The following is a 115,343-nucleotide window of genomic DNA, read 5'->3' as shown; positions in this document are numbered from 1 at the left end:
CGAATTGCGCGAAGTGCAAGGCGTATCCGTGCTGATCTACGACCAGACCTGTGCGGCCGAGAAACGCCGGCGCAGGAAAAAGGGCGAATACCCTGACCTGGCCAAACGCATGGTCATCAACGACGCCGTCTGCGAAGGCTGCGGCGATTGCGGCGTGCAATCGAACTGCGTGTCGATCCTGCCGAAGGAAACGGAATTTGGCCGCAAGCGCACCATCGACCAATCCTCGTGCAACAAGGATTACTCGTGCGCCAAGGGTTTCTGCCCCAGCTTCGTCACCGTCGAAGGCGGCAGCCTGAAAAAGACCAAGACGGGTGCCAGCAAAGCGGGCGAGACGGACAACTTCGGCCCGCTGCCGGAACCGCTCCTGCCCGCCTGCGACGCGCCGTACAACATCCTGATCAACGGCATCGGCGGCACGGGCGTCATCACCGTGGGCGCCCTGATGGGCATGGCGGCCCACCTGGAAGGCAAGGGCGCGTCCGTGCTGGACATGACGGGCATGTCGCAAAAGAACGGTTCCGTCACCTCGCACGTGAAAATCGCCAGGTCTCCCGCGCACATCCGCGCCCAGCGCATCGCCACGGGCGAAGCGGACCTGATTTTAGGCTGCGACATGCTGACGGCCGGCGCGCAGGATGCCGTGTCGAAAATGCGTCCGGGCCGCAGCCTGGCCGTCGTCAACCTGCATGAGCAGCCGCCAGGCACGTTTGCGCAAAATGCCGACTGGCAATATCCAACGGCGGAAGTGCGCCAGCTGATCGAGGAATCCGTCGGCGGCGCCGAGGCAGCCGACTTCATCGATGCTACAAAACTGGCCACCGCGCTGATGGGCGATTCGATCGCCGCCAACCTGTTCATGCTCGGCTACGCCTGGCAAAAGGGCCGCATTCCGTTGACGGAAGCGGCCTTGCTGCGCGCCATCGAACTCAATGGCGTGGGCATCGAGTCGAACAAGAAAAGTTTCCTGTGGGGCCGCCGCGCCGCCGTCGACGTGCGCCGTGTCACGCAGATCGCCACGCCCACGCAGGCGATCATCGTGCAAATGCCGCAAAGCCTCGATAGCGTCATCAAGAAGCGCGTGGAGTTCCTCACGGCCTACCAAAACGCCGCATATGCGGATGGTTATGTGACCCTGCTCAAGCAGGTGCGCGACCGCGAAAACACCCTGGGATTGGGCCAGAAGCTGTCGACGGCTGTCGCCAAGAGCTATTTCAAATTGCTGGCCTACAAGGACGAGTATGAAGTGGCGCGTTTGTACACGGATGGCCGTTTCGTGGAGCAATTACAGCAGCAGTTCGAGGGGAATTTCTCCGTGAAATTCAACCTGGCGCCACCGCTGTTCGCGAAAAAAGATGCGAAAGGACACTTGGTGAAAGCGGAGTTCGGTTCCTGGATGTGGCGCGCCTTCAAGCTGCTGGCGAAAGCCAAGGGGCTGCGGGGCGGTACCTTCGACGTCTTCGGTTATACGGCCGAGCGCAAGATGGAACGCGCGCTGATCGTCGAATACCGCGAACTGCTGGCGGGACTGCTGGTCAGCCTGACGGCGGACAACCTGGCCACCTGCGTGGAACTGGCGTCGCTGCCCGAGAAAATCCGCGGCTTCGGCCACGTCAAGGAAGCGGCCGTCGACACGTATCGCCAGGACAAGGCGAGATTGCTGGCCAAGCTGGCGGACGGCAGCAAGCACGCGGCATAAGCCGGTCAGCTGGGCTTGACATGACAACGCAGAGCCGAGGCTCTGCGTTTTTTTTCATTCAGGACAGCGCCCCACCGTCGCCCCCGGCAACAGCACCGGTTGCCAGATTTCCTGCAGCCGTTCCGGCGGCGTGCCGGCCAGCAGGGATTGCAGCATTTCCACCATCTTGGCGCCAGCGCGGCGCAGGTCGGGCTGGTCGATGGTGGTGACGTTGATGCCGATCAAGGTATCTTCCACATTCCCCCAGACGATGACGGAGATTTCCTTGCCGATTTCGATGCCCGCATCCATGAGTGCGCGCACCACGCCCACGCCGGACAAGTGATTGTCGACGATGACGGCCGTGGGGCGGGGCGAGCAGGCCAGCAATTGCTGCATGGCCTGGTAACCGCTGCGGCGATCAAAAGTATTGTCGAGCAGATAGGCGGGATCGACCGGCAAGCCCGCTTGCGCCATGCAGCGGATAAAGCTTTCCTTGCGCTCGTACGCGAAGTGCAGATCCAGCGGCGCGCTCAGCAGGGCAATGCGCTGGTGGCCGTGTGCCGCCAGGAAAGACACGGCCAGGTCGATACCCGTATCGTTGTCGTAGTCAAAATACGCATACGGCGCATCGATGCGCGTGCGACCGTTCGCCACAAAAGGAAAGCCGACCTTCGTCAGGTAGGCGATGCGCTCGTCGACCACCTTGGTGCGGCCCACCACCAGGCCATCGACCTGGCGTCCGCGCACCATGGTTTCATACGAGGGCTGTTCGTTCTGCGGCGATACGGGAGCGATGATCAAACTCATCTTCGATGCTTCCACGGCGTCCGACATGCCATTCACCACGGAAAGAAAGACGCTGTCGCCCAGGTCGCTGGGCAGCAGGGGATAGATCATGCCCAGCACATTCGTGCGGCCGACGGCCAGGCTGCGCGCCAGCGGGTTGGGCCGGTAGCCGACTTTCTTGGCGGCGGCCAGGACGATTTCACGGGTGCGGGAATTGACTTCCGGATAGCCGTTCAACGCCCTGCTGACTGTCGTTTTCGACATGCCGAGGGCAATTGCGAGGCTCTTGAGATTCATGTTAACTACCTGTCTGTATGGCAAAAGAAACCAACTCTGACCGTCAATTATAGCCCAGAGCGCCAAACAGGCCGCGCATTAGCGTGCGCAGACATGGTAAAAAAACAACAATACATTGACTATTTAAAAAGCAACGTTTTGAATGCGGCCACTTCTGCCCTCTCCGCAGCGCCACATCGGCGATAGCAGTCAAGACAAGGTAAAAAGCGACAGCGGGTACTCACTTTGACAAGTGCTGCAGCAACTTCAGGATGCCGGCTTGGGCATGCAAGGCGCGCACGTTAGCATTATCAAGAAAACATAATTTACTGGAACTGTGCGAGAATTTGTCCTACTCTTGATGCAGGTAAAGATTACCGCCTGGCATGTTCGAACAATGATGCCTGGCGTAGCACATCGGCCCGGGCTTCCCCCATCCCTGCACGCCTGGACATACTTTCAAAGGTGAACAATGTGGTCACGCTAACGTCCGTCAACAACTTGCAAGCCTCGCTGGCCACGGCGCAACGCCGGGTCGAGCAAGGCCAGAACCAGGTACAGCGCGACAGTGAACAGCTGGCGCAAAGCCGCCAGTTGCTGGCACGGGAACAGGAATCGCTGAGCCAGACGCAACGCAACAGCCAGCAAGCCCAGGCAGATGCCCCCACCGCCATCAAGGCGCCGCAGCTGGACCAGGCCATCAAGCTGGCCGTGCCGCAGCAAGCCATCCCCGCCGCACCGAAAAGCACGCCCCAGCTGAACAGCTATGGCCAGACCCTGGGACGCCTGATCGACGTGACGGCGTAGGGCGAGCCTACTTCGCCATTTCCTCTTCCAGCATCGCCAGCCACCATTTTTCGCCCTTCTTCGGCTGCGCCAGATCGACCGCCTCGCCCATTTGCGGCGTGGCCAGGTTCACTCCCTGCTTGGCCGCCAGCCCCGTGATGCGGTCAAACGGTTCATGCCAGGCATGCAGACCCAGGTCAAACGTGCCGTTATGCACGGGCATCAGCCACTTGCCGCGCAAGTCCAGGTGGGCTTGCAAGGTCTGTTCCGGCTGCATATGCACGTCCGGCCACAGCTTGTCATACGCGCCAGTTTCGATCATGGTCACGTCGAACGGGCCGTACTTGTCGCCGATTTGCTTGAAACCGTCGAAATAGCCGGAATCGCCGCTGAAAAACACACGAACGTCCGGTGCGTCGATGACCCACGATGCCCACAGGGTTTGATTGCCGTCAAACAAGCCGCGTCCCGAAAAATGCTGCGATGGCGTGGCGACAAGTTTCACGCCGGCAATCGTCGCGCCCTGCCACCAGTCGAATTGCTGCACCTTGTCTTTCGGCACGCCCCATTCGACCAAGGTGTCACCCACTCCCAGCGGCGTGACGAAGTGTTCCGTCTTGGCGGCCAGTTGCAGCACGGCAGCATGGTCGAGGTGGTCGTAATGGTCGTGCGACAGGATGACGGCCTTGATCAGCGGCAAGTCGGCGATGCTGATGGGCGGCTGATGGAAACGTTTTGGTCCTGCCCACTGCACCGGCGAGGCGCGCTCGGAAAACACGGGATCGGTGAGGAAAAATTCATTGTTCAGTTTCAGCAACAGGGTCGAATGGCCGAGGCGAAACAGGCTGTTGTCGGGTGCGGCCAGCAGTTGCGCCCGGGTCAAGGCTTGCACGGGCACCGCCGCAGCCGGCACCGTGCTGTCGGGTTTGTCAAAGAAAAATGTCCACATCAGCTTGAGCGTCGCTGCCGTGCCCAGCTTGTGCATCTGCACGGGATTACGGAACTTGCCTTCGTGGCGTTGGGGCGATTCTATCGGTGCGGCAGGCGCGGCGCGCAAGGTGCAAGAACTCATGATGATCAGGACTCCCAGAAAGAAGAGACGACGTGCGACTCGGTGCAAGTGCATATGCGGCCCGGCAAAGAATTAACAAGGATTAAATTACACTACACAGTGTAGTTCCTATTTCTGGCAAAGTAAACCAAGAGGTGTAAAATATTGTTTTCAAAGGAGATTTTCAGCCATGGCCGCACCGCAACGCCTCACCGACCGCAAGCGCGTCGCCATCGTCGATGCCGCCATCGCCGAGTTCCGCGAGCACGGTTTTGATGCGACCAGCATGGACAAGATTGCCGCCACGGCTGCCGTATCCAAGCGCACCGTGTACAACCATTTCCCCAGCAAGGACGAGCTGTTCGCGGAAATCCTGCAGCGCATGTGGGAAAGCAGCATGGCCCAGCCTGCCGTACCCTATGTTGCCGACCAGCCGCTGCGCCCGCAAGTACTGGCCCTGGTCGAGCAGAAAATGGACTTGCTGTGCGATCCGGCTTTCATCGACCTGGCGCGCGTGATCTTTGGCGAAACCATCCACTCTCCCGAGCGGGCGCAAGCGATGGTGACGCGCCTGAATGAAAAGGAAACCGGCTTGAATATCTGGATCCGCGCGGCGCAGCAAGACGGGCGCATCAAGGCGGGCGAGACGCTGGAAGTGGCGCACCTGCTGATGTCGCCTTTAAAAACTTTTGCATTCTGGCCGCAGATCACCCTCGGTGAGGCCCTGCTGAGCCCGGCACGCCGGCGCGAAGTGACGGCACTGGCCGTCGATATCTTCCTGTGCTACTACGGCGTGGCAAAACAGACGGCATAAACGGGCGGCAAGTGGGCAGAGATGGTCTGCCAATGCTCGCCCCCGTCGCCGGAAAACCAGGCGCCCCCCGTCGTCGACGCCATCAATAAACTGCGCCCATCGTCGGCCAGCGCCAGCCCGTGGCGGTAGACCAGGTCATAGCAATGCTGCTGCGGCAATCCCGCGCGCAACACCTCGAAGGTCTTGCCGCCATCGCGCGTGCGCGTGACGGCCAGCGCGCCATCGATGGGAATGCGCAGCACATCCGCCTGCGCCGGCACGAACCAGGCCGTGTCGCCATCGCGCGGATGCACGGCCACGGCAAAGCCGAAATGCGACAGCGGCGCCGTCGTCACTTCCTGCCAGTGCCAGCCGGCATCGTGCGAGCGCCAGATGCCGTTATGGTGCTGGCACCACAGCGCGTCCGGCGTGCCGGCGCTGCGCACGATGCGGTGCGGATCTTGCACGGCTTCGTTTTCATCGAGCTCGGGCGGCATGTAGTCGGCCCGCATGCCCGTCGCGCTCAAGGCCCAGCTGGCGCCGCCGTCCAACGTTTGCCACACGCCGCCGCAGGACACGCCAACCAGCACCTTGTTGCTGTCGCGCGGGTCGACGCAGATGCTGTGGATGCCGGGCACGTCATAGCCACCGCCAAACCACTGCGCCCGCTGCGGCACGTGCCACAGGGATTCCACCAGCTGCCAGCTGTCGCCGCGGTCGCTGGAACGAAACAGGCCGCCAGGCAAGGTGCCCGCCCACAGCACGCCGGGCTGGTCTGCGCCGCCGGCCGCCAGCGACCATATCTGCTGCAAGGTCCAGTCCACGGTATCGGTGCTGTCTTCCGGCTTGGCGGGATAGGCGGGCACGGCGACTTCCTGCCACGCGCTGGCGCCCCCGTCGCGTCGGTGCAGCTTGGCGCCGAAGTGCCCCAGGTTCAGGGCCGCATACAAGGTGCCGTCGCGGCCATCGTGCAGCAGCATGGAAACGGGATCGCCGGCAAACTGCACCAGCGCCAGCTGCCAGGCGCCGGCCGCATCGACATCGAGCTGGAACAGCCCCTTGCGGGTGCCGAGATACGCGCGTTGAGCCATGCCTTGTCCCATGATTAACCTCCGGAAAGTGCCTGCAAGATATACACCTGGCTGTCGGGCAGCAAGGCGTCGTCGAGCACGCGCCGCTCGCGGCAGCGGGCGCCATCGATGAAGATCACCACATTCGGGCGCAGGGCGCCCTGCTCGTCGAGCACGTAACCGCGCAGACGCGGCTGCCGGGCAAACGCGGCATCGAGGGCGGCGCGCAGCCGTGGCGCGGCCACCTCCACCGTAGGAACGTCCAGGTAGCGTGCCAGTTGTTGCGTAAAATGCAAATGCGCCATGCTGCCCTTCGACGTCGTCGGCCTCGACTCATTCTAGTCCCCTTTGCGGCCAATACAATTAAAATAGAGGCAAGCACACAAGGAGGCCAGGCATGACGATTACCCCGGAAGAACTAGCGGTGCTGATGCAGGAAGTGGAAGTGGCCGATCCCATCGATTTTGCCGACCTGCCGTTCGACGAGCAGGAATTGCGCGGGCTGATCGCCAACCACCTGTGCGAGATGGCCGACGCCATGGAAAGTTTCAGCCCGGAAGACCGCAACCTGGCCCTGCTGGCCGTGGCGGCCAAGCTGGTGCTGGAAAACCTGGTCTTGCACGTGCAGCTGTTGCGCCGCCACGGCCTGCCCGTCAGCGACAGCGTGGACGCCCTGCTGCAGCGGCTCAAGGGCGGCAAGCCCACCTGAGTCAGGCGCCGTGCAAGCGGCAGGCGGCTACTGCAGGTTGATGGCCGTCAAGACCATGCTGCCGCCGGGTAGATCCGTGCCCTGGCGGATGTACAGCACGCCATGGCGCGACAACGCCAGGCTGCCCCCCATCCGGTAAATCCAGACAGTCTTGTGGCTGGCCAGGTCGATCGCATAGGTATTGTTGCGCCCGCCAACAAACAGCAGATTGCCGGTGACGATCAGATCACCGCCGAAGTACGCGTCGAGGGCCGTATCCAGGGGCCAGCTCCACAGGACCGCGCCGTCGCCGAGCCTACGCGCTTCGAGCGCCTGGCTGGCCTGGTTGCCCACATACACGACGCCCTGCGCCACCACCGGCTGCGTGCTGAACTGTCCCTGCACCGTCCAGCGCACGGCGCGGCTATGCACGTCAACCAGACTCAGGCTGTTATTCGCCGCCTCGCCGGCCAGCGGCCGCTGATTGAGCAGCAGCACGCTGTCCGCATCGACCAGCACGGGCGCCTGGCGCAGGCTGCTCTTGTTCAACCCACCCAGCACCTGCCCCGGCACCGCCACGCTGAAGCGGGCCTTGCCATCTGCGATATTGAACGCCGTCAATGTCCCTGCCGCATGGCTGTACACCATGTCCCCATTGACGGCGGGCGTCCAGTCATTGACGTTGCCCAGCTTGGGCAAGCCAAGGCTGGCAGACCAGCGTGTCTGCCCCGCCGCCGCATCGATGCCACTGATATCGTTATTGCCACCCACGTAGACATTGCCGCCAAAAAAGGTGGGCGCCGTCGCCAGGGAAACCCCCAGCAGCGTGCCATTCGTATTCGGCGGACGCACGCCGAGCGGCACACCGCCGGCATGCGCATCGAAGACATGCACGGTATCGTAGCCAGCCATGGCCAGCTTGCCGCCCGAAACGGCCGGCGCGCCCAGATAACCATCGGACGTGAGCGACTGCGTCCAGCGCGCCTGGCTGTCGCTCTCGTTGAGCGCCGTCACGGTCGAGGTGGTGACGTATTTGGTGCTGCTGCCTTCCACCGGTGCGGCCGATTGCTGGCTGACATACACGAGGCCATTGGCAGCCACCACGGGACTGCCGACGACCGCGCGCGGGGAACTGGGGCCCAGCCAAGTCCAGCGCCGCGTGAAGCGGCGGCTGTCGAAGGTGGCCGGCACCAGGCCCGTATGCGCGGCATTGCCATTCACGCCTTCCCAGTCGCCCACGCCGGGCAAGGCCTGCAGTGCGCCCATGCTGCCGGCGAACGGCGCGACAGTGACCTGGTAATCCATGCTTTCCGTCTTGTACACCCCCACCGTGAGCGGCAAGGATAACTCGATCTTGCCCGCGTACACCCCGGGAGCCAGGCCAGGCACCGCCTTGAACGTCAGCAGCCAGCTGCCGTCTGCCTGCTTCTGGCGGTCGGCCTGCTGCAGCACGCCGGCCGTGCCGCTGGCCGGTTTTTCATGCGACTGGGGACGCGTATCGGTCACGCCATCGGCCAGGCGCACTGTTACGTGGATGTCATCGCAGATGGCGCCAGGCTGGGCCGTGCAGCGGCTACTGACTGCCGACAAGGTCATGCCCGGTTTTTCCTGCAAGCCAGGCGGTACGCCAACGGCAGCGCCGGAACCGCCGCCACAGGCGGACAAGGTCGTCGTGATAGCCAGCGGCAATGCGGCGGCCCGCCACAACAAAGGGAATAATGTACGCATGCGATATCCATGTTGAGGTTTCATTTCCTCCCCAATGGAGGTGTGCTGGAAACCTGAATCAAATGTTATAACATGGGAAACATTGCTAAAATCTAACAAATACTCACGGCGGTGCTTTACTTGCGCACGGCGCGCGCCTGGATGGTGACATCGCTGTCCGCCACGGCCACGCAGGGCAGGATGTAGCCGTCGAGCCGTTCATCGGGGCTGATGCCGGGCCAGTCCACCGTGTAGCGCACCTGGCCCGCCGGCATGTGGCAGATGCACGTACGGCAAGTACCGTTGCGGCAGGAACTGAGCAGGCGGATACCGGCCAGCTCGGCGGCGACCAGGATGGTGGTGCCTGCCTCGGCCGGGAATTGCCAGCCTTGCGGGACGATGGTGATAATAAAGGGCGCACTCATGCGCCCAGTGTAACAGTCAGCTTGCCAAGGTTGTCCAGCTCGCGCCATCCGCATGGCTGCGCAGCACGGCTTCCGCAAAGGCCAGGCCCGCCACGCCATCGGTGACAGTCGGCAGCCAGCCGGCTTCCCTGGGCACGGGCAAGCCCGCCTGCAAGGCGCGAATGCGCAAGGCCGCATCCAGGTACAGCTGGGCGAACGCTTCCAGATAACCCTCCGGATGGCCGGCCGGCACGCGCGTGGCGTGGCGCGCGGCTGCGCTGTCGACCCGCCCCGGACGCAGCAGCTGGCGGTTGCCGCCCTGCGGCGTAAACCACAGTGCATTCGGCTGTTCCTGGTCAAAGTCCAGCTGTGCCTTGCTGCCGAACAGGCGCAGGCGCACCGTGTTTTCGCAGCCGGTCGCCACCTGGCTGGCCCACAGGGTACCTTTCGCCCCGTTGGCGTAGCGCAGCATGACCTGCACGTGGTCGTCCAGGCTGCGGTTCGGTACAAAGGTCGACAGTTCCGCCAGCACGGCATGCGGCGTCAGTCCGCTGACGAATTGCGCCAGGTGATACGCATGCAGCCCCACGTCGAGCAGGACGCCGCCCGGCCCGGCCTTGTGCGGGTCGTTATGCCAGTTGCCCTCGTTCATGCCGCCAGCAGCAATCGAATCGGCCAGCCAGTCCTGCGAATATTCCACCTGCACGAGGCGCAGCTCGCCGATGTCGCCCGCCTCGACCATGGCCTTCGCATGACGCAGCAGCGGGTAGCCGCTATAGGTGTGCGTGAGCGCAAACAGCAGGTTTTTCCGCTCGGCCAGCGCCGCCAGCGCCTGGCCTTCCGCCAACGATATTCCCAGCGGCTTGTCGCAGATCACGTGGATGCCCGCTTCCATGAACGCCGTGGCGACGGGCGCGTGCAAGTGATTCGGCGTGACGATGGCCACGGCCTCGATGCCGTCCGCGCGCGCGGCCTCCATCTGCGCCATGGCGCGGTAATCGCTGTAGCAGCGTTCGGGCGCCAGGTGTAGCGCGGCACCGCTTGCACGCGCGCGATCCGGGTCGGACGACAAGGCGCCCGCCACCAGCTCGTACTGGTCGTCGATGCGCGCCGCGATGCGGTGCACGGCGCCGATGAACGCGCCCTGCCCGCCCCCTACCATGCCCAGCCGTAAGCGTCGCTGCATGTCGTCTCCTTATTTCAAGCCAAGCAAGTGATGAATTTGATCCTGGTCAACCGCACTGCCCGCGAAATCGTCGAACGCGTGTTCGGCCACGTGGATGATGTGCTCGCGGATGAATCGCGCGCCCTCGGCCGCGCCATCTTCCGGGTGTTTCAGGCAGCATTCCCATTCCAGCACGGCCCAGCCCGGAAAGTCATACTGCGCCATCTTGGAAAAGATCGCCTTGAAGTCGATCTGCCCGTCGCCCAGCGAGCGGAAGCGTCCGGCCCGGTCTTGCCAGTCGCCATAGCCGCCATACACGCCCTGGCGCCCGTTCGGCCGGAATTCCGCGTCCTTGACGTGGAAGGCCTTGATGCGCGCATGATAAATATCGATGAAGGCCAGATAGTCGAGCTGCTGCAGCACGAAGTGGCTGGGGTCGTACAGAATCGATGCGCGCGGGTGATCGTTGACGGCGGCAAGGAAGCGTTCGAAGGTCACGCCGTCGTGCAAGTCCTCGCCCGGATGCAACTCATAACAGAGGTCCACGCCCGCTGCATCGAACGCGTCGAGGATGGGCAGCCAGCGTTTCGCCAGTTCCGCGAACGCCGTCTCCACCAGGCCGGCGGGGCGCTGCGGCCATGGATACAGATAGGGCCAGGCCAGCGCGCCGGAAAACGTCACGTGCGCCTTCAGACCCAGGCGTTGCGAGGCGGTGGCCGCCCACAGCAATTGCTGCGTGGCCCAGGCCGTACGGGCCGCGCTGTCGCCGCGCACATGTTCGGGCGCAAAGCCGTCGAACAGGGCGTCGTAAGCGGGATGCACGGCGATCAGCTGGCCCTGCAAATGCGTCGACAATTCCGTCACCTGCAAGCCGTGGCGCGCCAGCAAGGCTTTCACGTCGTCGCAATACTGCTGGCTGCTGGCCGCCTGTTCCAGGTCAAACAATCGCGGCGCCGTCGGCAGCTGCAAGCCCTTGTAACCGAGGCCGGCCGCCCATTGCGCCAGGTGCTCAAGCGAGTCGAACGGCGGCTCGTCGCCGAGAAACTGGGCCAGGAAAATGGCCGGACCCTGGATGGTTTTCATATCAATGTCCTGTTAACCCCAACCGAAACCCGGGGTCGTATCCTGAGGGTACGACCCCAGTCCTTGTTTTGGGGTGTCGTTAAAAAGGCGAGTTCGGAAAGTAGAACTGCTTGGCGTTCTCGCGCGTGATCAGCACCGACGGGATGATGGTGTTGGCCGGCAATTTATCACCTTTCAGGCGCGCTTCCGTCGTCAGCTTGATGGCGTCGTACATGAACTTGGGCGAGTACGATACGTCGGCCACGATCAGCGGGTCGGAGCCATCCATGATCTTTTTCACCGCACCCTTCGCGCCCGCACCGCCGAACACTTGCTTGATGTCCGTGCGCTTGGCTTGCGCGATGGCTTTTTGTACGCCGATGGCCATGTCGTCATCGGCGGCCCAGACGGCATCGATATGCTTGAAGCGGGTCAGGTAATCCTGCATGACCTTGAAGGCATCGTCGCGGTTCCAGTTGCCGTACTTGGCATCGAGCACCTTGATCTCGGGATGGCCTTTCATGACGGCACTGAATGCATCGTAGCGCTCGTTGTCCAGGGTGGTCGGCATGCCGCGCAGCACGACGATATTGCCCTTGCCATTCAGGCTCTTCGCCAGGTATTCGGCCGGCAGCTTGCCGAAGGCCGTGTTGTCGCCCGCGATGTACGCATCCTGCGACTGCGTGTTCGTCAAGCCACGGTCCACTACCGTCACATACACGCCCTTGTTTTTGACTTGCGCCACGGGCTGCGTCAGCGAGGCCGATTCGATGGGGAAGATCACCAGGGTGTTGATCTTGTTCACCGTCAACATGTCCTGCAACTGGTTCGCCTGCTCGGGCGCCGTGGCGGCCGTCTTGACGATGATTTTCAGGCTAGGATGGGCTTTTTCCAGCTCCGCCTTGGCCTGGTTCGCCCACCACACGATACCCGACGTGAAACTGTGCGTGGCGGTGGGAATGGCCACGCCCACCACCAGTTTCTCGGCCGCCTGCGCCGGTCCCATCGGCAGCGCCCACGCCTGCATCACCAGCACTGCCATCCCTGCTACCCGTATAAAGCTCTTCATGCTGCTCTCCTCCAAGGTTGTGGGCGCCCGTTGGCCGCCCTTTCAGAACGCCGCTCTTGTTTTATTTGCGGCCTCGCTGCAGGAAGGCGACGGAGATGATCACCACGCCTTGCACTGCGGCATTCAGGTAGACACTGATGATGCTGGTCAAATTCAGGATATTGCTGATCACGGACAAGAGGATGGCGCCGATCACGGTGCCGACGATGCGTCCCTCGCCTCCCTTCAGCGCCGTGCCACCCACGACAACGGCGGCAATCGCTTCGAGTTCCCACAGCAAGCCCGTGGTCGGCGTGGCCGAGCCCAGGCGCGGCACGTACAGCACCGTGGCGATGCCCACGCAGACGCCCAGCAGCATATAGGTGGCAATCTTGACTCTATCAACATTGATGGCCGCATAGCGCGCCACTTGCTCGTTGGAACCGATCGCCTGCACGTGGCGGCCAAAGGTCGTGCGGTTGAGGATGATGGCGCCGGCCGCCGCCACGAAGAGGAAAATCCAGATCGGTATCGGCGCGCCCAGCACGCTCGTGTAATACACGGGGCTGTACAGCTCGGACAGGGTGGCGTCCAGGGTCAGGGCGCCGCCATCGGCCAGGTACGTCAATACGGCGCGGAAGATGCCAAGGGTGCCCAATGTCACGATGAACGGCTCGATATTGCCCTTGCTGATGAGCAAGCCATGCATCAGGCCAAAGCCCGCGCCAAGGATCAGCGCCATGGCGATGCCCAGCACCAGCATGGTGATCGGCGCCAGATCCCCCCCGGCCCCTTGCGCCAGTGCATTCATGAAATAGATCATGCAGCCGGCGATCAGGGCCGCCATGGAGCCGACCGATAAATCGATGCCGCCCGAGATAATCACGAAAGTCATGCCGACGGCGATGATGCCGATGAAGGCCGTGCGCGTGAGCACGTTCATCAGGTTGTCCAAGGTGGCGAAATCGCCATTGAGCAAGGTGCCCGCGATGCACAGGGCCAGCAGGCCCAGCACGGGGCCAAAGCCCTTGATGCGCGCGCCGAATCGAGCAATAGGGGATACGGTGGTATCAGTGCGTGCCGGTTGCATGGGCAATCAACTCCTCTTCAGTCAGGTGGTCAGCAGACAGGGTGGCTTGCAAGGTGCCGGCGCGCATCACGGCGACTCTGTGGCACAGGCCAATCAATTCGATCAGTTCGGATGAAATCACGATCACGGCGCGCCCTTCGGCGGCCAGGCGGTGTATCAAAAAGTAAATGTCGCGCTTGGCGCCCACGTCCACGCCGCGGCTCGGTTCATCGAGCACGACGACGCGCGGGTCGGAATGCAGGTATTTCGCCAGCGCCAGCTTTTGCTGGTTGCCCCCCGACAGCATGCGCGCGCGGCTGTCCAGGTCGCCCGTGCGGATATTGAAGTCCAGCACCGCCTTGGCCAGTGCCGCTTTCTCGCCTGCCACATCGAGCCACGGCCGCGCATAGCGCTCCATCGTCATCATGGTGAGGTTTTCGCGCAAGCCCAGGTTCACATGCAGACCTTTTCCCTTGCGGTCTTCGCTCAGGTAAGTCATGCCGTGCTGCATCGCTTGCTTGGGCGTGCGGATATCCACCGGCTGGCCATTGAGCTCAATCGTGCCCGCGCTGCGTGGACGCAAGCCCAGCAAGGCCTCGAACGATTCCGTGCGCCCCGCGCCCACCAGGCCCGCAAAGCCCAGCACTTCGCCGGCGCGCACCTCGAACGACAGGTCTTTCGACCAGCCGGGCACGCAGAGGCCGTCGACCTTCAGGAGCACAGGAGCTTCTTTCGCCAGCGCCACCTTGGCCGGGAACATGTCGGACAATTCGCGTCCCACCATCAGGTTCGCCATCTGCTGGCGCGTCAGGCTGGCCGTCGGCTCGCGCGTGACGAAACGCCCGTCGCGCATGACGATGACCTCGTCCGTGTTGCGCTCCACTTCGTCGAGCTTGTGGGATATATACAAAATGGTCACACCGTCCGCTTTCAGCTGAGCCATGACGGTAAACAATCGTTGGGTTTCCGACGACGTCAGGGTGGCCGTCGGTTCGTCCATGATCAGGAGGCGGGCGCGGCGCGACAGGGCCTTGGCGATTTCCACCAGTTGCTTCTCGGCCACGATCAGGTCGCGAATTTTCGTGTCGGGCGAGACGTCCAGGCCCACCTGTTTCAGATAGCGCGACGCTTCTTCCTGCATGGCGGCCTCGTCGAGCAGCCAGCCGCGCGTCTTTTCGTGGCCGAGGAACATATTTTGCGCCACCGTCAGGTGCTCGGCCAGGTTGAATTCCTGGTGGATCAGCACGATGCCGGCGCTCTCCGCCGCGCGCGAGTTGCTAAAGCGCCGGGGCTGGCCATCGATCAGCAACTGCCCTTCGCTCACGGCCTCATAGCCGGCGAGGATTTTCATCAGGGTCGACTTGCCGGCGCCATTTTCGCCCAGCAAGCCATACACGCGTCCTGGCGACAGGTTGAAACTGACGCCATGCAAGACGCGCACGGGGCCGAAATCCTTGCAGACCCCCTCGAAACCGACGGCAACGCTCACTATGCACTCCCTCGCAGAATTAATTGGTGTTGCAGCAGCACGCCCGGCACACTGGCCGCCGGGTCCGCCAGACGCTGCAGCAATAATCGCGCCGCCGTCTCGCCCAGTTCGCGCATCGGCTGGGCGATGGTGCTCAAGCCCGGATCGATCTGCGCGGCGATGGCGATATCATCGAAGCCGATGACGGCCACGTCTTCGGGCACCCTTTTTTTCAGCTGGCGCAGCGCACTCAGCACGCCGATGGCCAGGGTGTCGGACACGGCAAAGATGGCCGTGGGCGCATCCGGTCCCGCCATCATCCGCAAGGTGGCGGCCGTGCCCGCTTCGTAATCGAGGCTTTGCACCGTGTGCACCCACTGCGGCTGTACGGGCAGGCCGGCCGCCGCCAGGGCGTCCAGGTAGCCTTGCTGGCGTTGCCGCGCGTACAGATAGCGCTCGTCTGAGTTGATCAGGCCGATGCGCGTATGGCCGCGCGACAGCAAATGCGCGACGGCGTCGGAGGCGGCGCGGTGGTTGTCGATGCCGACATAGGGTACGGCCACGGCGGGATCGAATTCGCAGCACGCCACCCACGGCAGGCTGACGGATTCATGCGACAGGGCATGCTGCACCGTGTCCGGGTCGAGGCAGATGGCGCCATCGGCGCGGTGCATGCGCAGCAAGTCGAAGTACGAGCGCTCGCGGCCCGCGTCGGCGCCCGTGTCGCACAGCAAGACGAAATAGCCGTGTTCGCGCGCCACCGTATCGATGCCGCGCACGATCTGCGCATAGAAGGGGTTGCCCACGTCGGGCACCATGGTGAGCAGCATGCGGCTCTCGGCCGTGCGCAGGCTGCGCGCCAGATGATTCATGCGGTAGCCGAGCGCGGCCACGGACGCCAGCACCTTGTCACGCGTGGGCGCCCGCACCCCGGCCTGCTCGTTCATCACGCGCGAGACGGTGGCCACCGACACGCCCGCATGCGCGGCGACGGCGCTGATGGAGACGGTTTCTGTCGGCAATGGAGAGGGAACGGCTGCTGGCATGGCGCTTTTCAATAAAATGTAATCGATTACATTTATAAGCCAGTCGCGCGCCCGATGCAAACAATATCGATGCTGCAATGCGCAAAAAAGAGGCAGAAAGGCGGCACAAGAGTGGGCCTGCGCGGGCAGCCGCAAGCGGCTATTTCTGTGGCGGCGAGGTATTCTGCTGCACGGCAAAACGCCGTGCCGCAGATCAGGGAGAACTTATTTCATCATCGCGCAAAACGTCTCGGGATTGCCGTCAAGAATGACGCCGCTGGGCCAGCGGTGGCTGCGCTGCTGCGCGCGCAGCAAGGACGCGGCCAGGGCCGAGTCGCCATCGACGGCGTAGACGAAGACGGGCATGTTCAGGCTGGCGGCGTCGCCCAGCAGATTCGGATTGGCGTCCAGGCTGCGCGCATCCACGTGCACGCCCGTGGGCATGCCGATCTGCTGCTGCACGCGCTGCAGCCACGGCTTGTCCAGCTTGGGCGGGCGGGCATTTTTCGCGATATAGCGGCTGACCCGGTTGGCGCCGGCCGCCTGGGCATTGCGCGCGTCAAACACGAGCAAGCCCAGATAACCCTGCGGGTCGGCGCGGCGCGCGCACGCCAGGTTATTCGGCACGCCCGACGTCAGGAACCAGTTGCCGTGCTTGATGTTCGTGCGCAACTGCGCCACCAGGGTGGCGATCGGCGCGCACGACGAGACGACATCCTTGATTTCCGCATTCAGGGTTTTCGCAGGGAAAGCCGTGGCCAGGTCGGCGACGTCGCTGACGAACGGCGGCGTTTCCGGCGTGGCCACGCCACGGTTCTTCATGCTGGCGGCGCGCCAGTCGTCGGCCGTCAGCTGCTTGACGGTGCGCGGCGATCCCGTGTCGACCACCCGGCCAGTCAACAGATCGTGGTGCACCACCCAGCTGCCGTCGCCCAGCAGCTGCAAATCCGTCTCGACGCCATCCCAGGTGCCGAAATACGTGTTGCGCAGCGCGCTCAGCGAGTTTTCCGGCGCATTGCCGGCGCCGCGGTGGGCGTGCACCTTCATGCCCAGGCAGTCGGCCTGTACCAACGTGCAGAACGTGCTGAGCAGCAATGCCAGCGCAGCCGCCTTATTTTTGTTGCGCGTGATAGCCATAATGAATTCCCTGCAAAACGTGGATGCGGATCGCTTCGTTGACGGGGTAGCTGTAGCCCTGCCCCACCGCCACGACGTGCGTGATATTGGCCAGCAAGCCCTTGCCGGCGATTTGCCAGCGCGTGCTGTCGGGCTCGGGCTGGCGCGCCCAGTCCAGCATTTGCCCGAACAGCTCGCTGCGCGTGACGTTGTTGTCGAGAATGGACAGCATGCCCCAGCTGCCCGCAAAGGCGGTCGCCAGCACGCCCGTGGCGATCCAGGCGGAACGGCGGCTCAGCTGTCCATCGGCACCCGCCTGCTCGCCACGGCGCATGGCCAGCAGCAATAATACGACGGTGGCGACCAGGTACAGCAATTTGGAAAAGTGGCCGATGGCGCCCAGCAGCGAGAAGAACAGGGCCACGGGCGGCACGATGGCGGCGCGCGCCGCTTCCTTGCCTTCATGGAAGAACCTGCCACCCGCTTCAAAGTCGGTGCGGCTGGCGCGGTATTCCACCAGTTTTTCCGCCGTCTGGCGATCGAGGAACTGCTCGAACAGGCGCCCGAACTCGGCAGGACTGGCATACGCTGGCTGCACCGTGGCGCCTGCAGGCAGTTTCAACGCTTCGCGCAATTCCGCCTGCACGCCAGGGCGCGCGACAAAGGCGGCAAACGGCAAGCCCGGCGGGATGCGTTCGCCGCGCACGGTGACGCCCTTGCTGGCCGCCTCGGCTGTGTAGCGGCGCTTGACGGCGGCGCGGAAGCCCCGCTCATCGTCGGTACGCCAGTTGGCGGGCACGGGGACTTTCTTGCGCACATTATTGACGACGGCGGCCTGGCGCCGCATCGGCACGGAATGCGGCTGCCAGCCACGCCGCGACAGGCTGCTCACGTATTCCTGCCACGAGGATTGCTGCTTGGCACGCAAACCGGCATCGCTGTCGGGAATGATGCCCGCATACAGCTCCCACTTGCCGGCCAGCTCGCGCATGGCTTCCTGATATTTGTCATAGTAACCGGACGGGCCGCCTGCCACCTGACGCACGTTGGCGCGCACCAGCTGCTCCTTGGCCGGCCCCATGCGCTCGTCAAGATGCCGCACCGACACGGCCAGGAAGGGGAACAGGGCCAGGAAGGACTTGCCTTCCGGCTTGGCGAACAGGGTCGGATCGTCGACCAGGCCTTGCAGTTGCAGGCTGCCGCCTACCAGCGAGCGCTGCAGCAAGGTGGTGTTGAAGGCCATGCGGCGAAATTCCGCGTCGCGCGTATTGACCAGCACATTCACCGTGGTCTTCAGCACGCCGAAGACGACGCCGGCCGTGACCAGGCAGCAAACGATGATTTTTACCCAGCCAGGGCCGCTGCCATTGTTCTTCAGCCGGCGGCGCCACATCAGCTGCAGCACCACCAGCGCGGCGGCGATGCCGGACAGGCTGCGGCCATAGAATTCCACCCCTTCCACGTCTTCCGGCTTGACGTTGCCGCCCACCACGTCGAGCAGGCGGGCATTGAAGCCCAGCTCGAAGCACAGGTAAATGATCGTCAGGACGATCAGAATCAGGGTCTGCCGGATTTGCAGACTGCGCAAACTCGCGGCCATCTTATTTCCTCAAATCGATGACGACGGGCTTGATCTCTTCTGCCTGGAAGATCATCGGCGCCGCCGGAGCAGCCGCTGCGGCACGCGGCGCGGGCAGGCTGATGGCCGCGGGCGCCGCCGCCCTGGCCGGGGTGTCCTGGCGGCGCGCCTTGGCGCTGGCGCGGCTGCCCGCTTTCGGCGCGGCGGCAGGTGCCGGGGCCGATGCCGGGGCCGGTGGCGCCGGGATCACGCGGCCGCTGTCGCTGCCGGGCATGGTGGCGATGGCGGGACCGGTGGCGCGCAAGGCGTCATCGGCAAACGGCTGCGCGCGCGTATCGACGCCGGGCGGCACGGCCACGCTGGCGTTGAGCAGGCGGTTGTCCGTGTAGATCATGCGCGACAGGCGGTTGTAATTGGGGAAATCGATATTCAGCGATTTGGCGTCCGCCGCCATCTCCACGCGGGGGCGGTCCTTGCAATTGCCGACCGTCCACTGCAGCACGTCCGTGCCCTGGAAAGCCAGCACTTCATAGCGGTAGGCGCAGCCGCGCTCCTGGGTTTCCACGATCACGACGGTGCGCTCGCCCACGTTTTCCACGCGCGCCACGCGGGCCGTGATGGCCTTGTCCAGCGGCACGACGCGGAACGCCTGCGACAGCTTGATGGAATACTTGCCCTTCGGATCCTTGCGCAAGGTGCCTTCCGTGCCGTCGCGCAGGCGGAAGGTGGAAATCGGCGTGCCGAACAGTTCGGCCGTATCCAGGCCCACCAGCACGCCGCCACGGCCATTCGGCGTCATGGCGCAGCCCGTCAACAGGACGCCGGCAGCCAGGCCCATGGCCAGTTTGCGCCAGTGCGCGGATGCAAAGTTCTTATACATTGTCATGCTCGATAACTTTCTCTTATTTCGGGGTCAGGGATTGATCACGGCCAGGGGATTGCCCGGGCCTGGCGGCGGCAAGACTTTCTGGCGGTCGCGCGACAGCAGGGTGAAGGCGCCCAGCGTGTCCGGCCCGGCGACGATTTCCAGCTGCTCGCGCTGCAGCCAGGTGCGGATTTCCGCCTCCGTGGCCTCGGCGCGGAACAGCACGCGCATGCGCACGCCCTTCTCGACGCCGCTGCGCTGTGGAGCACCGTTGCGGAACTCCGCATTGCCGACGATGGCGCCCTCTTTCGGCAGGAACAGCCAGGCCGATTGCACCACCATCACGCTGGCGGCCACGGCCGTGACGATCTTCAGCCAGCGGTTCGCATTGGCTGCCTGCACAGGCCTCGATATCGGTGCCGTCGTTTGGGATGCGGCCGCATCGGCCGAAGCGATCTGCAATTGCTGCAGCCCCTGGCGCAGCAATTGCCGGTACGCCACGCGGCCATCCTTGCCCAGTTCGCTAGACAGCGGCGTGCCCGTCAAGACGTAATCGTCGCCGGGCAAGGCCACGCGGGCGATCACGCCCGGTGCCGCAGCTACCCCCGCCCCGTTCGCCCGGCCATGCGTTTCCAGCCAGCGCGCCGCCTGCAGGCGGTCCTGGCTGAACACGCCCAGGCAGGCGCCCAGGTCCGTCACGGCCAGGGTCACCGGCATGTCGCACAGCACCAGGCCCGCGCGCGGATCGGCGGGCGCGTCGCGCTCCTCGACCACCAGGCCGCAGGCATCCGCATACGCCGTATCCGGCGTGACGAGCCAGCCGCGCCAGCGCTGCCGCGTGCTGTCCCAGGCGTCGAGCAGCACGGCGCCGAAGCCGGGACAGCGCGCCAGCAGGTGAATCTGTCCACCGGCGATGGGCCTTGCTGCCAGCGGTGCGGCGTCGCTGCGGCGCGCGAAGCGTTGCATCACGTGTTCCGGCACGGGAATGTCGCGCCAGTCGGGGGTATCGCCCGCCACCTCGTCGTCCAGCATGTCGGTGGAAGACGGTGGCGACGGCAGGCGCGCGGCAACGATGGCCAGTGTGGGCGTCAATGCAGTCATGCCGATGGCCTTTCATCAGTATTCGGGTGGGTGGACACGGGGTCCATGTGCAGGGATAACGCAGCCACACATAAAATATCCAAAACTATTTGCGCCGCCTGCATGTCGCGCGCGGCCAAAGAGTCCCCCACGCGCAGCTTGAGCAGGCTCAAGACCCAGCTGCCCAGCAAGGTGGCGCGGTGGGCCGGTTCGACGATCTGGCGTCCCGCGCTGGCAGGATCGTCCTTCTGCCTGTGCACCAGACCCAGCTTGCCGCCGTGGTAATGCGCGGAAGCGATCTGCTCGGCCAGTTCCTTGACGGGCATGCCGCCGCAACCGCAATGGCGCAGCAGCAAGATCAAGTCACGGGGCAAGGTGGTGATAAAACTGTCGGCCGCCTCGCGCACCTGCTGTGGCGTGAGCCGGTAATCGCGCAGCGCTTCCGCATAGGCGTCGGGTGCGCGCAGTTCGCAGCCTTCTTGCGCATCGGCATCCTCCTCGATGCGCTGCTTGCGCAGCTGGTCGATGATGAAGCGCTTGAAGTACAGAAACAGGGCGCCGACGTGGTGAGGCGCCGCGTCACTATCGCTGTGGAGGACTTTTTCAATGAAAAACTGGTGGCGCAAGTCGGCCAGTGAATCGCCCAGCGACGCCGCCTCGCGCGGGCGGCATGGCGTCAGCGCGGCGATGACGCGCTGGTAAAACTCGCCCAGTTCGCCTTGTGTCAGCTGCGGGCGGCGGGTCCAGAAAGCATGAATCCGTTCAAATTGTTCCGATTGCACAGCCGGTCCGATCGTGTGTTGGGGCGGCGCGCGCCACTGGCCGGGAGCGAGGCTGGCCGGTAAAGAGGAAATACGCTGGACAACAAGACAAACTTGTCAGTCAGGTAAAATGCATTTAGGCAATTTTCTCATACCGTACTGGAAATCGCTAACTTTTGTTACTCACACGACAATCCCCGAGACCCCGATGCATCGCCTGATTCCCCTGTTTTTCAGCCTCATCTTTTTACTCTGCGGCAATGTCGTGCAAGCGGCCGTGGGGACCGCCGCCAGCGGTTCCGGCAAGCGCATCGCCCTGGTGATCGGCAACGCGGCCTATCCGCAACCCTTGCTGAACCCCGTGAACGATGCACGCGCCATGGCCGAGCGCTTGCGCCGCCTGGGCTTTGAAGTGCTGTTGCGCACGGACATCAATGCGGCGCAGCTGCAAAAGGCCTCGGCCGAGTTTTCCACGCAGGCGCGCGGCGCCGATATCGCCCTCGTGTTTTACGCGGGCCACGGCGCGCAGGCGGGCGAAGCCAATTATGTGCTGCCGCTGGGCGCGAACATGAATGCGCTCAGTGCGGCCGCCATTGCCGCGCAGGGCGTGTCCGTTTCCAGCCTGGCGGGCGACTTGCAGCGCACGGGCGCGCGCGGCGCCGTGCTGATCCTTGACGCTTGCCGCCAGGAATATACGCGCGGCGGCGCCGTGGTGGTTCCCGGCGGCGGCAATGCGGCCAGCCATGGCTTTGCCGACACGCAAGCACCACGCGGCGTGGTGATCGCCTATTCAGCCGGCCCCGGCGCCCTGGCGCGCGATTTCTGGTCGCCTGATTCGCGCAACAGTCCCTACACGAGCGCCCTGCTCGACGCGCTCGACGCACCGGGCCTGTCCATGGGCGACGTGTTTTCGCAAGTGGCGGCACGGGTCGCCGCCATGACGCACGACGTGCAAAAGCCCCGCGTGTCGTTTGGCGAAACGTCGGCACGGCTGGTACTGAACATGGGCAGCGGCAAGGGCGTCAGCCCGCCGGCGCCGGGCGTGCTGGCATCGGGCAACAACGGCATGCGCGCGCCTGCCCCGACGGTGGAGAAGCCTGCCCCGCCCGGTGCCAAGGTGTGGCCAGGCAACGTGCTGCAAGACATCAACTATGAAATCCGCATGCAGATCGCGGCCCGTCCATTTCCCCGCCAGCAACTGGAGAAGCGCGCACGGGGCGGCGACCTGGTGGCGCTGACGGCCCTCGGCTATGGCATCGGCGGCGGTGATGCGGGTGTGAAACAGCCGAAGGCGGGCATGCAGTGGCTGGAAAAAGCTGCCGCGAAAGACTTTCCGATTGCCCAGACCTATCTGGCGGAATTGCTGATGGTCAAAGGTGATCCGGCCTCGCTGAAACGGGCCGGCGTGCTGCTGGACGCCGCCTCGCAGGCCGGCTACACGGCCGCGCACGCGTATAAATTCGACCTGGCGCGGCGCACGGGCGCGCCGCCGCAGGATGCTGCCCGGCATTTGCAGGACGCCTTCATGGGCTTGATGAAGGATTACCAGGGCGCCGCCAAGGACCTGATGCAGCCGCCGAAAAAATAATTCAAAATAATTTTGGATTTCCCTGAACTGCCCCCGTTATCCGTGGGTACATGCAATACAGCATGACAGTGACCAGGGAAATTCCATGCAACCATCCAGCCCAGCAGCAATCACCACCGGCCAACGGGGCCGCATCCTCGCCTACCAACCGAGCGGACAAGGTTCCGTCAGCGTGGCCGGCATTCAACATGCCTTCGACGTGGCCACGCATTGGCGTTCGGACGTGGCGCCCGCCATCAATGCCGTCGTCGACGTGCGCTTCGACGATGCAGGCAGCCTCGCCACCGTCAGCGCCGTGGCAACGCAGCAACTGGCGCAGGAAGAGATGGCCGGCGCGGCGAAACTGGCGCGCGACAAGGGCCAGCAGCTGTGGAGCCAGGCCGTGTCCGCCCTGGGCATCAAGGTGCTGGCCAGCCTGGGCGTCTTGATCGCCGGCGCCTTTGTCTTCAACACCATCGGCATCCGCCTGTTCGCCTCCGTTTCGCGCACCTATTGGCAGCTGCTGGGCCTGTCCGCCGACAGCCTGGAAAGCTTTGCCCGCGATGGCGGCGGCGGTTTTACCTCGGCACAATTCTTCTTCCTGCTGGCCATTGCCGCCTGCTGCGCCACCATGGCCAGCAGCCACCCGAAAGCGGCGCTGGGCAAGTGCGCGCCGCTGCTGTTCGTCGTCATCCACAGCAGCTTGCTGTTCATCAAGATCAAGGGCGCCGTCAGCGACGCGGGCAACGCCATGGGCGGCATCATGGGCTCGCGCGCGGCACGCATGGCCGAGCAGATGGCCAGCGAAATGCTGGGGCAGGTCTGGCAGGGACTCTCGTTCGGCATCGGTTTTTACCTGGTGCTGGCCGCCAGCATTGTCCTGGCCGCTTACGGTTATGGCGAATACAAACGCAAAACCGTCGGCTAAGTCACCTCTTACACACCCATACTGAAGGAAATACCATGAACCGCACTTTCCCCGCCCTTCTCGCCATCGCCGTGCTCCTGTCCGCCTGCGGCAAGACGGATAACGCCACACCAGCCGCCTCTGCCCCCGTCGCCGCGAATGTCGCGGACCTGGCCGCCAAGGCGCAGGTAAAAGCGGCCGCCGCCAGCCTGCCGCAAGCGGACGCCGCCACGCCAACGTCCAGCTATGTCGACATCACCAGCGGCAACCAGTTGATGTACAGCTACATCGCCCTGTCCGGCGTGCCGCCCGACTATGCGGCCGTGGCGCAGCGCATCTCGCGCGAATATGCGGGCAGCAACGATGCCTTCCGCAAGCAGGAAGTGCTCGACGCCCTGAAACCGCAGATCGACGCCAAGGTCAGCGAAGCGAAAACCAGGCGCTACCTGCGCTACCAGATCAATGGCCAGGGCGCGCTGTCGCCGTACGCCATGGACAAGGCCGCCTTCCCCGCCAAGTTCGCCGAAGCGGGTACGTATTACTACATGTACGACAACGGCGACTACAAGCTGGCGTTCACGAATGGCGACGGTTATTCGTTGCTGAAGGTGGACCAGGAGGCGGCGCGCAAGATCGAGGCGGCGCGCAGCGGCTACAAGGACTTCGCCATCGTCGTGTACGCCTACGCCCAGGAAGCGGACATGGCCAGCCATCAGGTCAAGGCGCAGATCGTCAAGGTGGCGATCAAGCTGAACGGGGAAGAAATTCCCGTCAGCCAGGCGCAGTAGAACGGGCTCGGTTACACTGTTCGCCACATTGCATCGGGATAGCGACATGGGCGAACAGACACTGGCGGAACAACATCTGGCAAACGGGCAACGGCTGCAGCAGGCAGGCAAGCTGATCGAGGCGATCAACGCCTACCAGGCCGCCCATAAACTGAACCCGGCCCTGGCCGAAGCACAGCATTTCCAGGGCCTGGCGATGCTGGAACTGGGTCAGGGCGCCATCGGCCTGGGCCTGTTAAAACTGTCGCTCAAGCAACAGCCCGACAATGCCCTGTTCCACTACAACCTCGGTAATGTGTTGCGCGGCACGGACAACGAGGCGGCGCTGGCCAGCTACGCCACGGCGGCGCGGCTGGCGCCGCACGAACACGATTTCGCCATCAGCCATGCCGAATTGCTGATGGGCAAACAGCAACTGGCGGATACCATCGCCGAGCTGGAACGGGCCCATGCCTTGCGTCCGCAGCGCTGGCAAACCCTGCAGGGATTGGCCGAGCTGTACTACCGCACGGGCCAGCAGGAACTGGCGCTGGCCCGTTACGCGCAAGGCCTGGCGCTGCATCCTGCGCTGGCGCAAACGTGCTGCATCGGCTTTGCCAATCCGCAAGCGGAACAGGCAGAGACATTGACGCCGCTCAATGTCGCGGACACCCTGCACGATTTTATCCGCGAAACGGATTTGCACATCCTCGACGATTTCCTGCCCGATCCGGCCGCCTGGCGCGCGCAGGCGCTGGCGTTGCCGTTCGAGCAGCAGCGCTATGCGGGACAAAACTATCCTGGCAGCCAGACGGCGGGCCAGCCCAGTCAAGCCATCATGGAGCGCATCGCCACGGCCCTGGGCCGACCCATCCGTTTCATTTCGCCCGACAACGGGTCCTACCGCCTCAGCTATGCGGACGCGATGGCGCGCACGGATATCCACGTGGACAATGAGACGGGCAACAATTTCAATTTCTATGCGGGCGTGCTGTATCTGAACCCGCCCGAGCAGTGCCAGGGCGGCACCACGTTCTGGCGCCACCAGCCCAGCGGCTGGTACCGGAGACTGCCCGAAGCGGACGTGAAAGCGGGCGGCTATGCCAGCTTCAAGGATTTCCAGAAACGCTGGCTGCCGAACAGTAAAGTGCAGAAATTCAACGACTTGCAGGAACAGCGCGACAGTTGGCAAGCGCTGCTGGAAGTGCCCATGCGCCATAACCGCCTGATCGTGTACAAGGGACATTACTTTCACTCGATCAGCAATGTGTTTGGCGATACGCCGGAGAATGGGCGATTGGTGCAGCTGTTTTTCTTTGAAGTGCCCGATTAAGCATGCTGCGCGGGTATTGTCGGATTACGCCCTGCGGGCTAATCCGACCTACCTGTCTTTTTTGAAGTGCCCGATTAATTGGCGGTAAAAATCCCCGAAGTTGGTGACGGCGCCGAAGAAAATGTTCAGGGCCAGGCGCCGTGCCGCAGGCAGTACGAATGTACGACAAGGCACGGCAACAACGCCATGGACGTTTTATTGGGTGATCGTCAATACATGTCCGCGGCGGTCGCCCGTACAGCTTTGAGCAGCATATCCGCCCCCGGCGACAGCAGATGATCCTGCTGGCGGATGATGCCGAACGCATCCATCTTGCACGGCAATTCGATGGGCAAAATGCTCAGCACGTTCAACGATTCATAGTAGTGCGCCACTTCCGTCGGCATCACGTGCAGCGAGTCCGTTTGCTGCAGCAAGGACGTAATCAGCAACAAGGCGGTCGTGTCGACCACGTCGACAGGCGGCTCCTGCCCCGCGCGGCGGAACATCATGTCGAAGCGGTGGCGCAGGATGCTGCCTTGCGGCGGCAAGATCCACGGCTGGCCCGCCAGGTCTTTCAATTGCAAATTCTTGCGCGACAGCAGCGGATGGCCATTGCGCGCCACGGCGCTGGCCGGCTCTTCCGTCAATTCCTCGTAGATGAGGCCGGCGCTGCTTTCCTTTTCCAGGATGCGCCCGATCATGAAGTCCAGGGTGCCGTGCTGCAGCATGTCCATCAGGGTATTGCTGTGCTCCAGGTGCACGCCGATGCGCATCAGCGGCGCCTGCTGCTTGATGCGGGCGATCGCGCGCGGCAGCAAGGCCATGGCCGGCGTCATGATGACGCCCACTTCCACCTGGCCCGTCAAGCCCGACTTCAGGGCGACGATATCGTCATGCGCCAGCGACAGGCTCGTCAAGGCCATGCGCGCGTGGCGTATCATCGTCTCGCCGTAGATGGTCGGCTCCATGCCGCGCGGCAACCTGTCGAACAGGCGCACGTCCAGCATCTCTTCCAGGTCCTTGATTTGCTTGGACGCGGCCGGCTGCGTCATGTGCAATTCTTCCGCCGCGCGGTGGATGTTGCGCTGCTCGTCAAGGGCGATCAACAGCAGCAGTTGCCGCGTCTTCAGGCGGGCTCGCAAGAACCAGTTGGGGTTGAGGGTATCCATGAATAAATCATATCATGATCGATATCGGTTCTAACTCAATATCGATGTTATAGATATCAGTGTGTCTCCTTTTTGTGCGTAGTCAACGAGCGTTCAGGATGCCTTGCAGGCGGCGCTGGGATTGGCGGCAGGACCGGCCGTCTGCTGGATGAATTCAATGGTGCCGTCGGGCTTGTATTTCAGCTCCTCAACTGCCACGGAACGCCGGTATTCTCCGCCGCCGGGCAATTTATCGTTGTGATAGAAGATGTAGGACTTGCCGTTGAATTCGATGATGGCCTGGTGAATGGTTTTCACGACGGCATTCTTGTCCATGATGGTGCCGCGGAAATGCCATGGCCCTGTCGGCGTCGACCCCGTCGAGTACGCCGTTTCCTCGGGGAAGTTGCGCGAGTACGACAGGTAGTAGGTGCCCGCATGCTTGTGCATATACGCCGCTTCCGTAAACGCATCCATGCCGAAGGTCAGGATCGGGCCGTCCAGCTCCGTCATATTCGCTTTCAGCTTGGCGTATTTCAAGACCGTGTTGCCCCAATAAATATAGGCCTGGCCGTCCGTGTCGATGAAGACGGCCGGATCGATGTCGTCCCAGGGAATGGCCGTCTGCTTCGTCATGTCGTTCGTGATCAGGGCGCTGCCGCGCGCGTCGACGAACGGCCCGGTCGGGCTGTCGGACACGGCCACGCCGATGGCCTTGCCGGCGATGGTCTTGTGGTCGACGGTGGAGTAAAAATAGTACTTGCCGTCGCGCTTGACGATGTCGCCGGCCCAGGCATCCTTGCCGGCCCACGCGAAGGTCGAGTAACGCACGGGCGAGCCGTGGTCCGTCCAGTTCGCCATGTCGCACGAGGAATACACGCGCCACTCGTTCATGCGGTAATCCGTATCCGTGGCGCTCGCTTCATCGTGGCCGACGTACAGGTACACCCTGCCATTGTCGACCAGCGCGGCCGGGTCGCCCGTGTAGATATTTTTCACGATGGGGTTGGCCGCCTGCACGCCGAATGGAGCGCAGGCGAGCGCCGCCGCCATGCCGATGGCTGCGGCAAGTGTGTGTTGCTTGAACATCAGATTAACTCCCGTTGGTATTTTTCTGGCCCATGGCCATCAGTCTTTGCACGACGCAAAAGACAAACAGCAGGCCGCCGATGACGATCTTGGTCCACCACGAGCTGAGCGTGCCGTCGAAGGCGATCAGGGTCTGGATGGTGCCCAGCACCAGCACGCCCGACAGCGCGCCCGCCACATAGCCATAGCCACCGCTGAGCAGGGTGCCGCCGATGACAACGGCGGCAATCGCGTCCAGTTCCGTGCCTTGCGCATGCAAGCCATAGCCGGACAGCATGTAGAACGAAAACAGCACGCCGCCGAGCGAGGCGCAAAAACCGCTGAAGGCATAGATCAGCACCTTGGTGCGGCCGACAGGAAGCCCCATCATCAAGGCCGATTGTTCATTGCCGCCGATCGCATACACGGCGCGGCCGAACGGCGTGGCGTGCGCCAGCCAGATGGCCAGCAGCAAAGTGACCACGGCGATCACCACGCCCGGCGAGACAAAACCACCGAGAAATTGCAACTGCGTCTGCGACATGGCCACGAACAGCGGATCATCGATGGTGATGGAGTTGATGCTGATCAAGTAGCACAGCCCGCGCGCCAGAAACATGCCGGCCAGGGTGACGATGAACGGCTGCAATTTGAAATAATGGATCAGCGCGCCCATGCTGGCGCCAAATACGGTGCCCAGCGCCAGCACGGTGACGATCACCAGGAGCGGCGGCCAGTGCGCCACGTTGAGCAGCCAGGCGGCAATCATGGTCGACAGGGCCAGCACGGAACCGACGGACAGATCGATGCCGCCGGACACGATGACGAAGGTCATACCAACGGCGATGACGAGCAAAAAGGCGTTATCGATCAATAAGTTAAAAATGACCTGCGTCGACAGCAGGCCCGGGTAGGCGGCGCCGCCCAGGCCCAGCATCACCACCAGCAGCAAGACCGTGACGAGCGAGGTGAAATACGGGGTGTGCAGCAAACCCTTCATGCTTTTCTCCGATGCAGCAATTGCTTGAATTCCGACGATTGCGACAGGCAAACGAGGAAGACGACGACCGACTTGACGACCATGTTGACTTCCGGCGGCACGCCCAGCGAATAGATGGTGTAGGTCAGGGTCTGGATGATGAGCGCGCCGATCATGCTGCCGACTAAGCTGAACTTGCCGCCAGCCAGGGACGTACCGCCCAGGGTCACGGCCAGGATGGCGTCCAGTTCCAGCATCAGGCCAGCGTTGTTCGCGTCGGCGCTCTTGATGTTCGAGCTGATCATCAGGCCCGACAGCCCCGCGCAGGCCGCGCAAAACACGTAGACGAAGAAGATCAGGGTCGCCGTCTTGATGCCGGCCAGGCGCGCGGCGACGGGATTGATGCCGACGGCCTGGATGAACAGGCCCAGGGCCGTCTTGCGCATCAGCACGGCCGTGATGAGGAACACGGCAGCGACGAGAAACAGGGAAAACGGCAAGCCGAACAGGTAACCGCTGCCGATGAAAAAGAAGGGCTGGTAGTAGACGGTGACGATCTGCCCATCCGTCAACAGTTGCGCCAAGCCGCGCCCGGCCACCATCAGGATCAGGGTGGCGACGATGGGCTGCAAGCCGAGGCCCGCCACCAGCACGCCATTCCAGGCGCCGCACAGCAAGGCCGCACCCAGGGCGGCGGCCAGGGCCCAGCCCATGGGAATGTTGCTCACATAGGTCGGCACGCCATTTTCCATCACCATGGTGCCGCCGATCAGCATGGCGGCCACGGTGCCGGACAGGGCCACGACGGCGCCCACGGAAATATCGATGCCGCGCGTGGCGATCACCAGGGTCATGCCCAAGGCTGCCAGCATCAGCGGTGCGGCGCGGTTGACGATGTCGATCACGCTGCCGTACAGGTGACCGTCGCGAATTTCCAGATGGAAAAATCCGGGGATGGCGAAGAAGTCGACCAGCAACAGCAAGCACAGCGCGGCCAGGGGCCGGCTCAGGGGGTGATGCAAGACACTCTGCAACATGGAAGCATTCGTAAGGGAAGCCGCACGCGCCAGCGGCGCGCTCGATGGCGTGGATAAACTCATGTGGCGTCTCCGGCGATCACTTGCAGCACGGAACTGTCGTCCAGCTCGCCGCGCGCATAGTCGCCGCAGGCCTTGCGGTCGCGCATGACGACGATGCGGTCGCTGCAGCGCAGCACTTCCGGCAGCTCCGACGAGATGAACAGGATGGCCATGCCCTTGCGGCACAGCTTGCTTACATAGCTCATGATTTCCTGCTTGGCGCGCACGTCGATGCCGCGCGTCGGTTCATCGAGGATCAGCATGGCGGGCGACGTCACTAGCCAACGCGCCAGCAAGGCTTTTTGCTGATTCCCGCCGGACAGGCTGCCGATGGGGGTTTCGATGCTGGCCGTCTTGATGCCGAGCGCTTTCACATATTCGTCGGCCAGCGCCTGCTGGCGTTTGAACGGAATGGCGCGCAGCAAGCCCGTGCGGGCCTGCAAGGCAAGGATGATGTTTTCGCGCACGGACAGCGACAAAATCGCGCCCTCATGCTTGCGGTCTTCCGAGCAAAAGCCGATGTCCCGGGCAATCGCATCGCGCGGCACGCTGAAGTGGCGCGGCTGGCCCTGCATCGTGATCGTGCCGGAATCGGCCTTGTCGGCGCCAAACAGCAGGCGCGCCAGTTCCGTGCGGCCCGAACCGAGCAAGCCGGCCAGGCCCAGCAATTCACCCTGGCGGATGTGGAAATCCATGGGCAGCAAGGCGCCCTTGCGGCCCAGTCCCTGCGCTTCGAGCACGGTCGGACCAAAGCTGGCGGCGCCCGCGTCTTGCGCCAGATCAAGCTCTTGCGCCACGGTGTCGGCCGCCACGCCGATCATCTTGTTCACCAGCGCCAGGCGCGACAGCTCGCTGCACGCGTACTCTCCCTCGCGCTCGCCATTGCGCATGACGGTGATGCGGTTGGAAATGGCGTAGGTCTGGTCCAGAAAGTGCGTGACGAACAGAATCGCCATGCCCTGCTCGCGCAGGCGGCGCAGCACGGAAAACAGCAGATTGACTTCCGCCTCGTCCAGACTGGACGTGGGTTCATCGAGGATCAGCACGCGGGCCGAAATGTTCAGCGCGCGCGAAATGGCCACCATTTGCTGGATGGCCAGCGGAAAGCTGGACAGTTGCGCCGTGACATCGATATCGATCTGCAATTGCTGCAGCAAGGCACGCGCCTGTTGCTGCATGCCACGCCAGTCGATAGCGCCAAAGCGGCGCGGATAGCGGCCGATAAAGATATTTTCCGCCACCGACAGGTTCGGGCACAGATTGACTTCCTGGTACACGGTGCTGATGCCCAGTCCTTGGGCATCCGAGGTGGACGCGGGCGCAATGGGCTTGCCATCGAGCAAAATCTGGCCGCTGTCGGGCGTGTAGACGCCCGTCAGCACCTTGATCAGGGTCGATTTCCCGGCACCATTTTGTCCCATCAAGGTGTGCACTTCACCCGGATACAGGCGCAGGGCTACGTCGCTGAGGGCTTTGACGCCGGGAAAGGACTTGCTGATGCCGCGCAACTCCAGCAAGGGAGCTGGCGCGGCATTGTGTTTCACTTGCGTCTTCATCATGCGGCAAGCTTAGTACTTACGGTTCGGGAATTCCTTGGCGGCCACCTCGGCAGGGAACACGCCTTCCACCGTCGTGATACGCGCTGGCACGGGCTTGCCGGCCACCACATCGCGGGCGATGGACATCAGTTGCGGACCCAGCAGCGGGCTGCACTCGACGGTGACATTCAGCTTGCCGGCGATCATGGCCTCGAACGCGCCTTTGACGCCATCGATCGAGATGATGATGATGTCCTTGCCCGGTTTCATGCCCGCTTCTTCGATGGCCTGGATGGCGCCAATGGCCATGTCGTCATTGTGCGCGTACAGCACGTTGATCTTCTTGCCTTCGGCCTTCAGGAAGGCTTCCATCACTTCCTTGCCCTTGGCGCGCGTAAAGTCGCCCGTTTGCGAACGGATGATCTTCATCTTCGGATTCTTGCCCACCACTTCCAGGAAGCCCGCCTTGCGGTCGATGGCCGGGGCGGAGCCCACCGTGCCCTGCAGCTCAACGATGTTCAGGGTGGCGTCCGGGGTTTTCTTGGCATGCTCGAGCAGCCATTGGCCGGCGCGGCGGCCCTCTTCCACGAAGTCGGAACCGATGAAGGTCACGTACAGCGATTTGTCGGCCACGTTGACGGCGCGGTCCGTCAAGATGACGGGAATCTTGGCAGCCTTGGCTTCGCGCAAGACGGTATCCCAGCCCGATTCAACGACCGGCGAGAAGGCGATGACGTCGACCTTTTGCGCGATGAACGAGCGCAGCGCCTTGACCTGGTTTTCCTGCTTTTGCTGGGCATCGGCAAATTTCAGGGTAACGCCATCTTTCTTGGCGGCATCCTTGATGGAGACGGTATTGGCGGTGCGCCATTCGCTTTCGGCGCCCACCTGCGAAAAGCCCATGACGAGGGGCTTGGCGGCGAAAGCGGAAGAAGTAGCGGACAGTGCGAGCAGCATGGCGCTGGCGAGGAGTGTGCGGCGTGTCAATTTCATTCTTGTCTCCAGTTTTTTTTGGAATACCATCACAGCCGGATGCCGGATGGGCGGTTTTTTATGAACCCATGGTAGGAGAAAGCAACATAGCCATCCAATCAATTCTTTTTCGCTTGCGATACCGATTTGCGTATCGGTATCGCAAGCAGAGTCCCTCTTCCCTCAGCGCAACAGGCGCAGTCCGTACAGGCCGCCCGCCACGGAATCCTTGCCGGCGACAAATTTCACGCGCAATTTACCCTTGGCGGCCGCTACCAAGGCCGCAGGCACGGCAATATCGAGCGTATGCAGCTCTTGCGGCGCATCGGCCGCCACGGCGACCGTCTCGACCTTGATGCCGTTGATCAGGACGTCAAAGACGCGGCCCGCATCCAGGGTGGACAGGGTCAGGCGCAATCGCTTCGCTTCGGCTTGCGGGTCGCTCAGTTCATAGCTGAACCAGCCTGTCGCATGGCGCCAGTGCCTGCCCTTGTTGACGCCGTTTTCTCCCCCTTCCGCCTGGAAGCCGTGGTCGGACTCGGGCTGCTGCTGCCCGGGCGCCACCTGGTCGATGGTTTGCGCATCGAGCGCCAGGCGCTGCGCTTCCGCTTGCCCGGTGGTTTCCTGCAGCTGCGCCATCCTGGCCGGCGTGGACACGGGCCAGTACAGCATGTAGCGAGAGTCATGCAGGCGGAAGAACGGGATCAGTTTTATCTTCGCCGCATCCTTGCCCTGGATCAATCCAGGCGCCGTAAACGTCAGCGGCTGGCCCTTCACGGGGCGGATTCTCCGCATGAAATCCTTCTCATCGCTGACGAACAGGGGCGACGATTCCAACGGACACACTTGCCCCTGGGCGATATGGCCCATGCGCGAGTCGTCGGCAAAGTAATTCAGGGCTTCATTGGCGAACGGCTGCGTCCTGGCGGCCAGCACGATGGGGCCATGCAGCACGGCATAGTAATTCGACTGGTCCGGCATCTGTTCCAGGCGCGTCGTCATCGGCAGTACCACGTCGATGGTGTCGCCGGACTTCCAGGCGCGCGTGATGGTCACGTAGTCACCGGGCACGCCAGCGACGCGCATGGCCTTGCCGTTGAGTTTGACGCGCAGCTTGCCTTTGGCTACCCACTGCGGGTAGCGGATCTTCATGCTGAAGGTCTTATTGCCCTGCACGGTAATGCGCGTCGTGTCCTGGTCAGGAAACTGCGTGCTCTGGATAATCTTCACACCCTGCTCTTTCCAGTCCAGGGTGGACGCCATGAACAGGTTCACGTACAGGGCGTCGCCTTCATGCGCGTAGATGAACTCGCCATACTTGGCCTGGCTTTCGATGCCGGATCCCACGCAGCACCACATGCCCTTGTCCACTTGCGAATACACGCGGTAGTGGTTCGGGCGCATCGGCGTGAAATACACGAAGCCGCCCGTGCCCGGGCGCTGCGACGACAGGATATGGTTGTACAGGGCGCGCTCGTAGTAATCCGCGTAGCGCACCTGCTCATCGCGGCGGAACAGCTGCTCCGTGAGCTTGAGCATATTGTAGGTATTGCACGTTTCCGGCCCTTCGACCTCTTCCACCATAGCGGAAAAATCGTGCTCGTCGTGGAAATGCTCCTTGACGCTATTGCCGCCGATGGCCACCGTGCGCTTGTCGTGCACGGTTTGCCAAAAGAATTGCGCCGCCTGCTGCCAGTCGCGCCGGCCTGTCAGCGCGCCGATGCGCTCGAAGCCGATCACCTTCGGAATCTGCGTATTCGCATGCAGGCCCGTCAGCTTGTCCTGCTGCGCCGCCAAAGGCTGCAAGATCGCCTGGTGCGAAAAGCGCACGGCCAGGTCCATGTAGCGCTGCTCGCCCGTCATCGCGTAGACGTCGGCCAGTACTTCGTTCATGCCGCCATGTTCGGCGCGCAGCATGGCTTGCATCTGCGCATCGGTAAGCGAGGCCGACAGATTCACTGCCCAGTCCGACAAGGCGATCAGCATGGTTTTCGCTTCGAGATTGCCGGCGTACTGGTAGGCGTCGCGCAAGCCGGCGAACACCTTGTGCAGGTTGTACCACGGCACCCATTTACCATTGACGGAGAAGGTGTCGGCCTGCAATTTTCCCTTGGCGATGGCTTGCCAGGCGGCATTGCCATCGGGGATGCCGCCCAGATAGCCGTTGCCATTGGCATCCTGGCATTTCTTCAATTCCACCAGCATATAGTCGAGGCGTTCGCGCGCCTGCGCGTCGCCCGTCGATGCCACCATCAGCGCCAGCGCGGACAGGTAATGCCCGCCCATGTGGCCGTCCAGCCCTGTCGATTCCCAGTTGCCATAGCTGGACTGCACCTGCGGCAAGCCCGCCTCGCGACGAAACGGCGCCAGCAATTTGTCCGGATCGAACGCCAGCAGATAGTGCAAGTCCGTCGTTTGCGCATCGAGAAACGGTCCCGCTTTCAAGCGCACGGACGCGAGGGGAAACAGCTCGGCTGCCTGCGCCGCAGGCGCGAACAGGCCGCCGGCGGCCAGCGCCAGCGTCAACAAGGTCTTTTGCATGGGGCGCCCTCAGGGTTTGGCGACCGGCAGTTGGCGGCTTTGATAGCGGTTCAAGTCGCGCGCATCGACCTGCGGCCAGCCATCCTTGTCCCACGTCATGGGCAGGATCTTGAGCTTCTGCAAGTAATTGTCCGCCGTTTCGTAGGCGTGCAGCACCAGGTAATCCTTGCCATCGAAGGTGTAGGCGCTGTTGTGGCCCAGACCCTTCCAGTCCTTGTCGCCTTGCAGCAGCACCGTGCCGCCGCCCTGCGCCATGTCGCGGCCATCCTTGTCCAGGTACGGCCCCGCCACGCTTTGGGCGCGTCCCACGGCCAGGTGGTAGGTACTTTTTTCCTTCTGGCAGCACAGGCCCCAGGACACAAAGAGAAAATAATCGCTGCCACGCTGGAAGATGAACGGCGCTTCGATTTCCTCCGGTGCGGGCTTGAATTCGCCGGCCCTTGGCGGCAAGGGCACGCGTCGCGCCAGGGAATGCCACTCTTGCGGTTCCGCAATACGGGTCCAGTCGGGCGTCAGTTTCACCAGCTTGATGCCATTCCAGAACGAGCCGAACGACATCCATGGCGTGCCCTTGGCATCGGTGATGATGTTCGAGTCGATGGCGTTCCACTCGTCGCGCTCGGGCACGGATTGCAGCAGCATGCCCTTGTCGACCCAGCGGTAGTCGGGCGAACGGGGATTCAAGGTGGTGTTGACGGTCACGCCGATGCCGGACGTGTTCTTGCCGAAACCGGACACGGAGTAATACAGGTAATATTTTCCGTCATGGAATTGTACGTCGGGCGCCCAGATATGGTCGTCAAAACTGGGAGCGGCTGTTTTTGCCCAAGTGGGCTGGCCCGCGAAGACGCGCCCTTCGGGCTGCCAGTCGACCATGTTTTTCGAACTGTAAAAGGTGATGCCGGGACCCGTGCTGTACAGATAATACGTGTCGCCTTCCCTGGCCATCACGGGGTCGTGCACGCTGACCTGGGCCGCGTGCGCGGCAGCCATGATCGCCAGGGTGCCCAGGATGGCAGCCATGCCGCGGGTCAATGTATGCATCGTCTACTCCGATATGAATGGGCCGACCCATCATGCGGGCCGGCCGGATGAATGACAAGGGGTGAAAGACTATTCGACAGCCACCACCACGACGGCCTTGGCAGGCACCGACACGGTCAGCTTGCCGCCTTGCGCCTTGGCATTGAACGCCACGGGCTGCACGGCTTGCGGTTGCGCAAAGCTGTTGACGGCATCCATCTTGCCTGCGGTCAGCACGCGGCCATTCACGGCTGTCACTTTTTGACCTGCCAGCGCCACGCTCACATCGACAGCCTTGTGCGGGTTGGTATTCACCAAGGACAAGTACACCTTGCCATCCTTGGCGCGCGCGGCCGAGGCGCTGACTTCAGGAATGCTGACCTTGCCCAGGCTGTACTTGCCATTGCCATTGATGGCGACCGGTAACGATGTGGCATCCTGGAACGGCACGTACATTTCAAACGCGTGATACGTGGGCGTGAGGAAATATTTATCCTTGTCGGTGATGATCATCGCCTGCAGCACGTTGACCATTTGCGCGATATTCGTCATGCGCACGCGGTCTGCATGGGCGTGGAAAATATTGAAGTTCAGGGCGGCGACGAGCGCATCGCGCAAGCTGTTTTGCTGGAACAAGAAACCCGTGTTGGTGCCCGGCTCCACGTCGTACCAGGTGCCCCATTCATCGACGTACAAGCCCGTCTTTTTCGATGGGTCGTTCTTGTCGATGGCGGCGAGATTGTTCTTGATCAAGCTATCGATGCGCAGGGTACGGCTCAGGGTGGAAATCCACTCATTTTCGCCAAAGCCCGTGGCGGCGCCCTTCTTTTCCCACACGCCGGTCGGTACCGTGTAGTAGTGGAAACTGATGGCGTCCATCATGTTCGGCTTGATTTCGCGGCTCAGGGTGCTGGACCAGCTGATGTCGTCGTCATTGCCGCCGCTGGCGATGAATTTCGGGCGCGCGCTTTCCGGCGTTTTCATGAAGGTGTGATAGTGCTTGTACAGGTCGGCGTAGTACTGCGGGCGCATATTGCCGCCGCAACCCCAGGCTTCATTACCGATGCCAAAGTAATCGACTTTATACGGCTGGGCGCGGCCATTCTTGCGGCGCAGCTCGGCCAGGGTGGACTTGCTGTCCGACGTCATGTATTCGAGCCATTCGGACATTTCCTGTGGCGTGCCGGAACCGAGGTTGCCGTTGATGTAGGTTTGCGCGCCCAGCAGCTCGGCCAGGTCGAAGAATTCGTGCGTGCCGACGGCGTTCGACTCTTCCACGCCGCCCCAGTTGGTATTGACCTTGGTCGGGCGCTGGGCGCGCGCGCCGATGCCGTCCTTCCAGTGATATTCATCGGCAAAGCAGCCGCCCGGCCAGCGGACCAGGGGCACGTGCAACTGCTTCAGCGCGCCCAGCACGTCATTGCGCCAGCCCTTGGTGTTCGGAATGGGCGAGTCCGGCCCCACCCACATGCCTTCGTAGATACCGGTACCCAGGTGCTCGGCGAACTGGCCATATACGTTCTTGTTGATCACGGAACCGGGCTTGGCCACGTCGATGGTGACGCTGACGGGTGCGGCAAAGGCGCTGCCGGCGACCAGGCTCAAGGCCGCGATGCTGGTGTTGATGAATTTCATGCTGTCTCCTGTTTTTAAGTGAAAAGCAAGGGCCGGGATCAAGCCGGCAATGGATGTGGCGATGCCTCTCCTGCCGCAGGGTTGGGGCGGCAAGAGCGGTATTTCAAAGGAGGGGGATGGCTGCGGGCAAACCCGCGGCCGACAAAACGCCCAGGGCTAGGCGCAGGGTCGCAGACAGTACGCTAGTACGGCAAGACCCTGCAACAACGCCCTGGACGTTTTGTCAGACCCAGCCGGCGTCGACGATGAATTCTTGGGACGAGCACATGGCGCCGTCATCCGAGGCCAGGAACAGCACCATGGCGGCGATGTCCTGTGGCATCAGCTTGCTTGGCAAGCATTGGCTTTTCTTGATTTCCACTTCGGCCGCGTCGTCGACCCACAGGTCGATCTGGCGCTGCGTCATGACCCAGCCCGGCGTGACCGTGTTGACGCGGATATTGTGGGCGCCATAATCGCGCGCCAGGCCCCGCGTCAGGCCCACGACGGCGGCCTTGGTGGTGGCATACACGGGGTAGCCGCCCGACTTCATGTGCCAGGAAATCGAGCTGACATTGATGATGGAACCGCCGCCCTTGCGCTTCATGCCTTCGAAGACGGCCTGGCACGTGAAGAACATGGGACGTTGATTGATCGCAATGCGCTCGTTCCAGTATTCCAGGGTGACGTCCTGCGCCTGGTGGCGCTGGTCGTTGGCGGCATTGTTGACGAGGATATCGAAGTCGCCCAGCTCGCCTGCCAGTTCGGCCATGACGGCTTGCAAGGAGGGGATATCCGTGATGTCGCAATGGCGGAACAAGGGCGCCGTCAGGCCCGCTTCGGCCAGGCGGCGGCACAGGGCCTCGCTCGCTTCCACGGCGATATCGACAAACGCCACCAACGCGCCCTGGGCGGTAAATTCCGCCACCAGGGATTCGCCGATGCCGCTGCCGCCACCCGTGATGAACACGCGCTTGCCCTGCAAGCTGCCATATTTCGCCAATTGCTTCATCTTGTCTCCACCTGTTTATTTTTTATATACAACGTGCAACACAAGCCGGCGCGGCAAGACCCGTTGGCCCCGCCGCGCAGCAGGTTTTAGTCCTTGCCCAACACGCCATCGTGACGGCGCCAGATCCCCAGCGGATTATCATCGCGGAGCGACTCTGGCAGCAAGTCCTGCAGCAGGTTCTGGTACGACACGGGACGCAGGAAGCGGTTGATGGCTGCCGTGCCCACGGACGTGCTGCGGCCATCGGAGGTGGCCGGGAACGGGCCGCCGTGCACCATGGCCGTCGACACTTCCACGCCGGTGGGGAAACCGTTGGCCAGGATGCGGCCCACACGGCGTTCCAGCACAGGCAGCAGGCGGCGCGCATCTTCCAGGTCGCCCGCATCCATCTGCAGGGTGGCCGTCAGCTGGCCTTCCAGGCTTTCCGTGATCGCCAGCAACTGTTGCATGTCGCGGCAAGCCACCAGCAGGGAGGCGGGACCGAAGACTTCGTCGCGCAAGTCATGCTTGGCCAAAAACGCTTCCCCCGAAGTGACGAACAGGGCGGCGGCGCCCTTGCCTTCGTCGCCCGTATTTTGCACCAGCGGCGTCACATCGACGTGCTGCGCCAGGGCGGCGACGCCCTTGGCATAGCTGCTGGCAATACCAGCCGTCAACATGGTGGCGGCAGGCGCAGGCGCCAGCGCTTCGGCGGCAGCGGCGGCAAAGGCCGTAAAGTCGGCGCCTTCCAGGCCCAGCACGAGGCCGGGATTGGTGCAGAACTGGCCCACACCCATGGTCAGCGAGGCGGCAAAACCGCTGGCGATCGCCGCGCCGCGGGCGGCCAAGGCTTGCGGCAGCACAAACACGGGGTTGATGCTGCTCATTTCCGCATACACGGGGATCGGTTGCGGACGTTCTGCCGCCACCTTCATCAGGGCGATGCCGCCCGAACGCGAACCCGTAAAGCCCACGGCCTGGATGGCCGGATGGGCCACCAACGCCTGGCCGATGCCATTGCCCGTTCCCGTCAGCAAGGCAAACACGCCGGCCGGCAGCTTGCACAGGGCAATCGCTTTCACGATGGCGCGCGCCACCAGCTCCGACGTGCCAGGGTGGGCCGAGTGGGCTTTCAGCACGACGGGGCAGCCGGCAGCCAAGGCCGAGGCCGTATCGCCACCGGCGACGGAGAAGGCCAGCGGGAAGTTACTGGCCGCAAACACGGCGACGGGGCCCAGGCCGATCATGCGCAAGCGCAAGTCAGGACGCGGCGGCACGCGGTCAGGCAGCGGGCTGTCGATGCGCGCATCCGTCCACGAACCTTCACGCAGCAAGCCGGCGAACAGTTTCAGCTGACCCACCGTGCGGCCACGTTCGCCTTCCAGGCGCGCGCGCGGCAAGCCGCTTTCCGTCATGGCGCGCACGATCAGGTCGTCGCCCAGTTCGAGGATTTGCGCGGCAATGGTGTCGAGGAAATCGGCGCGTTCCGCATCCGTGGTGGCGCGGAACGGGTCGAACGCAGCTTGCGCCAGGCGGCAGGCTGCGTCGATTTGCGCTACGTCAACCATGTGGAAGGCAGGCGCGATGTGCGCGCGCGCGGCCGGATCCCAGGCTTGGAAGGAGCCGCCATTGCCCTGGACGGCAACGCCGCCGATCAATGCATCACCGGTGATATTGAAACTCATAATGTGCTCACTTTCGCAAATTCGGTTGGGAAGACGTCGAGGCGGTTGCGCAAGGCGGGGCCAAAGGCCGGCGCTTCGATTTCAAAGGTTTCGCCCGGCGCCACGCTCACGCCATCGGCAAAGCTCAGGGTGGCCGTGCCGAAGAAGTGCACATGCACGTCGCCAGGGCGCTTGAACAGCGGATACTTGAAGTGGTGGTGTTCCAGGTTGGCAATCGTGTGCGACATATTCTCTTCGCCGCTGACAAACGCCTTTTCCCAGCGCACATTGCCAGCCGCATCGAGCACGCGCGAGGCGCCGGCGATGTGCGCGGGCAATTCGCCCACCAGCAGGGCCGGCCCGACGCTGCAGGCACGCAGTTTCGAGTGGGCCAGGTACAGATAGTTCTGGCGTTCCGTGATGTGGTCCGAGAATTCATTGCCGATGGCGTAGCCGACGCGGTAGGGCTGGCCATCGTCGCCGATCACGTACAGGCCGGCGATTTCCGGCTCCTCGCCGCCATCGAGGGCAAAGTCCGGCATGCGCAGCGGCTGGCCGCCGGCGCGCACGATGGAGCCGTCGCCTTTATAGAACCATTCCGGCTGGGCGCCGGCCGTGCCAGCGGCAGGCTTGCCGCCTTCCACGCCCAGGCGGAACATTTTCATGGAGTCGCTCAAAGACTCCGCGTCGCCGCCGATCTTCTTGTGCATGGCGTCGCGCGCGCCGGCGCTGCCCAGGTGGGTCAGGCCCGTGCCCGTCACGTAGCAGTGCGCTTCATCCGCGTGGTCCAGCGGCGGCAGCACACGGCCGCCGGCGGCCACGTCCGCATAGGAATGCGTGGTGTTGCCGACAGTAGCATTGACCAGTTCCACCAGGTTGACCTTCTTGCGGATGGCGTCTTGCGCCAGCGCATATGTCGTGTTGTAGCCTTCGATGACGCGGATCTGGTCGTCTTGCAGCAGGCCGACCAGGCGGCCGCCATGTTCATTCGTAAATTGCAGCAACAGCATGGGATTCTCCGCTTAGTGTGAGTGGCGCGGCACGGCGGAACCGCGATTGCCGACCAGGAAGTCGAAATCGCAGCCTTCATCGGCCTGCAACACGTGTTCGATGTACAGCTGCTGGTAGCCGCTCTTCGGCCCGGGCGCGCTGCCCAGTTCGCGGGCCGCCAGGCGCTCGGCGATTTCCGCGTCGCTGATGTCGATATTCAGGCTGCCGTTGTGGCAATCGAGGGCGATCATGTCGCCATCGCGCACGATACCCAGCGGGCCGCCCGCCATCGCTTCCGGTGCCACGTGCAAGACGACGGTGCCGTAGGCGGTACCGCTCATGCGCGCATCCGAGATCCGCACCATGTCGGTGATGCCTTGCGCCAGTAGTTTCGGCGGCAAGCCCATGTTGCCCACTTCAGCCATGCCCGGATAGCCTTTCGGACCGCAGTTCTTCATCACCAGCACGGAGTTCGCATCCACATCCAGATCCGGATCAACGATGCGGGCCTTGTAATGCTCGAAATCTTCGAACACGACAGCCTTGCCGCGGTGCTGCATCAGGTGCGGCGAAGCGGCCGACGGTTTCAGCACGGCGCCGCGTGGCGCCAGGTTGCCGCGCAGCACACAGATGCCGCCATCGGCCAGCAGCGGGTTGTCCAAGGTGCGCACCACTTCATCGTTGTAGATCGGCGCTTCGACGCAGTTGTCCCACAGCGACTTGCCGTTGACGGTCAGCGCATTCTTGTGCGGCAGCAAGTCGCCCTCGCCCAGGCGGCGTATCACGGCCGGCAAGCCGCCCGCATAGTAAAACTCTTCCATCAGGAAACGGCCCGACGGCAGCAGGTCGACGATGGTCGGCGTGCCGCGGCCTACCTTGGTCCAGTCTTCCAGCTCCAGCGGCACGCCGATGCGGCCGGCAATCGCTTTCAAATGGATCACGGCATTGGTCGAGCCGCCGATGGCGGCGTTGACCTTGATGGCGTTTTCAAACGCTTCGCGCGTCAGCACTTTCGACAGGCGCAGGTCTTCGTGCACCATTTCGACGATGCGGATGCCCGACATATGCGCCAGCACGTAGCGGCGCGAATCGACGGCAGGGATGGCCGCGTTGTGCGGCAGCGACGTGCCCAGCGCTTCGGCCATGCTGGCCATGGTCGAGGCCGTACCCATGGTGTTGCAGGTACCGGCCGAGCGCGACATGCCCGATTCGGCCGACATGAACTGGTGCAAGGTGATGGAACCGGCCTTCATCTGCTCGTGCAGCTGCCACACGGCCGTACCGGAACCGATATCCTTGCCATTGAGCTTGCCGTTCAGCATGGGGCCGCCGCTGACGACGATGGTGGGGATGTCGACGCTGGCCGCGCCCATCAGCAGCGCTGGAGTGGTCTTGTCGCAGCCGACCAGCAGCACGACGGCGTCCATCGGATTGCCGCGGATCGATTCTTCCACATCCATCGAGGCCAGGTTGCGCGTCAGCATGGCCGTCGGGCGCAAATTCGATTCGCCATTCGAGAAGACGGGGAATTCCACCGGGAAACCGCCCGCTTCCAGGATGCCGCGCTTGACGTGTTCGGCCAACTGACGGAAATGGGCGTTGCAGGGAGTCAGTTCGGACCAGGTATTGCAGATGCCGATGATCGGCTTGCCGTGAAACTCGTGGTCAGGTATGCCCTGGTTTTTCATCCAGCTGCGGTACATGAAGCCGTTCTTGTCCTGCGAGCCGAACCACTCGGCAGAGCGCAGGGCAACCTTCTTTTTTGTCTCAGACATGCCATTCTCCTGGTTGTGCTATGCCGGATCTAATGTCGTCGGCCCGGGCAGCGATGTTGGAATACTAAAGAATCCTGCCATGCCTTTCCAATCAATTTTTAATGCGTTCCGATATCGAAAACGATATCAACATCCCCCAATGAAAACGCCCTGCGCGCACGTGGCGGCAGGGCGCAGGCTGTTTTGGCCGGGGTGCTTACTCTGCGGAAAAACGATACACGGTTTGCGTCCGATACTCCTGACCCGGCCGCAAAATCGTACTGGGGAAGTGGGACTGGTTCGGCGAATCCGGGAAATGCTGGGTTTCCAGGCATAGCGCGCTGCGATAGCTGTTGGCGCGCAGCTTGCCGGGCTGACTGCCGTCGAGGAAATTGCCCGAATAAAACTGGACACCGGGCTCCTGCGTGTACACCTGCATCACCCTGCCCGATTGCGGATCGCGCACGGTGGCGGCCAGCTTCAGCCCTTGCTCCGCCTGTTGATTCAGCACGAAGTTATGGTCATAGCCGCGGCCGATGCCCAGTTGCTCATGCGGCAGGGCGATGCTGTCGCCGATGATGGTGCTCTGGCGCAAGTCAAACGGCGTACCTGCCACATCCGCCAGTTCGCCCGTGGGAATCGACCCCGCGTCCACGGGCAGGTAGCGGTCCGCGTTGATGGACAACGCGTGGCCGAGGATATCGCCCTGCCCCGCCAGATTAAAATAGCTGTGGTTGGTCAAGTTGACGGGCGTGGCCTGGTCCGTGACGGCATGGTAGCGCAGGCTCAGCGCATTGTCGTTGTCCAGTTCGTACACGACGGTGACGTCCAGCTTGCCCGGGTAGCCGTCTTCGCCGTGCGGGCTGCTGCGCGTGAACGTGACGCCGACGGCATCGTCCCTGGTGAACGGCTCGGCCAGCCACATGACCTGGTGAAAGCCCTGATTGCCACCATGCAAGTGGTTTGGCGCATTGTTGACGGCCAGCTGGTAATCCTTGCCGTCGAGGCTGAAACGCCCCTGCGCGATGCGGTTGCCGAAGCGGCCGATGACGGCACCCAGGAAAGCGCTGTTGTGCAGATACGGTTCGATGCGCTCGAAACCGAGCACCACGTCGGCAAAGGTGCCGTCGCGGTCCGGCACGTGGATTTCACTGATAATGGCGCCAAAGTCGAGCACCTTGACTTGCATGCCCTGGCGGTTCGTCAGGGTAAATACGCTGACGTGCTGGCCATCGGGCAGGATGCCGAACGGCGCTTGCGTCACTGAAACAGAATCAACTGGGGTCATGGCGTCGGGTCCGTAACGTTACAGGGTCGATGAGCGGCCAAACACGGGCATGCCTTGCGCATCCCAGCGCAGCGGTTTGACAAACGTATGGCGATCCGGGTTCCACAGAGGGTCGCCGACGATTTCCGTGTAGGTGCGGGCATGGTACACCAGCAACACACCATCGCCGTCGTCGGCCGTCGTGAAACTGTTGTGGCCGGGGCCGTAGATGCCGTGCTCATAGCAGGTGGCAAACACGGGCTCGGGCGACTTGCTCCACGAAAACGGGTCGAGCAAGTCGGCGGACGCGTCAGCCCACAGCAAGCCCATCGCGTAGTTTTCATCGGTGGCGCTGGCCGAATAGCTGATGAAGATCTTGCCATTGCGCTTCAGCACGGACGGTCCCTCGTTGACCCAGAAGCCGCGGATTTCCCAGTCAAATTCCGGTTTGCTCAGCATCACGGGCGGGCCGGCCAGCTGCCACGGCGTGGCCATCGGCGCGATGTACAGGTTGGAATTGCCTTCGATGGCGACATCCTTCTGCGCCCACAGGTAATACAGCACGCCGTCGTGCTCGAACGTGGTGGCGTCCAGGCAAAAGGTGTCGATGCCCGTGTCGATCTGCCCCATGAATTCCCATTCGCCTTCGAGCGGATTGGCGTTGGTATTGCGGATCGCATACATGCGATGCTGGAACAGTTTATGTTTGATCTCGCGGCTCGGCGCGGCGGCGAAATACACATACCAGGCGCCCTGGTTGAAGTGCAGTTCCGGCGCCCACACCAGTTCGCTGTACGGCCCCGTTTCCGGCTTGTGCCACACGTCGACAGTCTGCGCGTCCGCCAGGCCCGCGATGCTGTCGGCGCGGCGCAGCTCGATGCGGTCGTACTGGGGCACGGAGGCCGTAAAGTAATAATAGCCGTCGCTGTGGCGGTAAATGTGCGGGTCGGCGCGCTGTTCGATCAGCGGTTTCAAGACGTCTGCCATGTTGCTTGCTCCATTCAATTATTCTTACGCGGCCACGTAGCCGCGCTTGTGCATTTCGGTTTTCACGCCCGTGTAATAGCTGTCGCTGATGCGGTACTTGAACATCAGCAAGCCCATCAACAAGTGGAAAAAGCCGGGGATGATCGACAGCATCAGGGCGATGCCGTTCAGGGCGAATTGCGTTTGCTCATGGTTGGGCTGGTAGTCGAAATACGCCAGCAGCACGCCCACCAGGCCGCCCGCCACCGCCATGCCCGCCTTTTGGCAGACGGAAATGCCGCCAAAGGCGAAGCCGGAGACGCGCTTGCCCGTCTTGACTTGACCGTAATCAATGGTTTCCGCGATGGCCGACCAGAACACGGGCGCATGCAAGTCCACCACAAAGGACAGCAGGAAATACAGGGCGAAGGCCAGCACGGTGTCGCTCGGCTTCACAAAGAAATAGATCGCCAGGCTGATCAGCGCGACGCCGATCTGCGTGTAGCGGAATAGTTTCACCTTGCAATAGAACTTGGTGATCCAGGTCGAGGCGATCATGGCCAGGATGGCGGCCACCACGCCCGTCGTGAGGAAAGCGGCCACCGTTTCCGTGCTACCGCCCAGATAGTATTTCGCGTAATAAATGGCGACCGAGCCGCGCACCACATAGCCGATGGTGCCCGTGACGCACACGCCGCACAGCACCAGCCACTGGTCGTTCTGCAGCAGTACCTTCAATTGCGCCAGCAGCGATTGCTTTTCCACCACGTGCACGACTCTTTCGGTGGTGGAGAAATAGCAGAACAGGAACAGGGCCACGCCCATGACGGCCATCACGGCCATGGCCGCCTGGTAGCCGACGGCCGGGTTGCCGCCGCCCCAGCGCTGCGACAGGACCGGCACGACGATGGTCACCATGAAGGCGCCGATCTTGGCGAAGAACAGGCGGTAGCCGTTGGCCGACAGGCGGTCCTGCGGGTCGCTGGTCAAGCCGCTGATCAGGGAAATATAGGGAATGCCCACGCCGGCCGTCATGATGGTCATCAGGATATATGTGGAATATGCCCAGATCAGCTTGGCGTCATACTGCCATTCGGGCGTGCTGAAGACAAAGAAGACGCTGACGCCATACGGCACGGCCAGCCACAGCAGGTACGGCCGGTAGCGTCCCGAGGCAAAGCTGTAGCGGTCGGTGATCTGGCCCATGACCAGGTCGGCGATGGCGCCGATGACTTTCACGGCCACGAACAGCAGGGCCAGGTCGGTGGTTTTCAAGCCATAGATATCGGTATAGAAAAAAGTGATGATCAGCATCATCGACGAGATGACGACATTGAGCGCCATGTCGCCGGCGCCGAAGCCGACCTTTTCAACGGTGGATAATTTTTTCGTCTCCATGCTTTCCGTCCATTCTTTTTATGATGAATCGTGCGTGACTGTCCAACTGACAGGGGCGTTGCCGGCCGAAACCATGGCAACGCCCTTGATTGTTTACTGTGCGATCAACTTACATTTTCCAGCGCAGTGATAACCCTACCGTGCGGTCATAGCGGCGCGTATCGCGCGCATACACGCCCGGTTCGTTCCAGTAATCCTTGAACTTCGTGTCCAGCAAGTTATTGCCATCGAGGGTCACCGTGAACTGGTCGTTGATCTTGTACGACAGCGAACCGTCGAGCTGGGCCGTCGGCGCCACTTTCAAGTCCAGACCGGGGCCGCCCTGGTTGTAGCTGTCGATGAATTTCGAGCGCCAGTTGTAGGCCAGGCGGCCCGACCACGCATCTTTTTCGTACAGCAGCACCAGGTTGTAGGCGTAGCGCGACACGCCCGTGATGGCATGGCTGCCCGTCTCGTCATCGGTGGTGCCACTCATGTAGGTGCCGTTCGCCTGCAAGCCCAGGCCGCTCAACAGGCCCGGCAAGCCGTCATAGAACTGCTGGTAGCCAATTTCCAGGCCCTGCAGCTTGCCGGCGGCCGTGTTGTACGGGCGGTCCACGTCATAGGTCTTGCCACCGATGGTTTCGCTGGAAATGCGTTGCTGGATATAGCCGTCGAACTTGTGGTGGAACACGGTGGCCGTCACGGAACCGGCTGGCGCAAAATACCATTCCAGTGCCGCGTCAACATTGTCGCCCGTCACCGGTTTCAGGTTCGGATTGCCGCCCGCGCCCGTCGCTTTCACCGTTTCCGTCGAGTTGACCAGGGCCACGCCCGGGTTCAGCTGGGAAAAGCCCGGACGGCTGATGGTGCGGCCGGCAGCGAAGCGGCCGACCAGGTCGGCGCGCAGCTTGATTTTCAGGGCCACGCTCGGCAGCACGTCGGTGCTGGCCGTGTCGCTGATGACGGGCGTGTAGACGCCATCTTGCGAACTGTTGCCTTGCAGGCTTTGCTCGGTACGCACGACACGCACGCCCAGGGTGCCGTCGACAGGATAGGCGCCCAGCTTGAAGGCGATCTTTGCCTTGGTATAGATGGAATACGTCTTTTCCGTGTCCTTGAAGAACGAACCCGGGTCCATGGCGCGCGCCGCGCTGCTGCCCGTGACGGCTTCGCGGATGGTGCCCGTGTTATTGAGCAGGAAGCTGGCGCACGGCGTGTACCACTGCTTCAAACCATAGTCGGGGCCGCCGCTGGACATCGGTTCCGACAGACAATTAAGGCCCGGAATCGACGTCACGCTCTGGCGGCCAAACGGAAACGCTGCGCCGGACACGTCCGGTGCTTCCGCATTGCCCTCGAAACTCTTGATCGATTCGGCTTCGCGCTTCACGCCGCGCAGGCCGACGCTGATTTCCTTGAAGATGCCGCCAGCACTGGGTGTGTACGCCAGGTCGGCGCGCAAGTCGTTCGAGCTGCCCTGGTCACGGCCGTAGCGGTCGAAAAAGCCCTTCAGATAGTAATTCGACGGGTCTTGCAAATCGATGCCCGTGTAGTCGACGTGCAAGGTGCCATTCTGGTTGGTATTGATGCGGGCATTCGGCACGACGGTAATCGCATCGAGAATCGGGTTGCGCCAGGCATAGGTGCTTTTGGTGCTGGCCACTTCCGACGTGAAACGCCATTCCGGATTGATATCCCACAAGCCACCGACGGCAAATTGATGCGTCTTCGTCTGGTTCTTGTTCGCCTGCGTCGACATGATGGTGTTGACGTTGGTGGAAGTGAGCGTTTGCAGCTGGTCGGTGCCGGGAATCTTTGTAGCCGACACGGGCGTGCCCCACCATGGCAAGCCGACAAAGTAGTCGGACTCGGCATCAAGCAGGAAACGCGTGGCCATGCCTTCCGCGTACAGCTCGACGTCGGCGTTCGGACGCCATTGCAGCACGGCATTGGCGGTGCTGCGGCGGCGGTCGCCCTTGATCGGCAGCAAGCCCACCTGGTCCGGCCCCGTCAAACCAGGCGACAGGAAACTTTTATCCACGGGCGCCGTATTGAATGCGCGCTCTTCATGGTAACGGTGCTGCTGCTGCGACAAGCCCAGCAGCGCGCCCACTTCGCCGATGCCCGTCTTCCAGCGGTTAGCCACCATGCCGCTGATGTTCGGGTCCGTGGCTTTCGATTTGTCGCTGTAGACGGCGCGCGTGTTCACGCTGGCCGTGAACTCCTTGAAGTCGAACGGGCGGTTGGTGCGCACGTCGATGATGCCGGCCACGCCGCCTTCGACCTGGTCCGCGCCCTGCGATTTGTACACGTCCACGCGCTGCAGCATGGTGGCGGGAATGTCGGCCAGGTTGACGTAGCGCCCCGTGGTGGTGAACAGTTCGCGGCCATTGAGCAGGGTCGTGACATCGCGCAAGCCGCGGATCATGACGGCACTGGCCTCGCCCGAATCGCGGCGGATCTGGATGCCGGAGATGCGCGCCAGGGTCTCGGCTACATTGTTATCAGGGAATTTGCCGATGTCGTCGGCGACGATGGAATCGATGACCTGGTCCGAGCGCATCTTGATCTGCTGCGAATTTTGCGCCGAACGGCGCACGCCGCTGACGGTCACGACCGACACTTCCGCAGCAGGCTCGGCACTGGCATCGGCCACCACCGCCTCCTGCGCCCATACCGAAGCCGTGCTCAGCAGGCCAATACCGGCCAATGCCGCAACGGCTGCCTTCAAGATGAATGGACGAGGGGAAGTGGCCGCGAGCGGGCCGGTGGCGTTGCGCATCATGAATCTCCAGATATTGTATTGATATTTTTTGTGCTGCTTGCATGTCGTTCGCATGCTCGGCGTTTATCTTAGGGGCTGGGCGATAATCTCTCCAATCAATTTTTCCACTGTTTCGATATCAATTTTGATATCGGCGGTTAGCGGACTTTGGAGGTTGCAAACGGACAACGGCAGGGGCGTCAGGGGCGTTTTCGGAAGGTGGCGCACAAAAAAGTGGCAGTATCGACATGTGGTGGCACACGGTGCCCATGGCGAGCAGAAACAGTCACGTGCCGAGGCAAGCGTCGTTCTCGCACGAAAGTGTGGAGGTATTGGATTCGCACGCTGCGCAGCGTCACAGTCCCTGCCGGGTTGAAGTCACAATGGAGAACACGGCATGCAGCCGCATGGCAATGCTGGCTGGATAAAACGGGAGTCTTGATTTGTCTGGTGCGGCTGGCGGGGATCGAACCCACGACCCTTGGCTTCGGAGGCCAATACTCTATCCACTGAGCTACAGCCGCGTAGGGGGAATTTCTGAAGTGATGCGAAGGATACCGTTTTTCTTTACCTACGTCTACGGAAACTGTCGTATCGCTGGCAATTGCATGTCACTGCTCAATTTTTGTGCCTATAATTGTGGGTTTCATAAAGGTTTACATCCAGGCATGTAAAAATGCTACCTTACACGGCCATCAGTTTCAAATCTGGACTAAGGACATCATGAGCGACGCACATAACGAACAACAATCAGCGATCAAAACGCCTAAACAATTGCTTGCCGCCGTAGCTGGCTTCTTCCTCATCACCGTCATCGGCATCATCCTGCTGGTGCAGTTCGTCACGGCGCAAAAACTGACGGGCGCCGGTACGGACAGCCAGTCGCCGGAAGCCATTGCCGAGCGCTTGAGTCCGGTTGCCAATGCCGGCTTCACCTTCAAGGATGCCAGCGGTCCGAAAGTGCTGCAAAGCGGCGAAGCCGTCTACACGGCGACCTGCGTGGCTTGCCATGGCGCCGGCGTGGCCGGTGCGCCGAAGTTTGGCGATGCGGGCGGCTGGTCTGCCCGCCTGGCCCAGGGCTACGATACGGTCCTGAAACACGCCATCGAAGGCTTGCGCGCGATGCCGGCCAAGGGCGGCAATCCCGACCTCGACGATGTGGAAGTGGCGCGCGCCGTTGTCTACATTGCCAATGCGTCGGGCGGCAAGTTCAAGGAACCGGAAGTGCCGGCACCAGCCGCTGCAGCTGACGGCGCTGCCGCACCAGCCGCGGAGCCTGCCAAGTAAGCAGCTCGCAGTAGCAAGGAACCGCCCGGATGGGCGGTTTTTTTTACCCGCAGTTTGCGCCAGATCACACGGCGTAAAAAAGCCGCCCGGCTTGATGCGGGGCGGCTCGGTGCTAGCGCGTCAGAACTGCTGTTACCACATGATGACGCGGTCTTTCGGTGGCAGATACATCTTGTCGCCCGGTTTCACGTCGAAGGCCTGGTAGAAGCCGGGCTGGTTGCGCATGGTGCCGTTGGCGCGGAACTGGCCTGGCGAGTGCGGGTCCGTTTTCAGCAAGACCAGTTGCTGCGCTTCGCGCATCTTCATGCGCCATACCTGGGCAAAGCCCGCATAAAAACGCTGCTCGCCCGTGAAGCCGTCGATGACGGGAGCTTGCTTGCCGTTCAGCGACAATTTGTACGCCTTATACGCAATTGCCACGCCGGAATTGTCGGCGATGTTTTCGCCCAGGGTCAGTTCGCCGTTGACGAAGTGGCCCTTGACGGGGCTGAAGCTGTTGTACTGCGCCACCAATTGCTTGGTTTTCTTGGCGAAGTTTTTATGGTCGGCCTTGGTCCACCAGTCGCGCAGGTTGCCGTCGCCGTCGTACTGGGCGCCCTGGTCGTCGAAGCCGTGGCTGATTTCATGGCCGATGACGCCGCCGATGGCGCCATAGTTGACGGCGTCGTCCGCGTTGGCGTCGAAGAACGGCGCTTGCAGGATGGCGGCCGGGAAGACGATTTCGTTCAGCTCAGGGTTGTAATAAGCGTTCACGGTCTGCGGCGTCATGCCCCACTCGTCGCGGTCGATGGGCTGGCCCAGCTTGTTCAATTCGCGGTTGTAGTTGAGCAGGTGCGAACGCTGGATGTTGCCGATCAAATCGTCCGGCGCCACCGTCAGGCCCGAGTAATCGCGCCATTTGTTCGGATAGCCGATCTTGGTGGTGAACTTGGCCAGCTTGATCTGCGCCTGTTTCTTGGTGACAGGGCTCATCCAGTCGAGCTTGTCGATGCTTTGCTTGTAGGCCGTCATCAGGTTTTTCACCAGCGCTTCCATGCGCACCTTGCGCTCGGCCGGGAAATACTGCTCCACGTACAGCTGGCCCACGGCTTCGCCCAGCGCGCCTTCGACGGCGCCCACGCCGCGTTTCCAGCGCGGACGCATTTCCGTCACGCCCGTCAGGGTGGTGCCATAGAAAGCAAAGTTTTCATCGACATACGCTTTCGGCAGGTAGCCGGCGTTAGCGTGCAGCAAATGCCACTGGAAATATGCTTTCCACGTCTCCAGCGGAGTCTTGTTGGCGATCTCGGCAAAACCCTTCAGGTAGCTGGGCTGGCTGACGATCACGTAATTGACCTTGCCGGCGATGCCCGTGTCCTTCAGGTAGCGGGCCCAGTCGTAGCCTGGCGCCACGGCGGCCAGTTTCGCCAGTTCCACCTTGTTGTAGGTCTTGACGGGGTCGCGGTTCTGCACATTGCTCCATTGCGCCTTGGCCAGTTCCGTTTCCAGCGCCACAATGGCTTTCGCATTGGCGGCAGCGTTCGCGTCGCCGGCCAGGCTCAGCATTTTTTCCACGTGGGCCAGGTATTTGGCGCGCGTGTCGGCCTTGCCTGCTTCCAGGTAGTAGTCGCGGTCAGGCAAGCCCAGGCCGCTCTGCACGATGTCGGCCACGTATTTGGTGGAATCCTTGGCGTCCTGGTGAATGCCGAAATCGTAAGGCGAGGTCACGCCCAGCTTGCTGAAGTGGGCGATTACGGCAGGCAATTCCGCCTTGTCCTGCAGCGCGGCGATCTTCGCCAGCTCCGCGTTCAACGGCGTCAGGCCCAGGCTTTCCAGCTTGGCTTCGTCCATGAAGCTGTTATAGAAATCGCCGATCTTCTGGGCATTCGAACCGGCCGCGCGGGCCTTGTCGGCGGCAGCGCCTTCGACGATGCCGCGCAGCTGCGTTTGCGTATCGTCGGCCAGCTTGGCAAAACTGCCCCAGCTCGACTTGTCGGCAGGAATCACGGTTTCCGCCAGCCATTTGCCATTCAGGTGCTGGAACAGATCGTCCTGCGCGCGCACGGCAGGATCGACGTATTCGACGGCGATGCCGGACGTCAGCGCCGCAGCCGCAACGGCCGTGGCGGGAGCGGCTTTCTTGGCCGCATCAGCGGCGCCAGCCATGCCGGACACGCCGGCCAGCAAACTCAGGGTCAATGCACTTAACAAATAACGATTCACGGTTGTCCTCTATATTGTATTGTGTGGAATATAAGGGTCAGAAGGCCCAAGGCTTCTGGCCCGGTTTTTGACTGTAGCATACCGGCCGAAATGACAGAAAGAACTTTGGCCAGAATGCAAAAAAGACCACGCAAGGTGGTCTCTTTTGTTGTTACAGGATTACGTTTTCATCGAGGCTGGGCTTACCAGATGATCACGCGGTTTTCCGGAGCGACATACATCTTGTCGCCCGGTTTCACGCCAAACGCTTCGTAGAAGCCAGGCTGGTTGACCATGGTGCCATTCGCGCGGTACTGGCCCGGCGAATGGGGGTCGGTCTTGATCTGCACGATCTGCTGCGCTTCGCGCATCTTGCTGCGCCATACCTGGCCAAAGCCCATGTAGAAGCGCTGGTCGCCCGTCAAGCCGTCCAGCACGGGCGCCGGCTTGCCGCCCAGCGAGATTTTATAGGCCTTGTAGGCGATCGCCACGCCCGAGTTGTCGGCAATGTTCTCGCCCAGCGTCAGGGCGCCGTTGACGTGGTAGCCAGGCAAGGGGCTGTAACCGTCATATTGCTTGGTCAGTGCGTCGGCCTTGGCGGCGAAATTCTTGCGGTCGGCCGGGGTCCACCAGTCGCGCAGGTTGCCGTCGCCATCGGACTGGCTGCCCTTGTCGTCGAAGCCGTGGCTGATTTCATGGCCGATGACGGCGCCGATGGCGCCATAGTTGACGGCGTCGTCCGCGTTGGCGTCAAAGAACGGCGGCTGCAGGATGGACGCGGGGAAGACGATTTCATTCATCGTCGAGCTGTAATAGGCGTTCACCGTTTGCGGCGTCATGCCCCACTCTTCGCGGTCGATCGGCTTGCCCAGCTTGGCCACCTGGCGCGCGGAACCGAAGTTGGCGGCGCGCATCATGTTGCCCACCAGGTCGCCCTGGACGATTTGCAGCTTCGTGTAATCGCGCCATTTGTTCGGATACGCGATCTTCGGCGTGAACTTGGCCAGCTTGGCTTGCGCTTCCTTCTTGGTTTCCGGGCTCATCCAGTCCAGCGTATCGATGCTGTCCTTGTAGGCGGCCAGCACGTTTTTCACCAGCTCCTGCATGTGCGCCTTGCGTTCTGCCGGGAAGTATTGCGCGACATACAGTTTGCCGACGGCTTCACCCAGCACGCCTTCGACAGCACCCACGCCACGCTTCCAGCGCGGCTGGTTTTCCGTCACGCCGCTGAGCACCGTGCCGTAGAAGGCAAAGCTCTCGTCGACGAAGTTCTTCGACAGGTAGCTGGCATAGCTGCGCAACAACTGCCATTCGAAATACGCCTTCAGGGTATCCAGGTCGGCAGACGCGAGCACCTTGTTGTAGCCGGCCAGGTAGCTCGGCTGGTTGACGATGACGTAATCGACCTTGTTGGCGATGCCCAGGGCGGCCAGGCCGGACTTCAGGTCGTAGCCCGGGGTCAGGTCGTTCAGTTTATTGATGTCGGTCTTGTTGTAGCGTTTGACGGGATCGCGGTTCTCGACCTTGGTCCATTGCACTTCGGCCAGGGCCGTTTCCAGGGCCACGACAGCCTTGGCGCGGGCGGCGGCGTTCTTGTCGCCCGCCATGGCCAGCATTTTTTCCACGTGCGCCTGGTATTTTTCCTTGACGCCAGCCTGCTTGGCTTCCAGGTAGTAGTCGCGGTCCGGCATGCCCAGGCCGCTTTGGCTCACATATGCCGCATATTTCGTCGAGGCGCGCGCATCCTGGCCCACGTAGACGGCGTACGGGGTCGCCACGCCCGTCTGGCTCAGGTGAGCGATCAGGGCCGGCACGCCCTTCTTGTCGCGCAGCGAGCGGATGCGGTTCAGTTCGCCGGCCAGCGGCTTCGTGCCCAGCGACTCGAGCTTGGCTTCATCCATGTAGCTGGCGTACAGGTCGCTGATTTTCTGCGCTTCGGAACCGGCTTTCCTGTTCTTGTCCTTTTGCGTGGCTTCGATGATGCCGCGCAACTGTGGCGTGGTGTCATCGCGCAGCTTGGCGAACGAACCCCAGCTCGACTTGTCGGCAGGAATCTCGGCCGTGGCCAGCCACTTGCCGTTCAAATGGGTAAAGAAATCGTCCTGCACGCGCACGGCGGGGTCGATGTACTGCACATCGATACCGGAAACGACGCCGGCGGCGGCAGGTGCGGAAGGTGCGACGCCGGGCGCCACGGTCGGGGCGGCAGCGGCGGATACAGGTTCGGCGGCATGGGCAAACGCAGCCAACAGGGTCAGGGTCAGACTGCTCAAGAGATAGCGATTCACGGATTGTCCTTATGGGGCATGTCAAAAAGACCGGGCGGATGGCTTCGGGCGGATAGCCTGCCGCGCCAGGCGCTGCAGGAATGTAGCACGCAAGCATGCCTTTTGACCATCCTTGCCCCGTGGTTGCCCTCCGCGCCTGCCCCCTGCTTACCCTCAGTTGCCGGGCAGCGTCATGCCCGCGCCCCCGCTGCCCATGCTCACGCCCGCGCCTCCCATGCCGCCCATTCCCCCCTTGCCGCCCTTGCGCCCGCCATGCTCGCCACCGGGCGCGCCGCGCGATTCGCTGCGGGGCGCGGCGGCGTCCATCACGCGCGCCATCTGGCCGGCGATGAACTGGGCCACCATCTGGCGCTGGTTTTCGTCGAGGGCATCGTTGACGCTCAGCCACCATTCGCGCAGCTGCTTTTCTTCGGCCAGGCTCTGCGTGCTTTCCGTGTCCAGGCCGGCGAGCAAGTCGCGCAACTCCAGCCTAGGCGCCTGCAAACCCTGCGTCACGCCCGCTTGCAGGCGTTCGCGGCGCGCCTTGCGTTCGCGCAACAGCTGGCGCGATTTCCCTTCCACCTGCTGCCACAAGGTGGTTTGATTCGCATTGAGCTTCAATTCCGTCTTGAAATCGGGCGCCATCGGCAACAAGTCTTCCAGGCGCATCTCGGCAATCGGCACGGCCGAGGCGGTCAAGGCGGTGGTACCCAGCAGCAAGGCCAGGCCGAGACGGCGCACGGCGGGGGAAAAGGTCAACGAGGTCATGGGGGCTCCGGATAAAAAAAAGCCTGCGTCCGCAGACGCAGGCAAAACCACTTCGGGTCGAGAATGCGAGTCCACTATAGGGCCGCCGCACACGCTTTTTTTCGACTCTTACAAATGCTTACTCCCCTCAAGAGTAACTATACATCGCATACAAAACCGCAACATATGGCAAGCTGACAGCCCCGTTTTCGCGCGTAGACTGGGCCCAGGCATGCTTTTTCCACGGCCGGCCCACGCCGGCAGAGATTCAGGTCTATACTTTCAGGAAAGCGCCGCTCCACGGGGACTGGCGCTTGTGCAAGACACGCTAGCTGCAAAGGTGCAATGATGGGCAAACTCAAAAATACCGGCTTGATCGGCCTGGGCGTGGTGGCCGGCGTCGCCGTGTCGCTGCAATTTTCCGCCATGGCGCAAAAAACCGTCGAGCCGCCCCTGCCGCTGGAAGAGCTGCGCCAGCTGGCCGACGTATTTGGCCTGATCAAGTCCGATTACGTCGAGCCGGTGGAAGACAAGAAACTGCTGGAAGACGCCATTTCCGGCATGGTCGCCTCGCTCGACCCCCATTCCGCCTACCTGGACAAGAAAGCCTACGCCGAGCTGCGCGAAGGCTCCGAAGGCAAGTTCGTCGGCCTGGGCATTGAAATCGGCCTCAGCGAAGACGGCTACATCAAGATCGTCTCGCCCATCGAAGATTCTCCCGCCTACCGCGCCGGCATCAAGGCTGGCGATCTGATCACCCGCCTCGATGGCCAGCCCGTGAAAGGCGTCAGCCTGGACGACAACGTCAAGCGCATGCGCGGCGAACCGGGCACCAAGGTGTCGCTGACGATTGCCCGCAAGGATGAACCGCAGCCGCTGGCCTTCACCATCACGCGCGAGGAAATCCACCAAAAGAGCGTGAAGGCGAAGATCGTCGAGCCCGGCTACGCCTGGTTGCGCGTGTCGCAATTCCAGGAACCGACCGTCGACGACATGGCCGCGCAAATTACTGCGTTATACCAGCAAGACCCGAACATCAAGGGCATGGTGCTGGACCTGCGCAACGATCCGGGCGGCGTGCTGCAGGGCGCCATCGGCGTCTCGGCCGCCTTCCTGCCGAAGGACGCGGCCATCGTCTCGACGAATGGCCAGTTGCCGGATTCGAAACAGGTGTTCTACGGCCGCGCCGAATACTATACCTTCCGTTCGGAAGGCGATGCCCTGGCGAAATTGCCGGCCGCCATCAAAAAAGTGCCGCTGGTGGTGCTCGTCAACACGGGGTCGGCCTCGGCCTCGGAAATCGTCGCCGGCGCCCTGCAGGATTACAAGCGTGCCACCATCATCGGCACGCAAACCTTCGGCAAGGGTTCCGTGCAAACCATCCGCCAGCTGACAGCCGACACGGCCGTCAAGCTGACGACGGCCCGCTACTACACGCCGAACGGCCGCTCGATCCAGGCCAAGGGCATCGTGCCCGACCTGCTGGTCGATGAAAATGCGGACGGCGATGGCCTCAACGGCTTGCGCATCCGCGAAGCGGACCTGACCAAGCACCTGAGCAACGACCGCGACCAAGAAAGCGCCAAGGCCGCGCCCGTTAACGACGAGATGGAAGAGCAATTGCGCATCATCGCCCTGGAAAAGACCCGCAAACCGCTGGAATTTGGCAGCAAGGACGATTTTCAATTGCACCAGGCGCTGAACCACCTGAAGGGTCTGCCGGTGCAGCTGGCCAAGGCCGAACCGGTGGTGGTGCAGGCCGACGTCAAGAAAGAACAGAAGAAGTAAGCAGCAGCGCCAGCATCACAGCGGGGGGCGCAATGCCCCCCGGTCACCCGTCCATGCGACAAAAATCAATCTTCCGCCACACATCGCCCTGCCCCGCAACACGAAACTCTCTACAGTCGAGCCCGTTTGTGTAAAATTTGCTTCACTTATCGGCATCGCGCCGATTGCCAAATTTGAAAGCTTAACCATGAAACAAGTCGTCATCAGCGGTACCGGACTGTACACGCCGCCATTTTCGATCTCCAACGAAGAGCTGGTCACCTGCTTCAATGCCTACGCTGAAAAGTTCAATGCCGACAACGCCGACGCGATCGCTGCGGGCACAGTGACGGCGCTGGACCTGTCGAGCGTGGCCTTCATCGAAAAGGCGTCCGGCATCAAGTCGCGCTTCGTGATGGAAAAGGAAGGCATCCTCGACCCGGCGCGCATGGTCTCGCGCATCGCGGAACGGGGCGATGACGAACTGTCCCTGCAAGCGGAAATGGCGGTTGCCGCCGCGCGCGACGCCTTGGCGCGCGCGGGCCGCACGCCAGCCAATATCGACATGGTACTGGTGGCTTGCAGCAATATGCAGCGCGCCTACCCGGCCATGGCCGTGGAAGTGCAGGATGCGCTGGGCATCGACGGTTATGGTTTTGACATGAACGTGGCGTGCTCGTCCGCCACCTTCGGCATCCAGCAAGCCGTGGCCGCCGTGCAAAGCGGCCAGGCGCGCGCCGTGCTGGTGTTGAATCCCGAAATCACCAGCGGCCACCTGAACTGGCGCGACCGCGACAGCCATTTTATTTTTGGCGACGCCTGCACCGCCATCATCGTGGAAGCCAAGGACACGGCCGTGTCCAAGCACCAGTTCGAGATCATCGGCACGGAACTCAAAACGCGCTTCTCTAACGCCATCCGCAATAATTTCGGCTTCCTCAACCGTTTTGACGAGTCCGGCGTGGGCCAGGCCGATAAACTGTTCCGCCAGCAAGGCCGCAAGGTCTTCAAGGAAGTGTGCCCGATGGCCGCCGAAATGATCAAGGCGACCCTGGCCAAGGCCGGCGTGGAAGTGGCGCAAGTGAGCCGCTACTGGCTGCACCAGGCTAACCTGAACATGAACTTGCTGATCGCGCGCCTGATCCTGGGCCGCGACGCGGAAGCGAACGAAGCGCCCGTGATCCTCGACACCTACGCCAACACCTCGTCGGCCGGCTCCATCATCGCCTTCCATAAGTATCAGGATGATATGGCGGCGGGCGCCACGGGCGTCATCTGCTCGTTCGGCGCCGGTTATTCCATCGGCTGCGTGATCGTGCGCAAGGTGTAAAGACACGGGGTGGCATAGGGTGGAATCCTTGAATTGGGAGAAGATCCGGGTGGATGACATGCGTTCGTGGCCACCTGGACGAAGATAGTGCACAGGTTTTTTGCAATAAAGCCGCAGGAACCTTCCGGCAGGGGCTTTGATGCGTTTATACTTGGTCGCTGAGCAACATCTTTTTCCATCCGCACGTCCCATAAGGAACCCCACACGCATGCCCCATGACATCAGCCTGATCACCACCATCGCCGCCGCCCTCGGGTTCGGCCTCATCTTCGGCTTCATCGCCGCGCGCCTGAAACTGCCGGCCCTGGTCGGCTACTTGGCCGCCGGCATCATCATCGGACCGGCCACGCCCGGTTTTGTGGCGGATGCGGAAATAGCCGGACAATTGGCGGAAATCGGGGTGATGCTGATGATGTTCGGTGTCGGCCTGCACTTTTCCATCGAAGATTTGTGGGACGTGCGCAAGATCGCGCTGCCTGGCGCCATCCTGCAGATCGGCGTCGCCACGGCGATGGGCATGGGACTGGCCCACTGGTGGGGCTGGACCCTCGGTGGCGGGCTGATCTTCGGCTTGGCCCTGTCCGTGGCCAGTACCGTGGTGCTGCTGCGCGCGCTGGAAGAACGGGGCATCCTCGATTCCCTGAATGGCCGCATCGCCGTCGGCTGGCTGGTGGTGGAAGACCTCGTCACCGTGCTGGTGCTCGTGCTGCTGCCGGCGTTTGCCGGCGTGCTGGGCGGCAAGGTCGCGCCGGATGCCGAGGCTGTCAGCCTGTGGCAAACCCTGGCCATTACCCTGGGGCAAGTGGCCGGCTTCATCGTCTTCATGCTGGTGGTCGGCCGCAAGCTGTTCCCGTGGATTTTGTGGCAGGTGGCGCGCACCGGTTCGCGCGAGCTGTTCACCCTGTGCGTGATCGCCGCCGCCGTCGGCATCGCCTATGCATCGACCAAGCTGTTCGGCGTGTCGTTCGCGCTGGGCGCCTTCTTCGCCGGCATGGTGCTGCGCGAATCCGAACTCAGCCACCGCGCCGCGGAAGAATCGCTGCCCCTGCGCGACGCGTTTGCCGTGCTGTTCTTCGTTTCCGTCGGCATGCTGTTCGAGCCGAACATCCTCATCGAGAAGCCCCTGCAAGTGCTGGCCGTGTGCGCCATCATTATCTTCGGCAAGTCGATCGCCGCCTTCCTGCTCGTGATGGCGCTGCGCTATCCGCCAAAAACGGCCATCATCGTCTCGGCCAGCCTGGCGCAGATCGGCGAGTTCTCGTTCATCCTGGCCGCCCTGGGCCTGTCGCTGGGCCTGATGCCGCAAGAAGGCCAAAGCCTGATCCTGGCCGGCGCCATCCTGTCGATCGCCTTGAATCCGCTCGTGTTCAGCATGGCCAAGCCGCTGCTGCGCGTGATGAGCAACAGCGATTTCGCGCGCAAGTTCGAACGCACCACCGACCCGCTGGCCGAGCTGCCGATGACGGTGCCGCAGGAAAAACTGTCGGGCCAGATCGTCCTGGTCGGCTATGGCCGCGTGGGCCGGCGCATCGCCGCCGCCCTGATGGAACGGGGCATCCACTTCGTCGTGGCCGAGGAAAACCGCGAAATCGTCGACCAGCTGCGCAAGCAGGGCATCCCGGCCGTGGCCGGCAATGCGGGCGAACCGGCCGTGCTGATCCAGGCGCACATCACGCACGCCACCATGCTCGTCATCGCCACGCCCGATACCTTCCACGTGCGCGCCATGATCGAGACGGCGCGCGCGCTGAACCCCTCCATCATGACGGTGGTGCGCACGCACAGCGAGGAAGAGGCGGAATTGCTGCGCGCGGAAAACGCGGGCAAGGTGTTTATTGGCGAGCACGAGCTGGCGAATGGCATGGCCGAGCACGTGCTGCAGAGTTTTGATGCGGCGAAGAAGGGGCATGGCCATTAAGGTTCTTTGATACCGAACCTCTAGCCCATGCAAATGCCGGGGTCGGACCCTCAGGGTCCGACCCCAGTTTTTTCCGGGTTATAAACTGGCGGCCAGCTCCGCGCCTTCCCGTATCGCCCGCTTGGCGTCGAGTTCGGCCGCCAGCGCGGCGCCGCCGATCTTATGGAAACGGGGGCCGCCCGCCGCCAGTGGCTTGCCATCCTTGTCGACGGGCGGCATGAGTTCCGTCAAGCTGTCCTGGCCCGCGCAGATGACCACGTTGTCCACCGCCAGCAGGCGCTGCTCGCCGCCCACGGTGATGTGCAAGCCTTGCTCGTCGATCTTGTCGTAGCTCACGCCGGCCAGCATGGCCACGCCGTTTCTCGCCAGTGCCGCGCGGTGCACCCAGCCCGACGTCTTGCCCAGTCCCGCCCCCACTTTCGAGGTCTTGCGCTGCAACAGGAAGATCTGCCGCACGGGATGCGGCGCCGCAGGCGGCACCAGGCCGCCGCCGGTGGCCGCATCCAGGTCCACGCCCCACTCGCCCGCCCAGGTGGCCACAGGCTGGGGCAGCGGATGCGCCGGGTCGTGCAGCAGGTATTCACCCACGTCGAAGCCGATGCCGCCCGCGCCGATGATGGCCACGCGCGCGCCCACGGGCTTCTTGCTCTGCAGCACATCCAGATACGACAGCACCTTCGGATGGTCGATGCCGGGAATGGCCGGCAGGCGCACCTTGATGCCGGTGGCGACGATGACGTCGTCGTAGCCGCCCGCCAGCAATTGCTCGCGCGTCACGCGCTGGCCCAGGCGCAGCTTGACTTCCAGCAGCGCCAGCCGGCGTGCAAAATAACGGATGGTTTCCGTAAATTCTTCCTTGCCAGGTATCTGCATGGCCACCTTGAACTGGCCGCCCACGCTGTCGCTGCTGTCGAACAGGCTCACCTCGTGCCCGCATTCGGCCGCCACGCAGGCGGCGGACAGGCCGGCCGGCCCGGCGCCGACGACGGCCACCCGGCGCGGCACGGCCTTTTTCGCGTAGACGAGTTCCGTTTCATGGCAGGCGCGCGGGTTGACCAGGCAACTGGCGCGCTTGTTGGCAAACGTATGGTCGAGACACGCCTGGTTGCAGCCGATGCAGGTGTTGATTTCGTCGGCGCGGCCGGAAGCGGCCTTGGCGACAAAATCGGGGTCGGCCAGGAAGGGGCGCGCCATCGACACCAGGTCGCAGTCGCCGCGTTCCAGGATGGCGTTGGCTTCGTGCGGCATGTTGATGCGGTTCGACGCCACCACGGGGATATTGACTTCGCGGCGCAGCCGGCCCGCCACGGAAGCGAAGGCGGCGCGCGGCACGGAGGTGACGATGGTGGGGACTCTTGCCTCATGCCAGCCGAAGCCCGTATTCAAAATGGTCACGCCGGCGTGCTCCAGGGCCTTGGCCACCGTCACCACGTCGTCCCAGGTATTGCCGCCCTCGACCAGGTCGAGCAGCGAGTGACGGTACATGATGATGAAGTTGGGGCCGACGGCGGCGCGGATGCGGCGCACGATGTCCACGGGCAGGCGCATGCGGTTCTCGATCGTGCCGCCCCAGCGGTCCTGGCGCAGATTCGTGCGCGCGCACAGGAACTGGTTCAACAGGTAGCCCTCGCTGCCCATCACTTCGATGCCGTCATAGCCCGCCTTTTGCGCCAGGCGCGCGCAGCGCACGTAGTCGCAGATGGTGCGTTCGATGCCCCGTTCGCTCAGGGGACGGGGCCGGAATGGCGAGATCGGCGATTTCTTCGCCGACGCCGAGACGACGAACGGCTGATAGCCATAGCGGCCCGCATGCAGGATCTGCATGACGATCTTGCCGCCCTCCTCGTGCACGGCGCGCGTCACCTTGCGGTGATTCGGCACGTCGCCGAGGAAATTGAGCGTGCCGCCGAACGGCAGCAGCCAGCCCTGGCGGTTCGGCGAGATGCCGCCCGTGACGATCAGCCCCACGCCACCGCGCGCCCGTTCGCGGTAAAACGCGGCCAGCTTGCCATAATGGTAAAAGCGGTCTTCCAGACCCGTGTGCATGGACCCCATGATGACGCGGTTGCGCAAAGAGGTAAAACCCAGGTCGAGCGGGGCCAGCAGGTGGGGATAGGCAGTCATGGTGATCGGTCCGGTAGAGGTGGTATGCAGGCCGTACGGTAGCAAGCATTGCCGCTCGCCGCAGCGTATTTCTCTAGACCAGGAGTTCTAAATCGCCCGGCGCACTGGCCGGCGATGCGTACAGCTTGTGCCGGGGGCAAGTTTCCCGTAGGCTAGGTGACATGACGCGACTCTTCCTTTGCCTGCTGATGCTGTGCGCCGTCCCCGCGACCGCGCTGGCACAGGCGACACGCCTGGACAGGCTGAAGGTCGACGTCAAGCGCATCGAGGTCGACGGGCAGCGCATGTATGAAGTCGATGCCAGCGGCAGCGTGCAGGCGCCGCCGGCCTCCGTCTGGAAGACCCTGACCACGTACGAGCGCATGCATGAATTCGTGCCCGACCTCAGCTCCTGCCGCGTGCTGTCGCGCAACGGCAATGAAGTCATCATCGAGCAGCAGGGCATGGCGCGCTTCCTGTTCATGAACCACCCCATCCACCTGGTGGTGCGGGCCACGGAAACGCCGTTCACGGCCATCGATATCGCCCTGATCTCGGGCGACATGCGGCATTACGAATCGCGCTGGAATCTGTATCCCATCCCCGAGACGGGCGGCACGCGCATCGTCTTTTCCAGCCGGCTGATGCCGGGCTTCTACGTGCCCGGCATGCTGGGCACGACCATGATACGCGGCGATATCGAGCGCATGATGGCGGCCGTACTCACCCGCATCGACAGCCAGTACGCCGATAAATCCGGATAACGACACCGGAAAAAACCTACTGCGCGTCGCGATTTGCAGCCTCCGCTGCTCACTGTGCTAAAGCACAGCTCCGCTGCTCAGCTACAACTCCCATCCGCTCGCTACGGTTTCATCCGGTGTTAAAAAATCAGGCCAAATAGGTATCGCGGTCGCGGATTTCCGCGAAATTTTCCAGGCTGCCCAGTTTTACCGTGACAGGGTTCAGGCTCGCTTGCGGCTGCATCGAGCGCCAGGCGAACAACCATTCCTGCTCGGGCGCCTCGGCGCGCGTCTTGGTGAAGGCGGCGCCCAGGGCGGCGCGCTGGCCGTATTCGACCAGGCCATCGATGCCTGCCCAGCTGGGCAGGGTGCGCTGCACGGCGCGGTGCAGGCGTTCGCCGAATTCTTCCGTATTGTGGATGATCAAACAGGCGTCGGCCGGGGCGAACAGATCGAACAATTGTTTGTCCCACACTTGCGAAAAGCTCAGGGTCAGACAATTGCCCGCTGGCGCCAGGCGGAACTGGCCCAGGCTCAGCGCCAGCTCGAGTTCGCTGCGCTGGCCGTAGCGGTGCAGGGTGGGGGGACGTTTGTAATCGTGCATGCTGGACTCGTTCTTCAATAGTAGGGTAAACCGGCGCGCCGCTTAACGGGGCGGGCGGATATGGCGCCGGATGCGCTGGGCCGTCGCGGCCAGATAAATTTCGCGCAGTAAATAAATAAAACAGCCGATCAGGCAAATCACGGCCAGCACAAAGAAGGCCGCGATGTATTTGTCCAGGGTCAGGTTCAGAATATCGCCCAAAAACAGCATGGCGATGATGACGCAGACGAAGAAACCGCACGCCGTGCTCAGCGAAATCGAATAGTTGATCAGATGGGTACGCCGATACAAGGTATCTAGCTCATCCATATAGAAATCGTTGTAGCCGATGTCGAGCCGGTCTTCCAGCACGCGCGTGCGGTCGATGATGCGGCCCAGGCGGTTGGTCAGCACCACCAGCATGGTACCGATACCGGTCAACAGGAAAACCGGCGCAATCGCCAGCTGGATGATATGGCCGATGTCGCCGATCTGTATGTTCATGTATAAAAAGTCGTGGGTTCACACCGGCGCCCGACCGTGGCGCCAGCACAGGCCATAGTGTAGCAGGTGGCGCACGCCGGCTGGCCGCTTTGCCAACCGGCGTGGTTGAACGTCATGCGAAGCCGCGCCCCGGCACGAAGCGCTCGGTGGCTCGCACCAGCGCCGAAGCGATACCGTGCTCGAGCGCGCCATGGCCCGCGTCCGGGATCATTTCCAGCTGTGCGCCGGGCCAGGCTTGCTGCAAACGGTAGGCCGACAGCGGCGGGCAGATGGCGTCGTAGCGCCCTTGCACGATGACTGCTGGCAAATGCGCGATGCGCCCGATGTTACGGATCAGCTGGTCTTCCTCGAAGAAACCGAGGTTGGCCATGTAATGCGATTCGAGCCGGCCCACGCCCAGGTCCAGCGCATCGTTCGGCGCATCTTCCGGTTGCGGCATCAGGTACACGCGGCGCCCTTCGAAGCGGCTCCAGGCGCGCGCGGCCGGCCAGTACACGGCGGGATCGCTGCTGAGGATGCGTTTCACGTAGGCGGCCAGCAAGTCGCCCCGTTCCTCTGCCGGGATGGGCGCGGCGAATTCCTCGTACAGTTCCGGATAGAACCAGCGCACGCCGTCGATGAACCAGTCGATTTCCGCCTGCGTGCACAGGAAAATGCCACGCAGCACGAAACCGAGGCAAGCCTCCGGATGCGCCTGGCCATACGCCAGCGCCAGGGTCGAGCCCCAGGAGCCGCCAAACACCAGCCATTGGCCGATGCCGAACTGGGCGCGCAGGCGTTCGATATCGGCGATCAGCAGCTGCGTCGTGTTGTTGCGCCATTCGCCCAGCGGCGTGGACTTGCCCGCGCCGCGCTGGTCGAACAGGATCACGCGGTAGCGCTGCGGATCGAAGAAGCGGCGGTGCTGCGGCGACAGGCCCGCGCCGGGCCCGCCATGCAGGAACAGCACGGGAATGCCGTCGGGGTTGCCGCACTCTTCCCAATAAATGGTGTGGATGTCATCGACCGCCAGCATGCCGTGCCGGTTCGGCGACAGGACGGGAAACAGGGGAGACAGGGAATCGGGCATGGCGGTCCTCGGAGTGGCGGTCAGGGCGCCAGGCACGAGTCCTGGCAACTGTTCCAATTATAGTGCGCCCCCGGCGCCTCAGGCCAGCAGCAAGGGCAGGCGGTTCGACGACTTGATTTCGCGCATCGACAGGCTGGACTGGATTTCCGCCACGCCAGGCAGGCGGCGCAACACGGTCGAGACGAATTCGCCGTACGCTTCCAGGTCGCGCGCCACCACTTGCAGGAAATAATCGGCTTCGCCCGCCACATTGTGGCACGACAATATCTCGGGAATCGTCGCGATGGCTTGCTCGAACTGCGACGGCTGCTCGCCGCCATGGTTGGCAAACACGACCCGGACGAATGCGACCAGGCCGATGCCCAGCTTCTTGCGGTTGAGCAAAGCCTGGTAGCCGGTAATAAAACCTTCCTCTTCCAGGCGGCGCAGACGGCGCCAGACGGGGGTTTCGCTGAGCTTCAAGCGCTCGGCCAGGCGCGCATTCGACAGCCGTCCTTCATCCTGCAACAGCCTGAGTATCTGCAAATCAGTGGCGTCGAGGCTAACTTCTGAAATTTTCATCTATTTTTTGTTTTTATAGGAGTGGAATCTACCCTAATACTAGGGCATGCAGGGCAGGAAAAGCAAGCACATTTCATCACAGCAAGAACATAATGGGATCCGGCGAGCAGGCTGCACCGTGCGCATGCTCCCGCTTTTCTTTTCGACTGGCCCATGTCCGATTCTACCTTCCTGATGTACCTGCTGGCACTGGCTGGCGCCTTTTTATTACCGGGCCCCGACATGGCGCTGGTGCTGGCGACGGGCGCCGCGCGCGGCGTGGCCACGGCGCTGGTGACGGCCCTCGGTATCGCCGGCGCGCGCGCCGTCCACGTGGCGCTATCGGGCGCGGGCCTGGCGGCATTGATGGTGACGCATCCGCAAGCCTTGCAATGGGTCAAATGGGCGGGCGCCGCCTACCTGCTGTACCTGGCGCTGCGCCTGCTGCAGTCGGCCCTGTCGAGCCAAACGGCGCAGGAAGCGGCCGCGCCCGCCACGGCGCATGGCGCCCGCGCCAGCCTGGTGCGCGGCTTCCTGACGAATCTGCTCAATCCGAAGGCACTGCTGTTTTGCAGCATGTTCCTGCCGCAGTTCGTCGCCGGCAGCGAGCAGGTCGGCATGCAATACCTGCGCCTGGGCGCCGTCCTGGTGCTGGTCGGCCTGCTGTTCGACGCCCTGTACGCCGTGCTGGCCGCGCGCCTGGCGCGCCGCCTGCGCGGTAAACCTTCGCCTTACGGCAAGTTCGTGCTGCCCACCGTCTTCGTCTTGCTGGCCGGGCGGCTGGTGCTGGGCTGACTTTTCAGCGGAAGCGGCGCCACGCCGGCAAAAAAGGCGGGGTAATCGTTCAGCAGGCTGCGCTCCAGCTCGTTGACCTTGCGAAATTGCCGCAGCGTGGGCGCCATGGCCCGGCCCGCATCCCAGCTGCGCCAGGCATTCGGCGCATCGAATTGCGCCAAGAGGGCATCTCCCAGATCCTGGTACACGGCCGCCATCTGCGGCTTGGCCTGCAGCACTTGCAGATACAGCGCGGTCGCTTCCGGCCATTGCCCCAGCTTGGCGCGCAAATTCCCCTCGAACAAGGCCAGCACGGGCTGCTCCAGCCCCGTTTGCGTCCTTGATTCCTGCACCGTCGTCAATGCTGCCTTGATGCCTTCCTGGTCCTTGGCCAGCAGTGCGCGTGTCAAGTCGTGGATGGGCTGGCACTCCTGCATGGCCAGCACCTGCTGTGGCGACAGCTTGTCGACCAGGGCGCCCGAGGAAAAATGGTCTTCCAGCATGGTCAAAAATGCCTCGAAGGGTTTTTCTGCCGCAAACAGGCGCTCGGCCTCGGCGCGCAGCGCGGGATGTGCCTGCGGACTCAGCGGCGGCAACAGCGCCGCCTGCGCCAGCACGCGCTCGAGCGGGGGCGCATCGGCCGCCAGCGGGCGTGGCCGGTAGGCGGCCAGGGTATACGTGGCGGGCGCACCCGCCGTCATGGCGCTGACGCGGAAGTGGCGCGTCACGCTGCCACCCACCTCCTGGTAGTGCATGGTAAATTCGGCGGGAATGCGCTTGCCGTCGGCCAGCATCTTCAGCACCAGCGGATGGCCGCCCCAGGTGTAGCGCAGGTACTGGGCAAACGCCGTGGCATCGTCGCCGCTGACGGGGCTGCCGGCTATCGCCAGGCGCAGCAGGGGCTGCCCGTCGAGCGACCACAGCACGGCGCCGTCGAGCACTTGCGGCGCCAGCGCGTTGCGCCGCTTGTTGTCCAGCACCGACAAAGCCTGTTCCTCATACACGGGCAACGTTGCGTGCTGCTCAAGGCCGCCCGCCTTCAATATGCCGACGATCCCTTGCCGGTGGCGCAGTTCGAAGACGCGAAATCCCGCCACGTCGAACAGCGAATACGTGTCGTAGGTGGACGCCGCCATATCAATCAGGTGGCGGCGGCGCGCGGCAAAATCGAGCACGGACAAGCGCGTGCCATCACGCACGCTCAGGTAATGGGGCCCCAGCACGACATCGCTTTCCTGCGTATCGCGCGCGGGCAGGCTGGTTTTCACGCCGGGCTTGTTGACGCGCTCGGTAGTCACCGTGACATGGAACGCGACGCTGGCCTGGGCCGCGCCGGCGCCCAGGAAAAGAATGACGGCCACGCTGGCGCGGCGCAAGACAGGAAGGAGGGGCATGGAAATGGTGCAGTGGAGAAATGCTGATTCTAAGGCAAATCCGGCGATCACCTTGTTTTGCTGGCAAGCATAAAAAAAGACAGCCGCAGCTGTCTTTTTGTTTGACCTCAATACCGATTACGACATGTGCTGGCCGCCGTTGATCGAGATGTTGGCACCCGTGACGAACGCGGCTTCATCGGAAGCCAGGTAAGCGACCAGGCCGGCCACTTCTTCCGGCTTGCCCAGGCGCGCCATTGGAATTTGCGGGATGATTTTGCTGTCGAGCACTTCCTGCGGAATCGCCATGACCATCTTGGTGCCGATGTAGCCTGGCGAGATGGTGTTGACGGTGACGTTCTTGCGCGCCACTTCCAGCGCCAGCGACTTGGTGAAACCATGCATGCCGGCTTTCGCGGCCGAATAGTTGGTCTGGCCGAAGGCGCCCTTCTGGCCATTCACGGACGAGATATTGATGATGCGGCCCCAGCCGCGTTCCACCATGCCGTCGCAGACGGGCTTGGTCATGTTGAAAACGGAATCGAGGTTGGTGCCCATCACGGCATCCCAGTTCGGCTTGTCCATCTTCTTGAACGTCATGTCGCGCGTGATGCCGGCGTTATTCACCAGCACGTCGACAGGACCGATTTCCGCTTCCACGGCCGCCACGCAGGCAGCCGCCGAATCGTAGTCGGCCACGTCGCACGGATATGCCTTGAAGTCGTAACCCATGTCTTTGGTCGACGCCAGCCATTCCGCGACCTTCGGATTGCCTGGGGAATATGTGGTCACCACGCGATAGCCGAGCGCGGCCAGCTTGAAACACACCGCTTCGCCCAGACCACCCATGCCACCAGTTACCAATGCAACTCTTGCCATTTTCATCCCCTCAGTGTCGTTCTATTGCTAAAAAGTTAATTATTTAATGAAAGCAATCCAAAACCGCCGCGTGACGGCGGCGTACTGCACCGAACCAGGCCGCCACGTATTGCGCGTAACGGCCCAAGTTCGGTGTCAGCGATTAATCACGCTCAATTGCGAGGGCGACACCCATGCCGCCGCCGATGCACAATGCGGCCAGGCCTTTCTTGGCGTCGCGGCGGATCATTTCGTGGATCAGGGTGACCAGGATGCGCGCGCCCGAGGCGCCGATTGGGTGGCCGATGGCAATCGCGCCGCCGTTCACGTTGATCTTGCTGGTATCCCAGCCCATTTCCTTGTTGACGGCAATCGCTTGCGCGGCAAACGCTTCGTTGATTTCCATCAGGTCCAGCTCTTCATGCGTCCACCCGGCTTTTTTCAGGCACAGGCGCGATGCGGAGACGGGGCCCATGCCCATGACGGCCGGGTCCAGGCCCGACGAAGCGTAGGCCTTGATGCGCGCCAGCGGCTTCAAGCCCAGTTCTTTCGCTTGCGAGGCCGACATCATGATCACGGCGGCGGCGCCATCGTTCAGGCCGGACGCGTTGCCGGCCGTGACGGTGCCATCCTTGGCGAACGCGGGGCGCAGGCCGGCCAGCGATTCCAGGGTCGAACCGGGCTTGATGTATTCGTCGCTGTCGAAGACGACCGTGCCTTTTTTATTGGCGATTTCCAGCGGCAGAATTTCATCCTTGAACTTGCCCGCTTTTTGCGCCGCTTCCGCTTTCAGTTGCGACTGCAGCGCGAATTCATCCTGCTCGGCGCGCGTCACTTCGTATTTCTTGGCGACGTTTTCCGCCGTGATGCCCATGTGGTACTGGTTGTACACGTCCCACAGGCCGTCGACGATCATGGTGTCGATCATCTTGAAGTCGCCCATGCGGAAACCGTCGCGCGAGCCGTTCATCGCGTGCGGCGAGGCGCTCATGTTTTCCTGGCCGCCGGCGATGATGATGTTGGCGTCGCCGCACTTGATCGCTTGCGCCGCCAGGTGCGTGGCCTTCAGGCCGCTGCCGCATACCTTGTTGATGGTGAATGCCGGGATCGAGCTGGGCAGGCCAGCCTTGATGACGGCCTGGCGCGCGGCGTTCTGGCCGACGGCAGCCGTCAGCACCTGGCCCAGGATCGCTTCGCCGATCAGGTTCGGGTCGATGCCGGTTTGTGCCAGCAAGCCCTTGATTACATGCGCGCCCAGTTCGGACGCAGGAATCTTGGCCAGACTGCCACCGAATTTGCCGACTGCGGTACGGCCGGCGGCCACGATTACGACATCATCCATTTATTTCTCCGATAAGCAGGCCACGAGGGCCAAGGTCAAGGTGTTAATACAATCCAATGAGTATCCGGGAAGACACAGCAAGCTGCGTTTCATTCTAGCGCGGCACGCGCCGCAGTTCCAGCGCCGCACCGCAGGCGGCGGCGATGACAGCCTGCTTGCGGTGGCGGCGGGCGGCCTGGCGCGGCGGATAGCCGCTGCCGGGCCGCAACACGCTTACGCCTGGCGAGCAGGACGCGTATTTTTATTTTTATCATACCCTTCATCGGCGCCGCCGAAAGTGGTTTTTAGAAAATTATTGAAGGGAATAATCAGGGGCACAGGCGTTTGCTTTACCACCTGCACCAGCTCGCCAAATTTTTGACGCGATGCAGCAAACTCACCCTTTGTCACAGTGTCGAATTTCTCCTGGGTTTCTTGGGCAACATCCTTTGCCTGGCGGCCATATGCACCGATGCGTTCGATGGCCAGTTGCGACTGCGTGCGCGACAGTTCCAGCAGCGCCTGCGGATCCTTCACGGACAGCAGCTGATTGCCTGCCACCGTAGCGGCGGCCAGCGCCGCGCGGGCCGCATCGATCTGCAAGTCCAGCACGCTGGCGCCGCTGTCGACAGCGGCCTGGGCATACGCTTGCGCGCTGATCAATTGTGCTTCCACCAGGGCCTTGCCGGCCAGTGCCCATTGCTCGGAAAATGAAAACATAGTGTTCCTCTCCAATTTGATGGCGGTGCATGTTGCGCCGCACAGTACTCAACTGTAAGCGGTGGTTCATTGCTGAACCTTGATATTTATCAAGCTTTGCTGTTGGTTTGTTTCCAACTCAACGTTGATCAGGACAACAACTTGATACCGTCCAGCGACGCCGCGCACTGCTCGCGTATCACGCTGACGAAATCGCGCACATACGCCTTGTCCTGCAAATGATCAGGCACGGAGACATACAGGTCGCTCCACAAGCCGTGCTCGCCCACCGGGCGCGCCACCACATAATCGTAATCGACGTAATTCTTGATGGCCCAGTTCGGCAAGGCGGCAATGCCGCGCCGGCTCGCCACCAGTTGCAGCACGGCGACCGTCAATTCCGCCGTACGGCGTTCAAACGCGATGCCGGCGGGGCGCAGCACTTCGCGGATCAGGTCGATGCGCTCTTCCGGCACGGGATAGGTAATTAATGTTTCGCCCGTAAAGTCGGCCGCCACCAGCCGGCGCTGCGCCTGCAGCCGGTGCTTCTGCGCCATCACCACCAGCATTTCAAAGCGGAACAGGGGAAACACGGTGAAGTCGGGACCATATGGCGAACCGATCACGAGGTCCGCCTCGCCCGAGCGCAGCAAGTCCGCCGGTTCGCTGTGAAAGCCGGACACCAGGTCGATTTCCACTTCCGGCCAGCGCTGGCGAAACGCATCCATCACGGGCATGAGCCAATCGAAACAGGTATGGCATTCGAGCGCCACGCGCAACTGCCCCTTGTCGCCTTGCGACAGGCGCGCCACGTCGCGCTCGGCCAGTTCGATCTCGGGCAGCAGCTTGTCGGCCAGGGCCAAGAGACGGCTGCCCGTGGCCGTAAACGCGATCGGCATGGACTTGCGTTCGAACAAGGGCGCCTGGTAGCGCTCTTCCAGCAAACGGATCTGGTGCGACAGGGCCGACTGGGTCAGGTTGAGCAGCTGCGCGGCGCGCACCAGGCTGCCGGACGAACGCAGGGCACTCAGGGTGCGCAGGTGGCGGATTTCTAGCATCGGCAAATGAAATGGCGTACGTGAATGATTTTCATGTTATTCGGCAAAATGTTTCGTTTTGATTATAGACCAAGTTGCCGCACACTCTAGCGCATTCACATTAAATCTCGATGACATCATGACCGTGCACACCCACATCCTTGGTTTTCCCCGCATCGGCGCCGCGCGTGAACTGAAATTGGCGCTGGAAAGCCACTGGCGCGGCGAGGTGTCCGAGGCGGCCCTGGAAGCGACGGGCCGGCAACTGCGGGCGCGCCACTGGGCCCTGCAACGCGACGCCGGTCTTGACTACGTTACCGTGGGCGACTTCGCCTTTTACGACCAGGTGGCCAACCATATCCAGCTGCTGGGCTGCGAACCGGCCCGTTTCAGCTTCGCGCCAGAGCAGTCGCCGCTGTCACGCTATTTCACCATGGCGCGCGGCGCAGACACGCACGCCGCCCATGCCGGCTGCGGCCACGCCCACCATGCACACGCCGCCGGGACTGCCGCGCTGGAAATGACCAAGTGGTTCGACACCAATTACCATTACCTGGTGCCCGAACTATCGCCGCAGACCCGGTTTTCTCTCGCTTGCGAACGCCTGCTGGCGGAAGTGGCCGAGGCGCAGGCGCTGGGCCACCAGGTCAAGGCGGCCTTGATCGGCCCCCTCACCTTCCTCTGGCTGGGCAAGGAAAAGACGCCCGGCGAGTCAAGCTTCGACCGCCTGGCCCTGCTGGAACAATTGCTGCCCGTCTACGGCGCCCTGCTCGACCGCCTGAAACAGCAAGGCGTGGCATGGGTGCAGCTCGACGAGCCAATCCTGGGCCTGGACTTGCCTGGTGCCTGGCGCAGCGCCTTCGAAAGCGCCTACTGGCAACTGAACCAGGTAGGTATAAATATCCTGCTGGCCACGTATTTCTCGCCGCTGGAAGAAAACCTCAGCCTGACGTGCCGCCTGCCCGTGGCCGGCCTGCACGTGGACGGCATCCGCGCGCCGCATGAATTGATCAGCGTGACGGACTGGCTGCCCGCGCATAAAGTCTTGTCGGTCGGTATCGTCGATGGCCGCAATATCTGGCGCACCGACCTCGACGAGGCCCTGGCCGTGCTGCAGCCGCTGGCGGCCAAACGCAACGGCCACCTGTGGCTGGCGCCGTCGTGCTCCCTGCTGCACGTGCCGTTCAGCCTGGCGGCCGAGACGGAGCTCGATGGCGAAATCAAGACCTGGCTGGCGTTTGCCACGGAAAAACTGTCCGAAATCGCCGTCCTCAAGGGCGCGCTCGCAGGCCATCCCGATGATGCCGCGTTGGCCGCGTCTCGCCTGGCTATCGCCGGCCGCCGTGCCAGTCCCCGCGTGCACCGCCCGCAAGTGGCGCAGCGCCTGCAAGCGCTCACGCCCACCATCGACCGCCGCGATTCCAGCTTCCCACAGCGCCAGGCCATGCAGCGCGCGCGTTTGCAACTGCCCGACTTCCCGACGACGACCATCGGTTCCTTCCCGCAGACGACGGCCATCCGCGCCGCCCGCGCCAGTTTCAAGCGAGGCGAACTGGCTGTGAACGACTACGAACAGCAGATGCGCGCCGAAATCGCCCACGCCGTGAGCCGCCAGGAAGCGCTGGGTCTGGATGTGCTCGTGCATGGCGAAGCGGAACGCAACGACATGGTCGAATACTTCGGCGAGCAACTGGACGGCTTTATCTTCACGCGCCACGGCTGGGTGCAATCGTACGGCTCGCGCTGTGTGAAGCCGCCCGTCATTTACGGCGACGTGCAGCGCCCCACCGCCATGACCGTCGAATGGACGGTGCACGCGCAAAGCCTGACGCATAAACCGGTGAAGGGCATGCTGACGGGCCCGGTCACGATCCTGCAATGGTCGTTCGTGCGCGACGACCAGCCGCGCGCCACGACGGCGCTGCAACTGGCCCTGGCCATCCGCGACGAAGTGCAAGACCTGGAAACGGCCGGTATCGGCATCATCCAGATCGACGAGCCGGCCATCCGCGAAGGCTTGCCGCTGCGCCGCGGCCGGTGGGACGCCTATCTGGACTGGGCCACGCGCGCCTTCCGCATCGCCGCGTCCGTCGTCAGCGACACGACGCAAATCCACACCCACATGTGCTATGCCGAATTCAACGACATCCTGCCGCAGATCGCCGCCATGGATGCCGACGTCATCACGATAGAGACGAGCCGCTCCGACATGGAACTGCTGAAGGGTTTTGGCCAGTTCCAGTATCCGAACGAAATCGGCCCCGGCGTGTACGACATCCACTCGCCGCGCCTCCCCTCGACTCTCGACATGGTGAAATTGCTGCAAAAAGCCAGCGCCGTGATTCCGCCAGCCAACTTGTGGGTCAACCCGGACTGCGGCTTGAAGACGCGGGGCTGGGCGGAAACGGAGGCGGCTTTAAAAAATATGGTCGCGGCGGCGCAGCAGATGCGGGCGGCGGCATGACATAGGCCTACCCAGGCCGCATGCAGGGCTGCTTTCAGGACGGCGCACCAGTTTTCCGGGGCGCCGTCCGTTTTTTTTGACATGAAGTAGGTGTTGCCCTGCGGAATAGCACGCGCCAGGCCCCTGATGCTGATTTTTTTGCAGTAGAATGCAAGAAATTTACTGCTCCCATTGTTGCCGTACGGAACATCTGGCCTGCCGCAGTTTCACTTTGATAAATGTTTATGTCCAAAAGCCCGTCGCAGAAGCCTATCGAAATCAAGATTTCCACCGTCGTTGCTGTCTCCGCCATTCTGCATAGCGCCGATACGCAGGCACTCGATGCCGCCTTGCGCGACATGACGGGAGGCGTGGCCGACTTTTTCGAGGACGATCTGGCCGTGCTGGACGTGGCGGCCTTGCCGCCCGGCGGCGTGCCCATCGACTGGGCCGCCCTCGTGGCCCTGCTGAAAAAATACCGCTTGAATGCCGTCGCCGTGCGCAATGCGCCGGCCGACATGCATGACGCCATCCTGGCGCAAGGCTTGAGCCTCGACAGCGGCAAGACGCGCGACGATGCGCCGCCCAAGGATGGCCCCAAGGATACGCCCACGGCCGCCGCCCAGTCGGGCGCCGACGCGCAAGTGATGGTGATCGACACGCCCGTGCGCGCCGGCCAGCGCATTTATGCGCGCGGCTGCGACCTGATCATCACCGCCGTCGTCAACAATGGCGCTGAAATCATCGCCGACGGCAGCATCCACGTGTATTCCTCGCTGTACGGCCGCGCGCTGGCCGGCGCCTCGGGCAATGCCCAGGCGCGCATCTTCGCGCTGGCCATGGAACCGGAACTGGTCTCGATCGCCGGCGTGTACCGCACGTTCGAGGATGGTTTCCCTGCGGAAATGGCGCGCGGACCCGCGCAAATTCGTTTGGCTGGCGACAGAATCGATATACACTCTGTCAATCCGGTCACTCCTGTGAACCGCTCTTAAGCTGCACAATTCAAGAGATATCTGAAAAGGATTATTTGTGGCAAGAATTATTGTTGTGACGTCCGGCAAGGGCGGTGTCGGCAAGACGACCTCTAGCGCCAGTTTTTCCACTGGCCTGGCCATGCGCGGCCACAAGACAGCCGTGCTCGACTTCGACGTGGGCCTGCGTAACCTCGACCTGATCATGGGTTGCGAACGCCGCGTCGTCTACGACCTGATCAATGTGATCAACAAAGAGGCCACGCTGAACCAGGCCTTGATCAAGGACAAGCACTGCGACAACCTGTTCATCCTGCCCGCCTCGCAAACGCGCGACAAGGATGCCTTGTCGGAAGAAGGCGTGGAACGCGTGTTGAACGACCTGATCAACATGGGTTTCGAGTTCATCATCTGCGATTCGCCCGCCGGCATCGAGCATGGCGCGCTGATGGCGCTGACGTTTGCCGACGAAGCCATCATCGTCACCAACCCGGAAGTGTCGTCGGTGCGCGATTCGGACCGCATCCTGGGCATCCTGCAAGCCAAGTCGCGCCGCGCGCAGACGGGCGGCGAGCCCGTCAAGGAACATTTGCTGATCACCCGCTACTCGCCGAAACGCGTGGAATCGGATGAAATGCTGTCCTACCAGGACGTGCAGGAAATCCTGCGCATCCCGCTGGTGGGGATCATTCCGGAATCGGAGCAAGTGCTGGCCGCCTCGAACCAGGGCAATCCGGCCATCCATTTCACGGGCACGGACGTGGCGCAAGCCTATGAAGACGTGGTCTCGCGTTTCCTCGGCGAAGATGTCGAGTTGCGCTTTACCAACTATGAAAAGCCTGGATTACTCCAGCGCATTTTTGGGGCGAAGTGATATGGCCTTGCTTTCTTTCCTGTTCCCCCCCAAGCCGAAGACGGCCACCGCGGCCAAGGAACGTCTGCAGATCATCATCGCCCGCGAACGCAGCGGACGCGATGGTCCGGACTTCCTGCCCGCCCTGCACAAGGAATTGATCGCCGTCATTTCCAAGTACACCAAGGTCAATGCCGACGACATCAAGATTTCGCTGGACCGCCAGGGCAACCTGGAGGTGCTCGACGTCAACGTCGTGCTGCCGGACGCGTAAGCGTTAATCAGGCCTGACCGTGAGCAATTCCTGCGCCACCGCGGCGCAGGCGTTCACGTGCTGGTTGCCGATCTGGCGGAATACGGCGTAGCCGATGGCTGCCGCCACCGCCTGTCCGGCAAACGGCACGAAGCGCGCCACCTGCTTGGTGGCAATCTTGACGCCACTGCGCTTGAGCAGGTGGAGGATCAGTTCGCGCGATACCAGCTTTCCCACCAACATGCCGCCCATGCCCACCGCCGCGCGGTAGGCCATCATCTTGAACTGCGGGTTGAGGCGCTCGATCTGCTCGGGCGTGAGGCCGAATTCGTGGTTGATATCATTGATCAGCATGGAAAACAGACCGACATCCGACATCAGGTCGATGCCGGGAATGGGAATGGCCGAAGCGCCCGCCGACATCATGGCACGCCGCTGCACCAGGCGCCGGCAACGCTCGCGCACTTGCTCGATTTCGGCACGACTGCCCGGTATCAGTGTCCAATCGGTAGTGCTCTTGTCTGACATGGCCGTTTCTCCGCGAGTAGGGTAGATGAACAAGTGTAACGTAAAGGCCTCAGCTGCCGATTTCACTGGACACAGTTGCAATCTCTGTTATATTTCACTTGAGCATTCCTTAACATTACGATAAGCAGAGCGGACCGTCTGTTTGTTGCTACACACTCCAGCCAATTATGCGAATTGCCGTACTCGATAGCGACCATAGCCAGGCAGAACTGATCTGCCAGGTGCTCACCGCCGCCGGCCACGCTTGCCACGAGTTTCAAAGTGCCAAGGACATGCTGGGGCAACTGCGCAAGGACAGTTGCGACATGCTCATCCTCGACTGGCATGTGAGCGATCTGGACGGTGCGGAAGTCTTGCGCCGAGCCCGGGAAAAACTGGCGCCCAAGGCACCCGTGTTGTTTATGACCAACAGTTCCGGCGAAGACGACGTGGTGGCGGGCATGACAGCCGGCGCCGACGACTACATGATCAAGCCCCTGCGGCGCAGCGAGCTGACCTTGCGCACCCAGGCGCTGCTGCGCGTGGCCTACCCGGCCCAGAATGGCGCGGAATACTTGCAATTCGGTCATTACACATTTGAAACCCGCCCCGGCCGCCTGCTGCGCGATGGCGAAGTACTGGACGTGACGCACAAGGAATTCGCCCTGGCGCTGCTGTTTTTCCGCAACCTGGGCCGTCCCCTGTCGCGCGCCTACATCCACGAAGCCGTGTGGCAGCGCGACACGGCCTTGCCTTCGCGCACCATGGATACCCACGTCTCGCGCGTGCGCAACAAGCTGCAGCTGAAACCGGAACACGGCTACAGGCTGGTGCCCGTCTACAGCTACGGTTATCGCCTGGAAAAACTGGGCGGCTGAACGGCGGCAAACGGCTGACCTGCTCAAAGCGCGGGCACAAAGCGCTATAATGTCGGCATAAGTCATCCCAACAGCCCTGAAATGCAACTGCTCGCCGTCGGCCTCAACCATACCACCGCCCCAGTGTCGCTCCGCGAACAGCTGGCGTTTGCGCCTGAGCAATTGGGTTCGGCGGTGATGGCGGCGCGCACCTGGTTCCAGCGCATCGACTTGCGCGACAACGACGAAGCGGCCATCCTGTCGACCTGCAACCGCACCGAGCTGTATGCGGCCAGCCACGTGCCCAATCCGCTCGACGCGGGCGCGCATTTCCTGGCCGATTATCACAAGCTCAACTACAGCGAGCTGCGCCCCCACTTATATATGCTGCCGCAGCACGATGCCGTGCGCCACACCTTCCGCGTCGCCTCCGGGCTCGATTCGATGGTGCTGGGCGAAACGCAGATCTTGGGGCAGATCAAGGACGCCATCCGCACGGCCGACGAAGCGGGCGGCCTGGGCACGTATCTGCACCAGTTGTTCCAGCGCAGCTTTTCCGTCGCCAAGGAAGTGCGCAGCAGCACGGAAATCGGCGCGCACAGCGTGTCCATGGCGGCCGCCGCCGTACGCCTGTCGCAGCGCATCTTCGACAAGATCGCCGAGCAGAACGTGCTGTTCATCGGCGCCGGCGAAATGATCGAATTGTGCGCCACGCACTTCGCGGCGCAAAACCCGAAAAGCATCACCATTGCCAACCGCACCATGGAACGGGGCGAGGAACTGGCGCACCGCTTCAACGGCAAGGCCATCCGCCTGGCCGACCTGCCGGAGCAGCTGCACCAGTTCGACATCGTCATCTCGTGCACGGCGTCGTCCTTGCCGCTGCTGGGCCTGGGCCTGGTCGAGCGCGCCATCAAGGCACGCCGCCACAAGCCCATGTTCATGGTCGACCTGGCCGTGCCGCGCGACATCGAAGCGGAAGTGGGCCGTTTGAACGACGTTTTCCTGTACACGGTCGACGACCTGGGCAAGGTCGTGCAGACGGGCCTGGAAAGCCGGCAAGCGGCAGTGGCACAAGCCGAAGCCATCATCGAAACGCGCGTGCAATCGTTCATGAGCTGGGTCGATGACCGCGCCATGGTGCCCGTGATCCAGCATTTGCATGAAAACAGCGAAGCGCTGCGCCTGATGGAAGTGGAACGGGCGCGCAAGATGCTGGCCAAGGGCGCCGACATCGACGCCGTCCTGGAAGCGCTGTCGAAAGGCTTGACGGCCAAGTTCCTGCACGGTCCGCAGCAGGCGCTGCACCACGCGCAAGGCGACGAGCGCAAGCAGCTGGTCACCCTGCTGCCAAAACTGTTCCGCCCCCGCCGTTAGCGCAGCCCCGCTGGCCGCCCGCGCGCGACCGCCCCCTGCCCGCCTGCCGGGCCTGCACCATCCCTACACTCTTTTACCGCGAATCGCTATGAAACCATCCATGCTGGCCAAACTCGATCAACTGGCGAACCGCCTGGTCGAACTCGACGAACTGCTGATGCACCCGGACGCCACGTCGAACATGGACAGCTACCGCAAGATGACGCGTGAGCACGCCGAACTGGGTCCGCTGGTCGCCCTGTACCATTCCTACCAGGAAGCGGGCAACGATATTACGACAGCGCAAGAGATGTTGTCCGATCCGGACATGAAGGAATTCGCCCAGGAAGAAATCGAGGCGGCCAAGACCACCATGGCGCGGCTGGAGCGCGAATTGCAAACCATGCTGCTGCCGAAGGACGTCAATGACGAGCGCAATATCTTCCTGGAAATTCGCGCCGGCACGGGCGGCGATGAATCGGCCCTGTTCGCCGGCGACCTGCTGCGCATGTACACGCGCTTTGCCGAACGCAACCGCTGGCAGGTGGAACTGGTGTCGGCATCCGACTCCGACCTGGGCGGCTACCGCGAAGTGATCGTGCGCGTAGTGGGTAACGGCGCGTATTCAAAGCTGAAATTCGAGTCGGGTGGCCACCGCGTGCAGCGCGTGCCGGCCACGGAAACGCAAGGCCGCATCCACACGTCCGCCTGCACGGTGGCCGTGATGCCGGAAGCCGATGAAGTGGAAGACGTCAACATCAACCCGGCCGACCTGCGCATCGACACCTACCGCGCCTCGGGCGCCGGTGGACAGCACATCAACAAAACAGACTCCGCCGTGCGCATCACCCACTTGCCGACCGGCATCGTGGTGGAATGCCAGGATGACCGCAGCCAGCACAAGAACAAGGCGCAGGCGATGAAAGTGCTGGCCGCACGCATCAAGGACGTGCAATTGCGCGAACAGCAGTCGAAGGAAGCGGCCACCCGCAAGAGCCTGATCGGCTCGGGCGACCGAAGCGAGCGCATCCGCACCTATAATTTCCCGCAAGGCCGCCTGACGGACCACCGCATCAATTTGACCTTGTATAAGCTGGACTTCATCATGGATGGGGATTTGACGGACCTGACGAATGCGCTGGCGGCAGAGCACCAGGCGGAACTGCTGGCTGCCTTGGGCGATTAAACGCTGACACCGTTGTTGTCGGCTTACGCTACGCTAAACCGACCTACCGAGTTTGTAGGTCGGCTTAGCGCGTAGCGCGTAAGCCGACAGCTTTAAGTAGCGGCTAAGCAATAAAAATCCAGCCTTGTGCGAAAATGACCAGCTCGATTCCATCCACCTCACCGTGTCGCCCATGAAAAATTCACGCACCGTCCTCCTGTCGATCGCCGCCCTGTGTTTCCTGATGCTGGGCGTGGCCATGTATTTGCAGCATGCCATGAACATGGCGCCGTGCCCGCTGTGCGTGATCCAGCGCTACCTGTTCCTCGCCATCGGCATCGCCTGCCTGGCCGGCGCGGCCGCCAACCGTCCAAAGATCGGCGCCGGCATCGGCTTGCTGGCGGCCCTGGGCGGCCTGGGCGTGGGCGCCAAGCATCTGTACGTGCTGGCCAACCCCGGCTTCTCGTGCGGCATCGATCCGGTGGAAACGGCGCTGAACAAGATTTTCACGGCGCAAGTCATGCCCTTCATGTTTGAATCCTATGGCGCCTGCGAGAACGCCGGCGAGCCGTTTTTCGGCCTGTCGATTCCGCAATGGGCGTTCATCTGGTTCGCCATTTTTAGCGTCGGCCTGCTGTGGACCTTGCTGCGCCGTCAGAAATAATTGAAAGCACCATGCCAGAAACACTGATCCCCGCCGGCAGCACTGTCGGCGCCCTGCAAATCCGTCCACTGCTCGATCCGCTCGACAACCGCATCCTGCTGGGCCATGCGCTGGGCCTGTCGCGCGTGAGCCTGATCACGCAATCGGAGCGTGTGCTCACTCCCGATGAAGCGGAACGCCTGTCCAGCTTGCTGGCACGCCGCCTGCAGGGCGAGCCGATCGCCTACATCGTGGGCCAGCGCGAATTCTTCGGCCTGCCGTTCGAAGTGAACGACGCCGTGCTGATCCCCCGCCCCGACACGGAAGTGCTGGTGGAACTGGCGCTCGAGCGCCTGCCGCCCGGCGGACGGGTGCTCGACATGGGCACGGGCAGCGGCGCCATTGCCGTCGCGCTGGCGCACACGCGGCCCGACGCCGTCGTCACGGCCCTGGATGTCAGCAGCACAGCGCTGGCCGTGGCGCGCCGCAACGCCAGCGCCAATGGCGTCAACATCACCTTCATGGCCAGCGACTGGTTCGAAGCGCTGGGCACGGAAAAGTTCGACCTGATCGTCTCGAATCCCCCCTACATCGCCAGCGGCGACCGCCACCTGGCCGAAGGCGATCTGCGCTTCGAGCCTGCCGGCGCGCTGACCGACCATGCGGATGGCCTGTCGGCCCTGCGCACCATCGTCTCCGGCGCCGCACGCCACCTGGCGTCAGGCGCCTGGCTGCTGATGGAGCACGGCTATGACCAGGCAGCATCCGTGCGCGGCTTGCTGGCCGACGCCGGCTACAGCAAAGTGCAAAGCTGGCGCGACCTGGCCGGCATCGAACGAGTCAGCGGCGCCCGCCTGGGCTGACCGCCGCCACCTGCGCAAAGCTTGACCCGGCAGCGCGCCAGATCCCCCCGCAGTTTGTTAAAATATCAAGCGAATTCCTGACCGAAGCGCCGTCCCCGCTCCCCGGGGCGGACGCTGGCGACGTGGCGTTTTTTGGGCCGGCGCCGACGCATTTGCCAAAATTCGGTTAATCTCAGCACAAATTATTTATATGCTGCACAAGAAAGGAAGCTCAAATTGCCCAACCTGTTGACTCGCCGCCTGGCATTGCTGACTGAAGATGCCAACCGCGCGCTGCTGGGCGGCTTGCGCGGCATCGAGCGTGAAACCCTGCGCGTCGACCACGCCGGCCATCTGGCTTCCACGCCCCACCCCGTTGCCCTGGGTTCGGCGCTGACGCACCCAGAAATCACCACCGACTACGCCGAAGCGCTGCTCGAATTCATCACCCCGGCCGAAGCCGACATCGGCGTCACGCTCGACAAGCTCGACACCGTGCACCGCCACGCCTACAGCCGCCTCGGCGACGAGTTGCTGTGGAGCCAGTCGATGCCGTGCCAGCTGCCGCCCGAAGCGGACATCGAAATCGCCAACTACGGCAGCTCGAACATGGGCATGCTCAAGCACGTCTACCGGCGCGGCCTGGCCTTGCGTTACGGCAAAGCCATGCAATGCATCGCCGGCATCCATTACAACTATTCGCTCGACGAGCAGCTGTGGCAAGTTCTGGCCAGCAATCCGGACACCAGCGCCAGCCCGACACACGCGGCGGCCACGCCGAAAGACGTGCAGTCGGAAAGCTATCTGGCGACGATCCGCAATTTCCGCCGCTACAGCTGGCTGCTGATGTACCTGTTCGGCGCTTCGCCGGCCCTGTCCGCCGGTTTCCTGCGCGGCCGCGCGCACAAGCTCGACACCTTGTCCGACGACACCTTGTTCCTGCCGTATGCCACCAGCCTGCGCATGAGCGACCTCGGCTACCAGAACGATGCCCAGTCCGGCCTGCGTCCGCACGAAAACAGCCTGGAAGATTACGTCAACGCGCTCACGCATGCCGTCAACGACCCGTATCCGCCGTACGAAGCGCTGGGAACAAAAAAAGAGGGCGAGTGGATCCAGTTGTCCACCAACGTGCTGCAGATCGAAAATGAATACTATTCGACCATCCGCCCGAAACGCGTGATCCGCACGGGCGAGCGCCCGATCCAGGCCCTGTGCCTGCGCGGCGTGCAATACATCGAAGTGCGCTGCATGGATGTCGACCCGTTCGAACCGGTCGGCATCAGCCTGGAAACGGGTCGCTTCCTCGACGCGTTTCTGCTGTTCTGCGCGCTCGACGACAGCGCGCCCATCTCGGCTGAGCAAAGCGCCTGCTACACGAACAATTTCGCCCGCACCGTCAAGGAAGGCCGCAAGCCGGGCTTGACCCTGCGCCGCGATGGCGAGGACATCACCCTGCAGGCGTGGGGCGAGGAATTGCTGGCGCGCATCGCCCCCGTGGCGGCCCTGCTGGACGCGCGCCTTGGCGGCACGCAGCACGCGGACAGTCTGGCGGCGCAAGCCATCAAGCTGGCCGACCCGGATGCGACGCCATCGGCGAAGGTCCTGGCCGAACTGCGCGCCAACGGCGGCTCGTTTGCCGCCTTCGGCCTGCGCCAGAGCGAGCGCCACGCCGCCTATTTCCGCACGCATCCGGCAACACCGGAACAAAGCGCGTATTTCGACAAGATGGCCGCCAGCTCGCTGGCCGAGCAGCGCGCCATGGAGGCGGCGCCAGCCGGCAGCTTCGACGATTTCGTCGCCGCCTACCGCGCCAGCACCCTGTGTTCGCACACCTGATCCTGCCTGACTTCCTGCCTGGCGCCCCATGCTGACCTTCTACAATGAATTGCACAGCCAGCATCGGGGCCGCTTCGAAATGTTTCGCGGCACCATGGTGCCCTGCTTCGAGACGCCCGAGCGGGCCGACATGGTGGTGGCCGAACTGGGACGGCGCAACCTGGGCCGCATCGTCACGCCGCACGGCGTGCCGCTGACCTCGCTGGAGCGCATCCACACGCCCCGTTACCTGCATTTCCTGCGCCACGCCTGGCACGACTGGCTGGCGCTCGACCCCGACAATGCGGGCAGGGATGCCTTGCCGTCCGTGTGGCCCGTGCGCACCCTGCGCAGCGACATCGAACCGGACGACTTCACGGCCAAGCTGGGCCTGTACTCGATGGACAATGGCACGCCGCTGACGGCCGGCACGTGGACGGCGGCCAAGACGGGCGCCGACTGCGCCGTCAATGCGGCCCATGCGCTGCGCCTGGGCGAGCGGGCCACGTTTGCCCTCACCCGCCCGCCGGGCCACCACGCGGGCAGCGATTTCTTTGGCGGCTACTGTTTTCTCAACAACGCGGCCCTGGCCGCGCAGCATCTGCTCGACGACGGCGCCCGCAAGGTCGCCATCCTCGATATCGATTACCACCACGGCAACGGCACGCAAAGCATCTTTTACCAGCGCGACGACGTGCTGTTCGCCTCCATCCACGCCGACCCGCGCAGCGAATATCCGTTTTACCTGGGGCACGCCGATGAAACGGGCAGCGGCGCGGGGCTCGGCTACAACGTCAACCTGCCGCTGCCGTCCGGCAGCAGCACGGCCAGCTGGTTCGCCGCGCTGGAAACGGCCTGCCTGCGCATCAATATGTATGCGCCCGACGCGCTGGTGGTGTCGCTCGGTGTCGATACTTTCGCCGGCGACCCGCTGTCGCACTTCTCCCTGCAAAGCGGCGACTACCTGCGCGTGGGCGAGCGCCTCGCGCATCTGAACCTGCCCACCGCCTTCATCCTCGAAGGGGGCTATGCGGTGAAGGAAATCGGCATCAATGTCGTCAATGTGCTCGAAGGCTTTGAAACGGCTGATTAAGAGCGCCTGACAGAACCGTAGCGAGCGGCAGTGAGTTGCGGCTGAGAGGCGCAGCTGTGCGAATGCACAGTGAGCATCGGAGGCCGCAAATCGCGACGCGCAGTAGATTATGTCAGGAGCTCTAAGCCAGCCTACATATTCCGGAACAGCGCCATGAACGGCTGACTCACGGCCAGAGTTTCCGGCCGCGTCTTCAGGCGCAAGACGCCGCGTCCCACTTCGTCGCGCGTGACGGACGCCACCATCTTCATGTTGACGATGGTGGCGCGGTGGATCTGCTTGAAAATGGCCGGGTCGAGCACGTCGAGCAGTTCGCGGATCGGCTTGCGCAGCAGCGCCTCGCCTTCCGCCGTCATGACGGCCGTGTACTTGGTGTCGGACTGAAAATAGGCGATGTCTTCCACCATGATCAGCCGCGTATCCTTGCCGCTGCTGGCCGTCAGCCATACCAGCGGCGGCGACTTGGCGGCCGCCGGCAAGGCGCTGCTCAATTGCTGCAGCAGGCCGGCCAGCGCGCCGTCATCCACCTGGGTCTTGCCGGCCCGTGCCTGCACGCGCTGCAAGGTCGCTTGCAGGCGCTCGCGGGCTATGGGTTTCAATAAATAGTCGACGGCGCCCTTGTCGAAGGCATCGATCGCGTACTGGTCGTAGGCAGTGACGAACACCACCTGCGTGGCGGGACTCGCTTCGAGCGCGCCGGCCGCGACTTCCAGCCCCGTCAAGCCCGGCATGCGGATGTCGAGGAAGGCAATGTCGGGCTGATGCGTGGCGATGGCGTCGAGCGCCGCGCCGCCGTCGTCGCAGGCGGCGACGATGCGCAAGCTGGGCCACTCTTCGGCCAGCAGGGCCACGAGCGCATCGCGCAGCAGGGTTTCGTCTTCGGCGATGACGCAAGTCATCTCGGGCTTATGCATAGGAGACTCCCTGCGCCGTGCTGTCGGGTACCGTGATGGTGGCCGTCACGCCATCGGGGAAATTGGCGAGGATGGAAAACGACGCGGCCGCGCCATAGGTCAGGCGCAGGCGTTCGCGCACATTGCGTAAACCAATACCCGTGCCGGCGCCGTCGTCGCTGAAACCCTTGCCGTCGTCGGCCACCGTGACGATCACCGTGCCGTCGCCGCTGCGCGCCATGATCCAGATGGTGCCGCCACCGCTTTTCGGCTCCAGGCCGTGCTTGATGGCGTTTTCCACCAGGGTTTGCAGCATCATCGGCGGCAGTTCCACTTGGCGCAGGTATTGCGGTACTTCGATCTGCAGGTTCAGGCGTCCACCCATGCGGATTTTCAGGATATCAAGATAGGCGCGCGCCCGTTCCAGCTCCGTGCCCAGGGTCGACATGGCTTGCTCCGTGCGCGGCAACGAGTGGCGCAGGTACAGGATCAGATTACCGAGCATTTCATCGGCACGCACGGGATCGCTGCGCGTGAGCAGCTGCGCGCTGGCCAGGGTGTTGTACAGGAAGTGCGGTTCCACCTGCGCGTGCAGCAGGCTCAGTTTGGCCACCGTGAGTTCCTTTTCCGTCACCGTCTGGCGCGCCTCGGCCTGCTCGCCGCGGCGGCGCTGCGCCACCCGGCGCGTCATCGCCCGCGTCACCGCTTCCGCGTTTTCCAGGTTGCTGCCATGGTCGACGAGGAACCAGTCGGTCCAGGCATTGCGCGCCGGCTCGCAGATCAGGGTCACGCTGCCCGCCTCGCCATTCGGCGTCACGGTGGCGAGAATCTGGTTCGGCCGCGGTTCAATGAAGCTCAGCAAGCGCATGCGGGGCAAGCCCGTGTGCGTGTAGGGCGCGGCGCGGCGCACGCGGGCCTGCACCTGCAGGCTGTCGCGCGCGCTTTCGACCACTTCGCTGCCCGGCAGTTCGCGGATGGCCGCGTCGATCATGTCGAACGCTTCGCCTGCCTCGAACGGGATCTCGATCTGGCGCCGCTGGCGGCTCGACAGGGTGCCGGCATTGACGGTGCCGGCGATCAGGCGCACGCGCCGCACGTGCGAAAACGCATTCGTGATGACGGCGCTGGCCAGCAGTGCGCCGACGATGACAAAGAAGCCTTCCGTCCGCCCGAAGATATAGCGCAGGAAATTCTCGACCAGGATCGCCGTGGCGATGATGTAGGTGAGCATCGTGGCCAGGGTGATGCGCAGGATAAAGAAGAGGCTAGTCATGATTTTTCCTTGGGGTGTGAAGTGGGGCCAAGCATAACCATCGGCCCCAACGGCGGTGGCCATTATGCGATGGAAGGGCAATACTGGCGACAAAGGCAAGAAAATAAAGCTTCAATTCGCGCCACGCGCAAATAAAATCGCTTGCAATTAAATAGCGCGCGATATATATTGTGTACATGGACGCCGCATACCGCTTCTTCAGACGGGCATCCTGGGGCACCAGCCCACGAAACAAGTAGCACACTATTTAGTCGTCAACTATTTAACTCACCGAGGAAAACCATCATGTCGATCAAACAAGTCCTGTACCGCGCTCAAGCTACCGCCACCGGAGGCCGCGAAGGCCGTGCCGTGTCGTCAGACAATGTGCTGGACGTCAAGCTGACCACGCCAAAAGAACTGGGCGGCAATGGCGCCGTCGGCACCAATCCGGAACAACTGTTCGCTGCCGGCTACTCGGCCTGCTTCATCGGCGCCATGAAATTCGTCGGCGGCCGCGACAAGATCGCCCTGCCGGCGGACCTGTCCATCGAAGGCAACGTCGGCATCGGCGCCATCGAAACGGGCTTCGGCATCGAAGTGGAACTGAAAATTTCGCTGCCAGGCATGGAACGCGCCGCCGCCGAAGCGCTGGTCGCCGCCGCCCACATCGTGTGCCCCTACTCGAACGCCACGCGCGGCAACATCGACGTCACCCTGACAATCGTGTAATCGGACGGCAACACCCGTCATCCGCCCCCTCCCCGGCCGCGCAAAGCTGCCGGGGATTTTTTGGCGTGCCAACGCCGGCTGCCTGGATGCAAGACCAACTTGGTCAAATGGAATTTTTACGCCGGCGCAGTCGTGTCAAGTACATGAGCGCCAAGCCCGCAGGCAACATCAGCGCGACCGCTGGTTCGGGGACTGGCGCTGGCGAAATGCTAAAGCTCGTCTGGTCGGACCAATTATATTGATTTACCCACGCTAAGTTCGAGGGTACATTGCCTCCGCCGGTGTGGAAAAAACTGCCGGTATCGGCGCGGCTATACCACCAGTAGATACCAAATTCGTCAGCACCGTTCGTGGCGACGGTATAATCAAGATTACCCGTCAGTGCATAATTGAAACTCTCCACTTGACACCTCAAATAGGGAGTGCCGCATCCGCCAAAGTCCGGTTCTGCCTTGTCAGACAAGAACGTGATGCCCTGAGATTCAAAATAGCTGAGTTCATCAAATGCAATAACACCGTCCAGATTACGGTCTTCCCCGGTGAAACTCCCAGTGAACTTCACCTGCGGATCGAACAAGCCGGTAGCCGCATCGACAAAACCTTGATAAACAAAACTCCACGTCGTCACTTCGGCATGGGCCGAAGAAATCCCGGCGACAAATAGGGCGGCGCATAACAGCTTCTTTTTCATAGCTTCCTCGTATTTTTGCAGAACATTTTCAAGGGAATTCAGGCCGGTGCCCAAATTACAAGTGACAGTCACTTGCCATAATTATATTAGCATATTTACAATATCCATCCAACTGCGGCTTGCTGCAGAGCGTAGAAAAAAGCTTGCAATTCGCTAGTGGCACGTAACACCACGCTGCTCTTGTGCGCCAGCTAGTCAACATCCGGGCTCCGAAGCCGGTAAAATCACGGCCACTCTCAATCAAGGATGGCGCATGATCACTTGGCAATGGAACACGTTCGACGAACTCGGCCCCCACGATTTGTATCAGGTGCTGGCCTTGCGCCAGCGCGTGTTCGTCATCGAACAGCAATGCATTTACCCGGACCTCGATGGCCATGACCAGCAAGCCATGCATTTGCTGGGCTGGCAAACGGCCGATGGCCAGCGCCGGCTGGCCGCGTACCTGAGGGTGCTGGCGCCCGGCGCCAAGTATGTGGAAATGTCGCTGGGCCGCGTGCTGACGGCGCCCGAGGCGCGCACCACGGGCGCCGGCAAGCATCTGCTGGCGGAAGGCATCGCACGCGCGGAACGCCAGCACCCTGGCCACGCCATCCGCATCGGCGCCCAGCAGTATCTGGAGCGCTTCTACCAGTCCTTCGGCTTTGTCACCGTCAGCGCGCCCTACGATGAAGACGGCATACAGCACGTCGACATGCTGCGCGCCGTGCAGCCGGGAGCGGCGGCATGACGACGGCCCTCATTTCCTGGAGCGGCGGCAAGGATTCCTGCCTGGCCCTGTGGCGCGCGCGCAACGCCGGCACGAGCGTACCGCTGTTGATCACGGCCATGGATGAAGATGGCCGCAAGTCGCGCTCGCACGGCGTGCCGCCCGAACTGCTCGAGGCGCAGGCATCCAGCCTGGGCGCGCGCCTGCAGCGCTATCACGCCAGCTGGGCCAGCTACGAAGAGCAATTCATCGCCATGCTGCGCGCGGCGAAAGACGAAGGCATCGCCCACGCCATCTTCGGCGACATCGACTTGCAGCCGCACCGCGACTGGGAAGAAAAAGTCTGCGCCAGCGCCGGTCTGACGGCCCACCTGCCCCTGTGGGGCGAGGATCGCCGCGCGCTGGTCGATGAGTTCCTTGCCGCCGGCTTCAAGGCCATCGTCGTGTGCATCAATGGCCAGCACTTGCCGCGCGCATTTTGCGGGCGCGAGTTCGACGCCGCCTTCCTCGCCGACCTGCCGCCCGGCGTCGACGCCTGCGGCGAAAACGGCGAATTCCACACCTTCGTCTACGACGGCCCCGCCTTCAGTGCACCGGTGGCGCTGCGCCGCACGCAAGTGCTGCAATATGATGCGCCAGCCAATCTCGGCGGCGCCACCTACTACTTCCAGGAACTGGCGCCAGTTTGAATTGGCCGCAAAAACAAAAAGGGCGACTCCATGGAGTCGCCCTTTGTCCGTGCACCTTGCGCGTGCTTACTTTTTTTCCACTTTTTGCAGCGTGATGTCGAACACCAGGCCGGCGTAAGGTGGGATCACCACCGCACCCGACTTGTCGCGGGTGCCGCTCACGCCATAACCCAGGTCATACGGAATGAGCAGGCGGCGCGTGCCGCCTTCCTGCATGCCGACCAGGCCACGGTCCCAGCCCAGGATCACTCTGCCGATGCCGAGGATAAACGTAAAAGGCTGGAGAGGGGGCGACGTTTCGAATTGCACGCCTTTGCCGTCCGGCTTGCTCGCGTCATACAGCCAGCCCGTATAGGCCACCGTCAAGGTATCGCCCGCCGCGGCGGCCGTGCCGGTGCCTTTCACCAGGTCAGAAACGACGAGCTCTTTCACTTGCGTATTCGGGTCAAGCACGAGCGGCTTCTCGGTGTTGGCAGCAGCGCCGCAAGCGGTCAGGGCCACGGCGCAAGCGAGGGTGGCGATCATTTGAAATACCGATTTCATGGTTTCCCTTTAAATATTGGTGTGTGGCTAAGCCCGTACGGTGCGGACCGGTACGGGCTGGAGTTTAACAGGACTCGCGTAGCCCATTTGTAAGCAGACGTAAGCAAGGCAGTAAGTGTGTCTCGATGCAACATTGACACAATATCTATATTTCCACCTGCGTGCCCAGTTCGATCACCCGGTTGCTCGGGATCTGATAGTAGTCGGCCGCCGTGCGCGCATTGCGCGACATGGTGACGAACAGGTGCTCGCGCCATGGCATCATGCCGGCCCCCGGCGTCGAAATGATGGTCTGGCGCGCGATGAAGAACGACGTTTCCATCATCTCGAAATCCAGTCCCTGCTCGGCGCACTGCGCCAGCGCGGCCGGAATGTCCGGTTCATCCTTGAAGCCGTAATGCACATTGACCTGGTAGCACTGGTGGCCCAGGTCCACCACGCGCACGCGCTCGGAAGGCGCCACCCACGGCTCTTCATGCATGAAGACGGTGAGAAAAATGACGCGCTCATGCAACACCTTGTTGTGCAGCAAGTTATGCAGCAGCGCATGCGGCACGCCATCCGTTTCGCCGCGCAGGAAGATGGCCGTGCCGGGCACGCGCAGCGGCGGCGCGATGAACAGCGACGAAAGGAAATCGTCGAGCGGAATCGCATGCTTTTCCAGGTTTTGGAATACCAGCTGGCGGCCCCGCTTCCAGGTCAGCATGACGATGAACAAAATCGAGCCCAGCAGCAGCGGGAACCAGCCGCCGTGGAACAGTTTCAGCGCCGTGGCCGACACCAGGTTGACGTCGATGATCAGGAAAAAGCCCGTGGCGGCCCAGCACAGGGCCAGGTTCATCTTCCAGCGGTAGCGGATGACGAAGAAGGTCAGGATGGTGGTCGACAGCATGGTGGCCGTCACGGCAATGCCGTAGGCGGCGGCCAGGTTTTCCGAGGAACCGAAACCGATGACGGCCAGCAGCACCACGGCCAGCTGCAGCCAGTTCACGGCGGGGATGTAGATCTGCCCGATTTCGCTTTCCGACGTGTGGCGCACGCGCATGCGCGGCAAGAAGCCCAGCGCGATCGCTTGCTTGGTCATCGAGAAGGTGCCGGAAATGGTCGCCTGCGAGGCGATCACGGTGGCCATGGTCGACAGGATCACCAGCGGATACACGCTCCACGCGCCCAGCTGCTGGTAAAACGGATTCGAGACGGCTTCCGGATGCGCCAGCAGCAAGCCACCCTGTCCCAGGTAGTTCAGCGCCAGCGCGGGAAAGGCGATCAGGAACCAGGCCATGCGGATCGGCTTCTTGCCGAAGTGGCCCATGTCGGCGTACAGCGCCTCGGCGCCCGTCAGCGCCAGCACCACGGCGCCCAGGGCAACGAAGGCGACAAAGCCGTTATTCATCAGGAAGGTCGCCGCGTGGATCGGGTTGACCGCGGCCAGGATGGCCGGCGACTTGATGATGTTGACCACGCCCATGCCGGCCAGCGCGGCAAACCACAGCACCATGATGGGAGCAAAATAGCGGCCGATGCCGGCCGTGCCGTGCGACTGCACCGAGTACAGCGCCACCAGCACCACCATCGTCAGCGGCACCACGTACGGACTGAAGGCGGGTGTGGCCACTTCCAGGCCTTCGATCGCCGACAGCACGGAAATGGCCGGCGTGATCACGCTGTCGCCATAGAACAGGGTGGCGCCGAAGACGCCGATCACCATCAGCGGGAAATGCCAGCGCGACAGGCGGCTGACGGACGACAGCACCAGCGCCATCAGGGCCATGATGCCGCCCTCGCCGCGGTTGTCGGCACGCAACACCAGGGTCACGTACTTGAGCGAGACGATCAGGGTCAGGCCCCAGAAAATCAGCGAGACGATGCCCAGCAGGTTCTCGTGCGAGAGCAGCAGGCCGTGGGCCGGGTCAAAGACGGTCTTCAGGGTGTACAGCGGACTGGTGCCGATATCGCCGTAAACGATGCCCACGGCCGCCAGCGTCATGCCGGCAAGGCCGCTTTTTTTATGTTCCGACGTCAAGGTTGCACCCGTTTTTGTTTTGTTGCATCGCACAATATGATAGGTATTAGCAAATAGCAAGAGTATTTTTGCATGGTTCCGCAGCTGCCCCAAAGTCGTGGTTTTGTGCCGCTCCGCCTTGCTGCGCGGGCTTGCGGCATTAATTTGTTGCCATTCTACGCCTCGCCAGCGGCGCCGGGCAGCCCCCGATGTTTTCAGCCATAATGACAGACTGTCTACTCTCCAGCGAAGCCCATCATGAATCCAGGCATGCTCTACGCCTCCCTCGCCTTCCTCTGCTGGGGCCTGTTCCCCCTGTACTTTCACGCCATCGGCGAGATCGCGCCGCAGGAAATCCTGGCGCACCGCATGGTCTGGTCGCTGTTGTTCCTGGGCGTCGTACTGACCGTGCGCCGGCAGTGGAGCTGGCTGGGCAGCCTGAAAGCGCAGCCCAGGGTGGTGGCCAGCTTCGTGGCCAGTGCGTTCTTGCTGTCCGCCAACTGGTTCATCTATATCTGGGCCGTCAACAACGGCCACGTGGTCGACGCCAGCCTCGGCTACTTTATTACGCCCCTGGTCAATGTCATGCTGGGCTTTTTGCTGCTGCACGAGCGCCTGCGCCGCCTGCAGTGGCTGGCCATCGGCCTGGCAGCCTGCGGCGTGGCCTGGCTCACTTGGCAGGCGGGGCAAGTGCCGTGGATCGCCCTGCTGCTGGCGGCCACCTTCGGCGGCTATGGCTTGCTGCGCAAGACGGCCGCGCTGGGCGCGCTGGAAGGCTTGTCGTTCGAGACATTGATTCTGTTCCCCCTGGCGCTGGCCTATATGCTGTGGCTGGGCTGGCATGGCCAGAGCGGCTTCGTCAATACAGACTCCACCGCCACGCGCGCGCTGCTGCTGGCGTCCGGCCCCATCACGGCCATTCCCCTGCTGCTGTTTGCCGCCGGCGCGCGCCGCCTGCCGCTGGCCGTGCTGGGGCTGCTGCAATACATCGCCCCCACGGGGCAGCTGCTGATCGGCGTGTGGGTCTTCCACGAGTCGTTCACGCCCGAGCGCATGCTGGGCTTCCTCGTCATCTGGACGGCGCTGGGCCTGTATGCGGCCGAGGGCCTGTGGACGGCCCGCAAGGCGCGCGCCGCCGCCTAGTCTTGCCCTGGAACCCGTTTCCGCAGCGCGCAGCGCTGGCCGGAAGCGGGCGTTTACCGTATCCTGTCCGTCTTTGTATATCACCCGAGATTTCTAATGGCAAATTACGTCTACACCATGAATCGCGTGGGCAAAATCGTCCCGCCCAAACGCCAGATTCTGAAAGATATTTCCCTCTCCTTCTTCCCAGGCGCGAAGATCGGCGTACTGGGCCTGAACGGCTCCGGCAAATCGACCCTGCTGAAAATCATGGCAGGCATCGACACCGACATCCAGGGCGAAGCCGTGCCGATGCCTGGCCTGAACATCGGCTACCTGCCGCAGGAACCGCAGCTGGACCCGGAAAAGACCGTACGCCAGGAAGTCGAGTCGGGCCTGGGCGAAGTATTTGAAGCGCAAGCCAAGCTGGAAGCCGTGTACGCCGCGTATGCCGAGGAAGACGCCGATTTCGACGCCCTGGCCACGGAACAGGCACGCCTGGAAGCGATCATCTCGACTTCCGACGGCGGCAATTTGAATCTGCAGCTGGAAATGGCCGCCGACGCGCTGCGCCTGCCGCCATGGGACGCCAAGGTCGGCGTGCTGTCCGGCGGTGAAAAGCGCCGCGTGGCACTGTGCAAGCTGCTGCTGTCGAAACCCGACATGCTGCTGCTCGACGAACCGACCAACCATCTGGATGCGGAATCGGTCGACTGGCTGGAACAATTCCTGCTGCGCTTCCCCGGCACCGTGGTGGCCATCACCCATGACCGCTACTTCCTCGACAACGCGGCAGAGTGGATCCTGGAACTGGACCGCGGCAGCGGCATTCCATGGAAGGGTAACTACTCGACCTGGCTGGAGCAGAAGCAAGCCCGCCTGAAGCAGGAAGAATCGACGGAATCGGCGCGCCAGAAGGCGCTGCAGAAGGAATTGGAATGGTCGCGCCAGAACCCGAAAGCGCGTCAGGCCAAATCAAAAGCCCGCCTGGCCCGCTTCAACGAGTTGTCCGAGCACGAATACCAGAAACGCAATGAAACGCAGGAAATCTTCATTCCCGTGGCCGAACGCCTGGGCAATGACGTCATCGAGTTCAAGAACGTGTCGAAAGCGTTCGGCGACCGTTTGCTGATCGATAACCTGAGTTTTACCGTGCCGCCAGGCGCCATCGTCGGCATCATCGGCCCCAACGGCGCCGGTAAGTCGACCCTGTTCAAGATGATCACCGGCAAGGAACAGCCGGACAGCGGCGAAGTGGCCATCGGCCAGACGGCACGCGTATCCATCGTCGACCAGAACCGCGATTCGCTGGCCGACAACAAGTCCGTCTTTGAAGATGTGTCCGGCGGCGCCGACATGCTGACTGTGGGCCGCTTTGAAATGCCGTCGCGCGCCTATCTGGGCCGCTTCAACTTCAAGGGTTCGGACCAGCAAAAAATGGTGGGCAACCTGTCCGGCGGTGAGCGTGGCCGTCTGCACCTGGCGAAAACCCTGCTGATGGGCGGCAACGTCCTGCTGCTCGATGAACCATCGAACGATCTGGACGTGGAAACCTTGCGCGCACTGGAAGACGCCTTGCTGGAATTTGCCGGCAGCGTCATGGTCATTTCCCATGATCGCTGGTTCCTCGACCGTATCGCCACGCACATCCTGGCATTCGAAGGCAACTCGCAGGTCACCTTCTTTGACGGCAACTATCAAGAGTACGAAGCCGACAAGAAGAAACGCCTGGGCGAAGAAGGCGCGAAACCAAAACGTATCCGCTACAAGCCTTTGACCACGTAATTTCGGTCCGGCCATGCAAAAAGGCAGTTACCTCGCGGTAACTGCCTTTTTTTTCAGCAAACTTCCAGTTTTTAAAACCGTAGCGAGCGGCAACGAATTGTGGCTGAGATGCGGAGCTGTGCTATAGCACAGTGAGCATCGGAGGCCGCAAAACGTGCCGCGCAGTAGGTTTTTAGAAGTTGTAGCGTGCGCCCAAAGCGAGGCCGGTGGCCTTGCGGCCCTGGTCGGCGCTCTTGCCGAAGTGTTCCACTTCCGCCGTCAGCGAGACTTTCTCGTTGATCGCGTACTGGGCACCGAGGGAAGCGTACACGCCCGTCTTGTCGTTGCCGCTGATGCCGGTCGACAGGCCGGTGCCGCTCAAGCTGTTCTTGACCTTGGCCACGCCGAGCTTGCCGAATACACCGACCTTGTCGGTCACGGGCATGGTGGCCTTGCCGGCCAGATAGTAGCCGTGCGAATCGCTTTTCACGGAACCGTTGCCGGCGCCGGTGACATAGCTGTAATCCTTGCTGCCGAAATCAGCGTAGCCGCCTTCGACCGCCCAGGTTTTATCGAAATCGTAACCGGCGAAGATCTTGGCGCCAGCCTTGTAGCCGCTGTGATTATCGGCGCTGGTGGCGCCAGGAATATCGAAGTTATAACGGTTGCCCGTGACGCCGGCACCCACATAGGCGCCTTCGGCGTGTGCGGCGCTCATGCCGGTCAGTGCGGTAACGGAAGCGATCATTGCAAACAGGATTTTCTTCTTCATCATGTTCTCTCTCTCAATTAGTTGACTTGCCTGGATTCGCAGTTCAGCGAAGTGCGATGACTACACAATAACAGCTGAAAAAAGCTACGTCTTTCTCCATTCCGTAAGAACTGTGACAAGATGTAAGCCAACATTCCAAACTGACAATAACCGTAAAATGAGCACTGTTAAGCGAACTTAATATAGACTTAAGAACATTAACGATTTTCAGTCAAGAGGAGAAGTGCATGCACAAACGCCAGTTTCTCGCCGCCGCCATGGCTGCCAGCGTCCTGCCCGCCATAAGCAGGGCGGCACCCGCCGGCCTGCGCGGTCCGGCCCTGCTGACCATCACGGGCAGCATCGACAAGCCGAACCGGGGCCCGTTCGACGCCGTGCGCGACCAGATGATGCACAAGCAAAAGATCAGTTTCGAACGGGCGCGGGCCTTCGACTTCGCGGCGCTGACGAACTTGCCGGCACGCACCATCCACCCCACCCTGGAATACGATGGCAAGGCGCATGCCCTGCGCGGACCGCTGCTGGTCGATGTATTGAAGGCGGCGGGCGCGCCTGAGGAAGATGCCGTGCGGCTGCTGCTGCGCGCCGTGGATGGCTATGCGGCGGCGCTGACCATGGCGCAGGCGCGCGCACAGCGTTTTATTGTCGCCACCCACCTGGACGGGCAGGCGATGGCGCTGGGCGGCCTGGGACCACTATGGGCGATCCACGATGCGGACCGCATCGCGGCCGTGGCGGCGCTGCCCCTGGCCGAACGCTACACCAGCTGCCCGTGGGCGCTGTATCACATTGGCGTGGAGGCCGGTTGACGCTACTTAAAACGCCAAACAAAACCGTAGCGAGCGGAAGGAAGAGGTGGCTGAGAAGCGGAGCTGTGCTAATGCACGGGGCCGCCGAGGCAGTGAGCATCGCAGGCCGCCTATACCGACGCGCAGTAGGTTTTGATAGGCGTTTAGGCGTAGGCTTCCGCCATCGACATAACCCGTGGGGCGATAGTGATGCCGTGTTCCTCGAACAGGGCCGTGATGGCCGCCAGGTTGTGCGTGCACTCCTCGGTTTTCCAACCCTTGAATATATCCGTGCCATCCTTCTGGAAATGCAGGTCCAGCACCTTGCCCGCATCCTTGTGCAGGTAGGGCGAACTATAGGTGTTCTCGAAGCCGAGCGCCTTCAATTGCCCCAGCAAAGCCGATGGTGGATGGTCGGGATCGGTGGCGAGAAAAATGCCGAAGGTCTTGCCAGGCGGCTTGGCGGCGATGTCGACCTCGTAGATGCCGGGGGCCTTGCTGACAGACGTACTCTTTAAAAATAACATACAACACTCCCTGCGCGTAATGTCCCGCGCCTGAAACGGGCGGCAAGACAGGGGCGGTGCGCAATGATTCCCCTCGTCAAATCTTATTGCTAATTTGCATCTTTGTCGACAAATCGGCACTTTTATTTGGTAAGTCGTGGTTATCTTGTCGCGTTCAGCAAGGTAAATTGTCAATAAATCCAGTTATCATTGCGCCAATACCCGCCCTGCTGCATACTTTTGGCTTGCGTCACGATTGCCTTCCCGCCGGCCACTCCTCGTCTCCATGCGTCTTCTGTCGATCAAGTACCGCCTGCTCATCCTCCTGACCCTGATCCTGGGCGCGGGCTTCATGGCCACCAGCCTGGCCAGCTACCTGGCGTCGCGCCAGACCATCGAACATGGTATCGCCGACCAGACCTTGCCGCTGACGGGCGACAATATCTATTCCGAAATCCAGAAGGACATGCTGCGCCCCGTCTTCATTTCCTCGCTGATGGCGCACGACACCTTCGTGCGCGACTGGATACTCGCCGGCGAAAACAAGCCGGAACAGATCGTGCGCTACCTGGCCGAAGTCAAGAAGAAATACGGCGCCATCACCAGCTTTCTCGTCTCGGACAAGAGCAGCAAATATTATTACGCGGAAGGCACCCTGAAATCCGTCAGCCCGCAGGCGACGCGCGACATCTGGTACTACCGCGTGCGCGCCATGGAAAACAGCGACTATGAAACGAATGTCGACGTGGACATGGCCAACCGCGACAGCATGACCATCTTCATCAACCACCGCGTACTCGACTACGACGGCCGGTTCATCGGCGCCACCGGCATCGGCCTGACTCTGGACACCATGAGCCACATCATCGACCGCTACCAGGCACGCTTTCACCGCAACATCTATTTTGTCGATGGCGCCGGCACCCTGGTGTTGGCGGGCAAGACCATGCGCAACGGGCACGGCAACATCCGCAGCCTGCCCGGCGTGAACGCCATTGCCGACCAGATCATCAACCACCAGAGCGAACCGACGCATCTGTCGTACCAGCTGGGCCACGCGCAAATCCTCGTCAACTCGCGTTTCATTCCCGAACTGGGCTGGTACCTGGTGGTCGAGCAGAACGTCAGCGACGAAGTCCAGTCGCTGCAGCGCGTCTTCATCCTCAACCTGGCCATCAGCTTTGGCGTCACCCTGCTGGTACTGGTGCTGACCTTGCTGACGGTGAACCGCTACCAGCGCCGCATCGAGCGCATCGCCTCGACGGATGCGCTGACCGGGCTATTGAACCGCCAATCGCTGGAATTGCTGTTCCAGCGCGCCATGCTCCTGTCCAGACGCAACGAGCAACCGATGTCCGCCATCCTCTTCGACATCGATTTCTTCAAGCGCGTCAACGATACGCACGGCCACCTGTGGGGCGACAAGGTCATCCGTGGCGTGGCCGACGTGGCGCGCGCCACCGTGCGCGAAAGCGATGTCATCACGCGCTGGGGCGGCGAGGAATACCTGGTATTGCTGAATAACTGCAACCTGGCCAAAGCGGCGGAAGTGGCGGAAAACCTGCGCGCCGCCATCGAAGGCCACGATTTCGGCTTGCCCGAACCGCAGGTACCCGTGACGATCAGCCTGGGCGTGGCCGAGTACAGGCCAGAGGAAAGCGAATCGGCCTTCTTTTCGCGCGCCGACAGCGCGCTGTATCAGGCCAAGCAGCACGGCCGCAACGGCGTGCACGCCGCCTGAGTCATCCCCCGCGCTTGCGCCTGGCCAGATCCTGCGTGGGCGCCACCAGCGCCCGGTACAACTCGCCCGTGGCGGCATCCCAGCTTTGCACGGCCAGCTGCTGGCGTTGCACGGTGGCCGAATCGCCCCGCGCGATGGGGCCGGACAGCGCGGGCGCGGCGCCCAGGCGGAACACATTCGCCACCGCTTCCGTCACCAGAGGCTGCGCCAGTTCGCGCGCCACCGGCTCGGGAATGCCGGCCGCCTGGTAGGCGCGCAAGGCGGCGTCGAGCACCGTCACCAGATAATTGCTGGCAAAGACGGCAGCGGCGTGATACAGGGTCTTGGCGGCCGGGTCGATGGGCACGGGACGCGCGCCGATGGCGTTCAAAGCCGGCGTGAGGAAGGCCAGCGCCAGCGGATCGCCTTCGACGCCGCAAAACGTGCCGTCAAAGGTGGCGGCCACCTGCTGCGGGTCGGCAAAGCTGCGGATCGGGTGGGCGCTGGCAACAAAAGCGCCGGCCTGCGTGGCGGCCAGCAGTGCGTTCGACGCCAGCGCGCCGCTGCAGTGGAACACAATGGCGCCCGCCTGGCGTCCTTCGGCCACCAGCGCCGCGCAGGCGGGGCCGATCTGGTCGTCCGCCACGGCCAGCATGGTGACGTCGGCGCGCCGCAAGGCCGCATAGCTGGCGACGGGAGTGCCGGCGCCCATGAAATCGACGGCCGATTGCGCCGACGCCATCGAGCGCGTCAGCACGTCCTGCACGGCGACACCCTCCACGCCGGCGAACAAACGGCCCAGCACACGGCCCACATGGCCGGCGCCGATGATATTCAGGGTGACGTTCATGTCTAGAAACTTGATCCCGGCTGGCGCAGGAATTCCAGCTCCTGCGGCGTGGAAGCGCGGCCCAGGATGGCGTTACGGTGCGGGAAGCGGCCAAAGCGGGCGATCACTTCCTGGTGCCGCTCGGCGTAGTCGAGCATGCCCTCAAAGCCGGGCTGCGCCTGCGACAGCAGCTGGAACAGCTCGACGGCGCGCGCCTGCATGGCCAGGTCTTCCGCGTGTTCGAACGGCAGGTAGGCGAAGGCGCGCAGCATCGGCGGCAGCTGGCGGTCCTGCCCCGCTTGCGTCAAGGCGATGGCCAGCGCCAGCGCCCGGGCGTCGCCGGCAAAGGCGCGCGGCGTGCCGCGATACACATTGCGCGTGAATTGATCGAGCACGATGAGGCGCGCCAGCGCGCCGTGCGGCGCCGTGTCCCACTCGCGCAAGCCACCCTCGATGGCGGCATCGATCAACGCGCCGAAACGGTCGCGTATCTGCGCATCGAAGCCGTCATCCTTGCGGAACCATTCCATGCGCGACTGGCCGTAATCCGGGTTATCCGGCGGCAGGAACCAGAAATCGAGTACCTCTTGGGCCTGTGCATCCATATCCATCCTCTCAGCATCCATGTCAATTACGGGCATGCGACAGCTGGAAGCCGGCGATGCCTTCGAAAGCGGCCAGTTCGGCCGACATGGCGGACAGGCTGGCGCCCGTGTTCTTGCCATGCGCGATGGCGACGAAGCGCCATTCCTGCATGCCTTCGTTGCTGCCGATGGTCAGCGAACCGCTGGCGATGTCGTAACCGCGCTTGGCCGCCATGCGCCGCAGCGCATCTTCGCGCGGAATAAACCCTTGGCGGAAGCGCATGGTGATGGCCACCGCGTGGCGCGACGGCAGCCAGTTCTCCAATTTTGACAGAAAAATCATCGCCATCGCGCACAGGAAGGCCAGTCCCATGGCCGACAGATAAAAGCCGATGCCGACCATGATGCCGATCACGGACGAGGCCCAGATCGAGGCGGCCGTCGTCAGGCCGCTGATATTGAAACCCTCGCGCATGATGACGCCGGCGCCGAGAAAACCCACGCCCGTGACGATACCCTGGATGACGCGCGTGGGGTCGCTGCCGACGATGGCGCCATGGCCGCCGTACCAGAACTCGGGATAGCCGCCCAGCACCGTCAGCGCGGCCGAAGCCATGCAGACAAGGCTGTAGGTGCGCATGCCCGCCGCGCGCCCGTGATACGAGCGTTCATAGCCAACCAGCAAGCCCAGCAGCAGCGCGCCCAGCAGGTTCAGCAGGATCACGCCATTCGTCGCCAGCTCAGCCGGCGACCAGTAGGCGCGCAGGAAGTCGATGGTCGGCATTTAATCCTGGGGCTTTTTGCTCAGCTGCTTTTCAAACGCCACGTCGAGCTTGCTGACGCGGCGCGCCTTTTGCGGCCCCAGGCCATTGACGAAGGCGACAAAGGCGTCCAGTTCCAGCGGCGGGCACAGGGGCGGCAAGCCCGGCCCTTCCGTGAGGAAGAACAGTTCATCGCCCGTGCGCGCCATCGTGTAGAGGCGCTGGCCGGTGCGTTCCTTGAGCCGCTCGATGGCGGACGTGGCGCGGGTCGAGCGCATCAGATGGCTCCCGTGCGCTGTTCCAGCCACGCCAGCGCAGGCGCATCGGCCGGCGCGGCCAGGTGCGGCGCGAGGCGCGCGCGCACGGTCGCGTGATAGTCGTTGAGCCAGGCCGCCTCGTCGTCGCGCAATAGCGAGCGTTCCACGCAGCGCGTGTCGATCGGGCACAGGGTCAGGGTTTCAAAACGCAAAAATTCGCCAAACTGCGTCGTCCCTGCCGGGACATTCAGCACCAGGTTCTCGATGCGGATGCCCCACTGGCCGGGACGGTAGATGCCCGGCTCGATGGACGTGATCATGCCAGGTTCCATGGCCGTCTGCGGCTCCGGCATGGCGGACTGGGAAATCGATTGCGGCCCTTCGTGGACGTTGAGGAAAAAGCCCACGCCGTGGCCCGTGCCATGACCGAAATCGATGCCCTCGGCCCACAGGGGCGCGCGCGCAATCGAGTCCAGCATGGGCGACTTCACGCCGCGCGGGAATTGCGCGCGCGACAGGGCGATCATGCTGCGCAAGACCAGGGTGAAATCGCGCTTGTGCTCGGCCGTGATCGTGCCGACGGGGACCACGCGGGTGATATCCGTGGTGCCGCCCCAATACTGGCCGCCCGAGTCGATCAGCAGCAAGCCGTCGCCTTCGATGGTAGCCTCGCTGCCCGCATGGGCGTGGTAATGCATGATGGCGCCATGCGCATTGAAGCCGGCGATGGTGCCGAAACTGGGGCTGACAAACCCGGCGCGGCGCGCTCGGGCGGCCGTCAGGTGCTCGTCAACGCCGATTTCCGTCAACGGTGCGCGCTGCGGGTCGGCCAGGGTGCGATCCAGCCAGCTGAAAAACTCGCACAGGGCGGCGCCATCCTGCTCCATGGCGGCGCGCACATGCGCCGCTTCGCCGTCCGTCTTGCGCGACTTGGCCAGGGTGGTCGGGTTGATCGATTCGACCATCTGCACGCCATCGGCCACGGCCTGGCGCGTGCCGAACGTGATGCGGCGCGGGTCGAGCAGCAAGGTGGCGCCGGCAGGCAAGGCGGCCAATGCGGCGCCGGCACGGTCATACGCAGCCACGTCCACGCCCTCGCTCTCCAGGGTGGCGCGCAGGGCCGCCGGCACCTTGCCGTCGGCGACGAACAGCGTGGCGCGCTCGGGTCCCACCAGCGCATGCGCGAGGAAGACGGGGTTGTAATTGACGTCGGCGCCGCGCAGGTTGAACAGCCAGGCGATATCGTCGAGGGTGGAAATCACATGGTGGCTGGCGCCTTGGGCCGCCATGCTGGCGCGCAGGGCCGCCAGTTTTTGCGTGCGCGACAGCGAGGGATACGCGGCCGCATGCTCGAACACGGGTGCGGCGGGCATGGCCGGGCGATCCGGCCACACGGCTTGCAGCACATCGGTGTCCGTGCGCAGGATCACTTGCGCGCCCAGCGCCTGTTGCAGCAGGCGCGCATTGGCCAGGCCCAGCACGGCGCCATCGACGGCCACCGTCTGCCCCGGCTGCATGGTTTCGCCCAGCCAGTCGATATACAGCACGCTGGCACCGGACGGGATTTTCTTCAGGACGATGCCGCTGCCGGCCAGTTCGTCTTCCGCCTGTTCCCAATAGCGGCCATCGGTCCACACACCGGCGAAATCCTGCGTCACGACCAGGGTGCCGACGGAACCCGTAAAGCCCGACAGCCACTCGCGGCCCTGCCAGCGGGCCGGCAGATACTCGGACAAGTGCGGGTCGGCCGAGGGCACGATCAGGGCGTCGATGTGCTGCGCGCGCATGGCGCCGCGCAGTTGCGACAAACGGGAGGCGGGAGTGGCTTGGTCAGGTGTCTGCATGGGGACGGAAAAAGCGGTGCTGGGAAGCGCCTATGATACCCCGATTAGCCCGGGTAAGGCACTGCGCGCCCGCAACGCCTTTTCCGCCGGTTTCAGGTTGCGTTCGAGTTTTTTCCTGATGCCCGCGTGGCGCACCTGGTCCAGCGCCGCCCGCAGGGCTTCCAGGCTTGCCTGGGTGGGGATGGTTTCCACGCCATGGCCCAGCGCCATGGCCAGCGACTGCGACGGCGCGCTTTTCGCCGTGCCGGGCGCCACGCATACCTGCGGCAGCAAGGTGGCGATGACGGGCGCGAACCATGCGTCATCGCGGTAGGCAGCCACCCGCGCGGCGCGCGCCAGCACGCCGGAATCGGCCGTGGCAAAGGCCGCATCGGCCACATACGGCAGCTGGCCCGCATGGATGGCGGCGACGTGCGCAGCCGCTTCTTCCAGGATGACGCGCGCAAAATCCGCATACGCTGCGTCGCCGGCCAGCTCTTGCGCGGGATCCGTATCGCCGATGTCGTCGCGGCTCCAGTGCCCGCTGTGCGGCGAGCGGGCCAGCGCCAGCAGGGAGGCATCGCGCAATTCCGGCAGCAAGGCCAGTTCGCGCAGGGTAATCGGCATCGGCAGCATGGCGTGGCGCGCCTGCATGGCCGCATCGAGCCGCGCCAGGGCCTTGGCGCCAGCCAGGCGCGCCTGCAGGAACGACTGGTAGTGCTGCTCCGTCAGCTGCCGCACCTCGTCCATCGACACGTCATTCGCCATCATCGGCCTCATAGCGGCGCAAGCCTTCCAGGTCCAGCACGCGGATGCCGCCGTAATCTAGGCGCAATAAACCTTTTTTTTCCAGCACTTGCAAGGCCTGGTTGGCGCGCTGGCGCGAAGAGCCGGACAACAGTCCGATTTCTTCCTGCGACAGCTGCACCAGGGTTTCCACGCCCGGGTACAAGTGCGAATTGAACATCGAGGCCAGGCAGCGCGCCACGCGCGTGTTCAGGTCCAGCAGGCGCTCGTTTTCCACCATGCCGATGAACTGGCCCAGGCGCTCGTTGAGCTGCATCAGCAGGAAGCGCGTGAATGGCAGGCTCGTTTCCAGCAGCCAGTGGAAGGTGGCGCCGGGCAGGCGCGCCACGCGCGTGTCGCGCAGGGCCATGGTGTCGTATTTGCGGATTTCATTCTTCAGTAATGAACCTTCTCCGAACCAGCTGCCGGGCGGCACGCCGATAAAGGTCATGGCCTTGCCAGAGGCGGAAAAATTATTCATCTTGACCATGCCGCTGATGACGCCGATCCAGTTGTCCACGGGCTCGCCCTTGCGGCAGACAAAGCCGCCTTTCGGCACGAAGGTTTCAAACACATCCGCCTCGACCCTGGCCAGTTGAACGGGATCGAGCAGCTGTGCCCAGTGGGCCGCGCGCACGGCATCCTTGAGGCTGATATCAGGATTGGTCATTGTGCGATGCACCATCGAAAAGTGGGTAAATGTCCCCGAAAAGACAACTTGGCAAACTAACGCAAGCTACTATCATTGCACAAACGCCTTACACATAAAAAACACAGAGCGCCATCCAACGAGGTGGGGCCTGAGACAAGCAACAGGGAGACACTGGTGCAAACGAATACCACAGCAGCAATGCCGACTTTTCCGCGGCGCTTATTGCAACACGGGACAGTACGATCCGACAAGCCCGCATTTCGCGAAAAATACCTGGGCATCTGGCAAACCTGGACCTGGCTTGAAGTCAACGAGGAAGTACGCGCGCTGGCCTGCGGCCTGGCAGCCATCGGCTTCCAGCGCGGCATGAACCTGGCCATCATCGGCGATAATCGTCCCCGCCTGTACTGGGCCATGCTGGCGGCGCAAAGCCTGGGCGGCGTACCCGTGCCACTGTACCAGGACGCGCCGGCCGCCGACATGGCCTATGTGCTGCAGGATGCGGACATCCGCTACGCCATCGTCGAAGACCAGGAGCAGGTCGACAAGCTGCTCGAACTCAAAGCGCTGTATCCGCACGTCGCCCACATCGCCTATGACGATGAACGGGGCATGCGCCATTATCGCCAGCCGGAACTGATGTCCTTTGCCGCCCTGCAGGTGCTGGGCCGGGCCTATGACCGCGAACACCCGGGCTTTTTCGACGCCGCCGTGGCAGCGGGCCAAGGGAGCGACTCCGCCGTGATCCTGTACACCTCGGGCACCACGGGCAAGCCGAAGGGCGTATGCCAGAGCCACACGGCGCTGCTGGCTGCCGGCGTTGGCGGCGTCGCCTTCGACAAGCTCACCGACGAGGAAGACATCCTGTCCTACCTGCCCATGGCGTGGGTGGGCGACTGCCTGTTCTCGCTGGCGCAGGCCATGGTGGCCGGCTTTACCGTCAACTGCCCCGAATCGGGCGACACGGTGATGATCGACATGCGCGAAATCGGCCCCACCTGCTACTTTGCGCCGCCGCGCGTGTTCGAAAACATGCTCACCAGCGTGATGATACGCATGGAAGACGCGAGCAGCATCAAGCGCCACATGTTCAGCCATTTCATGGACGTGGCCAAGCGCTGCGGCGCGCAGATCCTGGATGGCAAGCCCGTATCGCTGGCGGACCGCCTCAGCTACAAGCTGGGCGAGCTGCTCGTCTACGGCCCCCTGAAAAACGTGCTGGGACTGTCGCGCGTGCGCGTGGCTTATACCGCCGGCGCCGCCATCGGCCCCGACCTGTTCCGCTTCTACCGCTCCATCGGCGTCAACCTCAAGCAGCTGTACGGCTCGACCGAAACCTGCGCCTATGTCTGTCTGCAACCGGATGGCAATATCAAGTTCGACAGCGTCGGCTTGCCGGCGCCGGGCGTGGAAGTCAAGCTGGCGGCGAATGGCGAAGTGCTGGTCAAGTCGCCGGCCACCATGAGCGGCTACTTCAGGCGTCCCGACGCCACCGCCGAAGTGATCGACAACGACGGCTATTTCCATACGGGCGACGCGGGCGTGTTCGATAGCGAAGGCCATCTGAAAATCATCGACCGCGCGGCCGACGTGGGCAAGATGAATTGCGGCGCCATGTTCGCTCCCAACTACATCGAAAACAAACTCAAGTTCTTCCCCTTCATCAAGGAAGTGGTGGCCTTCGGCCATGCGCGCGACCAGGTGTGCGCCTTCATCAACATCGACATCGAAGCGGTGGGCAACTGGTCCGAGCGGCGCGGCATCGCCTACTCCGGCTACACCGACCTGGCGGCGCGCGCCGAGACCTATGGCCTGATCCGCGACTGCATTGAGCAAGTCAACGCGGAACTGGCGGCCGACCCGCTGATGGACCGCACGCAGGTGCATCGCTTCCTCGTGCTGCACAAGGAACTCGATCCGGACGACGACGAGCTGACCCGCACGCGCAAGGTGCGCCGCAAATTCATCGCCGAAAAGTACGCGGTGCTCATCTCCGCCCTGTATGAGGGCAAGGCAACGCAATACATCGAGACCCAGGTGAAATTCGAGGATGGCCGCACCGGTTCGACCAGCGCCGACCTGCAGATCTGGGACAGCAAAACGTATCGGCCCCAGGGCCTGGCCGCATGATGGAGCACAGCACGATGCAAATGAACGAACCCGACGCCCATTTCGGCACGGCCCGCAAGGCGGGCCCCGTGATCCTCGACCTGAAGAACATCTCGCTGTCGTTTGGCGGCGTGAAGGCGCTGACCGACATCTCGTTTGACGTCAAGCAGCATGAAATCCGCGCCATCATCGGCCCGAACGGCGCCGGCAAAAGCTCGATGCTCAACGTGATCAACGGCGTGTACCGCCCGCAGCAGGGAGAAATCATCTACCGGGGCGAACACCGGCGCGGCATGGATTGCTATGCGGCCGCCAAGTCCGGCATCGCGCGCACCTTCCAGAACATCGCCCTTTTTAAAGGCATGACGGTGCTCGACAACATCATGACGGGACGCAACCTGAAGATGAAATCGAATTTCCTCTTGCAAGCCCTGTACTGGGGGCCGGCGCGGCGCGAGGAAATCGAGCACCGCAAGAAGGCAGAGGAAATCATCGACTTCCTGGAAATCCAGGCCATCCGCAAGACGCCCGTGGGGCGCCTGCCCTACGGCCTGCAAAAGCGCGTGGAGCTGGGCCGCGCGCTGGTGGCCGAACCGGAAATTTTGCTGCTCGATGAACCGATGGCCGGCATGAACGTGGAAGAAAAGCAGGACATGTGCCGCTTCATCCTCGACGTCAACGACCAGCTGGGCACGACCATCGTGCTGATCGAGCACGACATGGGCGTGGTGATGGATATCTCCGACCGCGTGGTGGTGCTCGATTACGGCAAGAAGATCGGCGACGGCACGCCCGACGAGGTGCGCAGCAACCAGGATGTCATCAACGCCTATCTCGGCGTGGCGCACTAGACGAGGAATAGCAATGAATATCAATTTTTTCTTTGAAGTGCTGATCGGCGGCCTGCTGTCGGGCGTCATGTATGCGCTGGTGGCGATCGGCTTTGTCCTGATCTACAAGGCGTCGGGCGTGTTCAACTTCGCGCAGGGAGCGATGGTGTTTTTCGCTGCCCTCACCTGCGTCGGCATCATGGACAAGTTCGGCCTGTCGCTGTGGCTGGCCATCCCGCTGACGATGCTCACCATGATCGTGCTGGGCATGGCGATTGAACGGGTGGTCTTGCGCCCGCTCGTCAACCAGCCGGAAATCACGCTGTTCATGGCCACCATCGGCCTGACCTTTTTCATCGAAGGCCTGGCGCAGCTGATGTGGGGCTCCCAGGTGCACAAGCTGGACCTGCCCATCGAAGACGTGCCGATGCAGTTTTTGATGGACCGCTTCGACATCAACATCTCGCAGTTCGACCTGATGGCGGCCGGCATCTGCGCGCTGCTGGTGATCTGCCTGGCCTTGCTGTTCTCGAAAACCAAGGTGGGCCGCGCCCTGCGCGCCGTCGCCGATGACCACCAGGCGGCACTGGCGGTCGGCATCCCGCTGCAGCGCATCTGGGCCGTCGTGTGGGGCGTGGCGGGCCTGGTGGCCATGGTGGCCGGCTTGCTGTGGGGCGCGCGCAACGGCGTGCAGTTCGCCCTCACCTTCATCGCCTTGAAAGCGCTGCCGGTGCTGATCCTCGGCGGCTTTACGTCGGTGCCGGGCGCCATCGTCGGTGGCCTGATCATCGGCGCGTCGGAAAAGCTGGCCGAAGTCTACCTCGGTCCCATGGTGGGCGGCGGCATCGAAGGCTGGTTCCCGTATGTGCTGGCCCTGCTGTTCCTGCTGGTGCGGCCGGAAGGCCTGTTCGGCGAGAAGATCATCCGGCGAATATAACGCCACCGTAACAGCATCGTAGGTCGGGTTAGCGCATGGCGCGTAACCCGACAACAGCCAAAACAGCCAGCAAAGGACACGCCATGATTTACCGTGAAGCAGGACAATTCAAGACCAGCTACCAGGCTGACAACCAGATTTTCCCGATCAGGCAAGACCGCCTGGCGCTGACGGCCACGCTTCTCGTCGCCGTCTTCCTCCTGCCGTATTTCGCCTCGCCCTACATGCTGTCGGCGATCCTGATTCCCTTCCTGATCTTCGCCCTGGCAGCACTGGGCCTGAACATCCTCACCGGTTACGCGGGCCAGCTATCGCTGGGCACGGCCGCCTTCATGGCCGTGGGCGCCTTTGCCTCGTATAACTTCATGGCCCGCCTGCCAGGCTTGCCGCTGCTGGTGTCGTTCATCCTCGGCGGCCTGTGCGCGGCCATGGTGGGCATCGCCTTCGGCCTGCCTTCCCTGCGCATCCGCGGCTTTTACCTGGCCGCCTCCACCCTGGCGACGCAGTTCTTTGTCGTCTGGTGCCTGACCAAGATCCCGTATCTCACCAACTACAGCTCCTCGGGCGTGATCACGGTGCAGAAGATGACCATCCTCGGCTACCAGTTCGACACGCCGCAAAGCAAATACCTGCTGGTGCTGGCGATTGTCGCCGGCATGGCGCTGCTGGCCAAGAACATGATCCGCTCGAATGTGGGCCGCTCGTGGATGGCCGTACGCGACATGGACATGGCGGCCGAAGTGATCGGTTTCCGCCTGATGCGCACCAAGCTGCTGGCGTTTGCCGTCAGCTCGTTCTACTGCGGCGTGGCCGGCGCGCTGTATGCGTATGCCTACCTGGGCACGGTGGAGCCGGAAGCGTACAACCTGGACCTGTCCTTCCGCATCCTGTTCATGATCATCATCGGCGGCGTCGGCTCGATCCTCGGTTCCTTCCTCGGCGCGGCCTTCATCGTGCTGCTGCCCGTCTTCCTGAACACCATCGCGCATGGCCTGGCATTGCCGACCAGCGTGGCTTCGAACCTGGAACTGATGGTGTTCGGCGCGCTGATCATTTTCTTCCTGATCGTCGAACCGCACGGCCTGGCCAGGCTGTGGCAGATCGCGAAGGAGAAACTGCGCCTGTGGCCTTTCCCGCACTAGGAATTTGTACCTTGCTGTCTGATGTCGATTGACTTGAAATCAAATAAAACAAGAGGAGACACACAATGAAACACATCAAATCGCTCATGCTGGCCGCCGCCATCGCCAGTGCCGCACTCACCATGGCCGGCAGCGCGCAAGCCCAGGACAAGGAACAGTACATCGCCCTGCCGTCCTACCGCGTGGGCCCGTACGCGGCCGGCGGCTCCGGTTTCTACGGCGGCATCATCGACTACTTCAACCTGGTCAACCAGGCCGGCGGCGTCAATGGCGTCAAGATCAGCTGGGAAGAATGCGAAACCGAATACAACCCGTCGCGCGGCGTCGAATGCTATGAACGCCTGAAAACCAAGCAGGGCGGCGCCACCCTGGTCGAAACCCTGTCCACCGGCGTCGCCTACGGCATCCTCGACCGCGTGGCGCAAGACAAGATCCCCATGACGATGATCGGCTACGGCCGCTCGGACGCCGCCAACGGCAAGGTCTTCCCGTATGTGTATCCGCTGATCTCCAGCTACTGGAGCCAGGCCGCCGCCATGATCAAGTACCTGGGCGACAAGGATGGCGGCATGGACAAGCTGAAAGGCAAGAAGATCGTTCACCTGTACCACGATTCGGCCTTCGGCAAGGAGCCGCTGCCCGTGCTCGAAGCGCTGTCGAAACAGTACGGCTTCGAGCTGGTCAAAATTCCCGTCGCGCCGCCTGGCAGCGAACAGCAGTCGCAATGGCTGCAGATCCGCCAGGCCAAGCCGGACCACGTGATCCTGTGGGGCTGGGGCGTGATGAACTCCGTCGCCATCAAGACGGCGCAGCGCAACGGCTTCCCGCGCGACAAAATGCTGGGCGTCTGGTGGGCCGGCTCCGAGGAAGACACGATTCCATCGGGCGATGCGGCCAAGGGCTACACGGCGATGACGTTCAATACGCCGGGCAACTACCCCGTGCTCGACGACATCCGCAAGAAACTCTACGCGTCCGGCAAGGGCAACCTGTCCGACCAGTCGCGCATCGGCTCCGTCTACCACATGCGCGGCGTGACGGCCGGCATCCTGTGGGTGGAAGCGATCCGCGTGGCGCAGGAAAAATTCGGCAAGGGCAAACCGATCACGGGCGAGCAGATGCGCTGGGGCCTGGAAAACCTGAACGTCGACGATGCGCGCCAGAAGGCCGTCGGCGCGCTGGGCATGTTCCCGACCGTCAAAACCAGCTGCGACGACCATGAAGGCTCGGGCGCCGTGAAAGTGCAGCAGTGGGATGGCAAGAAATGGACCGCCATCACGCCGAAATGGATCGTCGGCGACAAGGCCCTGGTGCGCAAGCTGGTCGAGGAATCGTCGAACAAGTACGCCGAAGAGAAAAAGATCACGCCGGCGTGCATGAAGTAAATCGCTGCCGATGGTGGTGTCGGATTACGCGCGTTGCGCTAATCCGACCTACCTGGATATGACGTAGGTCGGATTAGGCCGCAGGCCGTAATCCGACAAGCCAACACCCTATGAAAACGAAGCAGCCATGACACCCACTGCCACGCAAACACCGGAAACGCCACCGCCCTACCTGTCGGTGAACAATATCGAAGTCATCTACGACCACGTGATCCTGGTCCTGAAGGGCGTGTCGCTGCAAGTCCCGCAAGGCAAGATCGTGGCGCTCCTGGGCGCCAACGGCGCCGGCAAGTCGACCACCCTGAAAACCATCTCGACCCTGTTGCGCGGCGAACGGGGCGACGTCACCAAGGGCGAAGTCCAGTTCAAGGGCGAGCGCGTGGATCAATTGACGCCGAATGAACTGGTGAAGCGGGGCCTGTCGCAAGTGATGGAAGGGCGCCACTGTTTCGGCCACCTCACCATCGAGGAAAACCTCCTGACGGGCGCCTACACGCGCAGCCTGTCGCGCGGCGAGCTGAAAGACGCGCTGGAAAAGGTGTATCACTATTTCCCGCGCCTGAAAACCCGGCGCAGCAGCCAGGCCGGCTACACCTCGGGCGGCGAACAGCAGATGTGCGCCATCGGCCGCGCGCTGATGGCCAAGCCATCGATGATTTTACTGGACGAGCCGTCGATGGGCATCGCGCCGCAGATCGTCGAAGAGATCTTCGGCATCGTCAAGGACCTGAACCACAAGGAAAACGTGTCTTTCCTGCTGGCCGAACAGAACACCAACGTGGCGCTGCGCTACGCCGACTTCGGCTACATCCTGGAAAACGGCCGCGTCGTGATGGAAGGGCAAGCGCAGGAACTGGCCAGCAACGAAGACGTCAAAGAGTTTTACCTGGGCGTGTCCAGCGCCGGGCGCAAGAGCTTCCGCGACATGAAGTTCTACCGCCGCCGCAAGCGCTGGCTGGCCTGACATCGGAGTTGCCGTCATGGACCTGGAACGGGCAAAGCAAGTATGCCGCGGCTTTCCCGGCGCGACAGAAGACATCAAGTGGAGCAACGTGCTGGCGTTTTCCGTCGGTGGCCGCCTGTTCGCGCTATGCGGCGCGGAAGCGCACAGCACGCGCGGCATGAGCTTCAAGGTCGATGCGGAACGCTTCCTGGAATTGACGGACCGCCCCGGTTTTCGCCCGGCACCCTACCTGGCACGGGCCAAATGGGTGCTGGTCGCCAGTCCCGACGCCCTCGACGACGATGAAATGGCCGCCCTGCTGCAGCGCTCATACAGCCTGATTGTTGCGGGGCTGACGAAAAAAATGCAACGTGACATTGGAGAATCAGCAACATGACCGATACGCTCGACAGTCTGGAAGCACGCGCCCCCGAAGCGCGTGAAAGCGAATTGATGGCCGGCCTGCCGCAGCTGATCGCGCGCGCGCAGAAGGCGCCGGGCTGGGCCCGCATCCTTGATGGCGTCACTGCGGCCGACATCACCAGCCGCGCCGCGCTGGCGCAGCTGCCCGTGACGCGCAAGTCCGACCTCAAGCAATTGCAGCACGACGCGCTGCCGTTCGGCGGCTTGAACACGACGCCAAAGAACGCCCTGTCGCGCGTATTCGTCTCGCCCGGCCCCATCTTCGATCCGGAAGGCCGCGGCCCTGACTGGTGGCGCTTCGCGCGGCCCATGTATGCGGCCGGCGTGCGCGCCGGCGGCTTGCTGCAGAACTGCTTTTCGTATCACTTCACGCCGGCCGCCTTCATGGTCGAAGGGGGCGCCGCGCGCATCGGCTGCACCGTCATCCCGGCCGGCATCGGCCAGACGGAAATGCAGGTGCAGGCGATGGCTGACCTGAAGCCGGACACGTATATCGGCACGCCGTCATTTCTGAAACTGATCATCGAGAAGGCGCGCGAAATGGGCGCCGACATCAGCAGCGTCACCAAGGCCGTGATGGGCGCGGAAGCCTTGCCCGAATCCTTGCGCAGCTGGTTTGCCGAAAATGGCGTGCCGCACGTGTTCCAGACCTATGCCTCGGCCGATATCGGCAGCATCGCCTATGAAACGGCCAGCAATGGCAAGCTCAATCCGGGCATGGTCGTTGACGAAAACGTGCTGCTGGAAATCGTCCATCCGGGCAGCGGCATTCCCGTCGCGCCGGGCGAAGTGGGCGAAGTCGTCGTCACCGTCTTCAATGCCGACTATCCTCTGATCCGCTTCGCCACGGGTGACCTGTCGGCCGTGCTGATGGACGCGCCGGACTCGCCGTGCGGCCGCACGAATACGCGCATCAAGGGCTGGATGGGGCGTGCGGATCAAACCACCAAGGTGCGCGCCATGTTCGTGCATCCGTCGCAGGTGCACGAGATCGCGCGCCGCCACCCGCAGATCAAGAAGGCGCGGCTGGTGGTCTCGGGACGCATGGCCAACGACGAGATGGCTTTGCATTGCGAAGTCGACGATCCGACGGACGCCAGCGGCGTGGAAGCCATCATCGGCTCGATCCGCGAACTGACCAAGCTGCGCGGCGACGTAGTGCTGGTGGCCGTGGGCAGTCTGGCGCAGGATGGGAAAGTTATCGACGACATGCGCGATTACAAATAAGGCCGATTTGCGGGATAATACCGGCATTGACCATCAGCCCCATTCATCGCCATGCAAGAGTCCATGCAAGAATTTCATCACAACCGTGCCCGTGACCTGATCAAGAACGCGGAACTGCTGTTCGACCAAGACGCCGTGCAGGCGTCGATCACACGCATGGCCGATGTGCTCAACACGCGCTTCAACGCCGAGGATTCGAAAGAATTCCCGCTGGTGCTGGGCGTGATGGGCGGCGCCGTCGTGTTTACGGGCAGCCTGCTGCCGCAACTGAGCTTTCCGCTCGAATTCGACTACATCCATGTGAGCCGCTACGGCGACGACGACAAGGGTGGCGAAGTGGTGTGGAAAGTCATCCCCCGCTCGAATGTTGCGGGCCGTACCGTCATCGTGCTCGACGATATTCTCGACGAAGGCGAAACCCTGGCGCACGTCAAGCAGCGCTTGCTGGACATGGGCGCCTCGGAAGTGATCCTGGCCGTCTTCGCGGACAAGGCCATCGGCAAGAAGAAGCCGGTACAAGCCGACATCGTCGGCCTGGTGATCCCGAACCGCTTCGTCGTCGGCTTCGGCATGGATGCGTATGGCTACTGGCGCAACCTGCCGGGCCTGTGGGCCATCAAGCCCGAGGATTTGAAGCAGCAGTGATTCATGATGGTTGTCGGATTACGCTGCGCTAATCCGACCTTGTATTATTCCTTCCATGCCGTTGGCGATATTGCCAACGGCGTCAATCGCTGTCAAAGTTCTTGGTAGGCATATCAAGACCGGGCAACTGGATGCCGTATCCGCCCTT

103 protein-coding genes and 1 tRNA gene (1 of these 104 running past the window's edge) are annotated in these 115,343 nt (G+C 62.7%); 41 read left to right on the top strand and 63 right to left on the bottom strand.

Features of this window, described 5'->3' with window-relative positions; all coding sequences use genetic code 11:
* On the top strand, positions 1-1,699 hold the end of the coding sequence (locus O3297_RS25580; RefSeq protein WP_305050748.1) for an indolepyruvate ferredoxin oxidoreductase family protein. 1,898 nt of this gene lie to the left of the window's left edge; only the last 1,699 of its 3,597 coding nucleotides appear in the window; its start codon lies beyond the left edge, outside the window; its stop codon occupies positions 1,697-1,699.
* Between the two features lie 54 nt (positions 1,700-1,753).
* On the opposite strand, the gene O3297_RS25575 is transcribed toward O3297_RS25580, so the two are convergent.
* Positions 1,754-2,764 (bottom strand): substrate-binding domain-containing protein, encoded by a 1,011-nt coding sequence (locus O3297_RS25575; protein ID WP_034783651.1) that lies wholly within the window; start codon positions 2,762-2,764, stop codon positions 1,754-1,756.
* Positions 2,765-3,217: 453 nt separating this feature from the next.
* Between O3297_RS25575 and O3297_RS25570 the strand changes: the two genes are divergently transcribed.
* On the top strand, positions 3,218-3,550 hold the full coding sequence (locus tag O3297_RS25570; RefSeq protein ID WP_305050746.1) for a hypothetical protein: 333 nt from the start codon (positions 3,218-3,220) through the stop codon (positions 3,548-3,550).
* A 7-nt stretch (positions 3,551-3,557) separates the two neighbouring features.
* Here O3297_RS25570 and O3297_RS25565 read toward each other — a convergent pair whose 3' ends face one another.
* Positions 3,558-4,601, bottom strand: a complete 1,044-nt coding sequence (locus O3297_RS25565) for an MBL fold metallo-hydrolase (RefSeq protein ID WP_305050745.1) — start codon at positions 4,599-4,601, stop codon at positions 3,558-3,560.
* 169 nt (positions 4,602-4,770) lie between these two features.
* On the opposite strand from O3297_RS25565, the gene O3297_RS25560 reads away from it, so the two are divergent.
* Positions 4,771-5,394 carry a TetR/AcrR family transcriptional regulator gene (locus O3297_RS25560; RefSeq protein WP_305050743.1) on the top strand — a complete coding sequence of 208 codons (624 nt, stop codon included), beginning with the start codon at positions 4,771-4,773 and terminating at the stop codon, positions 5,392-5,394.
* On the opposite strand, the gene O3297_RS25555 is transcribed toward O3297_RS25560, so the two are convergent.
* Both O3297_RS25555 and O3297_RS25550 read right to left on the bottom strand, forming a co-directional pair.
* Complete coding sequence (locus O3297_RS25555; RefSeq protein ID WP_305050741.1) at positions 5,367-6,464, bottom strand: exo-alpha-sialidase; 1,098 nt, start codon at positions 6,462-6,464, stop codon at positions 5,367-5,369. The two genes, O3297_RS25560 and O3297_RS25555, sit on opposite strands and share 28 nt — an antisense overlap.
* Before the next feature lie 14 nt (positions 6,465-6,478).
* A complete protein-coding gene (locus O3297_RS25550; RefSeq protein WP_034783656.1) occupies positions 6,479-6,748 on the bottom strand; it encodes a MoaD/ThiS family protein in 270 nt (89 codons plus the stop codon).
* A 92-nt stretch (positions 6,749-6,840) separates the two neighbouring features.
* Here O3297_RS25550 and O3297_RS25545 point away from each other — a divergent pair, with 92 nt between their 5' ends.
* Complete coding sequence (locus O3297_RS25545; RefSeq protein WP_034783657.1) at positions 6,841-7,152, top strand: hypothetical protein; 312 nt, start codon at positions 6,841-6,843, stop codon at positions 7,150-7,152.
* Positions 7,153-7,179: 27 nt separating this feature from the next.
* Here the strand turns inward: O3297_RS25545 and O3297_RS25540 are convergent, their stop codons facing one another.
* The 13 genes from O3297_RS25540 to O3297_RS25480 all read right to left on the bottom strand — a co-directional run bounded on the left by O3297_RS25540 (position 7,180) and on the right by O3297_RS25480 (position 21,501).
* Positions 7,180-8,859, bottom strand: coding sequence for a PQQ-binding-like beta-propeller repeat protein (locus tag O3297_RS25540; RefSeq protein WP_305050739.1), 1,680 nt, complete (start codon positions 8,857-8,859; stop codon positions 7,180-7,182).
* Between the two features lie 116 nt (positions 8,860-8,975).
* Positions 8,976-9,263: a 2Fe-2S iron-sulfur cluster-binding protein gene (locus O3297_RS25535; RefSeq protein WP_305050738.1), complete on the bottom strand. Its 288-nt coding sequence runs from the start codon at positions 9,261-9,263 to the stop codon at positions 8,976-8,978.
* A gap of 16 nt (positions 9,264-9,279) precedes the next feature.
* On the bottom strand, positions 9,280-10,428 hold the full coding sequence (locus O3297_RS25530) for a Gfo/Idh/MocA family protein (protein WP_305050737.1): 1,149 nt from the start codon (positions 10,426-10,428) through the stop codon (positions 9,280-9,282).
* A gap of 9 nt (positions 10,429-10,437) precedes the next feature.
* Positions 10,438-11,490, bottom strand: coding sequence for a sugar phosphate isomerase/epimerase (locus O3297_RS25525; RefSeq protein ID WP_305050736.1), 1,053 nt, complete (start codon positions 11,488-11,490; stop codon positions 10,438-10,440).
* 79 nt (positions 11,491-11,569) lie between these two features.
* Positions 11,570-12,496: a substrate-binding domain-containing protein gene (locus O3297_RS25520; RefSeq protein ID WP_370385449.1), complete on the bottom strand. Its 927-nt coding sequence runs from the start codon at positions 12,494-12,496 to the stop codon at positions 11,570-11,572.
* A gap of 103 nt (positions 12,497-12,599) precedes the next feature.
* Positions 12,600-13,607 (bottom strand): ABC transporter permease, encoded by a 1,008-nt coding sequence (locus tag O3297_RS25515; protein ID WP_305050734.1) that lies wholly within the window; start codon positions 13,605-13,607, stop codon positions 12,600-12,602.
* Complete coding sequence (locus O3297_RS25510; protein ID WP_305050732.1) at positions 13,588-15,075, bottom strand: sugar ABC transporter ATP-binding protein; 1,488 nt, start codon at positions 15,073-15,075, stop codon at positions 13,588-13,590. The genes O3297_RS25515 and O3297_RS25510 overlap by 20 nt, the downstream gene beginning before the upstream one ends.
* Positions 15,075-16,100 carry a LacI family DNA-binding transcriptional regulator gene (locus O3297_RS25505; protein ID WP_305050730.1) on the bottom strand — a complete coding sequence of 342 codons (1,026 nt, stop codon included), beginning with the start codon at positions 16,098-16,100 and terminating at the stop codon, positions 15,075-15,077. The genes O3297_RS25510 and O3297_RS25505 overlap by 1 nt, the downstream gene beginning before the upstream one ends.
* 204 nt (positions 16,101-16,304) lie before the next feature.
* Positions 16,305-17,216: a glycerophosphodiester phosphodiesterase family protein gene (locus O3297_RS25500; protein ID WP_099389780.1), complete on the bottom strand. Its 912-nt coding sequence runs from the start codon at positions 17,214-17,216 to the stop codon at positions 16,305-16,307.
* Positions 17,191-18,795, bottom strand: coding sequence for a hypothetical protein (locus tag O3297_RS25495; protein WP_257219324.1), 1,605 nt, complete (start codon positions 18,793-18,795; stop codon positions 17,191-17,193). The genes O3297_RS25500 and O3297_RS25495 overlap by 26 nt, the downstream gene beginning before the upstream one ends.
* Position 18,796: 1 nt before the next feature.
* Positions 18,797-19,660: a hypothetical protein gene (locus tag O3297_RS25490; protein ID WP_305050728.1), complete on the bottom strand. Its 864-nt coding sequence runs from the start codon at positions 19,658-19,660 to the stop codon at positions 18,797-18,799.
* 27 nt (positions 19,661-19,687) lie between these two features.
* A complete protein-coding gene (locus O3297_RS25485) occupies positions 19,688-20,740 on the bottom strand; it encodes a hypothetical protein (RefSeq protein ID WP_305050727.1) in 1,053 nt (350 codons plus the stop codon).
* Positions 20,737-21,501 (bottom strand): hypothetical protein, encoded by a 765-nt coding sequence (locus tag O3297_RS25480; protein ID WP_070258472.1) that lies wholly within the window; start codon positions 21,499-21,501, stop codon positions 20,737-20,739. The genes O3297_RS25485 and O3297_RS25480 overlap by 4 nt, the downstream gene beginning before the upstream one ends.
* 187 nt (positions 21,502-21,688) lie before the next feature.
* Between O3297_RS25480 and O3297_RS25475 the strand changes: the two genes are divergently transcribed.
* From O3297_RS25475 to O3297_RS25460, 4 genes are all read left to right on the top strand, one after another.
* The gene (locus O3297_RS25475; protein WP_305050724.1) at positions 21,689-23,068 is read left to right on the top strand and encodes a caspase family protein; all 1,380 of its coding nucleotides are present in this window, start codon (positions 21,689-21,691) and stop codon (positions 23,066-23,068) included.
* A gap of 85 nt (positions 23,069-23,153) precedes the next feature.
* Positions 23,154-23,975 carry a hypothetical protein gene (locus O3297_RS25470; protein WP_305050723.1) on the top strand — a complete coding sequence of 274 codons (822 nt, stop codon included), beginning with the start codon at positions 23,154-23,156 and terminating at the stop codon, positions 23,973-23,975.
* Between the two features lie 35 nt (positions 23,976-24,010).
* Positions 24,011-24,742, top strand: coding sequence for a hypothetical protein (locus O3297_RS25465; RefSeq protein ID WP_099389774.1), 732 nt, complete (start codon positions 24,011-24,013; stop codon positions 24,740-24,742).
* Positions 24,743-24,788: 46 nt separating this feature from the next.
* Positions 24,789-26,054 (top strand): DUF6445 family protein, encoded by a 1,266-nt coding sequence (locus O3297_RS25460; RefSeq protein WP_211548870.1) that lies wholly within the window; start codon positions 24,789-24,791, stop codon positions 26,052-26,054.
* Positions 26,055-26,263: 209 nt separating this feature from the next.
* Here O3297_RS25460 and O3297_RS25455 read toward each other — a convergent pair whose 3' ends face one another.
* The 18 genes from O3297_RS25455 to O3297_RS25370 form a co-directional block, all read right to left on the bottom strand.
* Positions 26,264-27,205, bottom strand: coding sequence for a LysR family transcriptional regulator (locus O3297_RS25455; RefSeq protein WP_034752932.1), 942 nt, complete (start codon positions 27,203-27,205; stop codon positions 26,264-26,266).
* 93 nt (positions 27,206-27,298) lie between these two features.
* Complete coding sequence (locus tag O3297_RS25450; protein ID WP_305050719.1) at positions 27,299-28,273, bottom strand: glycoside hydrolase family 43 protein; 975 nt, start codon at positions 28,271-28,273, stop codon at positions 27,299-27,301.
* A gap of 4 nt (positions 28,274-28,277) precedes the next feature.
* Positions 28,278-29,252: a galactofuranose ABC transporter, permease protein YjfF gene (gene yjfF, locus O3297_RS25445; RefSeq protein ID WP_070279994.1), complete on the bottom strand. Its 975-nt coding sequence runs from the start codon at positions 29,250-29,252 to the stop codon at positions 28,278-28,280.
* Entirely contained in the window at positions 29,249-30,331 is a 1,083-nt protein-coding gene (locus O3297_RS25440) for an ABC transporter permease (RefSeq protein ID WP_370385448.1), read from the bottom strand. Before O3297_RS25440 ends, yjfF begins: the two co-directional genes overlap by 4 nt.
* Positions 30,328-31,869 (bottom strand): sugar ABC transporter ATP-binding protein, encoded by a 1,542-nt coding sequence (locus O3297_RS25435; RefSeq protein WP_305050717.1) that lies wholly within the window; start codon positions 31,867-31,869, stop codon positions 30,328-30,330. The genes O3297_RS25440 and O3297_RS25435 overlap by 4 nt, the downstream gene beginning before the upstream one ends.
* Positions 31,870-31,878: 9 nt before the next feature.
* Entirely contained in the window at positions 31,879-32,841 is a 963-nt protein-coding gene (locus tag O3297_RS25430; RefSeq protein WP_034783686.1) for an ABC transporter substrate-binding protein, read from the bottom strand.
* 162 nt (positions 32,842-33,003) lie between these two features.
* A complete protein-coding gene (locus O3297_RS25425; protein WP_305050714.1) occupies positions 33,004-35,361 on the bottom strand; it encodes a glycoside hydrolase family 127 protein in 2,358 nt (785 codons plus the stop codon).
* A 9-nt stretch (positions 35,362-35,370) separates the two neighbouring features.
* On the bottom strand, positions 35,371-36,405 hold the full coding sequence (locus tag O3297_RS25420) for an arabinan endo-1,5-alpha-L-arabinosidase (RefSeq protein ID WP_305050713.1): 1,035 nt from the start codon (positions 36,403-36,405) through the stop codon (positions 35,371-35,373).
* A 69-nt stretch (positions 36,406-36,474) separates the two neighbouring features.
* Positions 36,475-38,019: an alpha-N-arabinofuranosidase gene (locus O3297_RS25415; protein ID WP_305050712.1), complete on the bottom strand. Its 1,545-nt coding sequence runs from the start codon at positions 38,017-38,019 to the stop codon at positions 36,475-36,477.
* A 223-nt stretch (positions 38,020-38,242) separates the two neighbouring features.
* Positions 38,243-39,010 (bottom strand): SDR family NAD(P)-dependent oxidoreductase, encoded by a 768-nt coding sequence (locus O3297_RS25410; RefSeq protein ID WP_305050711.1) that lies wholly within the window; start codon positions 39,008-39,010, stop codon positions 38,243-38,245.
* 86 nt (positions 39,011-39,096) lie between these two features.
* The gene (locus O3297_RS25405; RefSeq protein WP_305050710.1) at positions 39,097-40,674 is read right to left on the bottom strand and encodes an aldehyde dehydrogenase (NADP(+)); all 1,578 of its coding nucleotides are present in this window, start codon (positions 40,672-40,674) and stop codon (positions 39,097-39,099) included.
* Positions 40,671-41,663 (bottom strand): AraD1 family protein, encoded by a 993-nt coding sequence (araD1, locus tag O3297_RS25400; protein WP_305050709.1) that lies wholly within the window; start codon positions 41,661-41,663, stop codon positions 40,671-40,673. The genes O3297_RS25405 and araD1 overlap by 4 nt, the downstream gene beginning before the upstream one ends.
* A gap of 12 nt (positions 41,664-41,675) precedes the next feature.
* Positions 41,676-43,418: an IlvD/Edd family dehydratase gene (locus O3297_RS25395; RefSeq protein WP_034752921.1), complete on the bottom strand. Its 1,743-nt coding sequence runs from the start codon at positions 43,416-43,418 to the stop codon at positions 41,676-41,678.
* 196 nt (positions 43,419-43,614) lie between these two features.
* The gene (locus O3297_RS25390) at positions 43,615-44,685 is read right to left on the bottom strand and encodes an aldose epimerase family protein (protein ID WP_305050708.1); all 1,071 of its coding nucleotides are present in this window, start codon (positions 44,683-44,685) and stop codon (positions 43,615-43,617) included.
* A gap of 18 nt (positions 44,686-44,703) precedes the next feature.
* Positions 44,704-45,651 (bottom strand): family 43 glycosylhydrolase, encoded by a 948-nt coding sequence (locus O3297_RS25385; RefSeq protein WP_099389764.1) that lies wholly within the window; start codon positions 45,649-45,651, stop codon positions 44,704-44,706.
* A 24-nt stretch (positions 45,652-45,675) separates the two neighbouring features.
* Complete coding sequence (locus tag O3297_RS25380; RefSeq protein WP_305050707.1) at positions 45,676-47,028, bottom strand: MFS transporter; 1,353 nt, start codon at positions 47,026-47,028, stop codon at positions 45,676-45,678.
* A 109-nt stretch (positions 47,029-47,137) separates the two neighbouring features.
* On the bottom strand, positions 47,138-49,795 hold the full coding sequence (locus O3297_RS25375; RefSeq protein ID WP_305050706.1) for a TonB-dependent receptor: 2,658 nt from the start codon (positions 49,793-49,795) through the stop codon (positions 47,138-47,140).
* A gap of 427 nt (positions 49,796-50,222) precedes the next feature.
* Positions 50,223-50,298: transfer RNA gene (locus O3297_RS25370), tRNA-Arg, on the bottom strand.
* A gap of 199 nt (positions 50,299-50,497) precedes the next feature.
* Here O3297_RS25370 and O3297_RS25365 point away from each other — a divergent pair.
* On the top strand, positions 50,498-51,061 hold the full coding sequence (locus O3297_RS25365; protein ID WP_070279983.1) for a cytochrome c5 family protein: 564 nt from the start codon (positions 50,498-50,500) through the stop codon (positions 51,059-51,061).
* A gap of 132 nt (positions 51,062-51,193) precedes the next feature.
* Here O3297_RS25365 and O3297_RS25360 read toward each other — a convergent pair whose 3' ends face one another.
* From O3297_RS25360 to O3297_RS25350, 3 genes are all read right to left on the bottom strand, one after another.
* Positions 51,194-53,263 carry a M13 family metallopeptidase gene (locus tag O3297_RS25360; protein ID WP_305050704.1) on the bottom strand — a complete coding sequence of 690 codons (2,070 nt, stop codon included), beginning with the start codon at positions 53,261-53,263 and terminating at the stop codon, positions 51,194-51,196.
* Positions 53,264-53,445: 182 nt separating this feature from the next.
* On the bottom strand, positions 53,446-55,530 hold the full coding sequence (locus tag O3297_RS25355) for a M13 family metallopeptidase (RefSeq protein ID WP_305050702.1): 2,085 nt from the start codon (positions 55,528-55,530) through the stop codon (positions 53,446-53,448).
* Between the two features lie 153 nt (positions 55,531-55,683).
* The gene (locus tag O3297_RS25350; RefSeq protein ID WP_034783707.1) at positions 55,684-56,277 is read right to left on the bottom strand and encodes a hypothetical protein; all 594 of its coding nucleotides are present in this window, start codon (positions 56,275-56,277) and stop codon (positions 55,684-55,686) included.
* Between the two features lie 324 nt (positions 56,278-56,601).
* Between O3297_RS25350 and O3297_RS25345 the strand changes: the two genes are divergently transcribed.
* From O3297_RS25345 to ybaL, 3 genes are all read left to right on the top strand, one after another.
* Positions 56,602-58,044, top strand: coding sequence for a S41 family peptidase (locus O3297_RS25345; RefSeq protein ID WP_070279980.1), 1,443 nt, complete (start codon positions 56,602-56,604; stop codon positions 58,042-58,044).
* Between the two features lie 187 nt (positions 58,045-58,231).
* The gene (locus O3297_RS25340; RefSeq protein ID WP_305050700.1) at positions 58,232-59,353 is read left to right on the top strand and encodes a beta-ketoacyl-ACP synthase III; all 1,122 of its coding nucleotides are present in this window, start codon (positions 58,232-58,234) and stop codon (positions 59,351-59,353) included.
* A 208-nt stretch (positions 59,354-59,561) separates the two neighbouring features.
* On the top strand, positions 59,562-61,271 hold the full coding sequence (gene ybaL, locus O3297_RS25335) for a YbaL family putative K(+) efflux transporter (protein WP_070258417.1): 1,710 nt from the start codon (positions 59,562-59,564) through the stop codon (positions 61,269-61,271).
* Positions 61,272-61,349: 78 nt separating this feature from the next.
* On the opposite strand, the gene O3297_RS25330 is transcribed toward ybaL, so the two are convergent.
* Positions 61,350-63,395, bottom strand: coding sequence for an NADPH-dependent 2,4-dienoyl-CoA reductase (locus O3297_RS25330; protein WP_305050698.1), 2,046 nt, complete (start codon positions 63,393-63,395; stop codon positions 61,350-61,352).
* Positions 63,396-63,556: 161 nt separating this feature from the next.
* Between O3297_RS25330 and O3297_RS25325 the strand changes: the two genes are divergently transcribed.
* Positions 63,557-64,138, top strand: a complete 582-nt coding sequence (locus O3297_RS25325; protein WP_249153662.1) for an SRPBCC family protein — start codon at positions 63,557-63,559, stop codon at positions 64,136-64,138.
* 127 nt (positions 64,139-64,265) lie between these two features.
* Here O3297_RS25325 and O3297_RS25320 read toward each other — a convergent pair whose 3' ends face one another.
* The 4 genes from O3297_RS25320 to O3297_RS25305 form a co-directional block, all read right to left on the bottom strand.
* Positions 64,266-64,721 (bottom strand): hypothetical protein, encoded by a 456-nt coding sequence (locus O3297_RS25320; RefSeq protein ID WP_034752899.1) that lies wholly within the window; start codon positions 64,719-64,721, stop codon positions 64,266-64,268.
* A 42-nt stretch (positions 64,722-64,763) separates the two neighbouring features.
* Complete coding sequence (locus O3297_RS25315) at positions 64,764-65,204, bottom strand: DUF2721 domain-containing protein (RefSeq protein ID WP_034783716.1); 441 nt, start codon at positions 65,202-65,204, stop codon at positions 64,764-64,766.
* A 112-nt stretch (positions 65,205-65,316) separates the two neighbouring features.
* The gene (pip, locus tag O3297_RS25310) at positions 65,317-66,273 is read right to left on the bottom strand and encodes a prolyl aminopeptidase (protein WP_305050697.1); all 957 of its coding nucleotides are present in this window, start codon (positions 66,271-66,273) and stop codon (positions 65,317-65,319) included.
* 78 nt (positions 66,274-66,351) lie between these two features.
* Complete coding sequence (locus O3297_RS25305; protein ID WP_034752896.1) at positions 66,352-66,834, bottom strand: Lrp/AsnC family transcriptional regulator; 483 nt, start codon at positions 66,832-66,834, stop codon at positions 66,352-66,354.
* A 153-nt stretch (positions 66,835-66,987) separates the two neighbouring features.
* Between O3297_RS25305 and O3297_RS25300 the strand changes: the two genes are divergently transcribed.
* Entirely contained in the window at positions 66,988-67,608 is a 621-nt protein-coding gene (locus O3297_RS25300) for a LysE family translocator (RefSeq protein ID WP_257219329.1), read from the top strand.
* Here O3297_RS25300 and O3297_RS25295 read toward each other — a convergent pair.
* From O3297_RS25295 to O3297_RS25275, 5 genes are all read right to left on the bottom strand, one after another.
* Complete coding sequence (locus O3297_RS25295; RefSeq protein WP_305050694.1) at positions 67,545-68,981, bottom strand: hypothetical protein; 1,437 nt, start codon at positions 68,979-68,981, stop codon at positions 67,545-67,547. The two genes, O3297_RS25300 and O3297_RS25295, sit on opposite strands and share 64 nt — an antisense overlap.
* A gap of 117 nt (positions 68,982-69,098) precedes the next feature.
* Positions 69,099-69,839 (bottom strand): acetoacetyl-CoA reductase, encoded by a 741-nt coding sequence (phbB, locus tag O3297_RS25290; RefSeq protein ID WP_034783722.1) that lies wholly within the window; start codon positions 69,837-69,839, stop codon positions 69,099-69,101.
* A gap of 142 nt (positions 69,840-69,981) precedes the next feature.
* Positions 69,982-71,160: an acetyl-CoA C-acetyltransferase gene (locus O3297_RS25285; RefSeq protein ID WP_034783723.1), complete on the bottom strand. Its 1,179-nt coding sequence runs from the start codon at positions 71,158-71,160 to the stop codon at positions 69,982-69,984.
* Positions 71,161-71,373: 213 nt separating this feature from the next.
* Positions 71,374-71,859 (bottom strand): TIGR01841 family phasin, encoded by a 486-nt coding sequence (gene phaP, locus O3297_RS25280; protein ID WP_034783725.1) that lies wholly within the window; start codon positions 71,857-71,859, stop codon positions 71,374-71,376.
* A gap of 128 nt (positions 71,860-71,987) precedes the next feature.
* Positions 71,988-72,896: a LysR family transcriptional regulator gene (locus tag O3297_RS25275; RefSeq protein WP_034783726.1), complete on the bottom strand. Its 909-nt coding sequence runs from the start codon at positions 72,894-72,896 to the stop codon at positions 71,988-71,990.
* A gap of 118 nt (positions 72,897-73,014) precedes the next feature.
* Between O3297_RS25275 and metE the strand changes: the two genes are divergently transcribed.
* The 4 genes from metE (at position 73,015) to minE (ending at position 77,419) form a co-directional block, all read left to right on the top strand.
* Positions 73,015-75,339 (top strand): 5-methyltetrahydropteroyltriglutamate--homocysteine S-methyltransferase, encoded by a 2,325-nt coding sequence (gene metE / locus O3297_RS25270; RefSeq protein WP_305050691.1) that lies wholly within the window; start codon positions 73,015-73,017, stop codon positions 75,337-75,339.
* A 224-nt stretch (positions 75,340-75,563) separates the two neighbouring features.
* The gene (gene minC / locus O3297_RS25265) at positions 75,564-76,313 is read left to right on the top strand and encodes a septum site-determining protein MinC (protein WP_034783729.1); all 750 of its coding nucleotides are present in this window, start codon (positions 75,564-75,566) and stop codon (positions 76,311-76,313) included.
* A 37-nt stretch (positions 76,314-76,350) separates the two neighbouring features.
* The gene (gene minD / locus O3297_RS25260; RefSeq protein ID WP_034783730.1) at positions 76,351-77,166 is read left to right on the top strand and encodes a septum site-determining protein MinD; all 816 of its coding nucleotides are present in this window, start codon (positions 76,351-76,353) and stop codon (positions 77,164-77,166) included.
* Position 77,167: 1 nt separating this feature from the next.
* Positions 77,168-77,419 carry a cell division topological specificity factor MinE gene (gene minE, locus O3297_RS25255; protein WP_034752886.1) on the top strand — a complete coding sequence of 84 codons (252 nt, stop codon included), beginning with the start codon at positions 77,168-77,170 and terminating at the stop codon, positions 77,417-77,419.
* Positions 77,420-77,422: 3 nt separating this feature from the next.
* Here minE and O3297_RS25250 read toward each other — a convergent pair whose 3' ends face one another.
* Positions 77,423-77,926: a hypothetical protein gene (locus tag O3297_RS25250; RefSeq protein WP_034783732.1), complete on the bottom strand. Its 504-nt coding sequence runs from the start codon at positions 77,924-77,926 to the stop codon at positions 77,423-77,425.
* 167 nt (positions 77,927-78,093) lie between these two features.
* Between O3297_RS25250 and O3297_RS25245 the strand changes: the two genes are divergently transcribed.
* From O3297_RS25245 to O3297_RS25215, 7 genes are all read left to right on the top strand, one after another.
* Complete coding sequence (locus tag O3297_RS25245) at positions 78,094-78,783, top strand: response regulator transcription factor (protein ID WP_034783734.1); 690 nt, start codon at positions 78,094-78,096, stop codon at positions 78,781-78,783.
* 81 nt (positions 78,784-78,864) lie between these two features.
* Entirely contained in the window at positions 78,865-80,139 is a 1,275-nt protein-coding gene (gene hemA, locus O3297_RS25240) for a glutamyl-tRNA reductase (protein WP_034783735.1), read from the top strand.
* Between the two features lie 88 nt (positions 80,140-80,227).
* Positions 80,228-81,304: a peptide chain release factor 1 gene (gene prfA, locus O3297_RS25235; protein ID WP_034783736.1), complete on the top strand. Its 1,077-nt coding sequence runs from the start codon at positions 80,228-80,230 to the stop codon at positions 81,302-81,304.
* Between the two features lie 172 nt (positions 81,305-81,476).
* On the top strand, positions 81,477-81,947 hold the full coding sequence (locus O3297_RS25230; RefSeq protein ID WP_034783901.1) for a disulfide bond formation protein B: 471 nt from the start codon (positions 81,477-81,479) through the stop codon (positions 81,945-81,947).
* A gap of 11 nt (positions 81,948-81,958) precedes the next feature.
* Positions 81,959-82,789 carry a peptide chain release factor N(5)-glutamine methyltransferase gene (prmC, locus tag O3297_RS25225; RefSeq protein WP_034783738.1) on the top strand — a complete coding sequence of 277 codons (831 nt, stop codon included), beginning with the start codon at positions 81,959-81,961 and terminating at the stop codon, positions 82,787-82,789.
* A 216-nt stretch (positions 82,790-83,005) separates the two neighbouring features.
* Positions 83,006-84,607 carry a glutamate--cysteine ligase gene (gene gshA / locus O3297_RS25220; RefSeq protein ID WP_151092065.1) on the top strand — a complete coding sequence of 534 codons (1,602 nt, stop codon included), beginning with the start codon at positions 83,006-83,008 and terminating at the stop codon, positions 84,605-84,607.
* A 28-nt stretch (positions 84,608-84,635) separates the two neighbouring features.
* Entirely contained in the window at positions 84,636-85,679 is a 1,044-nt protein-coding gene (locus O3297_RS25215; RefSeq protein ID WP_070258399.1) for a histone deacetylase family protein, read from the top strand.
* Between the two features lie 131 nt (positions 85,680-85,810).
* Here the strand turns inward: O3297_RS25215 and O3297_RS25210 are convergent, their stop codons facing one another.
* Entirely contained in the window at positions 85,811-86,593 is a 783-nt protein-coding gene (locus O3297_RS25210) for a LytTR family DNA-binding domain-containing protein (RefSeq protein ID WP_305050685.1), read from the bottom strand.
* Complete coding sequence (locus O3297_RS25205; RefSeq protein WP_034783745.1) at positions 86,586-87,845, bottom strand: histidine kinase; 1,260 nt, start codon at positions 87,843-87,845, stop codon at positions 86,586-86,588. Before O3297_RS25205 ends, O3297_RS25210 begins: the two co-directional genes overlap by 8 nt.
* Before the next feature lie 285 nt (positions 87,846-88,130).
* Between O3297_RS25205 and O3297_RS25200 the strand changes: the two genes are divergently transcribed.
* Positions 88,131-88,556, top strand: coding sequence for an organic hydroperoxide resistance protein (locus tag O3297_RS25200; protein WP_034783746.1), 426 nt, complete (start codon positions 88,131-88,133; stop codon positions 88,554-88,556).
* A gap of 103 nt (positions 88,557-88,659) precedes the next feature.
* On the opposite strand, the gene O3297_RS25195 is transcribed toward O3297_RS25200, so the two are convergent.
* Positions 88,660-89,247 (bottom strand): PEP-CTERM sorting domain-containing protein, encoded by a 588-nt coding sequence (locus O3297_RS25195; protein ID WP_305050682.1) that lies wholly within the window; start codon positions 89,245-89,247, stop codon positions 88,660-88,662.
* A 253-nt stretch (positions 89,248-89,500) separates the two neighbouring features.
* Here O3297_RS25195 and O3297_RS25190 point away from each other — a divergent pair, with 253 nt between their 5' ends.
* Together O3297_RS25190 and O3297_RS25185 are read left to right on the top strand one after the other, a co-directional pair.
* A complete protein-coding gene (locus O3297_RS25190) occupies positions 89,501-89,977 on the top strand; it encodes a GNAT family N-acetyltransferase (RefSeq protein WP_176374455.1) in 477 nt (158 codons plus the stop codon).
* The gene (locus O3297_RS25185) at positions 89,974-90,645 is read left to right on the top strand and encodes a diphthine--ammonia ligase (RefSeq protein WP_305050680.1); all 672 of its coding nucleotides are present in this window, start codon (positions 89,974-89,976) and stop codon (positions 90,643-90,645) included. Before O3297_RS25190 ends, O3297_RS25185 begins: the two co-directional genes overlap by 4 nt.
* Positions 90,646-90,711: 66 nt before the next feature.
* On the opposite strand, the gene O3297_RS25180 is transcribed toward O3297_RS25185, so the two are convergent.
* The gene (locus O3297_RS25180; RefSeq protein WP_305050678.1) at positions 90,712-91,188 is read right to left on the bottom strand and encodes an FKBP-type peptidyl-prolyl cis-trans isomerase; all 477 of its coding nucleotides are present in this window, start codon (positions 91,186-91,188) and stop codon (positions 90,712-90,714) included.
* 145 nt (positions 91,189-91,333) lie between these two features.
* Entirely contained in the window at positions 91,334-93,211 is a 1,878-nt protein-coding gene (locus O3297_RS25175; RefSeq protein ID WP_305050676.1) for a potassium transporter Kup, read from the bottom strand.
* Between the two features lie 237 nt (positions 93,212-93,448).
* Here O3297_RS25175 and rarD point away from each other — a divergent pair, with 237 nt between their 5' ends.
* Together rarD and ettA are read left to right on the top strand one after the other, a co-directional pair.
* Complete coding sequence (gene rarD / locus O3297_RS25170; RefSeq protein ID WP_305050675.1) at positions 93,449-94,333, top strand: EamA family transporter RarD; 885 nt, start codon at positions 93,449-93,451, stop codon at positions 94,331-94,333.
* Positions 94,334-94,429: 96 nt separating this feature from the next.
* Positions 94,430-96,097, top strand: coding sequence for an energy-dependent translational throttle protein EttA (gene ettA / locus O3297_RS25165; protein WP_034783756.1), 1,668 nt, complete (start codon positions 94,430-94,432; stop codon positions 96,095-96,097).
* A gap of 172 nt (positions 96,098-96,269) precedes the next feature.
* Here ettA and O3297_RS25160 read toward each other — a convergent pair whose 3' ends face one another.
* On the bottom strand, positions 96,270-96,851 hold the full coding sequence (locus tag O3297_RS25160; RefSeq protein WP_034783757.1) for a porin family protein: 582 nt from the start codon (positions 96,849-96,851) through the stop codon (positions 96,270-96,272).
* Positions 96,852-97,075: 224 nt separating this feature from the next.
* On the opposite strand from O3297_RS25160, the gene O3297_RS25155 reads away from it, so the two are divergent.
* The gene (locus O3297_RS25155; protein ID WP_305050674.1) at positions 97,076-97,657 is read left to right on the top strand and encodes a molybdopterin-dependent oxidoreductase; all 582 of its coding nucleotides are present in this window, start codon (positions 97,076-97,078) and stop codon (positions 97,655-97,657) included.
* 143 nt (positions 97,658-97,800) lie between these two features.
* On the opposite strand, the gene O3297_RS25150 is transcribed toward O3297_RS25155, so the two are convergent.
* The gene (locus tag O3297_RS25150; protein WP_070258385.1) at positions 97,801-98,163 is read right to left on the bottom strand and encodes a hypothetical protein; all 363 of its coding nucleotides are present in this window, start codon (positions 98,161-98,163) and stop codon (positions 97,801-97,803) included.
* Positions 98,164-98,428: 265 nt separating this feature from the next.
* On the opposite strand from O3297_RS25150, the gene O3297_RS25145 reads away from it, so the two are divergent.
* The gene (locus O3297_RS25145; protein ID WP_305050673.1) at positions 98,429-99,883 is read left to right on the top strand and encodes a sensor domain-containing diguanylate cyclase; all 1,455 of its coding nucleotides are present in this window, start codon (positions 98,429-98,431) and stop codon (positions 99,881-99,883) included.
* Position 99,884: 1 nt separating this feature from the next.
* On the opposite strand, the gene O3297_RS25140 is transcribed toward O3297_RS25145, so the two are convergent.
* From O3297_RS25140 to O3297_RS25110, 7 genes are read right to left on the bottom strand one after another with little or no spacing between them, the layout of a single operon-like run.
* Positions 99,885-100,712 (bottom strand): Rossmann-like and DUF2520 domain-containing protein, encoded by an 828-nt coding sequence (locus O3297_RS25140; RefSeq protein ID WP_099389742.1) that lies wholly within the window; start codon positions 100,710-100,712, stop codon positions 99,885-99,887.
* Between the two features lie 2 nt (positions 100,713-100,714).
* Complete coding sequence (locus O3297_RS25135; RefSeq protein ID WP_305050672.1) at positions 100,715-101,302, bottom strand: DUF924 family protein; 588 nt, start codon at positions 101,300-101,302, stop codon at positions 100,715-100,717.
* A gap of 16 nt (positions 101,303-101,318) precedes the next feature.
* Positions 101,319-102,059: an MgtC/SapB family protein gene (locus O3297_RS25130; RefSeq protein ID WP_034783768.1), complete on the bottom strand. Its 741-nt coding sequence runs from the start codon at positions 102,057-102,059 to the stop codon at positions 101,319-101,321.
* Positions 102,060-102,314 (bottom strand): hypothetical protein, encoded by a 255-nt coding sequence (locus O3297_RS25125; protein ID WP_305050669.1) that lies wholly within the window; start codon positions 102,312-102,314, stop codon positions 102,060-102,062.
* On the bottom strand, positions 102,314-104,137 hold the full coding sequence (locus tag O3297_RS25120) for an aminopeptidase P family protein (RefSeq protein ID WP_305050667.1): 1,824 nt from the start codon (positions 104,135-104,137) through the stop codon (positions 102,314-102,316). Before O3297_RS25120 ends, O3297_RS25125 begins: the two co-directional genes overlap by 1 nt.
* A gap of 30 nt (positions 104,138-104,167) precedes the next feature.
* Positions 104,168-104,887 (bottom strand): hypothetical protein, encoded by a 720-nt coding sequence (locus O3297_RS25115; RefSeq protein ID WP_305050665.1) that lies wholly within the window; start codon positions 104,885-104,887, stop codon positions 104,168-104,170.
* Complete coding sequence (locus O3297_RS25110) at positions 104,874-105,572, bottom strand: Crp/Fnr family transcriptional regulator (protein ID WP_034783773.1); 699 nt, start codon at positions 105,570-105,572, stop codon at positions 104,874-104,876. The genes O3297_RS25115 and O3297_RS25110 overlap by 14 nt, the downstream gene beginning before the upstream one ends.
* A 180-nt stretch (positions 105,573-105,752) precedes the next feature.
* On the opposite strand from O3297_RS25110, the gene O3297_RS25105 reads away from it, so the two are divergent.
* The 9 genes from O3297_RS25105 (at position 105,753) to O3297_RS25065 (ending at position 115,195) form a co-directional block, all read left to right on the top strand.
* The gene (locus tag O3297_RS25105) at positions 105,753-107,684 is read left to right on the top strand and encodes an AMP-binding protein (protein ID WP_099389738.1); all 1,932 of its coding nucleotides are present in this window, start codon (positions 105,753-105,755) and stop codon (positions 107,682-107,684) included.
* Between the two features lie 14 nt (positions 107,685-107,698).
* A complete protein-coding gene (locus tag O3297_RS25100; RefSeq protein WP_034753577.1) occupies positions 107,699-108,514 on the top strand; it encodes an ABC transporter ATP-binding protein in 816 nt (271 codons plus the stop codon).
* A 19-nt stretch (positions 108,515-108,533) separates the two neighbouring features.
* Positions 108,534-109,430 (top strand): branched-chain amino acid ABC transporter permease, encoded by an 897-nt coding sequence (locus tag O3297_RS25095; RefSeq protein ID WP_198521486.1) that lies wholly within the window; start codon positions 108,534-108,536, stop codon positions 109,428-109,430.
* Positions 109,431-109,513: 83 nt separating this feature from the next.
* The gene (locus O3297_RS25090) at positions 109,514-110,572 is read left to right on the top strand and encodes a branched-chain amino acid ABC transporter permease (RefSeq protein ID WP_034752817.1); all 1,059 of its coding nucleotides are present in this window, start codon (positions 109,514-109,516) and stop codon (positions 110,570-110,572) included.
* 65 nt (positions 110,573-110,637) lie between these two features.
* Positions 110,638-111,957: an ABC transporter substrate-binding protein gene (locus O3297_RS25085; RefSeq protein WP_034783778.1), complete on the top strand. Its 1,320-nt coding sequence runs from the start codon at positions 110,638-110,640 to the stop codon at positions 111,955-111,957.
* 127 nt (positions 111,958-112,084) lie between these two features.
* Positions 112,085-112,921, top strand: a complete 837-nt coding sequence (locus O3297_RS25080) for an ABC transporter ATP-binding protein (RefSeq protein WP_070258366.1) — start codon at positions 112,085-112,087, stop codon at positions 112,919-112,921.
* Between the two features lie 16 nt (positions 112,922-112,937).
* Positions 112,938-113,297, top strand: a complete 360-nt coding sequence (locus tag O3297_RS25075) for an MmcQ/YjbR family DNA-binding protein (RefSeq protein WP_034783779.1) — start codon at positions 112,938-112,940, stop codon at positions 113,295-113,297.
* Positions 113,294-114,550, top strand: a complete 1,257-nt coding sequence (locus O3297_RS25070) for a phenylacetate--CoA ligase family protein (RefSeq protein ID WP_034783780.1) — start codon at positions 113,294-113,296, stop codon at positions 114,548-114,550. Before O3297_RS25075 ends, O3297_RS25070 begins: the two co-directional genes overlap by 4 nt.
* Before the next feature lie 63 nt (positions 114,551-114,613).
* Positions 114,614-115,195 carry a hypoxanthine-guanine phosphoribosyltransferase gene (locus tag O3297_RS25065; RefSeq protein WP_305050656.1) on the top strand — a complete coding sequence of 194 codons (582 nt, stop codon included), beginning with the start codon at positions 114,614-114,616 and terminating at the stop codon, positions 115,193-115,195.
* Positions 115,196-115,343: the final 148 nt, after the last annotated feature.

Origin of the sequence: Janthinobacterium sp. SUN128 (genome assembly GCF_030587275.1) — a bacterium.
In the GTDB taxonomy this organism is placed as follows: Bacteria; Pseudomonadota; Gammaproteobacteria; order Burkholderiales; family Burkholderiaceae_D; genus Janthinobacterium; species Janthinobacterium lividum.
The sequence above is the reverse complement of the archived record's forward strand: the minus strand, read 5'-3'. Positions and strand labels throughout refer to the sequence as shown.

Coding starts and splice junctions, on each gene's coding strand:
- O3297_RS25575 (WP_034783651.1), bottom strand. CDS start 2,764: ATGAATCTCAAGAGCCTCGCAATTGCCCTCGGCATGTCGAAAACGACA.
- O3297_RS25565 (WP_305050745.1), bottom strand. CDS start 4,601: ATGAGTTCTTGCACCTTGCGCGCCGCGCCTGCCGCACCGATAGAATCG.
- O3297_RS25560 (WP_305050743.1), top strand. CDS start 4,771: ATGGCCGCACCGCAACGCCTCACCGACCGCAAGCGCGTCGCCATCGTC.
- O3297_RS25555 (WP_305050741.1), bottom strand. CDS start 6,464: ATGGCTCAACGCGCGTATCTCGGCACCCGCAAGGGGCTGTTCCAGCTC.
- O3297_RS25550 (WP_034783656.1), bottom strand. CDS start 6,748: ATGGCGCATTTGCATTTTACGCAACAACTGGCACGCTACCTGGACGTT.
- O3297_RS25545 (WP_034783657.1), top strand. CDS start 6,841: ATGACGATTACCCCGGAAGAACTAGCGGTGCTGATGCAGGAAGTGGAA.
- O3297_RS25540 (WP_305050739.1), bottom strand. CDS start 8,859: ATGCGTACATTATTCCCTTTGTTGTGGCGGGCCGCCGCATTGCCGCTG.
- O3297_RS25535 (WP_305050738.1), bottom strand. CDS start 9,263: ATGAGTGCGCCCTTTATTATCACCATCGTCCCGCAAGGCTGGCAATTC.
- O3297_RS25530 (WP_305050737.1), bottom strand. CDS start 10,428: ATGCAGCGACGCTTACGGCTGGGCATGGTAGGGGGCGGGCAGGGCGCG.
- O3297_RS25525 (WP_305050736.1), bottom strand. CDS start 11,490: ATGAAAACCATCCAGGGTCCGGCCATTTTCCTGGCCCAGTTTCTCGGC.
- O3297_RS25520 (WP_370385449.1), bottom strand. CDS start 12,496: ATGCAGGCGTGGGCGCTGCCGATGGGACCGGCGCAGGCGGCCGAGAAA.
- O3297_RS25515 (WP_305050734.1), bottom strand. CDS start 13,607: ATGCAACCGGCACGCACTGATACCACCGTATCCCCTATTGCTCGATTC.
- O3297_RS25505 (WP_305050730.1), bottom strand. CDS start 16,100: ATGCCAGCAGCCGTTCCCTCTCCATTGCCGACAGAAACCGTCTCCATC.
- O3297_RS25500 (WP_099389780.1), bottom strand. CDS start 17,216: ATGGCTATCACGCGCAACAAAAATAAGGCGGCTGCGCTGGCATTGCTG.
- O3297_RS25495 (WP_257219324.1), bottom strand. CDS start 18,795: ATGGCCGCGAGTTTGCGCAGTCTGCAAATCCGGCAGACCCTGATTCTG.
- O3297_RS25490 (WP_305050728.1), bottom strand. CDS start 19,660: ATGACAATGTATAAGAACTTTGCATCCGCGCACTGGCGCAAACTGGCC.
- O3297_RS25485 (WP_305050727.1), bottom strand. CDS start 20,740: ATGACTGCATTGACGCCCACACTGGCCATCGTTGCCGCGCGCCTGCCG.
- O3297_RS25475 (WP_305050724.1), top strand. CDS start 21,689: ATGCATCGCCTGATTCCCCTGTTTTTCAGCCTCATCTTTTTACTCTGC.
- O3297_RS25470 (WP_305050723.1), top strand. CDS start 23,154: ATGCAACCATCCAGCCCAGCAGCAATCACCACCGGCCAACGGGGCCGC.
- O3297_RS25465 (WP_099389774.1), top strand. CDS start 24,011: ATGAACCGCACTTTCCCCGCCCTTCTCGCCATCGCCGTGCTCCTGTCC.
- O3297_RS25460 (WP_211548870.1), top strand. CDS start 24,789: ATGGGCGAACAGACACTGGCGGAACAACATCTGGCAAACGGGCAACGG.
- O3297_RS25455 (WP_034752932.1), bottom strand. CDS start 27,205: ATGGATACCCTCAACCCCAACTGGTTCTTGCGAGCCCGCCTGAAGACG.
- O3297_RS25450 (WP_305050719.1), bottom strand. CDS start 28,273: ATGTTCAAGCAACACACACTTGCCGCAGCCATCGGCATGGCGGCGGCG.
- yjfF (WP_070279994.1), bottom strand. CDS start 29,252: ATGAAGGGTTTGCTGCACACCCCGTATTTCACCTCGCTCGTCACGGTC.
- O3297_RS25440 (WP_370385448.1), bottom strand. CDS start 30,331: ATGAGTTTATCCACGCCATCGAGCGCGCCGCTGGCGCGTGCGGCTTCC.
- O3297_RS25435 (WP_305050717.1), bottom strand. CDS start 31,869: ATGATGAAGACGCAAGTGAAACACAATGCCGCGCCAGCTCCCTTGCTG.
- O3297_RS25430 (WP_034783686.1), bottom strand. CDS start 32,841: ATGAAATTGACACGCCGCACACTCCTCGCCAGCGCCATGCTGCTCGCA.
- O3297_RS25425 (WP_305050714.1), bottom strand. CDS start 35,361: ATGCAAAAGACCTTGTTGACGCTGGCGCTGGCCGCCGGCGGCCTGTTC.
- O3297_RS25420 (WP_305050713.1), bottom strand. CDS start 36,405: ATGCATACATTGACCCGCGGCATGGCTGCCATCCTGGGCACCCTGGCG.
- O3297_RS25415 (WP_305050712.1), bottom strand. CDS start 38,019: ATGAAATTCATCAACACCAGCATCGCGGCCTTGAGCCTGGTCGCCGGC.
- O3297_RS25410 (WP_305050711.1), bottom strand. CDS start 39,010: ATGAAGCAATTGGCGAAATATGGCAGCTTGCAGGGCAAGCGCGTGTTC.
- O3297_RS25405 (WP_305050710.1), bottom strand. CDS start 40,674: ATGAGTTTCAATATCACCGGTGATGCATTGATCGGCGGCGTTGCCGTC.
- araD1 (WP_305050709.1), bottom strand. CDS start 41,663: ATGCTGTTGCTGCAATTTACGAATGAACATGGCGGCCGCCTGGTCGGC.
- O3297_RS25395 (WP_034752921.1), bottom strand. CDS start 43,418: ATGTCTGAGACAAAAAAGAAGGTTGCCCTGCGCTCTGCCGAGTGGTTC.
- O3297_RS25390 (WP_305050708.1), bottom strand. CDS start 44,685: ATGACCCCAGTTGATTCTGTTTCAGTGACGCAAGCGCCGTTCGGCATC.
- O3297_RS25385 (WP_099389764.1), bottom strand. CDS start 45,651: ATGGCAGACGTCTTGAAACCGCTGATCGAACAGCGCGCCGACCCGCAC.
- O3297_RS25380 (WP_305050707.1), bottom strand. CDS start 47,028: ATGGAGACGAAAAAATTATCCACCGTTGAAAAGGTCGGCTTCGGCGCC.
- O3297_RS25375 (WP_305050706.1), bottom strand. CDS start 49,795: ATGATGCGCAACGCCACCGGCCCGCTCGCGGCCACTTCCCCTCGTCCA.
- O3297_RS25365 (WP_070279983.1), top strand. CDS start 50,498: ATGAGCGACGCACATAACGAACAACAATCAGCGATCAAAACGCCTAAA.
- O3297_RS25350 (WP_034783707.1), bottom strand. CDS start 56,277: ATGACCTCGTTGACCTTTTCCCCCGCCGTGCGCCGTCTCGGCCTGGCC.
- O3297_RS25345 (WP_070279980.1), top strand. CDS start 56,602: ATGATGGGCAAACTCAAAAATACCGGCTTGATCGGCCTGGGCGTGGTG.
- O3297_RS25340 (WP_305050700.1), top strand. CDS start 58,232: ATGAAACAAGTCGTCATCAGCGGTACCGGACTGTACACGCCGCCATTT.
- ybaL (WP_070258417.1), top strand. CDS start 59,562: ATGCCCCATGACATCAGCCTGATCACCACCATCGCCGCCGCCCTCGGG.
- O3297_RS25330 (WP_305050698.1), bottom strand. CDS start 63,395: ATGACTGCCTATCCCCACCTGCTGGCCCCGCTCGACCTGGGTTTTACC.
- O3297_RS25325 (WP_249153662.1), top strand. CDS start 63,557: ATGACGCGACTCTTCCTTTGCCTGCTGATGCTGTGCGCCGTCCCCGCG.
- O3297_RS25320 (WP_034752899.1), bottom strand. CDS start 64,721: ATGCACGATTACAAACGTCCCCCCACCCTGCACCGCTACGGCCAGCGC.
- O3297_RS25315 (WP_034783716.1), bottom strand. CDS start 65,204: ATGAACATACAGATCGGCGACATCGGCCATATCATCCAGCTGGCGATT.
- pip (WP_305050697.1), bottom strand. CDS start 66,273: ATGCCCGATTCCCTGTCTCCCCTGTTTCCCGTCCTGTCGCCGAACCGG.
- O3297_RS25305 (WP_034752896.1), bottom strand. CDS start 66,834: ATGAAAATTTCAGAAGTTAGCCTCGACGCCACTGATTTGCAGATACTC.
- O3297_RS25300 (WP_257219329.1), top strand. CDS start 66,988: ATGTCCGATTCTACCTTCCTGATGTACCTGCTGGCACTGGCTGGCGCC.
- O3297_RS25295 (WP_305050694.1), bottom strand. CDS start 68,981: ATGCCCCTCCTTCCTGTCTTGCGCCGCGCCAGCGTGGCCGTCATTCTT.
- phbB (WP_034783722.1), bottom strand. CDS start 69,839: ATGGCAAGAGTTGCATTGGTAACTGGTGGCATGGGTGGTCTGGGCGAA.
- O3297_RS25285 (WP_034783723.1), bottom strand. CDS start 71,160: ATGGATGATGTCGTAATCGTGGCCGCCGGCCGTACCGCAGTCGGCAAA.
- phaP (WP_034783725.1), bottom strand. CDS start 71,859: ATGTTTTCATTTTCCGAGCAATGGGCACTGGCCGGCAAGGCCCTGGTG.
- O3297_RS25275 (WP_034783726.1), bottom strand. CDS start 72,896: ATGCTAGAAATCCGCCACCTGCGCACCCTGAGTGCCCTGCGTTCGTCC.
- metE (WP_305050691.1), top strand. CDS start 73,015: ATGACCGTGCACACCCACATCCTTGGTTTTCCCCGCATCGGCGCCGCG.
- minC (WP_034783729.1), top strand. CDS start 75,564: ATGTCCAAAAGCCCGTCGCAGAAGCCTATCGAAATCAAGATTTCCACC.
- minE (WP_034752886.1), top strand. CDS start 77,168: ATGGCCTTGCTTTCTTTCCTGTTCCCCCCCAAGCCGAAGACGGCCACC.
- O3297_RS25250 (WP_034783732.1), bottom strand. CDS start 77,926: ATGTCAGACAAGAGCACTACCGATTGGACACTGATACCGGGCAGTCGT.
- O3297_RS25245 (WP_034783734.1), top strand. CDS start 78,094: ATGCGAATTGCCGTACTCGATAGCGACCATAGCCAGGCAGAACTGATC.
- hemA (WP_034783735.1), top strand. CDS start 78,865: ATGCAACTGCTCGCCGTCGGCCTCAACCATACCACCGCCCCAGTGTCG.
- prfA (WP_034783736.1), top strand. CDS start 80,228: ATGAAACCATCCATGCTGGCCAAACTCGATCAACTGGCGAACCGCCTG.
- O3297_RS25230 (WP_034783901.1), top strand. CDS start 81,477: ATGAAAAATTCACGCACCGTCCTCCTGTCGATCGCCGCCCTGTGTTTC.
- prmC (WP_034783738.1), top strand. CDS start 81,959: ATGCCAGAAACACTGATCCCCGCCGGCAGCACTGTCGGCGCCCTGCAA.
- O3297_RS25215 (WP_070258399.1), top strand. CDS start 84,636: ATGCTGACCTTCTACAATGAATTGCACAGCCAGCATCGGGGCCGCTTC.
- O3297_RS25210 (WP_305050685.1), bottom strand. CDS start 86,593: ATGCATAAGCCCGAGATGACTTGCGTCATCGCCGAAGACGAAACCCTG.
- O3297_RS25205 (WP_034783745.1), bottom strand. CDS start 87,845: ATGACTAGCCTCTTCTTTATCCTGCGCATCACCCTGGCCACGATGCTC.
- O3297_RS25200 (WP_034783746.1), top strand. CDS start 88,131: ATGTCGATCAAACAAGTCCTGTACCGCGCTCAAGCTACCGCCACCGGA.
- O3297_RS25195 (WP_305050682.1), bottom strand. CDS start 89,247: ATGAAAAAGAAGCTGTTATGCGCCGCCCTATTTGTCGCCGGGATTTCT.
- O3297_RS25190 (WP_176374455.1), top strand. CDS start 89,501: ATGATCACTTGGCAATGGAACACGTTCGACGAACTCGGCCCCCACGAT.
- O3297_RS25185 (WP_305050680.1), top strand. CDS start 89,974: ATGACGACGGCCCTCATTTCCTGGAGCGGCGGCAAGGATTCCTGCCTG.
- O3297_RS25180 (WP_305050678.1), bottom strand. CDS start 91,188: ATGAAATCGGTATTTCAAATGATCGCCACCCTCGCTTGCGCCGTGGCC.
- rarD (WP_305050675.1), top strand. CDS start 93,449: ATGAATCCAGGCATGCTCTACGCCTCCCTCGCCTTCCTCTGCTGGGGC.
- ettA (WP_034783756.1), top strand. CDS start 94,430: ATGGCAAATTACGTCTACACCATGAATCGCGTGGGCAAAATCGTCCCG.
- O3297_RS25160 (WP_034783757.1), bottom strand. CDS start 96,851: ATGATGAAGAAGAAAATCCTGTTTGCAATGATCGCTTCCGTTACCGCA.
- O3297_RS25155 (WP_305050674.1), top strand. CDS start 97,076: ATGCACAAACGCCAGTTTCTCGCCGCCGCCATGGCTGCCAGCGTCCTG.
- O3297_RS25150 (WP_070258385.1), bottom strand. CDS start 98,163: ATGTTATTTTTAAAGAGTACGTCTGTCAGCAAGGCCCCCGGCATCTAC.
- O3297_RS25145 (WP_305050673.1), top strand. CDS start 98,429: ATGCGTCTTCTGTCGATCAAGTACCGCCTGCTCATCCTCCTGACCCTG.
- O3297_RS25140 (WP_099389742.1), bottom strand. CDS start 100,712: ATGAACGTCACCCTGAATATCATCGGCGCCGGCCATGTGGGCCGTGTG.
- O3297_RS25135 (WP_305050672.1), bottom strand. CDS start 101,302: ATGGATATGGATGCACAGGCCCAAGAGGTACTCGATTTCTGGTTCCTG.
- O3297_RS25130 (WP_034783768.1), bottom strand. CDS start 102,059: ATGCCGACCATCGACTTCCTGCGCGCCTACTGGTCGCCGGCTGAGCTG.
- O3297_RS25125 (WP_305050669.1), bottom strand. CDS start 102,314: ATGCGCTCGACCCGCGCCACGTCCGCCATCGAGCGGCTCAAGGAACGC.
- O3297_RS25120 (WP_305050667.1), bottom strand. CDS start 104,137: ATGCAGACACCTGACCAAGCCACTCCCGCCTCCCGTTTGTCGCAACTG.
- O3297_RS25115 (WP_305050665.1), bottom strand. CDS start 104,887: ATGATGGCGAATGACGTGTCGATGGACGAGGTGCGGCAGCTGACGGAG.
- O3297_RS25110 (WP_034783773.1), bottom strand. CDS start 105,572: ATGACCAATCCTGATATCAGCCTCAAGGATGCCGTGCGCGCGGCCCAC.
- O3297_RS25105 (WP_099389738.1), top strand. CDS start 105,753: ATGCCGACTTTTCCGCGGCGCTTATTGCAACACGGGACAGTACGATCC.
- O3297_RS25100 (WP_034753577.1), top strand. CDS start 107,699: ATGCAAATGAACGAACCCGACGCCCATTTCGGCACGGCCCGCAAGGCG.
- O3297_RS25090 (WP_034752817.1), top strand. CDS start 109,514: ATGATTTACCGTGAAGCAGGACAATTCAAGACCAGCTACCAGGCTGAC.
- O3297_RS25085 (WP_034783778.1), top strand. CDS start 110,638: ATGAAACACATCAAATCGCTCATGCTGGCCGCCGCCATCGCCAGTGCC.
- O3297_RS25080 (WP_070258366.1), top strand. CDS start 112,085: ATGACACCCACTGCCACGCAAACACCGGAAACGCCACCGCCCTACCTG.
- O3297_RS25075 (WP_034783779.1), top strand. CDS start 112,938: ATGGACCTGGAACGGGCAAAGCAAGTATGCCGCGGCTTTCCCGGCGCG.
- O3297_RS25070 (WP_034783780.1), top strand. CDS start 113,294: ATGACCGATACGCTCGACAGTCTGGAAGCACGCGCCCCCGAAGCGCGT.
- O3297_RS25065 (WP_305050656.1), top strand. CDS start 114,614: ATGCAAGAATTTCATCACAACCGTGCCCGTGACCTGATCAAGAACGCG.